This is a genomic window from Pseudomonas sp. S2_A02 (assembly GCF_054668495.1).
This window is the reverse complement of the sequence record NZ_CP162776.1, coordinates 1,151,355-1,266,697: the sequence shown is the minus strand read 5'-3', so window position 1 is coordinate 1,266,697 and position 115,343 is coordinate 1,151,355. Positions and strand designations below refer to the sequence as shown.

Sequence of the window (115,343 nt, the reverse complement as noted above, 5' to 3'; positions counted from 1 at the left end):
GGGTAATCCGGACTGGACCGCGCGTCTGGATAACACCGTAAAGTACAACTACGGTGTGCGCACCGAAAGCGCCGACAAACGCATGTTGGGAACGCCGAACAACAACGACGGCGACTACAACTTTCGCAAGGCCGGCACCAACATCACCAACCGTATCGACCTGTTGACCGAAATGGACGTGGTCTACAAGAACGCCATGGGCTTTCGCGTCAGCGCCGCCAGCTGGTACGACAAGGCCTATGACAACACCGGCTCCAATTCCAACCCATTCGTCAACGGCAACGATGCACGCTCCGGTCTGGTCGCCAACGACCCGCGCCTGGCCGGCGTCACCAACGACAACGTCGGCTTTGGCAGCTCGCACCTGAGCAACTATGCCCAGCGCTACTACAGCGGTCCTTCGGGCGAAATCCTCGATGCCTTCGTGTTCTACAGCACCGAAGTGGGCGAGGAGTCGATGCTCAGCGTCAAGGCCGGTCAGCACAACGTGTTCTGGGGCGAGACCATTCTCAACCCGGTGCACTCGGTCAGCTACGGCCAGTCCGGCCTCGACCTGGCCAAGCTGGCCGCGTCGCCGGGTACCGAAGCCAAGGAGCTGTTCGTCCCGCGCAACCAGTTGTCGATGTCGTTCACCGTCAATCCCGAGCTGACAGTGGGTGCCCAGTATTTCCTGAATTGGGATGCCGCGCGCCTGCCGGAAGCGGGCACCTATTACGGTGGTTCCGACCTGGTTGGCTTCGGCGCGCAATCGTTCCTGTTGGGCAACACCAACGCCGTGGTACCGGGCAGCCCGCTGGGTTGTGGCCTGGCGCCGTGCAACGCCTTGACCAATGTGCGTCGTGGCAAGGACCTGACGCCCCATGACAGCGGCGACTGGGGCGTCATGGCCAAGTGGTCGCCGGCCTGGCTGGATGGCACCCTCGGCGTTTACTACCGCGAAACTTCGGAAATCCTGCCGCAAGCCTGGCTGGACACCCGGGGCATTACTTCGGCCAACCCCAACGGCAGCCGTCCGGCGGGGCAAGTGCCTGCGGTAATCAATACCCTCAATTCGCTGGACACCGCCACCTATCAAATGGCTTATGCCGACAACATCAAGATCTTTGGCCTGAGCTTGTCCAAGGACATAGGCGGAGTGAGCGTGGGTTCGGACCTGAACGTTCGGCACAACATGCCGCTGGCTAGTATCCCGGCAATCGTCAGTACCCGCAGCCCGCTGGGCCTAGGTCAAGGGCTTGGCCTGCTGCCAGCGCGTACGGACGCCACCGGTGTGGTCTATGACACCCCGAGCCGTGGCGACAGCATGAGCGCCACCGGTGACACCCTGCACTGGACGCTCAACGGTCTGATGACCCTGCCGAAAACGCCGGTGTTCGATCAGGCGACTGTGCTTGCCGAGTTGTACTACAGCAACCTGCTCAAGCTCGATAGCGAAAACGAGGCGCTCTACAAAGGCAAGAGCAGCTATCGCGGTATCGACGCGCCGACCCGTGACACCTGGGGTATCGCGGTCAACTTCACACCGACCTGGTACCAGGTATTCCCGGGTGTCGATCTCAACGCGCCGATGTCCATCAACGTCGGTCTCGACGGTGTGTCGCCGGTCTCCGGTGGCGGTGCCAAGGACACCGGCAACTATGCCGTGGGCGTGGGTGCTGTTGTGTACAACAAATACTTCATCGACCTGAAGTACGTGGACTCTTTCGGCCAAACCGACAAGTGCAATGTCAGTGGTGTGAGTACCGGCCCCAACGGAGGTGACGGCGCTGCGCCGAACGCCTTCAGCGGCAACGAAAACTACGCCTGCTACGCCGGTGGCTACTCAGCCTTTTCTGGTGGTGGTGCAACGACTGAGGACCGTGGCGCCGTTTACCTGACGATGAAAACCACTTTTTGATTCACCACTGATTTGCTCAATGCAAGCAGGAGAATAACAAGATGAAATTCGTGAAAACCATGTTGGCCGCTTCGCTGGCCATGATCCTTGCCGCCCAGGTACAGGCCGCTGTTTCAACCCAGGACGCTGCCAAACTCGGCACCAGCCTGACCCTGGTGGGCGCCGAAAAAGCCGGGAACGCTGATGGTTCCATTCCGGCCTACAACGGTGGCCTGACCACGCCGCCGGCCAGTTTCAAATCCGGTGACAGCATGCGCCCGGATCCGTTTGCCAGTGAAAAACCCTTGCTGGTGATCGACGGCAAGAACGTCGATCAGTACAAGGGCTTGCTCACTGCCACCACGGTGGAACTGGTCAAGCGTTTCCCGACTTTCCGTGTCGACGTGTTCCCGACTCACCGCACCGTTTCGCTGCCTCAAGCCATTCTGGATAACGGCGTGAAGAACGCCAGCGGCGCCAAGTCCCTGGAAGGTGGCCTGGCCATTGACAACGTGCTGCCGGGTGTACCGTTCCCGATTCCGCAATCGGGCAATGAAGCGATGTGGAATTTCCTGTTGCGTTATCAGGGCGTGAGCATCAACTCCAAGTACGACTCGTGGAACGTCGACTCTGCCGGCGTGCCAAGTCTGGCGACCACCGGACAGGTGTTCATTTCCTACCCGATCTACGAAAACCTCGCGCAGCCCATCAACAGCGCCGACGTCTACTACCAGATGAAGTTGTCGTACACCGGCCCTGCGCGCCGGGCCGGCGAGGCGGTGATGCTCAAGGACGCCGCCAACCCGTTGCAGCAGCCACGTCGCGCCTGGCAATACCTGCCAGGTCAGCGCCGGGTGAAACTGGCTCCGAATCTGGCCTACGACACGCCTAACCCGGGGACCGCTGGCGCGGGTACCTACGATGACGTGTTCGTGTTCAACGGTGCGCTGGATCGCTACGACTGGAAGCTGGTGGGCAAGCAGGAAATGATCGTGCCCTACAACACCTACAAGCTGACCTACGCTCAGGATCCGAAGTCGCTGACCACTGCTAATCACCTGGCACCCGACTTTGTACGCTGGGAAAAACACCGCGTCTGGGTCGTCGAAGGCAACCTCAAGGCCGGTGCTCGTCACATCTACCAGAAGCGCCGCTTCTACCTCGACGAAGACAGCTGGACCGCTTTGGCCTCGGATCAATATGACGCCCGTGGTCAGCTCTATCGCGGTTCCTTCGCCTTCTTGAGCCAGAGCTACGACAAGCAGGTGCCGGACTCCACACCTTTCATGATCTATGACTTGGTCGGTGGTTCTTACAACATCAACGGCGTAGTCGGCCCTTACGGCGGCATCAAGTACATCGAGCCGCTCTCCAAGGCCCAGTGGTCTTCGGAATCGCTGGCCGGTGCCGGTATTCGCTAAGCCAGCCGCAATAAAGCCCCCGCACGGCCCGCTGCTCACAATGTAGCGGGACCGAGCGGGTGCCTGGTTTGAACGTTTGGCACACGGATGTGTGTCCCGACGCGGTTTTCCGAAGAGGACGCAGTATGTGTTCGTATAAAAATAATATTTTGCAGCTGGCGTTCGGCGTTGTGCTCGGCCTGTCGCAGGGCGTTACCCACGCCGCTGAGTACATCGATGTGCTGGACCTGCCCGCCAGGGTCAGCGCCTTGGCCATCAACAGCCCGCTGTCCGGCATGGCCCGCGCCGGTGAGCGGGTGATCGCTGTTGGTCAACGCGGCCACATCCTGTTTTCCGATGATTCCGGCCAGCACTGGCAACAGGCCGCCGTGCCGGTCAGTGCCGACCTCACCGTCGTGAGTTTTCCGACTGACAGCCAAGGCTGGGCGGTGGGCAATGACGGCGTGGTGCTGCACACAAGCGACGCTGGCGTGACCTGGAAAAAGCAGCTCGACGGCCGCCAGATCGGCGATTTGCTGGTCAAGCATTACACGGCGTTGGCCAGTGCCGAACCGGGCAACGGACAATGGCCGCTGCTGGTCGCCGAAGGCCAGCGCCTAGTCGAACAGGGCGCGGACAAACCGCTGCTCGACGTCTGGTTCGCCAATGACAAGGTCGGCTATGTGGTCGGTGTGTTCAATCTGATCCTGCGCACCGAAGACGGTGGCCAGACCTGGACCCCGTTCCAGGATCGCACCGACAACCCGCAAGGCTTCCACCTCAATGCCATCGCCTCGACCGGTGATGCTTTGTACATCGCCGGCGAGCAAGGTCTGCTGCTCAAATGGGATGACAACGCCCAACGCTTCGCCGCCGTGCCGACGCCTTATCAGGGCAGCTTCTTCGGCGTGGTTGGTAAGCCTGGCGAAGTGCTGGTCTACGGCTTGCGCGGCAACGTGCTGCGCAGCACCGACGGCGGCCAGAACTGGACCGCGTTGAATACCGGCTTGCACGTCAGCATCACCGCCGGCCTCATCGATGCCCGTGGCAATTACCGCCTGTTCACCCAGGGCGGACAGATGCTGGTCAGCCAGGGCACTGGCGCGCAATTGCATCTGGTGCAGCAACCGGCACGTACCCCGGTCGCCGGTGCCACCCAGTCCGCCACTGGCGCGCTGGTGGTAGCGGGCAGCCGTGGCGCCCAGACGCTGGCCGTCGATCCAGCCCTCGAACCCTAAGAGCGAGAACCCAGACATGGGCAATATCAAACAAGACGCCATGCCGGTGATCCGCGAACTGCGCGATTTTGATCAGCAGTCCGGCAACTTCCTCGAACGACTGGTGTTCAATTTCCGCCCGTTGTTCATGTTGCTGATGGCGCTGACCACCATGGTCCTGGCCTACATGGCAGTGACTCGCCTGGAGTTGCGTCCCAGCTTCGAAAAAATGATTCCGCAGAGCCAGCCGTACATCCAGAACTTCCTGGAAAACCGACAGTCGCTGCGCGGGTTGGGCAACTCGGTGCGGGTGGTGGTCGAGAACACCCAGGGCGATATTTTCGACCCGGAATACCTCGACGTGCTCAAGCAGGTCAACGACCAGTTGTTCCTCACCGAAGGCGTCGACCGCGCGTGGATGAAATCGCTGTGGAGCCCGGCCGTGCGCTGGACCGAAGTCACCGAGGATGGTTTCCAGGGTGGCCCGGTAATGCCCGACACCTATTCGGGCCAGCCGGAACAGATCGAACAACTGCGCCAGAACATCTCCCGCGCTGGCCTTGTCGACAGCCTGGTGGCCAGCGATTTCAAGTCGACCATGCTGATCGTGCCGCTGATGGACAAAGCCGCCGCCGGTGGCCAACGCATCAACTACCACGCCTTCTCGCAGATGCTCGAAGAGCAGTTGCGCGACAAGATCGAATACACCGGCGACAGCGCTGCGCGTAAATCCGGGGTCGAAGGCACCGGCCATTACAAGGTGCGGGTGATCGGCTTCGCCAAACTCATGGGCGACCTGATCGACGGCCTGATCCAGGTGATGATGTTCTTCGGCCTGGCCGTGGTCACTTCGCTGATCATCATCTACGCCTACACCCGTTGCGTGCGCAGCACCCTGCTGGTTGTCGGCTGCTCGCTGATCGCGGTGGTCTGGCAACTGGGCATTGTCGCCTGGCTTGGCTACGCCATCGATCCGTACTCGGTGCTGGTGCCGTTTTTGATCTTCGCCATCGGCGTGTCCCATGCCGCGCAGAAGATGAACGGCATCATGCAGGACATCGCCCGTGGCACCCACAAACTGATTGCCGCGCGCTACACCTTCCGCCGTCTGTTCATTGCCGGGGTCACCGCGTTGCTCGCTGACGCGGTGGGTTTTGCGGTGTTGATGCTGATCGACATCCCGGTGATCCAGGACTTGGCGATCACCGCCAGTATCGGCGTCGCGGTGCTGATTTTTACTTCGCTGTTGCTGATGCCGGTGGCGCTGTCCTACGTCGGCGTCGGCGCCAAGGCCGCCGAGCGTGCGCTGAAAATCGACAACCGCGCAGAGAAGCACAAAGGCTTTGGCAAACTGTGGGACGCGCTCGATCGCTTCACCACCGCCAAGTGGGCCACAGGCGCAGTAGTGGTCGCGGTGTTGATGGGCATCGGCGGCTACATGGTCAGCCTGAACCTGAAGATCGGCGACCTGGACAGCGGGGCTCCGGAGTTGCGTGCCGACTCGCGCTATAACCGTGACAACGCCTACATCACCAGCCACTACGCACTGTCCAGCGACCTGTTCGCGGTGATGATCAAGACCACGCCGGAAGGCTGCCTGAACTACAAGACCCTGGTGCTCGCCGATCGCCTGGCCTGGGAGCTGCAGCAGTATCCGGGCGTGCAGGCAACAGCGTCCTTGGTCAACGCGGTACGCCAGATCACCGCCGGTACTTATGAAGGCAACCCCAAGCTCAACAGCATCCAGCGCAACCAGGACGTGCTCAACTACGCCGCCCAGCAAGCCTCGGTCAACTCGCCGGAGCTGTTCAACACCGACTGTTCGCTGATGCCGGTGATCACCTTCCTCAAGGACCACAAGGCCGAGACGCTGGACGCGGTGGTGGCGATTGCCGACAAGTTCGCCAAGGAAAACAGCACCACGGATCGCCAGTTCCTGCTCGCCGCCGGTACTGCTGGTATTGAAGCCGCAACCAACATCGTGGTGCGCGAAGCCAACCGCACCATGCTGCTTTACGTGTATGCGGCGGTGACGCTGTTCTGCCTGATCACCTTCCGCAGCTGGCGCGCCACGCTGGTGGCGCTGTTACCGCTGGTGCTGACCTCGATCCTCTGCGAAGCCTTGATGGTGGCCATGGGTATCGGCGTGAAAGTCGCGACCCTGCCGGTGATCGCCCTCGGCGTGGGCATCGGCGTGGACTACGCCTTGTACCTGCTCAGCGTGCAGTTGCATTACCAGCGCCAGGGCCTGCCGCTGAGTCAGGCTTACCGCAACGCCGTGTCGTTTACCGGTCGGGTGGTGGGCCTAGTGGGCATCACTCTGGCGGCGGGCGTTGTGTGCTGGGTCTGGTCGCCGATCAAGTTCCAGGCCGACATGGGCATCCTGCTGACCTTCATGTTCCTGTGGAACATGCTCGGCGCGCTGATCCTGATTCCGGCCCTGTCTTACTTCCTGCTGCGTCACCCCGTTCCGCAAGCCCAAGTGGCACAAGCCGGTGCAACCGGCACATCCCAACGCCAGGGCATGCCGCATGCCTTGACCACCTCCGAGTAAGCCAACGATGTCTGATTACAAAGCTCCTTTGCGCGATATGCGCTTCGTACTCAACGAAGTCTTCCAGGTGTCCCGGCTATGGGCCCAATTGCCTGGCCTGGCCGAAGTGATCGATGAAGAAACGGCCGCCGCGATCCTTGAAGAGGCTGGCAAAATCAGTGGCGAAGTTATCGCACCGCTGAACCGCAGCAGCGACGAACAGGGCTGCACCTGGAACAACGGCGCGGTTCAGGCACCGGACGGTTTTGTAGCGGCTTACCAGGCATTCGCCGAAGGCGGTTGGGTGGGTGTTGGCGGTGATCCGCAGTTCGGTGGCATGGGCATGCCCAAGGCCATTTCGGCTCAGGTCGAGGAGATGGTCAACTCGGCCAGTCTGTCGTTCGGCCTGTACCCGATGCTGACCGCCGGTGCGTGCCTGTCGATCAATGCCCACGCCAGTCAGGAACTCAAGGAACGCTATCTGCCGAACATGTACGCCGGCACCTGGACCGGTTCGATGTGCCTGACCGAAGCCCATTCGGGTACCGACCTGGGCCTGATCCGCACCAAGGCCGAACCCCAGGCTGACGGCAGTTACGCCATCAGCGGCAGCAAGATTTTCATCACCGGTGGCGACCATGACCTGACGGAGAACATCATCCATCTGGTACTGGCGCGACTGCCCGATGCACCGGCGGGCCCGAAAGGCATCTCGTTGTTCCTGGTGCCAAAAGTGCTGGTCAATGCCGACGGTTCGCTGGGTGAAAACAACGCGCTGTCCTGCGGCTCCATCGAACACAAGATGGGCATCAAGGCCTCCGCCACCTGCGTGATGAACTTCGACGGCGCCACCGGCTGGATCGTCGACGCACCGAACAAAGGCCTGGCGGCCATGTTCACCATGATGAACTACGAGCGTCTGGGCGTGGGTATCCAGGGGCTCGCGCAGGGCGAACGCTCCTACCAGAACGCTGTCGAGTATGCCCGCGAGCGTATTCAGAGCCGTGCCCCGACCGGCCCGCAGGCCAGTGAAAAAGCCGCCGATCCGATCATCGTCCACCCGGACGTGCGGCGCATGTTGCTGACCATGAAAGCCTTGAATGAAGGCGGGCGTGCCTTCTCCAGCTACGTGGCTCTGCAACTGGACACCGTCAAGTACAGTGAAGACGCGCCGACACGCCAGCGCGCGCAAGGGCTGGTGGCCCTGCTGACACCGGTGGCCAAGGCATTTCTCACTGACATGGGCCTGGAAACCACCATCCACGGCCAGCAGGTCTTCGGCGGCCACGGCTACATTCGCGAGTGGGGTCAGGAGCAACTGGTGCGCGATGTGCGCATCACTCAGATCTACGAAGGCACCAACGGCATCCAGGCGCTGGACTTGGCAGGACGCAAGATCGTCGGCAGCGGCGGGGCACTCTATCGGCTGTTCGCCGACGAGATTCGCCAGTTCACCGCAACTGCCGGCGCTGACCTGAGCGAGTTCATCCATCCATTGAGCGCTGCCTTGGATACGCTCGACGAGTTGACTGCATGGCTGCTGGATCGGGCCCAGAACAACCCGAATGAAATTGGCGCCGCGTCGGTCGAGTACCTGCAGGTGTTTGGCTACACCACTTACGCCTACATGTGGGCACTGATGGCCAAGACGGCCATGGGCAAGCAGGCCGAGGATGATTTCTACGTCAGCAAGATGGGCACGGCACGTTTCTATTTCGCTCGCTTGCTACCACGTATCCACTCGCTCAGCGCCTCGGTCAAGGCTGGCAGTGACAGCCTCTATTCGCTGGATGCCACACAGTTCTGATCATGATCAGCAGCAGTTTCAGGAAGAACCAATTGGGTGAAGACAGCTTTTTTGCTTCATTCGACAGAGAGATCACATATGAATAGCTTAATCAATTATCGCTGCGAAGGTCCGCTGGCCTTGATCGGTCTCGCCAGTGCTCCCGTCAACGCTCTCGGCCAGGCCTTGCGCGAACAATTGCTGGAGGCCTGTGAACGCGCCGCCGCGGACGCCAGCGTGAAAGCGATCATTCTCCACGGTGAAGGTTCTGTGTTTAGCGCCGGCGCTGACATTTCCGAGTTTGGTAGCCCGGCGTCCTTTGCCAAGCCGGACCTGCCAAGTCTGCTGACCCGTCTGACCGAGTTAGACAAACCGCTGATCGCCGCCATCGCTGGGCTGGCATTGGGCGGTGGACTAGAACTCGCGATGGCCTGCGGCTACCGTGTGGCTGAAGCCGGCGCGCGCCTGGGCCTGCCGGAAATCAAGCTTGGCTTGCTGCCCGGCGCCGGTGGTACCCAGCGCTTGCCGCGCCTGATCGGTGCCGCTGCGGCGCTGAAAATTATTGCGTCCGGCCAGCCGGTCGACGCCAATCGAGCACTGGTGCTGGGGCTGCTCGACTGGGTGGCACCCACCGCGGATAGCTTGCTCGAAACGGCCAAGGCATTGGCCGCAGCACTGATTTCCAGACAGGCGCCGGGCCGCCCGTGCCGCCCGAACTGGCCGCACCCAAACCCGGGCACAGCCTTGCTGCCGGGCTATTTCGATCCACGGTACTCTGGACTACGCCGATATTGCCGACACTGACCTGGTGATCGAAGCCGTGTTCGAGAACCTGTCCATCAAGCAGCAGGTGTTTCGTACCCTGGACGAGGTGTGCAAGACAGGCGCGATTCTCGCCAGCAATACCTCCACCCTGGATGTCGACACCATTGCCGCCGTCACACGCCGGCCACAGGACGTCGTCGGCCTGCACTTCTTCAGCCCGGCCAACATCATGCGCCTGCTCGAAGTGGTGCGCGGCACGGCCACAGCCCCCGATGTCCTGGCCACTACGCTGAAAATCGCCAAACGCATTGGCAAGATCCCGGTGGTTTCCGGGGTGTGCTTCGGCTTCATCGGCAACCGCATGCTCGAACCCTATTCCCGCGAGGCTCACCGCCTGCTGCTGGAAGGCGCCATTCCTGCGCAGATTGACACTGTGCTCACCGGATTTGGCCTGGCGATGGGGGTCATTGCCATGCACGATCTGGCGGGCATCGATGTCAGCTTCCTGGTGCGCGAATCGCGCCGTGAGGTCATTGCCCATGATCCCGGCTACGGCTTCCCGGCCTGGCGCGGCGGCCCAATGCATTACGCCGAAGGGCTGGGGCTTGCGCATGTGCTGGAGCGGATCGGTCATTACCGAGAGGCACTTGGTACCTATGGAGCCATGTGGTTCCAACCAGCACATTTGCTGGAACGCCTGGTTGCATCTGGCAAGACCCGCGTCGAACGTATCTGACCTTTACGGCCATTTGGCGGCCATCGCAAACTGGCCGCCCTTCGTCCTCTCATGGAGATCCGACAAAGAAAGTATCGCGGGCGTGTGACCCGGCGGCTGTAATCGTTACATTGTTTGAATACCCGATCGCTGCTCTACATCAATCGCCGAGCGATGCGGGTCTCCGGCGGCGCCAACGAAGTGATGAAGGAGCTGATCGCCCGCGACCTGTAACCTGGAGGTTCAGCTAAGCCCTACCGGTAATGCAATTAAATGTAGTCCTCTGGCCTGTCTCAACCTTGCTCGCTGCCCTAGTCGATTTGACCGTCTGCTTGTGGCCGATTTCTGCGCCCTCAAGGCTGTTCATCCATACGATGTGCTATTGCAAAGATTAGAACTCCTTCTCTCACAGAAGGTATTCCCCCATTTTTGGGGTGCTGTGCATAACCTCTCTTAGTGCGTCCAATAAAGCGGAAGCGGCAGGTGACAATGTAGCGTCTCCTAGTCGGGAAATACCGATTTGCTCCAGAATTAGAGGTTCGAAAGCCGGGAGGCGAACTAGCTCATTACTATGTGCTGGGTCAGAAATAACTGATTGAGGTAATATTCCAAGAAGATCGGTCTGTTTTAATAACCAAAGTATATTAAAGAATGATGCTGTTTCTATAGTTGCATGTGGTGGGTCAATGTCCTTTCGATGAAAGATGTTATCGAACTGCTTCCGTAAAGTAGTTTCTATTGGCGGCAGAATCCATGCTTCGCGCGCGAGCTCTTCCAGTTTAACCCCAGGTTGCTGAGCAAGAGGGTGGTCACGGCGCGCAACGATGATGGCGTTTTCGCTAAAAAGCGCCTCCTGAGCGACAACGACGCTTGAGCTGACATCGGAAAGTCTCCCAATCAAGAAGTCCAATTCGCCCGAGATGAGCCGAGGTATCAGTTCGCCGCTTACACCATCGACTATTTTGATTCGGATGCTTGGTCTGCTTGCCCAAAGTCGCGCGATGGCTGCAGGCACAAGATAACTTGACCCTGTTAACACGCTGCCTATGGCAACACGCCCGGCATGCCCTTTTCCGAGAGCGTCGATTGCTTGGGATACATGATCCAGCTGGGCAAGGATCATCCGGCTGCGCTGCACAAAGTCCCGACCAAGCTCTGTAGGCGTAACCCCCCTGCGATTCCGAGTGTAGAGCTGAGCCTCTACAGCCTCTTCCAGATCTTGTAGCAGCTTGCTCGCTGTAGGCTGTGAGAGGTTCAGCGAGCGTGCAGCGTGCAAAACACTGCCATATTCAAACAATGCAATCGCCAAGCGGAAATGCCTGACTGTCGCCCATTTTTCCAACCGTTCTAGACTCATGTGGTATTCCTGTAATCGATATCACACCTAGAATATTATAGATTTACGAATATCATAACCCCTCCTAGAATGTGCCTGACGCGCTGGGTCGTTCCAATTAAACACTTGCGAAGTGTGCAAAAGGTCTTGTCCGTATTGATTTAACATCTCTGGGATACGACTCCTTTTAAGCGGGGCGGCCTTCTATAAAAGTTTTGAATTTATTGCCTGTTATCAATGTGAGAGGAGTAAGGTTCGTATGAGCGTCAAAAATCTAGATGCGGTGAAGAGCTATTTTAAATACTGTGTGGATGGTAAGGATGTTGAGCGAGTTTCCGAGTATTTCGATGTCGACGTGGTCGTGCATCGACCGGACTGCGATGCTCCGATAGGTGGTTTGGAAAACTTCAAACGAGCCTTGAACGCAAATGTTCTCGAACGATATAAGACAATTAAAACTACGTTCAGCAAGGAAGTTGTCACAGATGACGTTGTTGTAGTCGCGTTGACACACTGTGCAACCGGTTCCAATACATGGCACGGCTTTAACGTAGAAGGCAAGAGCTTGACGTGGACGGCCCTGACGTATTTCCGGTTCAACAAAGAGGGTAAAGTAATCGAGGAGATCGTTGAACGGAACGAACTGTTCATGGCAAAGCAACTCGGAATCATCAGTTACGAGTAACACTTAGTTAATTCTCAAGGGAGCTAAATCCACCGTGGTGAAATTATTTTCTCTACGGTGGTCAGAGGCCGCTATTGGCCGATTTCTGCCGGTTATGAGGCCGAAATCAAGCTGAAAAACGTGCTCGGCGATGTTTTCGAAACTATGAGTATTCAACACTAAAGACGCCGGCTAAGACGGCGGTAGGGAGCCAGTCGCGGTATACGCTGGAAATGACAGCATCGACTCGGCCGGAGGGTGCTCATAGGTTGAGGACAGCACGGCACTGAGTCGGTCTCCCAACAAATTCCAGGCGCGTTTCTTCTCTTCGGCATAATCGTGATGCAGGTAATGGCGCCTCACCCGGGAGCCGGCCAGCACATGGTTCTGACAGCGATCGATGACGTCCAGGCTGATACCCAAGGCTTGCATCATGGTTGCTCCCGTACGACGCAGGTCATGTGGTGTCCAGTCCCCGTTCTGGCCGTCGGCAAGGACCAGCGTATCGTTGTGACGCCGTCTGGAGAGGGCCTTGCGTTTTTTGAACCGGGCCTGGCGATCGCCGACCTGTTTGCTCACCACTTTCACGTCCACAGCGTCTGTATGAAAAGCTGCACTTAAGCGTCAACGCGAGCAAGAGTGCGGTGGCGAGTGCATTGGGTCGCAAGTTTCTGGGATACGCCTTTTGGGCATCCCCACAAGGCGTCAAATGAGCAGTGGCGGTCAAGGCGCGTAAGCAGTTCAAGCAACGGATACGCGAACTCACCCGCCGCTCAGGTGGCCGCAGTATGCGACAAGTTGTCGAGCATCTACGCCCTTATCTCTTGGGCTGGAAAGCTTACTTTGGGTTGTCACAAACACCGAGAGTTTGGCGAGAGCTGGACGAATGGATACGACACCGACTGAGAGCGATCCAGCTTAAGCAATGGAGACGTGGCCCGACGATCTACCGCGAACTGAGGGCGCTGGGAGCCAGCAGCCAAACGGCCCGGAAAGTGGCGGCCAACTCGCATAGCTGGTGGCGTAACAGCCGCTTTGAGCTGAATCGAGTGTTGGATATAGCGTGGTTCGACAGGCTGGAACTGGTGCGTCTCTCATAACCTCAATCTCTCGAACCGCCCGGTGCGGACCCGCATGCCGGGTGGTGTGGCAGGGGAGCGGCCTATGAAGGCCGCCCCCTATGCCGATTGCGGGACATTTTCGTGACTTTGTGAGCTCACGCCGCTTTTGGCCCTTTTCGCGCGGGCCTTGGCACCAATCCTGTCTGATATTTCTCTTCCTTTCTCGGCTTTTTCGCATGTCAGATAGCCTTGCCAAACGCCCTGTTTTCGGGCGTTTTTGGCCAATACCGCAGTGCTATGTACCGGACTCGGATGGAATCAAAAGAACTAGGTCCGTATCGCCTACGTCGACACCCGCCTGCGAAAGCAGGGTTGTAACTTGGCCACGATGATGGGTCTGATGGTTAAAGAAATGCATGATCAGGCTGTAAAAATCCTTATCGAACACTACACCCTTCATGTTTGCATAATTGAGTGGGACATCCAGATCGGACTCCGTAATGGATTGCGCCCATTGGATGATTATTCGGTCGAGCCATTCTCGATACGCTGAGAGCTCTCGAAAATTAGAGAACAACAATTGATCGAGGCTTTTCGGATCAGGAAGCTGCCTAACTGGCTGCAGTGCCAAGTAGTTTGTTGGGTGTTGGGCGAATCGCTTCAGCCAGATCGTATCTCCGGCCGCCAAGTGGTTCAGAGTTCCGAGAATAGAGCCAAAAAAAGCGTTCCTATCTGCCGCAAGCGCTTCATCGGACAAGCCCCTCGCTGCTTCATAGACCTTGGCGTTCATCCACTCGTTATAGGTCGCCATCAGACAGATATGGCTAGTGCTGTTCATCGTGTTCATCCTTTGAGTGGGAATTCTGATAAGCGACTCTCGTTCATCTAAAAGCCCAGTCTAGTGCTGGGCTTTGGTGTTCTGGTGGGCAGTATAAAGCCTGGTTGGGCCTGGTAGACGGCGTCGTCAGCTCGGCAAGCGCCAAGCTACGGAACCGCGAGAGCAGGCGCTTCCGGATGGATGGCTGATTGTGTAACTTGTTGATACAAATATGAATCTGTATCATTTAGTTTCAAATCAAGGGTGCGAGGGAGTGCATTGCCCATATAAAAATAAGGTCAAGGTAATGCTCAAAATGCTACTCGTGTACGGTCATCTGATTGCCACCTGTATTGCTCTGGGGAGGGTGCTGCAGGCTGATCAAAAGCTATGGGGCTGGCGCAAGGATGTGTTGAGCCAGGTGCAGCGTGAATATCTCGAAGAGACTCAAAAAATTGTCACGCTCGCGTTATTGGCTCTTTGGGGAAGTGGCTTGCTGCTGGTGCTCCAGGGTTACCTCTATGAGGGGAGTGCGTATCTGCTCAATCAAAAGCTGTGGGCCAAGGTGAGTGTTGTCGCGCTGCTTAGCCTCAACGGCGCTTTGCTGCATCGAATCGGTTTCCCGCTGCTGCAGAAGGCTCCCTTTGTCTTGTTACGCACTTCCGGCCGCATTCGCCTCGCTCTCTTGGGGGCTCTCTCTATGAGCGGGTGGTTATTTGCCGCTTTCCTGGGGGTAGCTCGAGCGTGGAATCATGCACTGCCTTACTTGCATGTGATGGGAGTTTTTGTCGTGTTCTCGTTGCTTGCTTGTGTAGTGGCGTTGATAGTCGCCAATGCAGCGGGCGCTAGGGGAGAAGAATGGTCACGTACCGGCAGCAAGTGAAGCTGATTGTGCCGGACATTGATATGTGAACAATGTGCCGCCCGCTAAGGCGGCACAGGCGGATCAAGAAGTTGAGTATTCGAGATACAGTCTTTCGAGAGCCTCTTGGTACTTATCTCCCTTTAAAGTTTTCTTCAGCACTCCCAGGGCTTCGAGCGCTGAAGCCGCTGCCGTCGCCTCGTTTTCTCCCCGGTAGGCGGCGCGCAGTCTTGCTGCTGCAATGATCGATTCTTCAGTCGTTGGCATGTGATTGCCCTCGAAGGATTGAATCTCACTGATAGTCGTAACCTTCAACGATTTCAAGGTAAACGGCTGGTAACGTCACTCTTTAACTCGCTAATCTCTTGTCGAGCGTTTTGGCGAGACACATCGCCTCATCGCTCAACGATTTGCAAAAAGCGTCGACGAAGCTGGAAGAGGGGCGATAATCAGGCCGGATCAACATAACGCGATAGGGAATGGACACGTTGATCGGCCGAATGACCAATCCTCTGCCTGACTCCTCCACTGCGCTCAACGGGTTGATAATCGCCACCCCCAACTGTTGCCTGACCATGGCGCAGACTGATGCAGCGTTAGTTGTTTCGATGACGGTATGCCGATTGACTCCGGCCTGACGAAAGTGTTCATCGAGCGTCTGACGATAGATGTCCAGACCCGAAAAGTTGATGAAATCGACGCCGCGAAAGTCTTCCATTACCAAGAGCGACCTGGATAGCAGAGGATGACCCTCTGGCAGAATGCAGACCATGTCGGAACAAAAGAGCAGTTCCCCTTGAGTACCTCGAGGTACATGCTCGCCCTCGGTCAATCCGAGGTCGTAACGCTGGGCGCTGAGAGACTCTTCCAGTAAGGGTGATTCCTGCGCCGCAATGCTCAAGCCTATGCCGCTATGCTGTTGTTGAAAGTGCTTGCAGACCTTGGGCAACAGCGTCTGGGAAAACAACGGAAGGCAGGCGACGCTCAGTTGGCCATGTTCGAAGCGGCGGATTGATTGTGCAACGCTGTTGATTCGTTCCAACCCGATGTAGGAGTGTTCAACCTCTTCGAGCAGCATAATGGCCTGAGCCGTCGGTACCATCCTCCCTCCCTCTCGATCAAACAGCCGAAGGCCAGAGATACTTTCAAGCCGCGCCAGTTCCCGGCTGACCGTCGGCTGGGAAGTAAATAGCAAGCGGGCCGCTCCTGTGACGCTTCCCGCCTGCATGATGGCGCGGAAGACTTCGATATGCCGTATGGAAATTCCCACCCGGGGCCTCCGTCAATTGATCAATCCCCATATCAAAACTGAATCGACCAGCAAAGAATAGATATTTTATTGAATGCAGGGTGATCGGCATGATGGTTTCTCCCTTTACCTCGGATTGAATACTGCATGCCCAACCATTCCGCTTTCCAGCAATTAGCCGAAACGGCGAAACAGCACGGCACCCCGCTCTGGTGCTATGACGCCCAGACCATCAGGGCACGCGTCGACCAGCTGCAAGGTTTCGATGTCATTCGATACGCGCAAAAAGCCTGCTCCAATCTGCATATTCTCCGTCTGATCCGCGAACAAGGCGTGCGGGTCGATGCCGTATCATTGGGTGAAATCGAGCGGGCGCTGCTCGCTGGATACAGTCCTGCCGGCGACCCGGCGGGCATTGTTCTGACCTGTGATCTGTTCGATGAAGCGACATTGCGACGGGTCGTCGAGCTGAACATCGAGGTCAATACCGGCTCGATTGACATGCTCCGTCAGTTAGGCAAAGAGTCTGCGGGCCATCGCGTCTGGCTGCGGATCAACCCAGGGTTTGGCCACGGTCACAGCCGCAAGACCAATACCGGCGGTGAAAACAGCAAGCATGGAATCTGGCATGACCAGGTTCAGGAAGCGCTCGGCGTGATTCGGCAATTCGGGCTGAAACTGGTGGGATTGCACATGCATATTGGTTCAGGTGTGGATTACGCGCACCTTGAGCAAGTGGGCTGTGCAATGGTCTCGGCCGTGAGGGCACTCGACCACGATATCGAAGCATTCTCCATCGGCGGGGGGCTTTCCACGCCTTATCGTGTGGGGGATGAGCCGGTGGATATCCAGCGTTATGCGAACGCATGGCGCCAGGCCAAACAGGACATCGAGGCTTTACTCGCTCACCCGGTACGGATGGAGATCGAGCCCGGTCGATTTCTGGTAGCCGAGTCAGGCTATTTGGTGACCGAAGTCCGCGCGGTAAAAAAAGTCGGTAGCCGAAACTTCATCCTGGTGAACGCCGGTTTCAATGACCTGATGCGGCCAGCCCTCTATGGCGCCTATCACCAAATGACCTTGCTGGACTCCCAGGGTGTCCCGGTCAGTCGTCCGGAGCATCTCTGTGTAGTGGGAGGCCCCCTGTGCGAATCCGGCGATATTTTTACGCAGGATGAACAGGGTGTCACACCCCGCTTGCTACCTGAAGCGCAGGTTGGCGACTTGCTGATCATGCACGATACCGGCGCGTACGGCGCCTCTATGTCATCCAATTACAACAGCCGCACACTGTTGCCGGAAGTGTTGATCGAGCAAGGGCACGCTAGATTGATTCGACGCCCGCAACCCTTGTCGGACTTGCTGGCCTTGGAATTGGGGCTTTAAAGGCCAATCGGTGATTGAAACAATCGGGTGGTGATTGTCGTGGACCCATCAGCCAATCGCCCGGACCGACTTCGCTGACTCAAACGCAAATGGCTTGAAAACATTGCCGTTTTCGAGAGTGTGAGTCGCGCTCAAGTTCATAGACCACCATTCGATTTAAGGGGGAGAGGCATTACGCACGCCCCTCCTGGTTGCCAGCGCAATATTCAGCTTTGCGCTGCGCTAACCGCACCGGTTGCCGTGGATTTATTCCGAACAGTCTTGTACAGCAAACTGGACACCATGAACCCAAGAACGGCCAATACGCTCATCAAACTGAAGACGTAGTTGTAGCCTTGCTGGCCCGGGAAATGGTCGAGGATTGCGCCGTAGATGACGTACGCGAACATGCCCGGGGCGTAGCCGATCAGGCAGCCGATACCGAAGGCTGAACCGGTGATGTGCGAAGGGATGCCGACTTCACCCATGGGTGCCCAGAACACGCCGCGCATGGAAAACACAATCAGCGCGAAGGACAGTGTGGCTGCCATGCCGGCATAGATGAAACTTGGGCTTTTCGGGATCAGCAGGATGACGCCCATCAGCGGCAGCAAGGCCAGGAATGCCCACTTCAAGTAGCGGCTGGTGCTCTTGAATTGCTTGTCGGCAATGAAACCACCGGCGGGGCCACCGAGGATCTTGAGGAAGTACTGATTGATGATGCCGTAGGCGCCCACCAGTGCCACGGGCAGCCCGTACATTTCCTTGAGGTAGGGAATGAAATAGGTCAGGCCGCAGTAGACGATGTAGACCATGAACACGTTGAGGCTGACCAGCCAGATACCCGGCACCTTGATGGCTTCGAGCAGGTTCGACATACCGTTCTTCGGCTTGGCAATCGACTGTGCGCTGCCGCCCTTGAGCAGGAACCAGGTCAGGGTTCCGGCAAGAATGTCGATGACCGAGTAGAAGAGGATTGCCGATTTCAGACCGGTTTCACCGGAGCCCATGGCAACGAAAACGCCCAGTGCAGAAAAGGCGACCAGGGTATCAATGACGCCACGCCCACCTTCCAACAGTCCAAACAACCGACCCTGTTCCTGATCGTCACCCAGGTTGCGGATGGCCTTGAGCAACGAGGGCCAGAAGATGCAATCGGCGCAGACGGCCAACAGGCTGAACACGATCAGCAGATTGCTGAACGGCGGAAAGGTCGCCAGGTACAGCCCCAGGCCACCGGTACCGATCAGGCCGATGGGGATCAGTTTGCGCGTGTCGTAGCGGTCGGCGAGCATGCCGCCGACGACAAACAGTGCGGTGGCGATGATGGCGTTGGCGCTCAGCAGCATGCCGATTTCAGTGTGGCTCAAGCCCATGAATTCTTGCATGGGGATATAGAAGGCGTCTTTGAGGTTCGCCAGCTTGTAGATGGTGCCACCACCGAGGATGAGAATCAGGAATCTGAGCCATTTGGCCTTGTCACGAGTTGTCATTATTGTTCTCCAGGCTTGGATAAGCAGTGCTGGTTTTACGTCGGGTTCAGGCGTTCAGGGTCAACTCGGCCAGGGTTCGGAACTCGGCCAGCAGGCCTCGCACATAGGCGACCTGGTTGTTCGCCCAACGGTGTTCGTCGGCGAGCATTCGTTCGAGCGAGTAGCCGTCCGGGAGTGGCGTGTCACTCATTTCCCGGTACGCAATGAATGGATCGGCAGCCTCAGAGGTCTGGCGGAACGCCGGGGCGACGTAGTGGTTTTCCTGTTCAAGAATGAAGGCGATCACTTGCGGGGTTGAGTCGCCGAGCATCAACAGTTCGAACAGCATGCGAGCGCTTGGCAGGTCGTCATCGTTGCTACCCTGCAGCACACCGTAATGGCCGAAGCCGTTGTGCTCGGGAACGATGCGCACACCCTTGAGGTGGGTCTGGCGTATGTGCGGCGCCAGGGTGCGCAGCGCCGGCAGGGGTTGTTCGCAGGCATTGATCATGTTGCCGAAGTCGAACAAGGCATGCAGCCGTGGGTGGTTATGCCGGTTCAGCAGTTGCGCGATTTCGGCGCTTTTGAGTTCTTCGTGCTGCTCGAAATCGAAGAACAGGTCGTGCTGGTCGGCCTGCTGCGCGAGGTAATGCAGGTCTGACTCGATCACGTCCATGACCCGGGACAGCGTCCCCTCGTAACGTGAGTAAACGCGAATGTTGCGCACACCTAGCGCCTTGGCAATGGCGATCACCTGATCGACATCTTTTTTCAGCGTGCTGCTGATTTCCAGGTGCACATCCAGCTCTAGCGCATTGGCCTTGTCGGCAAACACTTGCAACTGCGCGGGTGTCATTTGACTCAGGCTGTTTTCCTCGCCGTCGAGCAAATGCAGGCTCAGACCCTGCAGTTCGTGGCGATAGGCGAAATCCAGCAGGTCGGCAGGCGTGACACGGCCATGGGTGAGGTTGGTCAGCAAGGGATAGGCATGCGCAAACAAGCGCATCTGCCCTATGCGGTCGAGCAGTCGGCGGGCCAGTGCTTCAGTCAGCAGGGGAGGTGTTCCAGCCTCGGCAGCCTTGTGGCTGAGCAAGGCATTGAATCGCTCTTGGATCTTATTGTTCATTTCGAGTCGTTCCTGGTCAGACGCCGGGTCTACCGGCGCAGCCTTTATCGCGCCAGTCAGGAACTCTCGATAGATCCATTATCAGTTAAATCATAAGACCACTTGCCTTGCTTCAAGTGGCCTGCAGGTACCCCATTTTGCTCAAGGCCCGGGCCAGCGCTTCGACACGCTCCTTGGCCTGGTCCTCAGGCGTGCCGGCAAATCCGATGAGCAGGGCAGGTGGCAGGACATGCTCAAGGCAGTAATCGCTCAAGGCATAGGTGTGGATGTTGTGTCGGGCCAGTTCCCTGGCGATCACGTCGTCATCAAGCGTGGGTGGTAGCCAGGCGATCAAGTGCATGCCGGCTTCCACCGGGATGATGTTGAAGAAGCCGCCCAACTGTTGCTGAAGTTGCTCGAGCAGTGCTTGCTGGCGAGTCTGGTACAGCGCCCGCATGCGGCGAATATGACCGAGGAAGTGGCCTTCGCGCATGAAGTCCGCCGTCGTCGCCTGGAGAAGCGTGGGCGGGCTGCGATCCATCACCGCGCGCAGGGTGCAGAAGGGTTCGATCAGGGCTTGCGGCAATATCACATAGCCCAGTCTGAGTGAGGGGAAGAGGACTTTGCTGAAGGTGCCGACGTAGATCACTCGAGCCATCCGGTCCATGGCGTAGAGTGCGGGAAGGAGGCGGCCGCTGTAGCGAAATTCACTGTCGCAATCGTCCTCGATGATCCAGCTCTGATACTGGGCAGCCCAGTCGATGAGCGCCTGGCGCCGCGCATAACTCATGGTCACGCCCAAGGGATGCTGGCGAGATGGCGTGGTGAACACCAGACGGGCATCAGGGCACTCGGCCAGGCCTTGCTGAATATCTATGCCTTGTTCATCGATCCGCAATGGAATCACCTGAGCCCCCTGGGCTTGCAACGCAATGCGCGCCGCGATGTGTCCTGGGTCTTCCATCCACACGCTGTCCTGCGGATTGAGCAACAGCATGCTCAACAGGTTAAAGGCTTGCTGCGCGCCGGAAACGATCACCACCTGCTCGGCACTGCAATCGATGCCACGGGCATCAAAGACGTACTCGGCAATCGCCGCGCGCAAGGCCTGTAGCCCTTGCAGTTCGCCATAGCCAAGCATCGCCTTGGTCGGCTTGAGCAGGTGGCGGTTCATCAAGCGCCGCCACACAGCGAGCGGGAACGCGTCGTAGGAACTGTGGCTGGGCAGGAATGAGGTGGGGGTCGCGGGGTCCCAATCGGTATAGGAAACGCCGCGAAAGTGACTGCTGCGCAACGACAACATGGACTGGCTCAGGTCGGACAGGCGCGGTGGCTGGCGCTGCTCTTCGTCGGCAATCCCTCGGCTCTCCCACTCATCGCCGACATAGGTGCCGGCCCCGGTGCGCGAGGCCAGGAAACCTTCGGCAATCAGCTGATCGAATGCATTGAGAATGGTGATCCGCGACAGCTCCAACTCTTTGCTCAGGGTCCGCGTCGACGGCAGGCGCACGCCCCCTTGCATTTTTCCGCTGAGAATCTGTTTGCGAATCTGCAAATAGAGTTGGCGGTACAGGGGGATGGAACTGGCACGGTCCAGCTCAATAGCCGACAGCAGCAAACCTGCAGGGGATTTCATCACATGCTCGTCTGGAGGGAGGTGGTTTGACCTGGAACACCATCATACCGAGGTGCGCAGGGGTATCGAGAGGCACTGGATAAGTCATTCACTACAGGCGTTGAAGCAACCCACACTGTCATGAAATGAAAAGCCATTGTCGTCTGATGAGAAGCGACTCACCAGACGGCGTCCTACAGTCCAATCAGCGCAATTCGACGCAGCACGCCCAACTGAGACTGGAGAATAAGAAAAAATGGCCAAAGCCGTACGCTTCTACGAAACCGGTGGTCCCGAAGTCCTTCGTTATGAAGAGGTCGAAGTCGGCGATCCCGGTCCCGGCCAGGTTCGTCTTCGTCATGTGGCGGTGGGCCTGAACTATGCCGACACCTACTTTCGCAATGGCACTTACCCGATTCCGATGCCCAGCGGCATGGGGGTTGAAGCGTCCGGTGTGGTCCAGGCTATCGGCGAAGGGGTGACCAACGTACAAGTCGGCGATCGCGTCACCTACACCGGTTTTCTCAATACATTGGGTGCCTATAGCACTGAACGTCTGATCCCGGCCGCGCCGCTGATCAAGCTGCCGGAAACCATCAGTTTCGAGACCGCTGCGGCCATGACCATGCGCGGCTTGACGTCCTCGTACCTGATGCGGCGCATTTACGACTTCAAGGCCGGCGACAGCATTCTGTTGCACGCCGCTGCCGGTGGTGTAGGCCTGATTGTTTCGCAGTGGGCCAAGCTGCTTGGTCTGAACGTCATTGGCACCGTGTCCACTGAGGCCAAGGGTGAAATCGCCTTGGCCCATGGCTGCGAGCATGTCATCAATTACAGCCATGAAGACGTCGCCCAGCGCGTTCGCGAATTGACCGATGGCGTGGGGGTCAACGTGGTGTTCGACAGCGTCGGCAAGAACACCTTCATGGGCTCGCTGGATTCGCTCAAGCGTCGTGGCCTGATGGTCTGTGTCGGCACCGCATCCGGTCCGATCCCGGCCTTCGATCCGGTGATGCTGGCGATGAAAGGCTCGTTGTTCCTGACCCGTCCGGCCCTGGCGGATTACATCGCCGACCCGGCGGAAAAAGCCGCGTTGGCGGGTGAGTTGTTCGACCATGTCGGCAGCGGTCGAATCAAGATCGAGATCAACCAGCACTATGCTTTGCAGGATGCCGTCCAGGCCCATCGCGACCTGGAATCACGCAAAACCACGGGCTCATCGATTTTCGTCATTTAAGGGAGTTGTCTGCCATGAAAGTCGAACAATTGACCTGCAGCATTGGCGCGGAGCTGGTGGGCGTCAACCTCGCCGACGCGGTGCATGACGACGGTCTTTTTGCCGAGATTCGTGCTCAACTGCTCAAGCATCGGGTGGTGTTTCTGCGTGATCAGGACATCACTCGCGACGAGCATGTGGCATTCGCCCGGCGCTTTGGCGAGCTGGAAGATCATCCGGTGGCCGGCAGTGATCCGGATCATCCAGGGCTGGTGCGCATCTACAAGCGGCCGGACCAGCCAATGGACCGTTACGAAAACGCCTGGCATACCGACGCTACCTGGCGCGAGGCGCCCCCGATGGGTTGCGTGCTGCGCTGCGTAGAGTGCCCGCCGGTGGGCGGCGACACCATGTGGGTCAACATGGTCGAGGCCTATGCGCGCTTGCCGGAAGACGTGAAAGTGAAGATCGCCGACCTGCGTGCCCGCCACAGTATCGAGGCGAGCTTTGGCGCGGCCATGCCGATTGAAAAGCGCCTGGCGCTCAAGGCGATGTACCCGGATGCCGAGCATCCGGTGGTGCGCACCCACCCGGAAACCGGCGAAAAGGTGTTGTTCGTCAACGCCTTTACGACGCACTTGAGCAACTACCACACCCCCGAGCGGGTGCGCTTCGGCCAGGACGCCAATCCGGGCGCAAGTGAGCTGCTGCGCTACCTGATCAGCCAGGCCTACATCCCCGAGTATCAAGTGCGCTGGCGCTGGAAACCCAACAGCATCGCCATCTGGGACAACCGCAGCACCCAGCACTACGCCGTCATGGATTACCCGCCGTGCCATCGCAAGATGGAGCGCGCCGGCATCATCGGCGACAAGACTTACTGATCGACCGCCGCTGCATTCGCACTCGTAAACACGCCTGCCCGGCACGATCTGGGCGTGCGTAACAATCATAAGAATAGGAGTAACTCATGCAATTCTTCGACGATTCCCTGCACCCGGAAAACATGGAAAAGGTGGTCATCACCGTGGCCCCGTATGGCCCGGAATGGATGCCGGAAGACTTCCCTGAAGACATCCCGCTGACCATGGATGAGCAGGTGCAGAAGGCGGTTGATTGTTATGAGGCGGGGGCAACGGTATTGCACCTGCACGTGCGTGAATTGGACGGCAAGGGTTCCAAGCGTCTGTCCAAGTTCAACGAATTGATCGCCGGTGTGCGTGAAGCCGTGCCGGACATGATCATCCAGGTCGGTGGTTCGATTTCCTTCGCGCCGGAAAGCGATGGCGAAGCCGCCAAGTGGCTGTCTGACGATACTCGTCACATGCTGGCCGAGCTGACGCCAAAACCGGATCAGGTCACGGTGGCCATCAACACCACCCAGATGAACATCATGGAACTGCTGTATCCGGAGTACCTGGAAGGCACGTCCCTGGCCAATCCTGCCTATCAGGCGGCGTATAGCGAGATGACCGTACCGGCCGGCCCGGCCTGGGTCGCCGAGCACCTCAAACGCCTGATGGACAACGGCATCCAGCCGCACTTCCAGCTGACCGGCATGCATGCCATGGAAACCCTTGAGCGCCTGGTGCGCAAAGGCGTCTACAAGGGGCCGTTGAACCTGACCTGGATTGGTATCGGCGGCGGTTTCGATGGCCCTAATCCGTTCAACTTCTTCAACTTCATCCACCGGGCGCCAGACGGTTGCACCCTGACCTCCGAGTCGCTGCTCAAGAACGTCATGCCATTCAACACCATGTCGATGGCCATGGGCATGCACCCGCGTGTGGGCAATGAAGACACTATCATTGATCACAAGGGCGATCGTTTCGGCTCAGTTGCGCAGATCAAGCAAACCGTACGCATCGCCCATGAACTGGGTCGCGAAATCGCCACGGGCAAAGAAGCCCGCCTGATCTACCGCATCGGCGTGCAGTACCAAAGTATCGAAGAAACCCTGTTGGCCAATGGCATGGCCCCCAACCGCAAGGCCGGGCAGAAAGGTGTGCCGCAACGCGGCTGATCGGCAGACGAAGCGGGAGGTCAATGGCTTCCCGCTCGCTGCACTGCAACACGCTTGATAACAACAATAAAACGAAGCTTTGAGGAGGCTGCATGGCCTTTCACCCAATCGCCGCAGACGATGATGATTGCAGTGGCGTCGGCGTTGCGCGCAAGTATGCCTGGATCGTCTTTGCACTGACATTCGGCTTGTTGATTTCCGATTACATGTCGCGCCAGGTGCTGAACGCGGTATTCCCGATGCTCAAGGGCGAATGGGCCTTGAGCGACGGTCAGCTCGGCCTGCTCAGTGGCATTGTCGCCCTGATGGTGGGGCTGCTGACATTTCCCCTGTCATTGCTGGCGGATCGCTTCGGCCGGGTCAGGAGCCTGGCGCTGATGGCTTTGCTGTGGAGCCTAGCGACGCTGGGCTGCGCATTGGCGCAGGACTATCAGCAGATGTTCTTTGCACGGTTCATGGTCGGCGTCGGCGAAGCGGCGTACGGCAGCGTCGGCATCGCGGTGGTGATTTCGGTGTTTCCCAAACACATGCGTGCAACCCTGACCAGTGCGTTCATGGCGGGCGGCATGTTCGGTTCGGTATTAGGCATGGCGCTGGGCGGGGCAATCGCCGCCAAGCTTGGCTGGCGCTGGTCGTTCGCCGGCATGTCGCTGTTCGGTCTGCTGCTGGCGGTGCTTTACCCGCTCATCGTCAAGGAGGCACGCATTGCCCCGCAACGTGCTGCTCAGGTGGCGAACAAGACGGCTGCCGCGGTCAAGCGTCCATTGCGTACGCTGTTTTCCAGCCGCTCGGTGATCGCTGCCTACATCGGCAGTGGCTTGCAACTGTTCGTCGGCGGCACCGTCATTGTGTGGATGCCCAGTTACCTCAATCGTTATTACGACATGGCTACCGACAAGGCGGGTGGAGTCGCGGCGATCATCGTGCTGTGCAGCGGTGCGGGAATGATCCTGTGCGGCATGCTCAGTGATCGACTGTGTCGCCATTCGCCGGAGCGCAAAGTCGCTTTGGCCATCGCCTATTGCCTGGGCAGTTGTCTGCTGTTGTCGGCGGCATTCGCACTGCCGGCAGGGCCTGTGCAATTGCTGCTGATCTGCCTGGGCATGTTGATTGCCGCCGGCACGACCGGCCCTTGCGGAGCCATGGTTGCCAACCTGACCCATTACTCGGTCCACGGCACGGCCTTCGCTACGCTGACCTTGGCCAACAACATGCTGGGGCTGGCGCCGGGTCCATTCATCACCGGCAGGGTGTCCGATCTCATCGGTTTGCATGCAGCTTTTCAAATGGTGCCACTGGTCAGCATCGCGGCAGCGGCCGTGTTCTTTTATGCCAAGTGTCACTACCACAAGGACATTGCCCGGCTTCGAGGCGAGCAAGTCCACGATTCGATTGGCAAAGCGGCATTAGAGGTGAAGTTGTGAGTGGTCGTTTACGTATTGATGTGTTTTTCGATTTCATCTGCCCGTGGTGCCTGATCGGCAAGCGTCAACTGGAGCGCGCGCAAGACCTGCTGCGTGTCCAGCAACCCGGCGTGGAAATCACCACAGTGTGGCACGGGGTGCAATTACTGCCGCAGCTACCGGCACAGGGTGAACCCTTCACCGATTTTTACCTCAAGCGTCTGGGCAGTCCTGAAGTTGTAGCGATGCGTCAGGCCCAGGTGCAGCAGGCTGCGATGGAGGTCGGGCTGGCCATCGACTTGAGCCGCATCACGACGATGCCCAACACCGCGGATGCCCATCGTCTGCTGGAGCGTGTCAGCGTGTTGGGCAATATTGAACTGCGTGATGACTTGCTTGAGCGTTTGTTCGCGGCGTATTTCCAGAACGGCGAGGACCTGGGTTGCCGTGAGACCTTGATCGCCACTGCCCGGTCGTGCGGCGTTGAAGCGGACACCGTGTCTGACTGCTTGCTGGGCGACGCCAGTCCCTTTGATGGATTCCCCGGGGCCACCAACGGCGTGCCCAGTTTCCGGTTCGACAATCGCCTGACGGTGGTGGGCGCACAGCCTGCCGAAGTGTTGCTTGACGCCATGTGCGAAGCCTTGCTCAAAAGTGCTCATGAGCGGCAACCGGCATGAGTTTTCGTATCCCTGTGCCTGTCGGAAAACTCCCGCAGGCCGGTGGTCGTGCGCTGTTCGAATTCGATGGCAAAAGCCTGGCGTTATTCAACGTCGAAGGTGACCTGTTCGCCATCGACGACAGTTGCCCGCACCAGGGTGCCTCACTGTGTGGCGGGCGCCTTGAGGGGCGGGTGATTCAATGCTGTGCCCATGGCCTGCGCTTCGATCTGCGCAGCGGTTACTTGCTCAATTCAACCCAGCTAAAAGTCGCCAATTACCCGGTCGAGATCATCGACGGCCAGGCATTCATCGTCATCGTTCCCGAGGAATCCGTGCCATGAGCACCATCGCTCTTACCCGTATCCATAGCCGAACGCGCGAGTTGGCGCCGGGTTTTGCCGTCAGTCTGATCGTCGCGGCGGCTGCGTCTTTTTTGTCCGAGCATTACGGCGCGCCGGTGATGCTGTTTGCCTTGCTGTTGGGCATGGCGCTGAACTTCCTGGCCGGTGACAGCGCCTGCAAGGCGGGCATCGAGTTCACGGCACGCACTGTGTTGCGCATTGGCGTGGCGTTGCTGGGCATGCGCATCACGCTCGAACAGATTGCCGCGCTGGGCTGGAAGCCTGTGGCGCTGGTGGTGATTGTGGTGGTGGTGACGATCGGCGTCTCGGTGATCGCGGCCAAGGCGCTGGGATTCCAGCGTTTGTTCGGCATGCTCACCGGTGGGGCCACCGCGATTTGTGGTGCGTCGGCGGCGTTGGCGCTGGCGGCGGCATTGCCGAACCATCCGCAGAAAGAACGTGCAACGTTATTCACGGTGATCGGGGTGTCGGCGCTGTCGACCCTGGCGATGATCGTGTACCCGATGATTGCCAATTGGCTGTCGTTGTCGCCGCAAGTGGCGGGCGTGTTCTTGGGGGCGACCATCCACGATGTCGCCCAAGTCGTCGGTGCCGGTTACAGCATGTCGACCGAGACCGGCGATACGGCCACGGTGATCAAGCTGATGCGGGTTGCCATGCTGCTGCCGGTGATCGTCTGCGCCGCGATGATTACCCGCATGCAGGGCGCCGACCCGGCCGGCAAGCGGCCGCCGCTGCTGCCGTGGTTCGCCGTCGGGTTTCTGATTCTGGCTTGTATCAACAGCACCGGTTGGATAGCTCCGGTGGTGCAGGGATCGGTCAATGAATTGTCGCGTTGGTGCCTGGTGGTTTCCATCAGCGCCCTGGGCATGAAGACTCAGCTCAAGGAGTTGGCCGCTGTCGGCATCAAACCCATCTTGCTGATGGTGGGGGAGACAGCGTTCCTTGTCGTGCTGGTATTGCTGTTGCTGCGTTGGGGAATGTAGGCACACAGGACTCCTCGGCCGGTGTCTCAAACACCGGTTCTTTTACGGCGACTGTGCCAGCAGTCGCCGTTTTTTTATTGGGGCAAAGACACCTCATCACCAACTGCCATAGGGAATGCCAAAATGTTCGATGTAGCGTTTGGAAGAGTCTTTGATCTTGCCGTAGAAGCCGTTGTACTTGCCTTGATCGGGACCTAACGGCTCGATGCCAACTTGCCCTCGGTCGACCTTGTGGGCGCGGAAACAGTCGTCCCAGACCCAGACCTGGATGATGCCGCCCGGTGCCAGTCCCAGATTCAGGGCCGCACTCGGGTTGGCGGTAAACTCAGGGGTCTTGTGGCAACGCCGGGCGGTCGAGTTGCGCATGATGTCGCGGGTGGACTCGGAGATATCGATCCAGCCCGCGTAGGTCTTGCGCTCGACAATCGATTGCCAGCGCACAAAGATGCGTTTCGGCAGGTCGGCGCCTACCACCGGCATGCCGGAACCGCCAATGCCCACCCAGCCCCGTGCATTTTCGGTTCCATTCTCGTGGTCGCTGCGAGCTGCTGCGCCTGCCGCGATATCGTAAATTATCCGTCCCTTTATATCCTCGACAGCGGAGGTCTCGACCCATACCGTCATATGCGCGGGCTCAGTGAAGCCAATGCCCCACCAAGGGAGTTTGTAATCATTTTTGGCCGACAGAGGATCAACGGCTTGGCAGGCGCTCATCGACAACATGGCTAATAGTGCAAACAGGAAGTTCATGGTCGCAGCGTCCATTCCGGTACATGAGGGTGATATACCCGTACGGCATCCGTCGTGGGGGCATTGACGTAGACCATTTCAAATCGGGTGATGCGAGGTCCAGAGAGGAAAGTCGGGGTCCAGTGCGCTGACAGGTGGATGTAGTGCAGCTTCAGCAACTGCTCCTCGGCGGCGGTAATGAGGTAATCACCTGCGACAAACCGTTCGCACAAGGGCTGAAGTTCGGCGGGTGGTGCCAATGCAGCACGTTGCCGAATATCGTCAAACTCAACCCCATGCTTTTTGGCCGCTTCATACATCACCCGCAGATACACCCGCGAAAGCCCGGCACTGACCTTGCGCCGTAGCTGCAACCCGACAAATACCCGCTTTTGTTTTGGCGCGTTCTGCTCTCTTGGTTCAGGCAGCAGCATTACCGGATCAGGGGTGACCAGTTCCAGCATCTCCAGTGGCCAGCCCTTGGCGTGCCAATTCGCCCGTTCCCGTTGGGCATCGCGGTAGATTGAGGTGGTTTTTACGTCGGCGAATTCGCTAACTTCCAGGGCTTGCATGGGGCTGAGTAACAGGCACTCTTCGATATCATCGCGGTAACCACCGCCAATATCCGAGTGAGCGCCTGGCAAGCTGATATCCAGATGGTCCGGGCCGACCTTGTTGAGGGCAAAGTTGGCGCGGTACTCGTCCCGTGCCATCAGTTGCAGCACATTGGGGAAATGTTGCGGCATCAAGTACAACTTGACCCCAGGGGCTGCAGGACTGCGCACATCCCCCAGATTACTCAGCCCACCCACGGACGCAACGGTGTCGAACAAGCCGACAAATCCGGTGTTGATCCCTTCACCAAATACCTTGCTAAAACCTCGGGCGAACAAGCTGTTCGGCAGGTACAGGGTATCTGTCAATGGACTGTTGATTCTGGCCAGACACAAGCAGGCGAAGTGCCGGGCGGCGGCGGCACCGCGGCTAAAGCCGAAAACATCGAAGACCAAAGAGCTGATTTGGATGTCCGGGTAGAGTTCATGAAAAGTGTGTAACCGTTGCTTGATTCGACCGAACGCCTGAAACACTCTGGCCTCGATCCCGGTCTCGCCCCGACCAAAAGCCATGCCCAGCAGATTGTCTTGCCCGCCTGCAATCGTGCCGATACCTTCGACATAGACCCTATCGAATGCCAGTTTTTTCTGGATGATTTTTTGCGAGTCATTAGATTCCGCATACAACTCATGCAACCGCTTAACATTCGTCACTTCCCCCCCATAACTACTGTCAGGATCCTGCATATACGGCTTACAACTCCCATCCATATCCTGCGCCGACACCGGATGATGAGCCCCGCACTTACGCCCCATCTCTACATTGAACGGGTTATTGCCAGTGCCATCGAAAAACACCCCGATACGCAGGGTGATCTTCACGTGGGTGGCTTCTTCGCGCGCTTCCTTGGCTTCCCAGGCAGCATTACCTTGGTCTTCCAGTGCCCGTTGCCGGGCCATCATTTCGTCGTATTTGCGTTGTTCTTCCACCGGGTCTGGTCGAAATCCGGGTTTTCGGGCCCGTTCCGCCAGTGCGCGGTCGCGGCAGACGGCGCAGTGGTGACCCCCAAAGTCCTTTTCCATGAACGCATTCCTTTAGCGTAAAGCCCATCCCTGGGCGCCAGATCAGTAATCGGTTTCTGTGGACTACGATGCGCGCTGGGGGACAGGGGACGCTGCCAGTCGCGACTTAATCGCTTGTAGGATCAGGATGGGATGCTTGAAGCCTGCGGCTGTCAGAAAAGCCTTCAGGCAATGAATGCGGAGGGAGAAGGGGGCAACAGGGAGACGCATCCGCTAATCCGCTGCGGACTTTTTGCTCGCGCCAGCGATGGATTATTCGCCGGTCGGCTGGCTCAAGATTCTTTGGAACCAGAGAGAGATTTAGAGGTTTGCTTTTGCGCGCTGCGCCATGCGGCGGGCGGCATGCCGAACTGGGTGATGAACCAGCGTGTGAAAGAACTCGCCATCGAATAGCCGAGCATGTCGGCAATGCGCCCCAACGAATAACTCGGGTTTTCCAGGTAGCGCAGCACCAGGTCGCGGCGCACGTCGTTGATCAGGTCGTTGAAGGCGCAGCCGTCGTCTTTCAGGCGACGCTGCAGGGTGCGTACGTTCATGCCCTGGGTCTGGGCGATTTGCTCGATGGTGGCGCGTCCCATCGGCAGCAGCAGGTAGATGGCTTTGCGCACCTCGAACAGCATCGAGGGACCTTCGTGACTCAGCAGCGAGTCAAGATAACTCTGGGCGTAGCGCGCCATGGCCGGGTCGGCATTGGGATTGGTCACGTCGAGGCTGGCGTCGGAGCAGACAATGCCGTTGAACTCGCTGCCGAATTCCAGCGTGCAACCAAACAGACGGCGATGCAGTTGCAGGTTGTCGGGAGGCTGGTGCGTGAAGTTGACGCTGTAAGGGTGCCAGTGGGTGCCGAGCAGGGCGGCGCACAGGCGGAACATCACCCCGATGGCCAGTTCATTGGCTTGCCGGCAGGGCATCGGCGATTCGGTGACCACCTCCTCGCGAATAATCACCATCTTGCCGGCCTCTTCGATGAAGAGGGCCAGCGAGTCGTTCATCAGATGACGGTAATGCACCAACACTTGCAACGCATCACGCAACGTTCGCTGGTGGCTGAGCAGCAGGCTGACCACACCGAAGTCCGAGAGCTGGCGCGACTCGGCCATGCTCAGGCCGAAGCTCTGACAGCCACTGGCGGCGGCTGAATCTTCCAGCAGGCGTACGGCGGCATCAATGGGGATGCGGTGTTCGGGCGCTTGCAGCAGCGCTTTGCTCAGGCCGACGCCGGCCAGCACATCGCGCGGATTGAATCCCAGGTACTGGGTGACCTCCAGGTAGTTGGTCAAGACGGCGGCGCGAACAAGCTTGGGCATGCGAAGGTCTTTCCTGGGCCGGTTGCGATTCAGATGAGCGTGGCGACTATATCCAGCACATCAGCAATTGAACAGTTGTGACGTTGTCGAGGGCGCTCGCCCGATTCTGTCCAGAACCACCTCCGCTGTCCTCAAGCAATCGACGCTCACCCATTGATTACAGTGACCCACAGCGAAGCTGCGGGGTTTTTCGACCAATGGTCGGGGCACGCCAACATCTGGAAATTTGTCATGAAAAGAAAAGTGCCTGACGTCCAATGAAAAGCGCCTTGGGTGGGCGCTCTTTAATGTCAGTCCTACAAAAAGCCCCTGGCGAATAGAGCCAGTCGAGTCATCGAGAAAGCGAAGGTGTTGAAGTGGACAAACTGCAAACTGTCGCAACCGTTCTGATCGTACCGGGTCTGCGCGAGCACGTTGCCGAGCATTGGCAAACGCTGCTTGAGGCAAGGCTGTGCAAGGTGCGCAGTGTGCCGCCGCTGGAAACCGACAAGCTCGACTGCGCCAAGCGGGTCGAAGCGATTCAGCATGCGCTGGAGCAGATCGAAGGACCGGTGATTCTGGTCGCTCACAGCGCCGGTGTGCTGATGGTCGCGCACTGGGCCGCACAGCACAGTCGGCCGATCAAGGGCGCGCTGCTGGCCACCCCTCCAGATCTCGATGCTCACTGGCCGCAAGGCTACCCATCCGCTGAAACCCTGCGCACCCAGGGTTGGAATCCTCTACCAAAAGCGCCACTGCCGTTCCGCAGTCTGGTGGCCGCCAGTACCAACGACCACCTCGCCAGCCTGGACGCTGTCACTCGCCTGGCTGAAGGCTGGGGCAGCAAACTGCTCAACGTAGGCGAGGTGGGTCATCTCAATCCAGTTGCAGGGTTTGGCCACTGGCCGCAAGCCGAAGCATTGATCCTGGAACTGGATCGCTAATTCAGACGCCGGTTGGCCGCATCCATCCGGCATTTGCCCTCACTCCTGAAAAACGCAAACCCCTGGAACAAGAGGGTGCGCGAGGGCGGCTGCGCTTAAAACAAATACAAAAAGGCGGAGACAACGCAATGCACAACAATAAGAGTCACGGGTTCGCAACCTCGCGTTACACCTTGTTGGCCACGGCCATTCTGGCCGCCGCCGTGCCGGTTGCCCATGCGGTCGAACTCGACACCGGTAACCCGGACTGGACCGTGCGTTTTGATAACACCGTGAAGTACAACTACGGCGTACGCACCGAAAGCGCCGACAAGCGCATGTTGGCGACACCGAACAACAACGATGGCGACTACAACTTCCGCAAGGCCGGAACCAACATCACCAACCGCGTTGACCTGTTGACCGAGATGGATGTGGTTTACCAGAACGCCATGGGCTTTCGCGTCAGTGCCGCCACTTGGTACGACAAGGCCTACGAGAACACCGGTTCCAATTCCAACCCGTTCGTTAATGGCAATGACGCACGGTCGGGTCTGGTCGCCAACGATCCGCGCCTGGCCGGGGTCACCGGCGACAATGTCGGCAATGGCAGTCCGCACCTGAGCAACTACGCCCAGCGTTACTACAGCGGTCCATCCGGCGAAATTCTCGACGCCTTCGTGTTCTACAGCACCGAAGTGGGCGAGGAGTCGCTGTTGAGTGTCAAGGCCGGTCAACACAACGTGTTCTGGGGTGAAACCATCCTCAACCCGGTGCACTCGATCAGCTACGGCCAGTCCGGCCTGGACCTGGCCAAACTGGCCGCCTCGCCCGGTACCGAAGCCAAGGAATTGTTCGTTCCGCGTAACCAGTTGTCGATGTCGTTCACCGTCAATCCCGAGTTGACCGTGGGCGCTCAGTATTTCCTCGATTGGGATGCCGCGCGCCTGCCTGAAGCCGGTACTTACTATGGCGGTTCCGATCTGGTCGGCTTCGGTGCGCAGTCGTTCCTGCTGGGCAACACCAATGGCGTGGTGCCGGGCAGTCCGCTGGGTTGTGGTCTGGCGCCCTGCAACGGGCTGACCAATGTGCGTCGCGGTCACGACCTGACGCCGGACAAGCGCGGAGACTGGGGCGTGATGGCCAAGTGGTCGCCGGCCTGGCTGGATGGCACCCTCGGCGTTTACTACCGCAATACTTCGGAGATCCTGCCGCAAGCCTGGCTGAACGCCACCGGGCTGACCTCGGCTAATCCCAACGGTACCCCGCCTGCCGGCATGGTGCCGGCGGTGGTCAACACCCTCAATTCGTTGAGCACCAGCACCTATCAACTGGCCTATGCCGACAACATTCAGATCTTCGGCCTGAGCCTGTCCAAGGACGTGGGTGGTATCAGTGTCGGTTCGGACCTGAACATTCGTCACAACATGCCGCTGGCCAGTATTCCCGCCGTTGTCAGTTCGACAGGGCCGCGAGGTTTGGGCACAGGTCTGGGGCTGTTGCCGGCCCGCACGGCGGCCACCGGAGTGATCTATGACACCCCGCAAAAGGGCGACAGCATGGGTGCCACCGGTGACACCTTGCACTGGACGCTCAACGGCCTGATGACCTTCCCGAAAACACCGGTGTTTGATTCGGCCAGCCTGCTCGCCGAGTTGTACTACAGCAACTTGCTCAAGCTCGATAGCAAGAACGAAGCGCTCTACAAGGGCAAGGACACCTATCGCGGCATCGACCAGCCGACCCGGGACAACTGGGGTATCGCGGTCAACTTCACACCGACCTGGTACCAGGTGTTTCCGGGGGTCGATCTCAACGCACCGATGTCCATCAACGTCGGCCTTGACGGCGTCTCACCGGTGTCCGGTGGCGGTGCCAAAGACACCGGTAACTATGCCGTGGGCGTGGGGGCCGTTGTGTACAACAAATACTTCGTCGACCTGAAGTATGTGGACTCCTTCGGCAAGACCGACAAGTGCGACGCCAGTGGTTTGAGCACCGGTGCGGCCAATGCCGGCAGCGGCGACGGCTCCACACCCAATGCCTTTAGCGGTAATGAAAACTACGCCTGTTACGGCGGCGGCTACTCGGCCTTCTCCGGTGGGGGTGCCACGACTGAGGACCGTGGCGCCGTTTACCTGACGATGAAAACCACTTTTTGATTCACCACTGATTTGCTCAATGCAAGCAGGAGAATAACAAGATGAAATTCGCAAAAACCGTGTTGGCCGCTTCGCTGGCTATGGTCCTTGCCGCCCAGGCACAGGCCGCTGTTTCAACTCAGGACGCTGCCCGGTTGGGCAGCAGCCTGACCCTGGTGGGCGCCGAAAAGGCCGGGAATGCTGATGGTTCCATTCCGGCCTATGACGGTGGCCTGACCACGCCGCCGGCCAGTTTCAAATCCGGTGACAGCATGCGTCCGGATCCCTTCGTCAACGAAAAACCGTTGCTGGTGATCGATGGCAAAAACGTCGATCAGTACAAGGGCTTGCTCAGTGCAACCACGGCGGAACTGGCCAAGCGTTTCCCAAGCTTCCACGTCAATGTCTACCCGACCCACCGTACCGTCTCTTTGCCCAAGGCTGTGCTGGACAATGGGGTGAAAAATGCCACCGGGGCCAAGTCCCTTGAGGGCGGGTTGGCCATCGATAACGTACTGCCCGGTGTGCCGTTTCCGATTCCGCAGTCGGGCAACGAGGCCATGTGGAACTTCCTGTTGCGTTTTCAGGGCGTCAACATCAACTCCAAGTACGACTCCTGGAACGTCGATTCCGCAGGCATTGCGAGTCTGGCGATCACCGGGCAGGCGTTCATTTCCTATCCGATCTACGAGAACCTGACACAGCCGATCAGCAGCGCCGACGTGTACTACCAGATGAAATTGTCCTATACCGGCCCGGCACGCCGTGCCGGCGAAGCAATAATGCTCAAGGACGCCGCCAACCCGCTGCAGCAACCGCGCCGCGCCTGGCAATACTTGCCTGGCCAGCGTCGGGTCAAACTGGCACCGAACCTGGCCTACGACACGCCTAACCCCGGTACCGCCGGTGCTGGCACCTACGATGATGTGTTCGTGTTCAACGGTGCGCTGGACCGCTACGACTGGAAGCTGGTGGGCAAGCAGGAAATGATCGTGCCTTACAACACCTACAAGCTGACTTATGCCCAGGACCCCAAATCGCTGACCACCGCCAATCACCTGTCACCTGAATACGTGCGTTGGGAAAAACACCGGGTCTGGGTGGTGGAGGGCAACCTCAAGTCTGGTGCCCGGCACATCTATCAGAAGCGTCGCTTCTACCTCGATGAAGACAGCTGGACCGCTCTGGCCTCTGACCAATATGACGCCCGTGGTCAGCTGTACCGTGGCTCTTTCGCGTTCCTCAGCCAAAGCTATGACAAGCAGATCCCAGACTCCACGCCCTTCATGATCTACGACCTGGTGGGTGGTTCCTACAACATCAACGGCGTGGTAGGGCCTTACGGCGGTATCAAATACATCGACCCGCTCTCCAAGGCGCAGTGGTCGCCGGAGTCGCTGGCAGGTGCCGGGATTCGCTAAGCAAACCGTGACAAAGCGTTCGTTCGGTCCGCCGCCTGCAAGGCAGGGGGCCGCACGACGGTCGGCGCATGCCGATCGTTTCGCACGCCAGGTTGGAACGTCAGGCACACGGACGTGTGTCCCGGCACGGTTATCCGAAGAGGACGCGGTATGTGTTCGTACAAGAATTACCTGCAGCTGGCGCTCGGCGCTCTGCTTGCAATGTTGCAGAGCCTGAGCCAGGCGTCCGCTTATGTCGACGTGCTGGATCTACCGGCCAGGGTCAGCGCCTTGGCCGTCAACAGCCCGTTATCCGGTATGGCTCGCGCCGGCGATCGTCTGGTCGCCGTCGGGCAGCGTGGCCACATTCTGTATTCCGATGATGCCGGCAAACACTGGCAACAGGCCGCCGTGCCGGTCAGTGCCGACCTCAATGCCGTGAGTTTTCCTTCCACCACCCAAGGCTGGGCGGTGGGCGGTGACGGCGTGGTGTTGCACAGCAGTGATGCTGGCGCGACTTGGCGCAAGCAACTGGACGGCCGCGAGATCGGTGCCTTGCTGGTCAAGCATTACGGCGCGTTGGCCAGTGCAGAACCGGGCAACGAACAATGGCCACTGCTGGTCGCCGAAGGTGAGCGTTTGGTGGCGCAGGGCGCCGACAAACCGTTGCTCGATGTCTGGTTTGCCAACGACCGCCTCGGCTATGTGGTCGGGGTGTTCAACCTGATCCTGCGCACCGAAGACGGCGGCCAGAGCTGGACGCCGTTCCAGGACCGCACCGACAACCCGCAGGGCTTTCACCTCAACGCCATCGCCTCCACCGGTGATGCGCTGTACATCGCCGGAGAGCAAGGCCTATTGCTCAAGTGGGATGACACCCAACAGCGGTTCGCCGCCGTGCAGACACCCTATCAGGGCAGTTTTTTCGGTGTGCTCGGCAAGCCCGGCGAAGCGCTCGTCTACGGCTTGCGCGGCAATGTGCTGCGCAGCACCGACGGCGGTTTCAGTTGGACCCCGCTGGACAGTGGTCTGCGCGTCAGCATCACTGCCGGCCTCGTCGATGGCCGTGGCAACTACCGCTTGTTCACCCAGGGCGGGCAGATGCTGGTCAGCCAGGGTGCAGGCGCGCAATTGCATCTGGTTCAGCAGCCGGCACCGACACCGGTGACCGGCGCCACTCAGTCCGCCGACGGTGCGCTGGTGGTGGTTGGCAGCCGTGGTGCACGGACGCTGTCCGTTGAATAAGCCCTCGAACCCTTAGAGCGAGAACCCAGACATGGGCCATACCAAACAAGAAACCATGCCGGTGATCCGCGATCTGCGGGATTTCGACCGCCATTCCGGCAACCTGCTCGAGCGGCTGGTATTCAACTACCGTCCGCTGTTCATGCTGCTGATGGCGCTGGCCACCGTGGTGTTGGGCTACATGGCCGCAACTCGCCTGGAGCTGCGTCCAAGCTTCGAGAAGATGATTCCGCAGAGCCAGCCGTACATTCAGAATTTCCTGGAAAACCGTCAGTCGCTACGCGGTTTGGGCAACTCGGTGCGGGTGGTGGTGGAGAACACCCAGGGCGATATCTTCGACCCCGCTTATCTTGACGTACTCAAACAGGTCAACGATCAGCTGTTCGTCACCGAAGGCGTCGACCGCGCCTGGATGAAGTCGTTGTGGAGCCCGGCGGTGCGCTGGACCGAAGTCACCGAGGAAGGTTTCCAGGGTGGCCCGGTGATGCCCGATACCTACCAAGGCAAGCCTGAAGAAATAGAACAGCTGCGCCAGAACATTTCCCGTGCCGGTATCGTTGGCAGTCTGGTGGCCAGCGACTACAAATCGACCATGCTGATCGTGCCGCTGCTGGACAAGGCCACGGCCAGCGGTCAGCGCATCGACTACCACGCCTTTTCGCAAATGCTTGAAGAGCAGTTGCGCGACCAGATCGAGTTCTCAGGTGACAGCGCTGCACGCAAGGCCGGGGAGGAGGGCAAGGGCCAGTACAAAGTCCGGGTGATCGGTTTCGCCAAACTGATGGGCGACCTCATCGACGGGCTAATTCAGGTGATGATGTTCTTCGGCCTGGCCGTCGCCACTTCGCTGATCATCATTTACACCTACACCCGTTGCGTGCGCAGCACCTTGCTGGTGGTCGGCTGCTCGCTTATTGCGGTGGTTTGGCAACTGGGCATCGTCGCCTGGCTGGGCTATGCCATCGATCCTTACTCGGTGCTCGTGCCTTTCCTGATCTTCGCCATCGGTGTGTCCCACGCGGCGCAGAAGATGAACGGCATCATGCAGGACATCGCCCGTGGCACCCACAAACTGATCGCCGCACGCTACACCTTCCGCCGTCTGTTCATTGCCGGCGTCACCGCGTTGCTGGCCGACGCTGTCGGGTTCGCGGTGCTGATGCTGATCGACATTCCGGTGATCCGCGACCTGGCGATCACCGCCAGTATCGGTGTGGCGGTGCTGATTTTCACCTCGCTGTTGCTGATGCCGGTGGCGCTGTCTTATGTCGGCGTCGGCACCAAGGCTGCCGAGCGTGCGCTGAAAATCGACACGCGCGCAGAAGGGCACAAAGGCTTCGGCAAACTGTGGGACTTGCTCGACCGCTTCACCACGGCCAAATGGGCCACGGGGGCGGTATTGGTCGCGGTATTGATGGGCATCGGCGGCTTTATGGTCAGCTTGCAGCTGAAGATCGGCGACCTGGAAAGTGGCGCACCGGAGCTGCGTGCCGACTCTCGCTATAACCGTGACAACGCCTACATCACCAGCCACTACGCGCTGTCCAGCGACCTGTTCGCGGTGATGATCAAGACCGCGCCGGAAGGCTGCTTGAACTACAAGACGCTGGTCCTCGCCGACCGTTTGGCCTGGGAGCTGCAGCAGTATCCGGGCGTACAAGCCACGGCTTCGTTGGTCAATGCGGTGCGCCAAATCACCGCCGGTACTTATGAAGGCAACCCCAAACTCAACAGCATCCAGCGCAATCAGGACGTACTGAACTACGCCGCGCAGCAGGCCTCGGTCAACTCCCCGGAGTTGTTCAACACCGATTGCTCGCTGATGCCGGTGATCACCTTCCTCAAGGACCACAAGGCCGAGACCCTGGATGCCGTGGTGGGCATCGCCGAAAAATTCGCCCGGGAGAACAACAGCGAAGATCGCCAGTTTCTGCTGGCGGCCGGGTCGGCCGGGATTGAGGCGGCGACCAACATTGTGGTGCGTGAGGCCAATCGCACCATGCTGCTGTACGTCTATGCGGCGGTGACGCTGTTCTGCCTGATCACCTTCCGCAGCTGGCGCGCAACCCTGGTGGCCCTGTTGCCACTGGTCCTGACCTCGATCCTTTGCGAGGCGTTGATGGTGGCCATGGGCATCGGCGTCAAGGTCGCTACCCTGCCGGTGATCGCCCTCGGCGTGGGCATCGGCGTCGACTACGCCCTGTACTTGCTCAGCGTGCAACTGCACTTCCAGCGCCAGGGTTTGCCTTTGTCCCAGGCCTACCGCAACGCCGTGTCGTTCACCGGCCGGGTGGTCGGGTTGGTGGGCATCACCCTCGCGGCGGGCGTGGTGTGCTGGGTCTGGTCGCCAATCAAGTTCCAGGCCGACATGGGCATCCTGCTGACCTTCATGTTCCTGTGGAACATGCTCGGCGCGCTGATCCTGATCCCGGCCCTGTCGTACTTCCTGCTGCGCGAACGGGCGGTTGAGCCTGTTCCCGATGCGTCAGCCGAAAACACTGAATCCACTGAACGTCCCGGCATGTCGCATGCCCTGACCACTTCCGAGTAAGCCAACGATGTCTGATTACAAAGCTCCTTTGCGCGACATGCGCTTCGTACTCAACGAGGTTTTCCAGGTGTCCCGGTTATGGGCCCAATTGCCTGGCCTGGCCGAGGTGATCGATGAAGAAACGGCCGCCGCCATTCTTGAAGAGGCCGGCAAGATCAGCGCCGAAGTGATCGCGCCATTGAACCGCAGCAGCGACGAGCAGGGCTGCACCTGGAGCAATGGCTCGGTCACGGCGCCGGACGGTTTTGTTGCGGCCTACCAGGCATTCGCCGAAGGCGGTTGGGTGGGTGTTGGCGGCGATCCGCAGTTCGGTGGCATGGGCATGCCCAAGGCCATTTCGGCTCAGGTCGAAGAAATGATCAACTCGGCCAGTCTGTCGTTCGGCCTGTACCCGATGCTGACCGCCGGTGCGTGCCTGTCGATCAATGCCCACGCCAGCGAAGAACTGAAAGCGGCTTACTTGCCGAACATGTACGCCGGCACCTGGACCGGTTCAATGTGCCTGACCGAGGCGCATGCCGGCACTGACCTGGGCTTGATTCGCACTCGCGCCGAACCTCAGGCCGACGGCAGTTTCAAGATCAGCGGCAGCAAGATCTTCATCACCGGCGGCGAGCACGACCTCACCGAAAACATTATCCATCTGGTGCTGGCCCGATTGCCGGATGCACCGGCCGGTCCCAAGGGGATTTCGCTGTTTTTGGTGCCGAAGGTATTGGTCAATGACGATGGCTCGCTGGGTGAGCGCAACGCGCTGTCCTGCGGTTCCATCGAGCACAAGATGGGCATCAAGGCATCCGCCACCTGTGTGATGAACTTTGACGAAGCAACTGGCTGGATCGTCGATGCGCCGAACAAGGGCTTGGCGGCGATGTTCACCATGATGAATTACGAACGCCTTGGCGTGGGCATCCAGGGCCTGGCGTTGGGTGAGCGCTCGTACCAGAACGCGGTCGAATACGCCCGTGACCGCCTGCAAAGCCGTTCACCGACCGGCGCGCAGAACAAGGAAAAAGCCGCCGACCCGATCATCGTGCACCCGGATGTACGACGCATGCTGTTGACCATGAAAGCCTTGAACGAGGGCGGGCGTGCGTTCTCCAGCTACGTGGCGCTGCAACTGGATACCGCCAAGTACAGCGATGACGTGGCAACCCGCACCCGCGCCCAGGAACTGGTGTCGCTGCTGACCCCGGTGGCCAAGGCGTTTCTCACCGACATGGGGCTGGAAACCACGGTGCACGGCCAGCAGATCTTCGGCGGCCACGGCTACATCCGCGAGTGGGGCCAGGAGCAATTGATTCGCGATGTGCGCATCACGCAGATCTACGAAGGCACCAATGGTATCCAGTCACTGGACCTGGCCGGGCGCAAGATCGTTGGCAGCGGCGGGGCGCTCTACCGGCTGTTCGCTTCGGAAATTCGCAAATTTACCGCCAACGCCTGCGCTGACCTTGGTGAGTTCACCAAACCGTTGAACGCCGCTGTCGACACCCTCGACGAACTGACTGCATGGCTGCTGGATCGAGCCCAGAGCAACCCGAATGAAATCGGCGCGGCCTCGGTCGAGTACCTGCACGTGTTCGGCTACACCGCGTACGCCTACATGTGGACGCGAATGGCCAAGGCTGCCATGAGCACGCATTCCAAAGACGATTTCTACGCCAGCAAACTGGCCACTGCGCGCTTCTACTTCGCCCGTCTGCTGCCACGCATCCACTCGTTGAGTGCGTCGGCCAAGGCTGGCAGCGAATGCCTCTATCAATTGGATGCAGAGCAGTTCTGAGCCCACGTAAAAAGGACCGGGAACCACAACCATGATGGCGACAAAAATAATTCCGCCCGCCGATGGCGCCTATGCCTATCCCTTGCTGATCAAGCAATTATTGCTGTCCGGCGTGCGTTACGAACCGGGCCGGGAAATCGTCTACGCCGACAAACTGCGCTACAGCTACCAGACCCTCAACCAGCGGATCCGCAGGCTGGCCAACGCCTTGACTGCTGCCGGCGTCAAGGCCGGTGATACGGTGGCCCTGCTCGACTGGGACAGCCATCGCTACCTGGAATGCTTCTTTGCGGTACCGATGATCGGTGCGGTGCTGCATACCGTGAACATTCGTCTTTCGCCGGATCAAGTGCTCTTCACCATGAACCATGCCGAGGACGACCTGGTGCTGGTGCATGATGATTTCCTGCCGCTGGTTGAACAGATCCAGGGCCGGCTTGAAACCGTCAAAGGTTACCTGCAGCTCACGGACGACACAGCAGTCGATACGTGGTTACCGGTGCTGGGGGAATATGAACACGTATTGTCCAGGGCCGCAGACCAGTACGACTTTCCCGACTTCGATGAAAACTCGGTGGCGACCCTTTTCTACACCACGGGCACCACGGGAGACCCTAAAGGCGTGTATTTCACCCACCGCCAATTGGTCCTGCACACCTTGAATGCCGTGGGCACTTTGGGCGTCTATCAAGGCCTGCCGTTGCTGCGTTCCGATGATGTGTACATGCCCATCACCCCGATGTTTCACGTGCATGCCTGGGGTGTGCCTTATGTCGCCACCCTGATGGGGCTCAAACAGGTGTACCCCGGCCGCTACGAACCCAACAGCCTGGTCAGGTTGTATCGTGAGGAAAAGGTCACTTTTTCCCATTGTGTGCCGACCATTCTGCAGATGATCTTGAGCTGCGAGGAAGCGGCACAGACCCGTTTCGATGGCTGGAAAATGCTCCTGGGTGGTAGCGCACTGACGCTGGGCATCGCCAGCGAAGCGAGCGCCAAAGGTATTCAGGTGCACAGCGGCTACGGCATGTCGGAAACCTGCCCATTGCTGTGCCTGACTTACCTGCGTGATGAAGACCTCGAACAATCCACGCAAGCCCAGTTGCCCACCCGCATCAAGACAGGCACGCCGGTGCCGATGGTCGACCTGAAAATCATCGATGCCAATGGCAATGACGTTGCTCATGACGGCGAGTCTCTGGGCGAGATCGTGGTGCGCGCACCCTGGCTGACCCAAGGTTATTTGAAGGAGCCCGAAAAGGGTGCCGAGCTGTGGCACAACGGCTGGATGCACACCGGCGATCTGGCCTCTATCGACGCGTTGGGAGGAGTGGAAATCAAAGATCGAATCAAGGATGTCATCAAGACCGGAGGAGAGTGGATCAGCTCCCTGGAACTGGAAAGCCTGATCAGCGAACACGCGGCGGTGATGTCGGTCGCAGTCGTGGGCATTGCCGATGAGCAATGGGGTGAACGGCCGATGGCGCTGGTGGTGTGCGAGCCTGGGCAGTATCTCGACAGCAAGATCCTGGAGGTGCACCTGCAAGGGTTTGTCGAGCGTGGCCGCATCAACAAATGGGCGATCCCCAAGCAGTTCAAGTTCGTCGCCGAGATTCCTAAAACCAGCGTCGGGAAGATTGATAAGAAGCTGATCCGGCAAAGCGAATTGGGGTGAAAGGCGCGGCGCCCCTTCACCACCCCTGTGCCAATTTCGTCATCCCTCGCGCCCAAACCCATCAAGCCACACCTCTGCGGATAGACCACCCTGACCTGTCTGTCCAAGGAGATGAGCATGATCCGACTGACCTTGATCGAAGCCCGCGAGTTGGCCGAATCGATCCTGTTGCACAACGGTTTTAATCTGGCCCACGCGCAAGCGGTGGCGGCGACGGTGATCGCCGGCGAGCGCGATGGCTGTGCCTCCCACGGTTTGTACCGGATTCTGGGCTGCGTGAATTCCCTGCGGGCCGGCAAGGTGTCGGCCGATGCCGAACCGCAGGTGATCGACCAGGCGCCGTCGATCGTGCGGGTGGATGCCGCTGGTGGTTTCTCGCAGTTGGCGTTTCAGGCGGGGCTTGGGTTGCTGGCGGAGAAAACCCGGGCCAACGGGATTGCGGCGTTGGCGATCAATCGCTGTGTGCATTTCTCGGCGCTGTGGGTGGAGATCGAGCAGTTGACCGCTGCCGGGTTGGTGGCGCTGGCGTGTAATCCGAGCCATGCCTGGGTGGCACCGGCCGGGGGACGCGTGCCGGTGTTTGGCACCAATCCCATTGCCTTTGGCTGGCCGCGGGCGGGGCAGGATCCGTTTGTGTTCGACTTCGCCACCAGTGCGATAGCCCGTGGCGATATCGAGTTGCATCGGCGTGCGGGCAGGGCGATTCCCGAGGGTTGGGGCGTGGACGCTGAAGGTCGGCCGAGTACCGATGCCAATGTGGTGCTCGACAGCGGCGCGATGCTGACGTTCGGTGGGCACAAGGGCTCGGCACTGGCGGCGATGGTGGAGTTGATCGCCGGACCTTTGATCGGTGATCTGACCAGTGCCGAATCGCTGGCCTATGACGCGGGCAGCAAGTCCTCGCCGTACCATGGCGAGTTGATCATCGCGCTGGATCCGCGACGTTTTCTGGGGGCGGCCACTGAGGAGCATTTGGCTCGGGCCGAAGTGTTGTTTGAGAGCATTGAAGGGCAGGGCGCACGCTTGCCGTCGCAACGGCGTTATGCGGCGCGGGCACGCAGTGTGGTGGAGGGGGTGCAGATTCCCGAGGCGTTGTACAACGACCTGAAAGCACTGCTGGCTTGAATGAAACGGGTGCCCACTTCTGTGGGAGCGAGCCTGCTCGCGATGAGGGCATCGGATTCAACATTTTCGTTGACTGACACACCGCTATCGCGAGCAGGCTCGCTCCCACAGGAGGTCGTGTTGTTAAACCGGTTCGCGGTGGCTGTCGCCGTCCACCAGACGCACAATGCCCAACGGGTTGGCGTTTTTCAGGGCGTCGGGCAACAAAGCATCCGGGCAGTTCTGGTAGCACACCGGGCGCAGGAAGCGTTCGATGGCCAGGCTGCCGACCGAAGTGCCACGGGCGTCGGAGGTCGCCGGATAGGGGCCGCCATGCACCATGGCATCGCAGACTTCGACCCCGGTGGGGTAGCCGTTGAACAGCACGCGGCCGACCTTTTGTTCCAGCAGTACCAGCAGATCGGCGTGTTCCTTCAGGTCCTGTGCTTCGCCAATCAACGTGGCGGTGAGTTGACCGTGCAAACAGTTCAGCGCTTGTCGCAACTCGGCCTTATCGGCCACTTCGACGACGATGGTGGTCGGGCCGAACACTTCTTCCTGCAACAGCCGATCACCCTTGAACAGCAGACTGAGGTCGGCCTTGAACAGTTGCGGCCGTGCCTGATTACCGTGCTGATCGTGGCCTGCCAGGCGGGTTATTCCCGGATGGTCGAGCAAGGCATGCACGCCTTTTTCGTAGCTGCCGAGGGTGCCGGCGTTGAGCATGGTTTGCGCCGGTTGTTCGGCCATCAAGGTACTGAGCCGCGCGGTAAAAGCGCTGAAGTGGGGTGAGCGAATACCGATCACCAATCCCGGGTTGGTACAGAACTGACCGCAACCCTGGACCATCGACGCCACCAGTTCACCGGCGATTTTCTCGCCACGCGCGATCAGGGCTTCAGGCAATACGAGTACCGGGTTGATGCTGCTCATTTCGGCGAACACCGGGATCGGTTGTGGCCGTGCGGCGGCCATGTCACAGAGCGCGCGACCGCCCTTTAGCGAGCCAGTGAAACCGACGGCCTGGATCGCCGGATGCTTGACCAGCGCTTCACCGACGCCCGCGCCGTAGATCATGTTGAACACACCGTTGGGCATGTCGGTTTGCTCGGCGGCGCGGATGATTGCATCGGCCACGCATTCGGCGGTCGCCATGTGTCCACTGTGGGCCTTGAACACCACCGGGCATCCGGCGGCCAGAGCGGCAGCGGTGTCACCGCCGGCGGTGGAAAAAGCCAGCGGGAAATTACTGGCGCCGAACACCGCCACTGGACCGACACCGATCCGATATTGGCGCAGGTCGACCCGTGGCAGTGGCTGACGTTCAGGCAAGGCGCGGTCAATGCGCGCACCGTAGAAATCGCCCCGGCGCAGAACCTGAGCGAACAGGCGCATTTGGCCGCTGGTACGGTTGCGTTCACCTTGAATGCGTCCGGTCGGCAGTGCGGTTTCGCGGGTGACCAGCGCGACGAATTCATCATCCAGCGCATCCAGTTGCGTGGCGATGGCTTCAAGAAATTCTGCACGGCGAGTTGCCGGCAAGTTGCGAAAGGCCGGGTAAGCGGCAGCAGCGGCCTGGGCGGCGGAGTTCACTTCTTCAGCGGTGGCTTGCATGAACGAGTAGGGCAGTGCTTCGCCGGTGTTGGCGTCGTGACTGTGCAGGGTGATGCTGCCAGCGGCGCTGCGGGCACCGCCGATGTAGTTGTGGCCGATGATTTGGGGCATGGAAAACTCCTGTCGAAAAAAGTGAGGTCCCTGTAGGAGCGAGGCTTGCCCGCGAAGGCGCCATCACATTCAACATCGATGTCGACTGACACGCCGCCTTCGCGGGCAAGCCTCGCTCCTACAGGTATCTGGCTCAGGCCAGTGAATCACTCCGGCGTGTAGCTGGCACGGCGCTATCCCGCGCAGCAATGCGCGCAGCGGATTCGGCATCCACCTGGTGCAAGGACTTGCCACGGGTTTCCCGGGTCAGGCCGACGGCCACGATGGAAATCAGCGCGGCGCCAACCAGGTACCAGGCAATGGGTGTCGAGCTGTGATATTTGTTGAGCAAGGTGATGGCGATCAGCGGTGCCAGAGAACCGGCGAAGATTGGCGCCACCTGATAGCACAGGGAAAGTGCGGTGTAGCGCACATGGGTCGGGAACATTTCGGCCATCAGCGCCGAGTAGGGCGCATAGGTCATCGACTCGATGCCCAGGCCCAGGATGATGGCCGCCATGATCAGCCAATTGTTGCCGGTGTCCATCATCGGGAAGCCGATAAAGCCCCAGAACGCAGTGAGTACCGCGCCGGTCAGGTAGATTGGTTTGCGCCCGACGATATCCGACAGATAGCCCATCAACGGAATCAGGAAGAAGTGCACCAAGTGCGCGCCGAACATCAGCAGCAGAATTTCCGAGGTGTCCTTGTGCACCACCAGTTTCAGGTAGGTGATCGAAAAGGTGACCACGGTGTAATAGAGGATGTTCTCGGCAAAGCGTGCGCCAATCCCCACCAGCACGGCGCGCCAGTGATGACGCAGCACTTCGACCACGCCCAGCTGTTGCTGCTTGGTCTGCGCCTGACGGGCCTGGGCTTCTTTGAAGATCGGCGCGTCATCGACGCTGGTGCGAATCCAGTAGCCGATCAGCACCACCACCGCCGAGAACCAGAACGCCACGCGCCAGCCCCAGGCGAGGAATTGTTCCTCCGACAGGTTCGATGACAACAGTAGCAGCGCGACCGTAGCTACCAGGTTGCCGGCCGGTACCCCGGCTTGCGGCCAACTGGCCCAGAAGCCGCGACGGTTGTCGGGGCAGTGTTCGGATACCAGCAGAATCGCACCGCCCCATTCGCCACCAAAGGCAAAGCCCTGGATCAGCCGCAGCAGCACCAATAACACTGGCGCGGCATAGCCGATGCTGTCGAAGCCGGGCAGGCATCCCATCAGAAAAGTTGTGATGCCGACCACCACCAGGCTCAGTTGCAGCAAGCGTTTGCGGCCGAACTTGTCACCGTAGTGACCGAACACCAGACCGCCCAACGGACGAGCGAGAAAGCCGACCGCGTACAAGGCGAAGGCAGCGATGATGCCGTCAATCGGGCTGTCAGTCTGGCGGAAGAACAACTGGCCGAAGACCAGTGCCGAGGCGGTGCCATAGAGAAAGAATTCGTACCACTCGGCAACGGTGCCGGCCATGGCGGCGGCCACTACGCGTTTGAGTCCCGAGGGGGTGGTTGCGCTTTGCGTGTGTAGAGGATTGGACATGCTGGCGTTTCCTGTAGAGGCGCAAAAACAGGCAGCCGGGCCGGGTCCGCAAAGACCCGCCTGGCAATCACTCAGAGACCGACGTCTGGCAACTCTGGACGGTTGGCCAAGGCCTTGGCCATGATCTGCTCGACGAACACCCGATCGGCTTCCGGCAGTGCCAGGCGTGGCGGACGGGTCAGCGCGCTGCCGCGACCGGCGATGGCTTCGCAGAGTTTGATGCACTGCACCAGGTCGGCACGGGCATCGAGGTGCAGGATTGGCATCAGCCATTCGTAGATCGGCATGGCTTCGGCGAAGCGACCGGCCTTGGCCAGGCGGAAGATGGTTTCGCCTTCTTTCGGGAACACGTTGGACATGCCCGAGACCCAGCCTTCGGCGCCTACCGCGATGCTTTCCAGCACCACGTCGTCCAAACCTGCGAACAGCACGAAACGGTCGCCGACTTCATTGCGCACGTCGATGAAACGACGGGTATCGCCGGACGAATCCTTGAAGCACACCACGTTGTCGCAGTCGGCCAGGGAAATCAGGATGTCCGGGGTGACGTCGTTTTTGTAGATCGGCGGGTTGTTGTAGACCATCAGCGGTACGTCGGCGTTTTTCGCCACGTAGCGGTAGTGCTCGGCAGTCTCGAACGGCTTGGAGCCGTAGACCAGCGCCGGCATTAGCATCACGCCGTCGACGCCGACCCGGCGCACGGCATTGGCGACCTTGGCCGCTTGCACGCTGGTGAACTCGGCCACGCCGCAGATCACTGGCACGCGACCCCGGGAGGCATCGACCGCGACTTCGGTCACGGCGATTTTTTCTTCGGCGGTCAATGAGGTGTTTTCCCCCACCGAACCGCACACCACCAGGCCTGATACGCCGTCACGGATCACATTGGAAATCACCTGATGGGTTTTTTCCAGGTTGATGGTGAAGTCATCGTTGAATTGAGTGGTCACCGCGGGGAAGACGCCACTCCAGTTAATACGCTTGCTCATTGTTGCCTCCGGTTCGTTAATTGTATTTCGTATACGATATTTTAAATGCCGATGATTCGGCTAGTGTTTTTTTCAATTAGTCAGGTTTTTTTGTGGGGTGAAATCCCTGTGGTGAGAGAGCTTTTGTGGCGAGGGAGCTTGCTCCCGCTGGGTTGCGCAGCAGCCCCAATGCTGTAATCGCGGTATGTCTGAAACAACCGATGCTCTGGTTTTACGACTGCTGCGCAGCCGAACGGGAGCAAGCTCCCTCGCCACAAAAGCTGGCCTAGCCACAAAAGCTCTTCGCTTCGACGTCAGGCACCCGGCCATGTGTCTGACAAGCGATAGCCCTGTGGCCACGGATCGCTCGGATCGAGCAGCAATTGATGAGTGCCGGTGATCCAGGCCCGGCCGGAAATGCACGGGTAGATCGCTGGGCGTCCGGCCACTTCGGTCAGGGAATCGATGCGGCAGTGGAATTCGGAACTGATGATCGAACGGCCAATAAAGCGCTCACCGACCTGCATCAAGCCCTTGGCCTGCAGTACCGCCATGCGCGCCGAGCAGCCGGTGCCGGTGGGCGAGCGGTCGATCTTGCCGGGTTGAATCACCACCGCGTTGGCGCCAGTGGCGATGCCATGTTCAACGACGATGGGCGCGGCAATCTGGCAGAAGGAAATATGTGACCACTCGGGGTTCAGCGGATGGACGAAGCCCAATTGTTCATTGGCTGCGCGAGTGATTTTCAGCCCGACCGCCACCAGGTCGGCAGCCTCATCAGGACGAATGGAAAAGCCCAGACGTTCGGCGTCGGTGATCACAAAGCTGTCGCCGCCATACGCAGTGTCGACCTGCAACGAGCCGAGGCCTTCGACTTCGATCCAGGCGTCGAGGTGATCAGCGAAGGAGGGCACGTTCTTGATTTCTACCCGCTCGACCTTGCCATCACGGCAGTCGGCCACGGCCTCGATCAGGCCGCCGGGCGCTTCGAGCACCAGTCGGGTTTGCGGTTCGGTCATCGGCAGAATGCCGCTGTCCAGCAGCACGGTGGCGACGCACAGCGAATTGGAACCGGACATCGGTGGCGTGTCCGCCGGCTCCATGATGATCCAGCCCATTTGCGCCCGAGGATCCTTGGCCGGCACAAGCAGGTTGACGTGGCGGAACACGCCGCCGCGCGGCTCGTTGAGCACGAAGTTGCGCAGGGTCTGATCCTTGGCGATCCAGCGCGATTGCTCCCACACAGTGGCGCCCGGTGGTGGGGCGACACCGCCGACGATCACATCGCCGACTTCACCTTCGGCATGACAGCTGACTACATGAATCACTTTCGATGAGCGCATTGCCTTCTCCTTGTTGCGTCTGTCAGGGCCTCATCGCGGGCAAGCCCGCTCCCACAGGGTTTGATGGTGTACACAAAATGGGTGGCCAACACAGATACCTGTGGGAGCGGGCTTGCCCGCGATGGGGCCATCAGCTACTTCACCGATTTCAGAAATGCCGCCGTTTCCATATGCACCGGATTACCAATTACCTCTCACAGTGATTTGGGTTGGCCAACGATTTTGCATACACCAACAATCCTGTGGGAGCGGGCTTGCCCGCGATGGGGTCATCAGTTACTTCACCGATTTCAGAAACGCCGCAGTCTCCGCATGCACCGGATTACCAATCACCTGATCCGGCGAGCCGATCTCGTGCACCAGGCCATTGCGAAAGAACGCCACGCGGTCGGAGACATCGCGGGCAAAGCGGATTTCATGGGTCACCAGCACCATGGTCATGCCGTCTTCGGCGAGCATGCGCATGGTGTCCAGCACTTCGCCGACCAATTGCGGGTCGAGGGCCGACGTGGCTTCGTCGAACAGCATGTAGTCCGGCGACATGGCCAGGGCGCGAGCGATGGCCATGCGTTGTTGCTGACCGCCGGACAACTTCCCGGGGAAGGTCTTGAGCTTGTCGGCAAGGCCCACATGAGTCAGTTGCTGCACCGCCAGTTCCTCGGCGTCGGCCTTGCTTTTGCCCAGCACTTTGCGCGGCGCCAGCATTACGTTTTCCAGCACCGTCAGGTGCGGGAAGGCATTCCATTGCTGGAACACAATGCCGATTTTCTGCCGCAGGCGATTGAGGTCGGTGGCGCTGTCGTGGACCTCGACGCCGTCGACGCGGATGCTGCCTTTCTGGATCGGTTCCAGGCCATTGATGCACATCAGCAGGGTCGATTTGCCGGAGCCCGAGCCGCCGATGATCGACACCACCTCGCCCTTGTTCACCGTCAGGCTGACACCCTTGACCACGGCGAGGTCGCCGAAGGATTTATGTACGTTGTCGATCTCAATCATTTTCTTGCCACCTTCTTTCCAGACGAGCGCCCAGGCGTGCGACCACCAGGCTCATGACGTAGTAAATAAGGCCCGCGATGCACAGCACCAGCAACGGTTCCTGGATGCGGGTGACGATGGTTTGCGAGGCGCGCAGCAGTTCGACGATGCCGATCCACATCACCAGCGCGGTGTCTTTCATCACGCCGAGCACCAGGTTCAGCCAGCCGGGAAAAGCCACCCGGGTGGCCATCGGCAGGACAATCCAGCGCAGGTCCTGCAGGAAGCTCAGGCCCAGCGAGCGACTGGCCCGACGTACGGTGAACGGCACCGACAACACGCCAGCGCGCACGATCTCGGTGAAGTACGCGGCGGCATAAACCCCCAGCACAATGCAGCCGACGCTGAAGGCGCTGATGTTCAAACCGACGATGCTTTTGAGCGAGTTGAACAGCACAAACTGGATCAGCAACGGCACGCTGCGAAACACGTCCAGCACCCAGGCGAGGGGCAAACTGGCCCGCGGCAACAGGGCCCGCAGTAAGCCGAAGAGCAAGCCGGCGAGGGAGCCGAGCATGATCGACCAGAACGTCAGTTGCAGCGTGACCCAGGCTCCATTGAGCAGGAACAACAGGTCATTGGAGGAAAACCCGGTATTAAACATGGACGACTCCTCAGTAACGGAACAACCGCCAGGCCATCAGCCGGGCTGCCGCGACGATCGCCTTGGCAATCAGGTAATACAGCACCGCTGCAATGGCGAAGAACTCGAAGGTGCGGAACGTTTTGACGTTGTAGTCCTGGGTCACGCCGGTCAGGTCATTGTTCAGCCCGACGATCACCCCCAGCGACGTCATCAGCACCGCCCAGACCATTTGATTAGTCAGCGGGTAGAAGACGATTCGCAGCAACTGCGGGACGATGATCATGCGGTAGGCCTGAAAGGCGCTCATGCCCAGCGAACGTGCAGCGCGCACTTGTGTGTTCGGGACGGCCTTGAGGCCTCCGCGAAAGTTCTCCGCCAGATACCCGGCATTGTTGAAGGTGATCCCGGCCAGCAGGGCGAGCCATGAACTGACATGCATGCCCAGCGAGCCGAGGCCGAAGTAGAGGACGTAGATCTGGAACAGCGACGGGGTGTTGCGCGCGATCGATACCCAGCCATTGCCGATACCGCGCAGCAGCGGGTTTTTGCTTTCGCGCATCACGGTCAGGGCCAGGGCGATCAGTACGCCGAAGATCATCGACAGCGCCGCAGTCTCGAAGGTGACCAAGGCACCGGCGAGCATGTCCGGCAGGGCGCGCAGCGCTGAGCGCCATTGGAAACTGTAGTCAAACATGCGCGGGGCTCTCCAGGGCGGCAGGTTGTAACCACGCCGGCAGGCGCCCGCTGGCGGTGGCATTGCAGGCGGCATCGACGCATTCTTTGATGCTGGCGAAATGCACTTTGCGGCCCACCAGGCCGGGTGCGTAATGGGCGTATTTGCCGGAGTTGGTCATCAAGGTTTTTGCGCCCGGCGGAATCACCGGTTCGCCGAGCATGCACCAGCAGGTATCGGTGACCAGGGTGGCGCCGAACGCTTCGATCACGGCGATATGCCCGGCTTCGCGAGCCTGCTCCAGCACGGCGCGGCCGCAGGTAATGGCGAGGACCACGTCAGGGTGTTTGTGTCGACCCCGGCACAGCCGCGCGAGGTGGGCAAACTCGCTGAGGGAGAAATGCGGATTGCCCAGCGACACCACATCCACCCAGTTGTCGCGGGCACTGTTGAGTTCGCGCCAGCTGACCAATAGATCGATCAGGTGGATTTTTTTCACGGGTAGGGATACATCCACTTCCAGCACCTGTGTTGGGTCGAGTGCTTCCGGAGTTACTCCAGCGATATGGAACAGTGGCGCTGCGGATGTGGTGGCAAATGCCGCACCGAAAGCTTTGAGGTCGTCCAGGCTTGGCTGGCGGTTTTCCAACCCGCGCACCAGTGGAATCCGGCTGCCCGCCAGCGCGCCGATGTGGTAACCGAGCAGCGGGTAAAAGGCGTCGTCCAGTTCACCCAGGGCGGGCAACTCGATTTGCAGTCGGGCCTTGCGTTGTGCGTCCAGATGGCAGCCGATCAACGGGGCGCGGCCAGTCAGTGCAATGCAGATGTCCAGATAGTCCGGGTACTTCAAGGTGCGTGCGCCGAGCACGCTGTTGGCGTAGACCACCGCGTTGGATTCGGCCCAGACAATCTGCTCGCCAGCCTTCGGCGCGCTGTCGAGCAGGTAGGGCGCGCAGGTGAAACTCAGCTGTGCACCCATCGCCATATAGGCATCGCCCAAGGCACTGGCCGGTTCACCGAGAGCCGGGTCGATGCCCAGCTCGCGCCAGCGGCGCTGGTCCACGGAAATCGAATTGAGAGTGGTGGGCACCCGTACTATTGCTCCCCATTGCACCAACTGTTGGGCAAAGCGCAGGCTTGCCGGTCCGGTGTAGATGCAGCCGTCGATGTGCGCCTGGGTGACATCCACCAGATGGCGGGCACCTTGCAGTTCGGCCATGCGCAGAACGATCTGCATCGCCATCTGCGCGGCCTTGCCATGTTGGCCGTCGAGCAGCGCCCGGTCGTGTTCGGTGAGTTCGATCGCGGTGGCGATGTCGGTACTCGGCAAAGGGCTGTCGAGTGCCTGCCAGGCATCGCCCGGCGGGTGCTCGAACAGGCTCAGTGTGGTGTCCTCGACCCGAGCGAAGGCCTTGCCGCGCAGGGCGGCGAAGGCCTCCCGGCCGATGCACAGCACCGGCAGGGAACGCTCGAAAATGGTCTGTGCTACAAGCACGCCCAGGGTCAGGATCTCATCGGGCTCGGCCAGCACCAGTGCGGCCGGTGCGTGACCGTTGCTGATCAGTTCCATCAACACGCTACTGCCGGTGCACGAGCCGCGACCGCTGGGGATGGCCAACACGCGGCCGGCCAGGAATTCGCCGCTGAGCGGGTGGTGACGGTCAATGATCTCGCCGCTATACGGATCGACCCCGCCCCAGAAACTCAAGCCGATATCGGCGAACAGCAGGGCGCCCTCGGCGGCGCCCGTGACCAGGCTGCGACCGGTCAGAGAAATTGACCCAGGCATGCCGGACATCTCAGTAGTAGACCTTTGGCACGGTCAGGTCGGTGGGTGAAATCTCGGTGCCGACCCATTTGGTGAACAGCTCGTTGTAACGACCGGTGCGCACCTGCTGGTTGACGAACAGGTTGAGGTAGTTGAGCAGGCCATACTCGTTGCGCTTGGCGCCGAGGGACACGTAGTCGATCACGTACGGCGCGTTACCGGCGACTTTCAGGTTTTTGTATTTGCCGGATTTGAGGGTGGCAGCAGCCACGGTGTTGGTGACCACGGTGGCGTCGATATGGCCCTGGGCGATCGCCAGCAGGGTATCGTTCTGCGACTGATAGGCGCGGAAGCTGCCGGTGCCCCAGTTCTTCACATCTTTCTCCAGAGCGATGGCCTCATAGGTGCCGCTGGTGTTGCCCACGGGTTTGCCCTTGATGTCATCGAAACTGTTGATGCCGGTGTCGTCGCGGGTCAGCACCACCATCTGGAAGGCAAAATAAGGCACGGTGAGGCCGACGGTCTTGGCCCGTTCGAGAGTGTCGGAGGTGGAGGCGACTATCACGTCGGCCCGGCCGGAGACCAGCGCCGGAATGCGGTCCGGGAACGGCGTCTCTACCACTTCGGCCTCGACCCCGAGGATTTTTGCCAGGTCATGGCAGTAGTCCACGTCGAAACCGGCCGGGTTGTTGCCCGCATCGCGAAAACCCATGGGCGGGAAGTCCAGGGTCACGGCGCAGCGCAGCTTGCCCGAACCGATGATGTCGTCGAGCTTGTCGGCTTGGGCGGTGGCGATAAAGGAGGTACTGAGAACAGCGCTGAGGGCTACGGCAAATGCGGGGTTTTTCATAGAGGCCTCGTTGTGTGAAGTGCTGTTGGATATCGTATTGGGGATTTCGTATACGATATTAACAATAGCAATCAACGTGCCCATTTCCAGGCGCAAGCGCGAATTAATCGTCAGGCCTTGAGGTAGATGTGTTGTGGTGGCGCAATTGGAGGGGGAGTGACACAGTGAGGCTTGGGCCCGCAAAGGCAGGTGTTACAGATGGGAGCAATGGTTGTGCGGAACGCCCCTTTAAGGAACACCGGGCTCTGCTGATCGTTCCCACGCTCCGCGTGGGAATGCCTCAACGGACGCTCTGCGTTCGGCTCTGGAAGGGACGCAGAGCGTCCCGGGCTGCATTCCCACGCAGAGCGTGGGAACGATCATCCTCGCTAACCTCGCGGATCGAGGTTATCCAACACCCGGTTCACCGCCAGCTCCCCGAGCATGACCACCGATTGAATCCCCAACATCATGTTGCGATGTGGCATGTCCATCAATCCGGCGAACTCACTGAGCATCATGCTCGCGGACGCCAGGGATTCGCAGGCGTTAACCAGCAGGGTTTCGTTATCGACCTCGGTGCCGACATGGTAAATGGTGCTGGGTTTGCGCTTGGTGTCTTTGGGGATGGGCGGCTTGAGGTAGTGATCGAGGGCGCGGTCGGCGGCTTCGTTGAGTTTTTTGGAATCGAGGGATTCGTAGGGGGAGGTTGGATCGGTTTCCGGGGGATTGGGTGTGGCTTTAAACATAGTAATGCTCCTTGATTAGTGGAGCCGCCACGGTTCGCTGCGAAACGAAGATAGGTGGCAGCTGTACGCAGGTTCGCAGACCGGGAATCAAGGAACCCGGCAGACCCGAAGATCTCCCGCGCACAGCCGCCATAACGCAATTCAGCGAACGAAAAACGTCATCTGAAAAGGAACGGTGGCGCTGTGCGCCTTGATTGACCCGGGCTGCGAAACCCGATCGCTGTTTTTCAGCGACCCGGAAACGATAGAGCCCGGCCTCAAGGCGTACAAGCCGGCGGATTCTGGCGTAGTCGTAGGCAACGGCGCAAGGATGTGTAGCCTGGGTGAGTGTCTGGAAGTGTCATTTAAACAGTGCTTGTTTAGCGGTCTGACACCGAGCCTTGTGGTGGCTGTACCGGCCTCTTCGCGAGCAAGCCCGCTCCCACAGTGATCGGTGTCGTTCACAATTCCTGTGATATTGATCGTTCCCACGCTCTGCGTGGGAATGCAGCCCGGGACGCTCCGCGTCCCACCCTCTAAAGCCGAACGCAGAGCGTCCGTTGAGGCATTCCCACGCAGAGCGTGGGAACGATCAGTGCGTCTGTTAGCCTTGTGGATCGAGGTTATCCAGCACTCGATTCACTGCGAGCTCCCCGAGCATGACCACCGATTGAATCCCCAACATCACGTTGCGATGTGGCATGTCCATCAACCCGGCGAACTCACTGAGCATCATGCTTGCTGACGCCAGGGATTCGCAGGCGTTGACCAGCAGGGTTTCGTTATCGACCTTGGGGCCTACGTGGTAAATGGTGCTGGGTTTGCGCGCGGTGTCTTTGGGGATGGGTGGTTTTAGGTAGTGATCGAGGGCGCGGTCGGCGGCTTCGTTGAGTTTTTTGGAATCGAGGGATTCGTAGGGGGAAACGTCGTCGGTGTCCGGTGGGTTTGGCGTTGGTTTGAACATGGTGAAGCTCCTTGATGAGTGGAGCTACCGCCGTTCGCGGTCAAACGAACAAGGTGGCAGCTGTACGCGGGTTGACCGACCGGACATCAAGGACTCCGGCACACCCGAAGGTGTCCCACGCACAGCCACCGCGACACGATACTTCAGACAATGCCTGAATTAGGTCTTGGACGCTGGCGCGCCTTGATTGATTCGGACGGTCAAATCCGATCGCTGATTTGTCAGCGACCCGGAAACGATAGAGCCCGGCCTCAAGGCGCACAAGCCGGCGGATTCTGGCGTAGTCATAGGCAACGGCGCAAGGATGTGTAGCCTGGGTGAGTGTCTGGAAGTGTCGATTAAACATCGCCTGTTGATCGTCCCTACGCTCTGCGTGGGAATGCCTCAACGGACGCTCTGCGTTCGGCTTTAGAGGGTGGGACGCGGAGCGTCCCAGGCTGCATTCCCACGCGGAGCGTGGGAACGATCCTTAATGACCCTAGCGCTGATTATCCCGAAACTGGCTCGGTGACAGGCTGGTCAACGCACGAAACTGTCGGCTGAAGGCGCTATGGTCGGTGTAACCGCAGCGCAGGGCAATCTCGGTGATCGGCAGGTCGGTGTGCAGTAACAGCCGCGACCCTTCTTCCAGGCGCGCCTTGTGAATCATCTGCCGTGGGGTGAGTTGGAATACCCGTTTGCAGTGACGCTCCAGTTGCGCCACGGAGTAGCCGGCGATGGCGGTCAGTTCGGCGAGGCTGATGGGGCGGGCGAAGTGGCTGCGGATGTGCGCATCCACGGCCGCGAGTTTCTGGAAGGCGGGGTGGTTGGATTGGGGTGATTGCAGGTCGCGGGAGATCCCGGCCAGGCCCACGATGTGACCCTGTTTATCCTGCAAGGCGAGTTTGTGGGTCAGGCACCAGATCGGCTGATTACCGTAATACAGGTGCAACTCCAGTTGATCGGACAGTTCGCGGCCGCTGGACAGTACCCGTCGATCCTGTTCGGTGTACAGCGGGCCGAAGCGTTCCGGGAAGACCATTTCTGCGGTGAGCCCCAGCAGCTCCTCGCGATGTTTGAAACCGCAACGCCGGGCCAGGGTCTGGTTGACGAAGGCGTAGCGGGCTTCGCGGTCCTTGATGAAAAACACCACGTCCGCCAGGGTATCGAGCAGCGGCGCGATCGGCTGCAGACTGTTCAGCAGCGTTGGCAGGTCGCAGGGTTTGAAGGTGCTGAGCGAGGGATACATGGCGCTGGGGTCTGATGGCGACCCCGGGATCATAGAGGCTCGGCAGCGTGGCTGAAACCCCCGAGGGAGTTTCAGGCTGGAGGGGTGTCGTCCAGGCACATCAAGGTCTCAATTCGCGCCGGGCTGAAGGGCGGGCGGGGCGCCGAAGGTTGCCAGCCAAACAGGTGCTGCACCGCACCGCCACACACTCGGCCCTGACAGGCACCCATGCCGCAGCGACTGGCCAGCTTGGCTTCGCGCCAGTCAGTGTGCCCGGCCAATGCGGCGTAAGGCACGTCTTCGCAGCGGCAAACCAGGGTGTCGGATCGGGCCAGGGACTTGAGTTGCGGGTCGAGGGCGAAGGCCTGATTCAGTGCCTTGGCAAAACCCTGCCAGCGTGTCCGGCGTGGCCACAATTGGCGGGCCGCTTCAAGGTTACCGACCGCCGCGTGGCCAGCAATTGCACCTTCGACCAACGCCAGTTCACTGCCACCAAACCCGGTGCATTCGCCTGCCGCATAATGATCGGCGCGACTGGCCTGCCAGGCATCCACCGCCAACGCCTGACTTTCGATGGCGTAACCCAGTGCCTGGCCCAATTGAATGTTCGGGATCAAGCCGAAACCACAGGCCAGCCGATCACATTCCAGTTCGACGATTTTGCCTTGCTGTTGCAGGCGCACGCCTTCCAGTCGGTCAGTGCCAAGGGCGGCCAGCACATGAGTCGCGGTGCGGTAATGGCGGTCGAGCAAGCTGAACGATTGCAACCATTTGGCAGGCCAGCGCGGCAGTTGCGCGGCGAAACCGGCGACGGCAATGCGCGAGGCTTGCTCGGCGATGCATTGTACCTGCGAGCCATGTTTTTTCGCGGTGGCGGCACTCGCCAGCAATAGCGGGCCGCTGCCGGCGATCACCACGCGCTCACCTTGCACCGGCACACCGGCCTTGATCAGCGCCTGCAAGCCACCGGCCCCAGTCACGCCAGGCAACGTCCAGCCGGGGAAGGGCAGCAGCAGCTCCCGGGCGCCGGTGCACAGAATCAGTTTGTCGTAACTGATCAACCAGCCGTCGTCATCATCTTCGACCAGCAATTGTTTCGGCCCGGGACTGGCGATCACCCGGGTGCCGGCGTGATGGCGGATGTTGCCGCAAGCCTGCAAGCGCTCACGCAGGCGACGAGCCTGATCGGGCACGTTGGCTTGCGGGCCGTCACGCCAGATTTGTCCGCCCGGTAGCGGGTTGTCATCGAGCATGACGATGCGTGCGCCGCTGGGGGCGGCGGCAAGGGCGGCGGCCATGCCAGCGGGGCCGGCACCGATGATCAGCAGATCGGCGTATTCGTTCATGGGCGTGTCTCCACCTGCATGCCGTCTCGGCACAAAGTCTGACAGGCGAGGCGTCGCCGGCCGTCGATGGTCACCCGGCATTCCTGGCAGATGCCCATGCCGCACAGTGGTGCCCGGCGTTGACCACTGACCGACGTGCGCGTGCAGCCGTCGCTGCCCAATGCCAGGGCAGCGGCGACGCTGGTGCCTTCGGCCACCTTCAAGGCGCGGCCGTCCAGCAGCAATTCAGGCATAGACAGGTTCTCCGAGAAAACGCTGGGGCAGATAGGGTTGTGCGGCCAGAGGCGGGGTTTCGTTGAACAGCTGCGCCACCAGCAAGTCGGCGGTGCCGGGGGCCGTGGTGACGCCCAACCCTTCGTGGCCGACGGCCAGCCACAAGCCTTGTTGCTGCGGGTGTTGGCCCACCAGCGGCAGGCCATCGGGGCTGGCGGCGCGAAAGCCGGTCCAGGCGCGGATGCCGTTGAGTCGGGCCAGCCCTGGCATGTACTCGGCGGCGCGCTTGAGCATTTTCGCCAGCATCCAGCCTTCGACCTGCGGGTCAGTGGTGCCGAATTGGCGTGAGGCACCGATGAACAATTGCCCGGTGGGGCGCGGCTGGATATTGCAGGCGGTCGACGGCCCCGTGGCGTTGTGGGCGCTGGTGACGTAACCCAATTCCACCAAGGTGTGGGTGACGGTGCGGGGGAAGCGGTCGGTAATCAGCAGGTGACCTTTTTTCGGCTCGATGGGCAACTCCGGGCACAGTTCGTTGGCCTGAATGCCGTTGGCCAACACCACCGCTTCGGCACTCAACCAGTGACCGTCATCGAGGCATACGCGGTTGCCATCGACCGCGCTGACCCGCGCCCGACGTTGACGAATGTTCGGCGCGTCGAGCATCCAGCTGGCCGTTGCCGGCGCATAAAGAATGCCGTCGCCATTGATCAACAAACCGCCTTCCAGACCTTCGCGCAGTTCCGGTTCACGCTGGCGCAATGCACTGGCACTAATCAATTCGCACGCCACGCCCTGGGCTTTCAGGTTCAGGTATTTGCCATGGGCGACCGCCATCTCCTCGGCATTGGCCGCCAGCCACAGCGTGCCGTTGTTGCGGTAAGCGCAGCCGTCGGGCAGGTCCGGCGCCAGTTCGCGCCAGCGTTGCAGGGAATGTTGACTCAGGGCCAGTTCGGCCGGGTTGTCGTCGAGCACCAGCAAGTGGCCCATGCCCGCCGCCGTCGCACCGTGCAGGCCGGCGTCCAGCACCAGCACCTGCAAGCCACGACGGGCCAGTGCCTGGGCACAGGCGGCGCCGATGATGCCGGCACCGATCACGATCACATCGGCCACAAGGCCCTCGTTCATGGACGAATGCCCCAGGCGAACGGGTCATCCTGTTCAATGATCAAACTGGCTTCGGCGCTGATAAAGGCCCGGCCGCGAATGGTCGGCACAACGCGCTCGCCCTGCCATTCGTAAGAACCTTCGAACTCGCTGCCGATGACACTGGCCTGGCGCCAGATCTGTCCCGGTTGCAGTTTGTCGTCCGCGGCCAGGCACGCCAGTTTGGCACTGGTGCCAGTGCCGCACGGTGAGCGGTCATAAGCCTTGCCAGGGCAGAGGACAAAGTTGCGGCTGTCGGCGTGATCGTCATCGCTGAACAGCTCGATATGGTCGATCAGCCTGCCGTCTTCGCCACGAATACCTTGGACCTCCAGCGCTTGCTGCACGGCGTAGGTATAAGCGGTCAGCGCGTCGAGGTTGTCGCCGGCTACCCGCAGGCCATGCTCGGCGATCAGGAAAAACCAGTTGCCGCCCCAGGCGATATCGCCGACCACCTGGCCGACATCTGGCACCTGTAACACCAGCGCTTTGCGGTAACGGTAGGCCGGTACATTGCGCACGCTCACCGAATGATCTTCGTGCAGGGTCGCCTGCACCGTACCCACCGGCGTCTCGATGCTGTGCACGCCGGGGCTGATCTTGCCCAGATGCGCCAACGACGCCACCAGGCCGATGGTGCCGTGGCCGCACATGCCCAGATAACCGGTGTTGTTGAAGAAAATCACCCCGGCACAGGCGCTCGGGTCCACCGGCTCGCAGAGCAGGGCACCCACCAGCACGTCGCTGCCGCGGGGTTCCAGCACACAAGCGGCGCGCCATTGATCGTGATGTTCGGCGAGCAGCTTGCGGCGTTCAGCCATGCTGCCGGTGCCCAAGTCAGGAAAGCCGGCGGTCACCAGGCGGGTCGGTTCGCCGCCGGTGTGGGAGTCGATCACGGTGATGCGTTTCATGGGAGGGCCACGTCCGTTCAGATGAGTGAACGAAAGAGTGGCCTGTGCAGCGGGGTGTCGGCTTGATGGATTTATCCTGTGCCGATGACGAAATCAGCACAGCATCCTGAAGGCTCAGTGAGCGTGAGGCAGGTGCTCGAACAGGGTCTTGCAGACCCCGGCAATGTGTTCGTCCAGCAGCTTCACCGCCAAATCCACATCCCCGGCACGACAGGCCGCGAGGATCTCACGGTGCTCGTGATCAGCCCGTTCCTTGCCGGCCGACAGGCTCATCTGCATGCGCAGGTAGCGCTCCAGCTTGTCATTGACCGAACGAATCAGGTTGACCAGAAACGGCCGTTGCGCCGGTTCGTAAAGGCACGCGTGCAGTTCCCAATTGAGCTCGGCCCAGCGGCCCACGTCGTCCTCGCCAATGAACTCCTGACAGATACGCTCGGCACGGGCGAAGGTTTCTTCGGTCATGTTGGGAATGGCCAGGCGCAGTATTTTGTCTTCCAACAACATCCGCACTTCGAACATCTGCGCCAGCTCTGCATCGGAAACCCGCGTGACCATCGCCCCGCGATTGCGCTGGAACATCACCAACCCCTCAGCCTCCAGCCGCTTGAGGGCCTCGCGCACCGGAATCTTGCTGACATTGAACTGGCGGGCAATGTCGTCCTGGCGAATCGGCTCATCTTCGGCGAAATGCCCGGCGACGATCGCATCCCGCAGATGACGAGTGATGATCTCCGAGGTCGAAGGTGTATTGCCAAGGTCGGGAGCGTTGAGTTTGGGTAGGTTCACGGCAGCGGTCGTTTGGAGTGAGATGGCGATAGGGTATACGAAATTCTTTCGCTGCGAAGTTCCAGACGATGGCCGCCCCGAAGAATAGGCATCAGCGGGCGCCACCCAGACGCTTCGTGTGGGATTTCACGGGCCTGAACAGGCATTCGACAGCGCGTCGGCCCGGGTCTGAGCGGGATGCCCGAGTGGATATCTGCGTGAAGCCGATTATGCTTCAAGAAACCTTGCAGAGATGCGAGGCCGTCAGCCTGTTTGCATGCTTTGCGCAATCCGTAATCCGATGACATAGCCCTAGGGCCTGGGTGCGGTAAAAAGAGAGTGAGGTACTCCGGCCTACAACAAGAGCAAGACGGAGAAGACTCATGGCCGCAATCGACAACACCTCCACGGGCAGCGCGCCCCACCACGGGATCACCAAGGAGGAGCGCAAGGTCATTTTCGCCTCGTCCCTGGGCACCGTGTTCGAGTGGTACGACTTCTACCTTTACGGCTCCCTCGCCGCAATCATCGCCAAGCACTTCTTCGCCGGCGTCAATGAGACAACGTCCTTCATCTTCGCACTGCTCGCGTTCGCCGCCGGCTTCGCTGTACGTCCCTTCGGCGCCATTGTGTTCGGCCGACTGGGCGACATGATCGGGCGCAAGCACACGTTCCTCATCACCATTGTCATCATGGGTATCTCCACCGCCGTAGTGGGCTTTCTGCCCGGCTATGCGACCATCGGCGTGGCGGCACCGGTCATCCTGATCAGCCTGCGCCTGTTGCAAGGCCTGGCCCTGGGCGGTGAGTACGGCGGTGCGGCGACCTACGTGGCCGAACATGCGCCCAAAGGCAAGCGTGGCTACTTCACCTCGTGGATCCAGACCACCGCAACCCTCGGCCTGTTCCTGTCGCTGCTGGTGATCCTCGCCTGCCGTACCATCCTCGGCACCGAAGCCTTCGAGGCCTGGGGCTGGCGGATTCCGTTCCTGCTGTCGATCCTGCTGCTGATCGTCTCGGTGTACATCCGCTTGCAACTCAGCGAGTCACCGGTGTTCTTGAAGATGAAGGAAGAAGGCAAGTCCTCCAAGGCGCCGCTGACCGAATCCTTCGCCCGCTGGGAAAACCTCAAGATAGTGATCATGGCGTTGCTCGGCGGCACTGCCGGCCAGGCGGTGGTCTGGTACACCGGGCAGTTCTATGCGCTGTTTTTCCTGCTGCAGACGTTGAAGATCGATCCGCAGACCGCCAACCTGTTGATTGCCGGTTCGCTGCTGATAGGCACACCATTCTTCGTCATATTCGGCAGCCTGTCCGATCGCATCGGCCGCAAGGGCATCATCATGGCTGGCTGCATTCTTGCGGCGCTGACCTACTTCCCGATCTTCCATGCCTTGACCCAATACGGTAACCCCGACGTGTTCATTGCGCAGGAGAAGAACCCGGTCACGGTGATCGCCGATCAGAGTAAGTGCTCGTTCCAGTTCGACCCGGTGGGCAAGGCCAAATTCACCAGCTCCTGCGACCTTGCCAAGACCGTGTTGGCGAAGAAGGCCATACCCTACAAGAACGAGAAGGCTGAACCAGGTGCAATCGCGCAGGTCCGCATCGGCGACAAGGTGATCCCGAGCTTCGAGGGCACCGGCATGCCGGCCGCCGACTTCAAGGCCCGCAACGATGCCTTCGTCGCTACCCTAAGCACCGGCCTCAAGGACGCCGGTTACCCCGAGAAGGCCGACCCGGCCAAGACCAACTATCCGATGGTGTTGTTGCTCCTGACCATCCTGGTGATCTACGTCACCATGGTTTACGGCCCGATCGCCGCCTGGCTGGTGGAACTCTTCCCGGCGCGCATTCGCTACACCTCGATGTCGCTGCCGTATCACATCGGCAATGGCTGGTTCGGCGGCTTTCTGCCCACGGTGGCGTTCGCCATGGTCGCGGCCACGGGGGATATCTACTACGGTCTGTGGTACCCCATTGTCATCGCCGTGATGACGGCCATTCTTGGCACGTTCTTCCTGCCGGAAACCAAGGATCGGGAAATTCATCACACATAGGGTTGGTACTTGCCCTTTCGCGCAAGGGGAAGGGCAATGTGCGGTATCGCGAGCACGTCGGATCGCCGCTCCCATAGGGAGTTGCGCTTAACTCACCTTCAGGTTTTCACTCAAAACCGATAGTTGGTGCTCAGCTCCAGAGTCCGTGGTGCTCCGGGGGTGATCAGGTCCACCGAGCCATGGGCCGAGGCGTAATAGTCCTTGTCGAAGACGTTGCGCAAGCGCAGCGCCATGTCCCATTTCGGCAAGTTATAGAGCAACGCCGCGTCCACGGTGGTGTAAGCGGGCATGACCACTTGGTTATCCAGGGCGGTGTAACGATCGTCGACATAGTTCGCCCCCATGCCTACGCGCCAAGTGTTGGTCAGCGAGCGCACCAGCCACAGGTTGGCACTGTGACGTGGGGTCAACGTTGGTGTCTGGCCTTCGTTGGCGACGCCATTGGTTCGGCTGTTGGACTTGGTGATCTCGGCGTCCAGATAGGCATAGCCGGCATACACCTGCCACTTGTCACTCAACTGCCCGCTGGCGGTCAGCTCAAGACCGTCGGTGCGCTGCTCGCCCGACAGGACCAGTTTGGTCGGGTTCGCCGGATCGGTCGTTTTCATGTTGGTGCGTTCCAGACGGAACAGCGCCGCCGTCAACGCCAGGCGATTGTCGAGCAGGTCCCACTTGCCGCCGATCTCGAAGTTGGTGGTTTGCTCCGGCTCAAGATCCTGGTTGGTAGTGCTCAGGGCGAAGACTTCGGAGGAGGGTTGATAAGAACGACTCACCGAAATGTAGTAGGACTGAACCTGATCAGGCTGGTAGACCAGGCCTGCGCGCGGGCTCCAGGTGTTGTCGGTTCGGGACATGGAGGCACCCGTCAGGTCATCCGAATACTCTTGGTCGAACACGTCGTAGCGCACACCCAGCAAAGCTTTCCAGTGCGGGGTCAGTTCAATCAGATCCTGGACGTAGAAACCGGCCGTGTCCTGGGTAGTGGTGCCCTTGGCAGTTTGACGGTCGGCCTGAAACGGCACGTCGACCAAGCCATCGCGGTACACCGGGACCCGCGCTACGTTGTTCTGGCTGAAGACCGATTGGTCCTTGACCTGACGCCCCAGCTCCACGCCATAGAGTAGGTTGTGGTTCATCCCCGCGAGCGTGGCCTGTTGCTTCAGTTCGGTCTGGTTGAACCAGCCGTCTTCCTTGCGCTGCACATTGCCGCGATTGAGTTTGACCAGCAATTCGCCGTTGGGCGCGGTGACGAAACGTGTCGGGCTGGAGTCGGCAAGTGTGTTGTTGCGGTCCAGATCGTAATGGTAGTAACGGCTGGTGTTGCTCAGGGTGAAGTCGTCGTTAATGCGGTAGTCGACGCCGGCCGTGAACGAAAACACTTCGCTGCGGGTGTAGTCGTCATCCGGGTCGGCGGAACCGAAGCGCTTGTCCCGATCGACATCGACCGGGCGATCGCCCCGCGCGGGAATGCCGAAGTCGATCAAGCGTTTGTCGTAGAGGTACGTCGCCCCCAGGTTCAGCTCAAGATCGTCGGAGAGCTTGAAGTAGGCCGAAGGCGCAATGGCCTTGCGATCGATATAGCCGTCATCGCGGAAGGTGTCGCTGTTCTCCAGCGCGCCGGTCACCCGGAATGCCTTGTCGTTTTGCTGCTGATCGGCCCAGCCCGCGTCGAACTGCGTGCGCTTTTTACCCTCGCTGTCGAAGCTGACACCCACTTCCTGTTTTGGGGTGAAGTTGGGTTTCTTGCTGATGCTGTTGATCAGGCCACCGGATGAACCACGGCCATAGAGCACCGCTGCCGGCCCCTTGATCACTTCCACGCGCTCGACGTTGGACAGATCGCGGAAGTACAGCGCGTCATCCCGAACACCGTCGACGTACATGTCGCCGATGGCACTGAAGCCGCGAATGGTGACTTGGTCGCGCTGGCCATCGCCATTGGAAAGGCCGATGCCGGGGACGTTCTTCAATACGTCTTCCATCGACTGCGCGCCCTGATCCTTGATCACACTCTGGGGGATCACGTTCACCGTTTGCGGGATATCCCGCAGCGGGGCGTCGATCTTCAGCGCGCTGCGGCTGTCGCTCGGCTTGTAGCTCTGCTCGCTGTAATCACTGGTCACAGCGGTTGCAGGCAGGGCCAATGTCGATTGGGTTTCTGCCTGCAAATCAGGTACTGCAAAAAGCCCCAGCAGTGAGAGAGAGGCGGGGTAAATGCGTGGTAAAGCCACCATGAGCTCCTTTTTAACTATTGCGCTAATGATAACGATTACCTTTTGTAAGTAAATAAATATCATTCACATACAGAGTCGACACATTTGCCGTTGCCCGTACATGCGGGAAAACGTATATTCGGAAAATCGCATATACCTGCACCATAGATTCGTGAATACCCAACGTTGAGAAACCCAATGGCTAACCAACTGACGCCGACCACCGTTTTCAAATGCCTGGCTGACGACAACCGGGTCCGCATGATGCTGCTCATCGCCCGGGAGGGAGAGCTGTGCGTCTGCGAGCTGACCTGTGCGTTGAATGAGAGCCAGCCCAAAGTCTCCAGGCACCTGGCGCAGTTGCGCACAGGCGGATTGCTCTCGGACCGTCGGCAGGGTCAATGGGTTTACTACCGACTTCACCCGAATCTTCCGGACTGGGTGCATCAGATACTGACCATGGTGCTCGAATCCAACGGGCACTGGTTGGACCCGGATGCCAAGCGCCTTGAAGAAATGGGTGACCGTCCCGAACGGGCAGCGGCCTGCTGCCCGGCTTGATGAACAATAAAGACAGAGCACAAAAAATGACTATCAAAGTGGGCATCAATGGTTTTGGCCGCATCGGTCGCCTCGCTCTGCGCGCAGCCTGGAGCTGGCCAGAATTTGAGTTCGTGCAGATCAACGATCCGGCAGGCGACGCGGCAACGCATGCGCATCTGCTGAACTTCGACTCGGTGCATGGCCGTTGGAATGACCAGGCTGACTCCGAAGGCGACAGCATCGTCATCGACGGCAAACGCATCAAAGTTACCGCCAACAAGGCGATTGCCGACACTGATTGGTCGGGCTGCGATCTGGTGATTGAAGCCAGCGGCAAAATGAAGACCGTTGCGGTGCTTCAGGCTTACCTCGATCAAGGCGTGAAACGCGTGGTGGTCAGCGCTCCGGTGAAGGAGAAGGGCGCGCTGAACATCGTCATGGGCGTCAACCATCAGTTGTTCAACCCGGCGGAACATCGCATCGTCACCGCCGCGTCATGCACCACCAATTGCCTCGCTCCAGTGGTCAAAGTGATTCATGAAAAGCTGGGCATTCGCCACGGTTCGATCACCACCATCCACGACCTGACCAACACGCAAAGCATCCTCGACCAACCCCACAAGGATCTGCGCCGTGCCCGTGCGTCGGGCATGAGTTTGATCCCGACCAGCACCGGCTCGGCCACCGCCATTGCCGAAATTTTCCCGGAACTGCGCGGGCGTCTGAATGGCCACGCCGTGCGCGTACCGTTGGCCAACGCTTCGCTGACCGATTGTGTCTTTGAAGTCGAGCGCGTCACCACGGTTGAAGAAGTGAATCAGTTCCTCAAGGACGCCTCCGAGAACGAACTGAAAGACATCCTCGGTTTCGAGGAGCGTCCGCTGGTGTCCATCGACTACCGCACCGACCCGCGCTCATCGATCATCGATGCGCTGTCGACGATGGTCATCAACGGCACCCAGGTCAAACTCTATGCCTGGTACGACAATGAATGGGGTTACGCGAACCGCACCGTCGAACTGGCCAGAATGGTCGGCCTGGCGGTTTAAGGAGCGGTGATGAAAGCGTTGTCAGCCCTCGCTCCGTCAGTGCGGCAGTACCTGCTCGTGACGGGCAATTACTGGGTCTTCACCCTCACCGATGGCGCTTTGCGCATGTTGGTGGTGCTGCACTTTCACGCGTTGGGCTACAGCCCGCTGCAAATCGCGGCGTTGTTCCTGTTCTACGAACTGTTTGGCGTGATCACCAACCTGGTGGGCGGTTATCTCGGCGCCCGACTGGGCCTGAACCGGACCATGAACATCGGGCTGGGGATGCAGGTTGTGGCGCTGTTGATGCTGACGGTGCCAGTGGCCTGGCTGACGATCTCTTGGGTGATGGGCGCGCAGGCGTTGTCGGGGATTGCCAAAGACCTGAACAAGATGAGCGCCAAAAGCTCGATCAAGCTGTTAGTGCCCGATGGGCAGCAGGGCACGCTGTATCAATGGATTGCCATCCTCACCGGCTCGAAGAATGCACTCAAGGGCGTCGGTTTCTTTCTCGGCGGGGCATTGCTCGCCTTGATCGGTTTCAAGGGAGCACTGCTGATCATGGCAGGCGTCCTGGCGCTGATCTGGGTCAGCAGCTTGATTCTGTTGAAAAAGGATCTGGGCAAGGCCAAAGCCAAGCCCAGGTTTCGCGACATCCTGTCCAAGAGCCGGGCGATCAACATTCTGTCAGCGGCCCGAATGTTTCTGTTCGGTGCTCGCGATGTCTGGTTTGTCGTGGCGTTGCCGGTGTACCTGAGCAGCGTCTTTGGCTGGGATTTCTGGAAAGTCGGCGGGTTTCTGGCGGCCTGGGTGATCGGCTACGGCATCGTGCAATCGTTCGCGCCGCGCATTACTGGTAAGAAACGAGGGCATGTTCCTGATGGCCGAGCTGCGTTTCTATGGGCGCTTGCTCTGGCAGGCCTGCCCGCGGCAATCGCTCTGGGGCTGAACACCGGATTATCGCAACAGGGGGTGCTGTTAGGCGGATTGATGGTCTTTGGTGCGCTGTTCGCGGTGAACTCCTCGCTGCACAGCTACCTGATCGTGTCCTATGCCAAGGAAGACGGCGTGTCGCTGGACGTGGGTTTCTACTACATGTCCAACGCCATGGGTCGGCTGCTTGGCACCGTGCTCTCCGGCTGGGTTTATCAGACTTTCGGGCTGGAGGCGTGTCTATGGATATCCAGCCTGTTTGTTATTTTCGCGGCATTGATTTCCGTGGCGTTACCGAGGCATGCCGAAGTGCGTTAAAGGCCCTGAGAGTGGCTGTTTTACGCGCTTTACTTTAACTAGGAAAGTTTGATTTCTTAGTATGTTGCTAATGCGTGTGCCATTTTTCAGGCGTCAAATAGTTGAAGTTTATTGTATGTATCGAAAGGTAATTAGTCTTAGCACAATTTAGTTGTACGCTTTTGTTACAGGTTCAGCCATAAATAAACGCACCCGGCCATTGCGAGGAAATATTACAAGAACCTGACAACTAAAAAGTTACGCCACAATAAAAATCTAATCCTCCTTATAAGTCGGTGATCATCATGATTAAATTCATGACCTACTTTTTAATAGGAGCTGGTATTGCAGGATGCAACGGTATGGTAAAACCCGACTTGTCGGGGCCTGCCAATGATTCATATTTTTCAGTCTTCTCGGGCTTTCCTTTGCCTTATCTGTACATGGCCTCGGCCGTGCAATGGAACGAAGACTATGCCGTCACCACCCGCCACACCCCCCTCATCCGCCACGTGGAATACAGCTGCAGCACTGGCTGCGACCTTGTTTTCATCCAGCACAAGGCCGACGGCCGCTACCCGTCATGGCGCGCACCGCGTGTGGGTGAACACATCACTGCCGTGGGCGCGAGTCCCTACATGACGACCGTCACCGGGCAAGGCAAAGTGTACCCGGCGCCTTTCATCAATAGCGAGGAAGGCAGCGGCGAGCGCTATGCCATCCATGATGCCCCGATGATAAAAGGGATGTCGGGTGGGCCAGTCATCGGCAATGACGGCAGCATTGTCGGTATCAATGTCGGTTTTTTCTCCACCACACTCCACGATGTCAGTTTTCACCCCGGATTAAAGGGGGCTGAGCGAGTCAGCATCTTTATCCCTTACTCGATCATTCAGCGTGAATGGGAACTGATGCAGGTGAAGCTTAACGATCCGCACGGTGCGAAGTACGCGAAGAAGTAACTTCGCATCGTCAATCAATTAGCCACCGGGGTGTGGATCTTCGTATTGGGCACGATGAGCTACATCTTGGCTGGTTAGTTGAATCCAGGCGTATATTGATTGTGTCGATCCAGATCATTGAGGCGATAGCAGATCGCTGACGGTGTGACAGACGAGAGGCTGGGGGCTAGCAGATATCCCAGAACGTTTGGAGGTGTGACATGAGCCAATATCAACGACTCTTTCTAATAGCCGGTCCCACCATGCGTCACACGCCGGCGCTGCAGCGGGCCGTCGCCATTGCCGAAGCGACTGGCGCAGCGCTGCATATCGCGGTGCTTATCGAAGACTTCAACATCTTGGGTTTGATCCACGCCAGTGAACGGTTTCGTGAAGCATGTCAGCAAGAGAACGAAAAATGGCTCAAGGATGAGGCCGATTTAATTCGCGGGCGCGGAATCAACTTGAGTACCGAGGTGCTTTTCACGCGCGATGCTCTGCAAGAGATCCTTCAGCACGTGGCAACAACGCAGGCGGATCTGGTTATCAAGGACGTGCAGCATGAGTCGGCGCTCAAACGCGTTTTCATCACGCCTCTGGATTGGCATCTACTGCGCGAGTGTCCGGTGCCTGTCCATCTGGTCAGCGAAGTCAGTTGCCCACTTCCGCGCGTGATCGTGGCGGCAGTCGATCCGTCGCACCCAGAGACTCAGATCATTGGAATCAACGATTTGATCATCCAGGCTGCAAACGAACTGGCAACGCAATGCCATGCAGAAATGCACCTGTTGTATGCCTACGATCTATCGCAGACGCATATCTCCGATGCGGGCGCGGGCGCAGTGACGATGCCTGGCTTCAACAGCGACGTGCGCAAATCTTTGCACAAGTCATTCATCACATTGGCCGATCACTACGGCGTGTCCACCGAACGGCAACACTTCGTTGCAGGGCCGCCAGGTAAAGCACTGGCCGACTTTGCAGCGCATCACAGGGCCGACGTGATTGTCATGGGCAATGCGCATCGCAAAGGGCTGGAGAAGTGGGTAGGCAGTACCACAGAGCATGTTCTGTATCGGGTGCCCTGCAACATTCTCGCCGTCACCGGGCAAGCGGATCAATGAATGGATCCGTTATTAAGTGAACTGGAAAGAGGGCCTCGGCGGCCGGCTCGGGGTTTTTTCAGGGCGCGTGCCGAGATATCCCGGTAGGTATCACTATCGGTCGCCGCGAGCAGCTTTCCACCGTCCTTCAGTGTGGCCATAAAGGTCACCTCGGTGCTTTTTCCGGCGAGTAGATAACCGGCAATGGCCCCAACGGGACCGAGCAACATGGCACCCGCGAGCCCCAAGCCTATGGCGGACTTTATATTCTTGTTGGAATCAGTGTTCTGAATGCTCAGATCTTTAAATTCAGAGACCGGGAAGCTGGTTCCAACCCGGGGTTTGAGGGACGTTTTGAGGGTGATGGTTCCAAGGTGATATTCCCCGTCGCCCTGCGGGAAGTCACCGGAGAGTACTGTGATCTTTGCCATATGGAGTTTTCTCTTGGGCGATCATTTTGGGTAGGACATTGCGCGCGCGCCAAATCAAAACGTCAACGATCCGACGATGAGTGGCATCGCTAGATTTGCGGCTCATAAATATAAGTCCTGTAAAACAATTTCATTCTCAGGCGTAGGCCATTTTAAGGAGACCGGACCCGGCGCTCCGACATGGACGTTTTATAACGTTTGGCTAAAGCAGGCAGAGAGTGCGCTTTAATTCTCCGCTGGTCCGACAGGTTTAATCGTGACCAGGATCAAATGCTCGGCATCATCAACAGACCTTTCAGCCGAGAGGTTTAACGGGGGATTAATGGACTTCTGGACCACCACACAGGTATCGATTCTAGGGTTGGTTGAAGGGCTCACAGAGTTCTTGCCCATCTCCAGTACGGGACACCAGATTATTGCCGCAGACTTGCTCGACTTCGGCGGTGAGCGAGCCATGGCGTTCAATATCATCATACAGTTGGGCGCTATTCTGGCGGTCGTCTGGGAGTTTCGTCACAAGATTCTGGAGATCACCAGCGGCTTGCCGACCCAGCGTAATGCGCAACGTTTCACACTGAATTTATTGATCGGATTCTTGCCGGCGGTTGTCCTGGGTGTGATGTTCGCCGACAAAATCCATGAGTATCTGTTCAACCCGATCACCGTGGCCGTGGCGCTGGTGATAGGTGGAATCATCATGTTGTGGGCGGAGCAACGTGAGCATGTGGTGGTTATCGATCACGTGGACGAAATGCGCTGGACCGATGCCTTGAAAGTCGGTTGCGCACAGTGCCTGGCGATGATCCCCGGCACTTCGCGCTCGGGTTCGACGATTATCGGCGGGTTACTGTTTGGCCTGTCACGCAAGACGGCCACCGAGTTTTCATTCTTCCTGGCGATGCCGACGATGGTGGGGGCCGCGGTGTACTCGGGCTACAAATACCGTGACCTGTTCCAGTCCGCAGACTTGCCGGTGTTTGCCTTTGGGTTTGTTGCCGCATTTCTCTTTGCGATGATCGCCGTGCGCGGTTTGCTCAAGTTCATCGCCAACCACAGTTATGCGGTGTTCGCCTGGTACCGGATCGCGTTCGGTTTACTGATCCTGGCGACGTGGTTTTTGGGTTGGGTCGACTGGAATCATCTTTCGGAAGGGGCATAGGTTTTCCTCTATTCATAAAAAAACGCCGCGTTTTGAGCGGCGTTTTTATATGGGTTTGAAGGCGCACTAAATCTTGTTAACCCCAGCCAGTGGCAGGCTGATGTGCTGTTCACGCTGCAGGAAATTCATCATCAGCAGTACCCGTTCCTCGCCGTCCATGGCCAGGAACACCGCCTCGAGATCGGAGAACGGGCCTTCAGTGATGCGCACCGTGTCTCCATGTCTCAACAACGTTGTCACGATCGCCTGGCTGTCTCGTTCCTGGAGCTCGTCGATCAGAGCATCGCGGATCGGCAGTGGCTGGCCGCCGAACCCGACAACGCGCGAAACGCCGCGGGTCGAGCGCAGCGGCCCCCAACTGTCCTGAAGGCTCAGTTGAATAAACAGATAGCCTGGAAACAGAGACTCGCTGATCACTCGACGCTGCCCGCGCAAAACGCGCTCACGCCGGTAGGTCGAGCGAAAACAGGCATAGCCCTGGCGCTGTAAATGTTCTTCGGCGCGCTCATCCTGTTTGGGTTTGCACTGAAGCAGATACCAGGCTTTGTCGGCGTATTCTGCAATCGCGTTCATTCAAACTCCCCCCTGCATCGATTTGCCCCAGTAGTTCGGCGGTTTTGTGCTGCATGAGCGAGCTGTCTCCGCGACTTTCCACGGTCAGGCAAATCACGCAACCATCGTCCAGAAGACGCAAGCTGAGACGCCAGTCGGCAAAGACCAGACTCAGCCCATCGCTCTCATCGATGTCGAGGGCGTCGGCGACGTATCGCTGCCTGATGCTCGCCAGTAACGTCGGACCATCCTTGACGTGACGGTGGATTTCCCCGGAAGAGGGGGAACGCACCGATGCGCTCCACCAGTAGCACCGGCGGTTTCTGCACACGGGAAAAGATCAGTTCCGACGCATAGGCGCGCACGATGCGGTACGCGAGATTGTTCTTAAGGTCAGCGCCATACGGGCGGCGACTGTCACCAGCCTTGAAACCGCTCAATGTCTTCATAGAGGCTTCGTCCATAGGGAAATAAAGACCGAAAAATCGATTCGATAACGCACGCGCTTGTCTGGGGTCAACGCTGTCACAAGGTGTTCTGATGCAGGTGCTCGAAACAGAAGTTGGTGGCTTCGATGTAACCTTCGGCGCCGCCGCAATCGAAGCGTCGTCCCTTGAACTGATAAGCCAGCACGCAGCCGTTCTGGGCCTGCTTCATCAATGCGTCGGTGATCTGGATTTCACCGCCCTTGCCAGGCTCGGTGTCAGCGATCAGGTCAAAGATATCGGGGGTCAGAATGTACCGACCGATAATGGCCAGGTTGGACGGGGCGTCTTCCGGGCTAGGCTTTTCGACCATGCTGTTGACCCGGTAAATACCCTCGCGAATCAGCTCGCCGGCAATCACGCCGTACTTCTGAGTTTGCTCACGGGGCACTTCCTGAATCGCCACAATCGAACAACGGAACTGCTCATAGAGCTTGAGCATTTGCGCCAGTACGCCATCGCCTTCCAGATTCAGACACAGGTCGTCGGCCAACACCACGGCGAATGGCTCATCACCGATCAACGAACGACCGCTGAGAATGGCGTGCCCCAGGCCCTTCATCTCCACCTGACGGGTGTAGGAGAAAGTGCAGTTATCGATCAGCTCACGAGTGCCTTCCAGGAATCGCTCCTTATCGGTGCCACGAATCTGGTGTTCCAGCTCGAAGCTGACATCGAAATGATCCTCCAGCGCTCGCTTACCCCGGCCAGTGACGATAGCCATATGTTTCAGGCCGGCGTCGCGTGCTTCCTCAACGGCGTACTGGATCAGCGGCTTGTTGACGATCGGCAGCATCTCCTTCGGCATGGCCTTGGTGGCGGGCAAAAAGCGGGTCCCATAGCCGGCAGCGGGGAATAGGCATTTACGAATCATGGAAACGTCCTTGAAAGTAGACAGATGAATGGCTAATGGCAGTAGGAAAGGTTCGACAAGGCTGTCGGAACCGGCACGCTGGAGAGTGCGGGCTCTAAATGGCTCGATCACTCGTGAAAAATCTTGGCAACGCTGCAGGGGAAGCGAAAGGCCTGTACGCCATGTTTCGCGCGAGGCGAGGGCAGAGAGAACGATCGGGCGGTCGATTGGCTGGCGAGTAGGCCTGGTGGTTCCATGGCATACCCCTGACACAACCCGCTTTAAATAAAGTTATTGCCCAAGGCATCTCTTACCCAACTTCTAACCGAATGGCTGACGCCCTGGCAATGCATTAACGGAACAGCTATATATTAGCTACTCACTATTTTGGTGTAATTTAGATTGAACGGCCGCGGGAAAACGGTAATTGTTATAAATCGTCTGGATAAATTCTTGAACTGTTATTTTCATCGCTCAAAGAGTGAAATGTTATTTTTTGTCTGAAAATAAAGTTGGGGGCTGTTCAAACGTCATGGTAATAAATACGTACTGATTTTTTTAAAGTTGCAGCTGCATTTGCCGGGTTGATCAATACCCGGCCTCATTCGTAGTTTAAAGCTCTTATGTTCGGCAAGTGCTATGTCACCGCCAATGTTGACAAGACGGGGAATGTTATCTTGCTTAAAAGGGTTTTGATTGTCTGCGTCGGCAATATTTGCCGCAGTCCCACCGCGGAGCATCTGCTGCGCGGGGCACTCGTTCATTCCGATATCGAGGTCAGCTCGGCGGGCCTTGCCGCCCTCGCGGGCAAACCCATCGAGTCGACGGCACACGCCGTACTCACGGAGCACGGTCATCTGCCCCATGAGCACGAAGCCGTTCAACTCACCTCTCAAGCCGTCAGCGAGGCGGACTTGATACTGGTGATGGAGCGACGGCATGTCAGCGGAGTACTCAACATTGCCCCCGAAGCGCGAGGCAAAGTGCTGCTACTGGGCAAATGGCAAGACGATCGCGAAATCAGCGACCCCTACCGTCAAGGCAAACCTGCTTTTGTGCACGCTTATGCGTTGATCGAAGAAGCCGTACTCGCATGGGCACAGCGCCTGGCGCGCTGATGGCCACTCCTTTTTGAATCGTAATACAGGCAAAGAATCCGACTTATGCAGCAAGCACCGGTAGTCAACGTTCGGGACGACGACAATGACGAGATTGATCTTCTCGGCTTGTTTGGGACACTTATCGACCATAAATGGCTGATTGCCGCGGTTACCGGTGCCTTTATGGTGGCCGGGGCCGCATACGCAGTGCTGGCGACCCCGGTATTCCAGGCGAATGCGTTGTTGCAGGTTGAAGCGAAGAAGAATGATTTGCTGGGCTTCTCGGATATCGGCAGCATGCTGGGCAAGGAGTCTCCTTCGGCTACCGAGATCGAATTGATCCAGTCCCGCTCCGTAATTGGCAAAACCGTCGACAACTTGAAACTTGATATTGTCATACAACCGAAGTACTTCCCGGTGGTCGGTGAGTTCCTGGCGCGTCGATTCCAGAATAAAAATCCCGGTGAAATAGCCGACCCCTTGTTGGGGTTAAACAGTTACGCCTGGGGAGGGGAATCGCTGAAGATATTCAAACTGGATCTTCCCGACTCGCAACTGGGCAAGAAGCTAACCCTGACCGTGGGTGAAAATGGTCATTACAACTTGGTAGACGAAGACGACAACGTATTGGCAGCCAGCCAAGCGGGACAACTTTTCGAACAAAATGGCGTTGCGTTTCAGATAGAAGAAATGCACGCCAATCCTGGAACCCGCTTCAGAATCATCCGCAACTCTCGCCTGACCAGCATCCTCGACTATCAAGAAGCGTTGGATGTAGTCGAGCGCGGAAAAGAGTCGGGCATGATCGGTCTCGCGCTGGAAAGTACAGATCCGGACCAAGCCATTAAAATACTCAATGAAATTGCCGCTATTTATGTGCGGCAAAACGTAGAACGCACTTCCGCTGAGGCAGCGCAGAGCCTGGCGTTTCTCAAAGAGCAACTTCCGGTGGTCAAGAAGGACCTGGAAAAAGCCGGAAATGCCTTGAATGAATACCAGACGCGCAGCAAGTCGGTGGACATCACGCTAGAAACCAAAGCCATTCTCGATCAGATTGTCGGGCTTGATACCAGCATCTCCGAGTTGAAGTTGCAGCAAGCCGAAATGGACCGCAAGTTCACCCGCCAACATCCCGCCTATCGCGCATTGTTGAGCCAGATCGGTGAGTTGAGTAGCAAGCAGAAAAATTTGGCGTCCAAGGTGGAGAGCCTTCCCTCCACTCAGCAAGAACTGCTGAGCCTTACCCGGGACGTAGAGGTCGGTACCGCCATTTATACCCAGCTGCTGAACAAGTCTCAGGAGCTGGATGTGATGCGCGCGGGCACCGTCGGTAACGTGCGTCTGATCGACACCGCGGACGTCAATTTCCTCAAACCGGTCAAGCCGAAAAAAGCGTTGATTGTATTGATCGCCACCATTCTTGGCGCCTTCCTGGCGGTAGCTCTGGTGCTGGTACGCAAGGCGTTGAACCGGGGGCTGGAAAGCCCGGAAGCCATCGAGCAACTTGGCTTGCCGGTCTACGCATCGATTCCTTACAGCACTCTGCAGAAGACTGAAGAAGACAAAGTCTCCCGCGGACGAGGACGTTCCGGTGCAGGTTCTACTTTGCTGGCTGTCAGTCATCCCACCGATCTGGCAATTGAGGCATTGCGCAGTTTGCGGACCAGTCTGCACTTCGCCATGCATGAGGCTGACAACAATCGCCTGATGATTTCCGGGCCGAGCCCTCAGGTAGGTAAAACGTTCGTGTCGGTCAACCTCGCGGTGGTGATAGCACAAACCGGGTTGCGGGTATTGTTGATCGACGTCGACATGCGCAAAGGCTATCTGCACAAAGTGTTAGGTGTTGGTTCAGATAATGGGCTCTCCGATATTCTGGCCCGGCGCTGCGATGTGGCCACTGCCATCCATAAGACCGAAATCGACAACTTCGATTTTGTCAGTCGAGGCCAGATCCCGCCAAATCCTTCCGAGTTACTGATGCACGCTAATTTCAGCGCGCTATTGGAACAGGCGAGTAAGCAATACGATCTGGTGATTCTCGATACGCCACCACTACTAGCGGTGACAGACGCAGCGATCGTCGGGCGCTTGTCCGGAACCAACCTGATTGTGACGCGCTATGGCCTGAACCCGGCGAAAGAAATCGAGTTGACGGTCCGCCGGTTTTCCCAGAATGGCGTTGCCATTAAAGGTGCGATTTTTAACGGCGTGGAGAAAAAGGCCTCCAATAAATATGGCTACAGTGATTATGGTTATTACCACTATGACTATGCCTCCGACAAAAGTTGATGGGTATTAAACAGGTTGCGTCATAAGTTCGGATTTTTGACGGTATTGCTGTTGTTCTTGAGTTTTTATCGTTTATTGCTGCGCCGGGTCATTAGCCAATAGGCACGATCAAACCGATATTTCACGGAAACACTACGTCCTGAGGAAGATGACGAAAAATCCTGGGGCGGTAGCGTGCCTAATGCTGCCCCCTTCCTCATCGGACATTCTTACTGCCGAACTTGAAGGCTACCAAGGAGCCTGGGATCCCTTAGGTTTCCAAGTGGGCGGTGTGAGCCAAAAACCAACATTTGTATCACAGGTAATCATCATGAAAGTCACTATATTCGGAATTGGCTATGTAGGTCTTGTTCAAGGAGCGGTGCTAGCCGAGATTGGCCACGATGTAATATGTGTGGACGTAGATGAGCAGAAAGTAAAAAACCTGGAGCAGGGAATTATTCCAATCTATGAGCCAGGATTGGAGGTTTTAGTTAAAGAAAACTACACTGCCGGAAGATTGAAATTCACTACTGACTCTGCATCTGCAGTGAAACATGGAGAGGTTCAATTCATTGCCGTGGGCACACCTCCTGATGAGGACGGATCTGCGGACCTGAAATATGTACTGGCCGTTGCCGAAACGATAGCAAGTAACATCGAAAGCAATTGTATTATCATTAACAAATCTACCGTTCCTGTTGGGACGGCCGATAAAGTGAGGGAGCGAGTTGCGAGCGTACTGTCTCAACGCGGTCGCGCTGATCTTTCATTTGACGTTGCATCGAATCCAGAATTTTTAAAAGAAGGTTCTGCAGTGTCTGACTGCATGCGTCCGGACCGGATAATTGTCGGGACGGAGCAGGCCAGTACAGAAAAAGTCATACGTGACCTCTATGCTCCATTCAACCGGAATCACGAAAAAATAATTGTCATGGACGTTCGCAGCGCTGAGCTGACGAAATATGCAGCCAACTGCATGCTTGCAACAAAAATCAGTTTCATGAATGAGATTTCTAACTTGTCAGAAATGCTCGGAGCTGATATCGAAATGGTACGAAAAGGTATAGGTTCAGATCCAAGAATTGGCTACCACTTCATCTATGCAGGATCCGGCTATGGTGGATCTTGTTTTCCTAAGGATGTACAAGCCCTCATTAAAACTTCCGAGCAGCTGGACTTTGACGCAGTAATTCTGAAATCCGTAGAAGCAAGAAATAATGAGCAGAAGAGTGTAATTTTCAGAAAAATATTTAATCACTACGATGGAAATATTGCAGGAAAAACATTCGCTCTTTGGGGCTTAAGTTTTAAACCGAATACGGATGACATGCGTGAAGCACCCAGTCGCGTACTGATGGAGGCTCTATGGAAAAACGGCGCCAAGGTGAGAGCGTATGATCCAGAGGCGATGGAAGAAACTCAGCGAATTTACAACAATCGTGAAGACTTGAGTCTGTGTGGAACCAAAGAAGAGACTTTAAAAGAAAGCGATGCCTTAATCATCATTACTGAATGGCAGGCCTTCAAAGCGCCCGACCTGGATCAGATTAAAAACCAACTTCGCGAGCCTATAATCTTTGACGGAAGAAACCTTTTCGATCCTCAAAAGCTTAAAGACAAAGGTATTAAGTATTACTCCATAGGTCGTTAGTAGTTTTACAAGTGAAGCGGGGGGCTTTAGCCCTAAACAGTTCGGCAGCTGGCAGCCCTTCACCTAGGCTGCCAGAAAATGAAATAATCATAGTATTCGCTTTCGGTATTACTAGCGCCACAGCATTTATATCACTGTTCCAGCATTCATCCGGGTCCATATACTACTGTATGACCTGGATCTTGCTGGTCATCTCAGCCAACTTGGTCAGACACAACAGCGATCAAGCTATTGAAGTCAACTACTTAAACAATTGGCTACCAAGACCACGATGAACATACTGAAATCGAAATCACTTCACTTACTATGCGTTCGAATTACCGGCGCCATAGCAGTACTGCTTGCAAATATTGTTATTTTGAAAATAGAAAGCAGTGGTTTGGCAGGCCTGTTTCTGGTTGCTTATACTATATTTCAGATCTCCGCAGTCATAGCGCGCTTCGGATCGGACATCCACTTGGTAAGAAATTACTACAAACAGTCCAGTGAGGAAGTGCAGGACTGCTTCAATCAATCTGTAATGGTTAGCTTTTTGATCGGTTCAATACTGATCCCAATTACATACTTTCTTGGAGATTTTTACGTCCAACACTGGAGTAGCATATCAAGCGCTAGCAATGATCACTCGTCAATACTTCTAATATTTTTACTGATTCCTCTGTTTTCTGCCGCTAATACGGTTTTTTTTATATATCAAGCCAGGCATAAGACGATCATTCAAATCCTAGGCATCAATGTCATTCAGCCTTGGGTTTTTTTGGCTTTTTATCTCGCGATTAAACTCGCCACCCATTTTGATGTTCTATCTTTAGCTCCCGACACAACGATTGTAGCCTCCTTCTACGCCTCCATTTTAATTTACATGATTGTCTCTGCTGTGCTTGCAAGAAAAGCAAGCATGACGTGGGCTCCGATATCTGCTCTATCTAAAAAGCCATTCAATAAAATTCCTAGCCACACAACTGAAGTTTGCATCCGCAACAATAGGAACCCAGTTAGTTGGTTGGCTGCCCTTTCTGTTAGCCTCCTTGCTTTTAGGCGCTTCATTTGCTTCGGTCTTTAACATACTCCAAAGACTGGCAATGCTTTCAACCTTTATATCGGTATCAATAAATTCTATATCCGCGCCTCAGTTTTCAGAGCTTTCCAGTCGATCTAACTATCAAGCCATAAAAAAAATATTCTGGTCCAATACGAAAAAATTAACTTCCTTCTCCTGCATTTATCTAGTTTTTCTGTTGGTCTTAGTAAAGTTTAGTGGGCAAATACCGGAAAGCTTCCACGTCGCATGCTACATCGTATTATTAGGCTATTTTGTAAATTGCTCTACTTCGGTGTGCGGATATTATTACCAGAATGCTTCAAACATTTATCATCTTAATGTAGCGCTGTATCTGACAGTTGCACTGTCTCCCTTCGTGACTTATTGGCTTTTGGGGGTGGGGTATATTGGGTGCTGCAGTTGCCATTGGGAGTACCATTGCATGCATTAATGCAATCTTATTCCCGCTAGCCATAATAGACCTTAATCGTCGTACATCGACAATGGCCATTAGTTCAATTTAACCGTAGCTAAACTATTAGGTTTGTCACGATGCACACACAGAACCAACGTGTACATGTTAACTTCCTTGTTGTGGTTTACTCTACCAGTCCTGGTTTAACCACTACACTCAAGTCGCTAGCCAACCTGGATTTTCAGTCAGCAGGAATTCTTCCAAAATTTTCAATTTGGGATAATTCTGAGCAGGGATTTGGGGAGGCATCAGTCCCAACATTGCCTGGTGAAATAACGTATTACCACAGTGGAAAAAACGAACGCCTTTCAATGGTATACAACACCCTGATCTCCAACAGTGCAGAGTCGGACTATTTTGTAGTTTTGGATGACGACTCCAGTGTAACTAATCATTATATATCCAGTTTGGATTTGTTTTTCAGAAGCACTGTGCCAGTGGCGGTCCCTCAAATTTTGTTCAACCACAATCTTATATCGCCTGGAACCATAAAGGGTGTTCGCGGCAGAGCATTGAACGTGCAAGATTTGGTGACAGGCCCCGTCCCATCCAAAAACATAGTAGCAATGATGAGTGGGACCGTCATATCTAAAGAAGCACTGTCGCAGGGCTTGAAATTTGATGAGCGCTTGAGTTTCTATGGGGTTGATACCCGATTTTTCATCGACTACGCAAACTACTACAGCGAAATATTCATTCTCAACACATCAATTCCCCATAGCTCAGCACTCAGAGAGGGTGGGCAAGCTTATACCAAAAAGGTTCAGCGATTCCGGAATCTCATATTGTCGAGGCCACTGGTTTTCGATTACGTAAAACATCACAAGTTTAAAATATCATTATATGTGCTGTTGTTTAGCCTAAACACATGCCTTAAAGAAAAAAACATCAGGTACTTATCCCTGATGTTACTTTCGTTGCACATACTGATCCCAAGGAAATCCTATGCGAGATGAAATACTTTGCCTTCATCAAAGCTCCGAACTGTACGGTTCAGATCGAAGTTTCCTTACGGCGATTGAATCGATTTCCGCAAAAAAGAAGATCTATTGCATCTTACCTTTTCTTGGGGAACTCTCTGCTCTAATTAAAAATATAGGTGCCGAAATAGAGTATTACCCCTACGGAATACTGAGAAAACAGAAGCTGAAAACCCCAGTCAGCTATGGCATAGAACTAATTAAGGCAACCTTGTATTACGCAAAAAATATAAGGAGTTTAGTGCGGTATACATAAATACGACCGTTATGGTATCCGCACTGCTTGCTGCTGGTTTTTATAGATTTTCGAAGAAGAGTTTCTTTTGCCACATTCGAGAAATTCCAGACAAAAAACTCATTGTGATCTTCCGTTTGCTTTTACGGTTCTCAGGTGCAAAATTAATATTCAATTCCGAGGCTACTAAGGCCGCTTTTAATCTTCCGGGAACAGTGATTTATAATGGTGTAGCCCCTCTTTACAGCGCCCCGTCGGTGCGTGCTGAAAGAGACTCCAAGAATCTACTTTTGATCGGTAGGATAAACACATGGAAAGGGCAAGACTTTTTCATTGATGTAATTGGAAAGATAGCCAATAACGCCGGAGATGACCTTCACATAAGGATAGTGGGTAGTCCTTTCGAGGGATACGAATACCTGGAAAAGGATTTAATCGAAAAAGTAAACTCATATGGGATCTCCGACAACGTTGAGTTTTTCCCTTTTTGCTCGGATCCAACCGAGCACTTTCAATGGGCAAGTTATGTTGTTGTTCCCTCCACGAAGCCGGAACCGTTCGGTCGAGTAGCGATCGAAGCGTACTCCGTCGGAAAACCTGTGATAGCTGCAGGCCATGGTGGTCTGGTGGAGATCGTTAACCATGAACAAGATGGTTTTCTCTTCACTCCTGCCAACCACAGCAGTCTTGAGGATGTCCTGCTAAAACTTCCTCCGCCTAGCAGCCCGCTGTACGAAAAGCTGAGCAAGTGTGCACTGGATACTTATTACAAGAAATTTTCATTAAAAAGCTATAAAGAGCACATAAATTCTACGCTAGAAAATTCATATTAAAAATCAGGTCAAGTCACACCATGGGAATACCATCAGACTTATCATGTTTCATGTGTTCCTTATTATTTCAATATTTAGAATAGATTAGAAGCACGTTAAAAATTTCAGATAACTCTGAGAACCCATTACATTGAAAGAACCAAAAAGCGCCTCTATGAAAAACCTCTATATCCTCGGCATCCGCGGCATCCCCGCTAAACACGGCGGTTTTGAAACCTTCGCCGAAAAACTCTCCCTCTACTTGGTCAAGCAGGGTTGGAAAGTTACTGTCTACTGCCAGGAAGACGGTACCGGCGGTATATCGACCAGTGAGTGGAAGGGTGTTCATCGGATCCATATCCCGATCGCCAATACCGGCGTGGCGGGCACGGTGTTTTTCGATTGGAAGGCCACCGTCCATGCGCTGGGCCAAAAAGGGCTGTTTCTGACCCTCGGCTACAACACGGCGGCGTTCAATATTCTGCAACGGATCAAGGGCCAGACCAATGTCATCAATATGGATGGCATTGAATGGCGGCGGGAGAAGTGGGGGCTGGTGGCGAAAACCTGGTTCTGGCTGAACGAGCGGGCGGGTTGCTGGATCGGCAATCACTTGGTGGCCGACCACCCGAAAATCAGGGATCACCTGGCTACCCGCGTCAAGGATTCGAAGGTCACCATGATCCCCTATGGCGGGGACCGGGTGCACGAGGCAGACCCGGTCGCCCTGGCCGGTTATGGCCTGGAGCCCCACGGCTTCTCGGTGGTTATCGCCCGGCCGGAGCCGGAGAACTCCTTTCTGCAGGTCGTCAAGGCCTTCAGCAGCAAGCGCCGTAACCATAAGTTGGTGGTGCTGGGCAACTTCACGCCAGAGAAGAACGAGTACCACAAGCGGGTGATGGACGCGGCCGGCGAAGAAGTGATCTTCCCCGGCGCTATCTATGAGGCGGCGGTGGTCCGGGCGCTGCGGTTTTTCAGCCGCTTTTACATCCATGGCCATCAAGTAGGGGGCACCAACCCTTCGCTGGTGGAGGCATTGGGCGCCGGCTGCTCGGTGATTGCCCATAACAACCACTTCAACCGTTGGGTCGCCGGTGATGCGGCGGTGTACTTCGACGACGAGCACGACTGTGCCAAGTTGTTCGAGAAGTACTTGCGCGACGACCACAACCATTTGATCGCGGCGATGAAGGCTGAAAGCACCCGTCGCTTCAACGAAAAGTTCGCTTGGGAAAACATCCTTTCCCAATATGAAAAATTACTGATCCAGTGGTACCCGAAGGAGTACAGCAAGTGACCCAACGTATTATCGTCACCGGCGGTGCCGGTTTTATCGGCTCTGCCGTTATTCGCCATCTGATCGACAACACCGATGTGAGTGTGCTCAATATCGACAAACTCACCTACGCCGGCAATACCGAATCCCTGGCGTCGGTGGCGGGCAGTCCCCGGTATGAATTCCAGCAGGTGGATATCTGCGACACCGAGGCGCTGCACGAACTGTTCGCGCGTTTCCAGCCCGATGCCGTGATGCACCTGGCGGCTGAGTCCCATGTGGACCGTTCCATCGACAGCCCGTCGGATTTTATCCAGACCAATATCGTTGGTACCTACAGCATGTTGGAGGCCAGCCGCCGCTATTGGTCGGGACTGGCAGCGGAACGGAAACAGGGCTTTCGCTTCCACCATATCTCCACCGATGAAGTATATGGCGACCTGGAAGGCACCGACGATCTGTTCACCGAGACCACGCCTTACGAGCCAAGCTCACCGTACTCGGCGTCCAAGGCCGGCTCCGACCACTTGGTGCGCGCCTGGCACCGCACATATGGTCTGCCGGTGTTGGTCACCAACTGCTCGAACAACTATGGGCCCTTCCACTTCCCCGAGAAGCTGATCCCCCACGTGATTCTCAATGCCATCCACGGCCAGCCGCTGCCGGTGTATGGCGATGGCTCGCAGATCCGCGACTGGCTGTTTGTCGAGGACCATGCCCGAGCGCTGTTCGAAGTGGTGTCGCGCGGCACCGTGGGCGAAACCTACAACATCGGCGGACACAACGAGAAGCGCAATCTGCAAGTAGTGGAAACCATCTGCGAGCTACTCGATGAGCTGCGCCCCGCGATCAAGAGCTGGGCTCTTACAAGGAACTGATCACCTTTGTCACCGACCGCCCGGGGCACGATCTTCGTTACGCCATCGATGCGAGCAAGATCGAGCGTGAACTCGGTTGGCGACCACAGGAAACCTTTGAAAGCGGCCTACGCAAAACGGTTCAGTGGTATCTGGATCATCAAGGGTGGTGGCAACGGATACTCAACGGACAGTACCGGTCTGAGCGTCTTGGCCATATCGGTTGAACCATTCAAACCCTGCCTCTATTCAACTCTGAAGGGAATCCTTATATGAAAGGCATCATTTTGGCCGGAGGCTCCGGCACCCGCTTGCATCCTATTACCCGTGGTGTATCCAAACAGCTGCTGCCGGTCTACGACAAGCCGATGATTTATTATCCGCTGTCGGTATTAATGCTGGCGGGTATTCGCGAGATATTGATTATTTCCACGCCGCAGGACTTACCCAACTTCCAGAACCTGTTGGGTGATGGCTCTTCTTTCGGCATTGAACTCAGTTATGCCGAACAACCTTCTCCCGATGGTCTGGCCCAGGCCTTCCTGATCGGCGAGGATTTTATCGGCGACAGTAATGTGGCGCTGATTCTGGGCGACAACATTTTCTACGGTTATGGCTTTAGCGCCTTGCTGCGTGAAGCGTCGCAACGACAGACTGGTGCCACCGTCTTCGGTTATCGAGTCAGTGATCCGGAGCGTTTTGGCGTTGTCGAGTTCGACGATAACGGCAAGGCGATCTCGATCGAGGAGAAGCCAAAACATCCGAAGTCCGACCATGCTGTCACCGGCTTGTATTTCTACGATAAAGACGTGGTGCGCATTGCAAAGCAAAGTCAAACCTTCGATCCGCGGCGAGCTCGAAATCACGGACGTGAACAACGCCTACCTGGAGCGCGGAGATCTGCACGTCAGCGTGCTGGGGCGTGGTTTTGCCTGGCTGGACACCGGGACCCATGATTCGTTGATGGAGGCCGGGCATTTCGTCCAGACCATCGAAGCGCGTCAGGGTTTGAAAGTGGCCTGTCTGGAGGAGGTGGCGTACCACCAGGGTTGGTTGTCGGCCGCGGAACTCGATAAACAAGCCACCGCGTTACACAAAACCGGTTACGGCCAATATCTGGCACGGGTGCTGAATACGGAGCCCGCGAAATGAATGTCATCAATACCCGGTTGCCCGGTGTACTGATCATCGAGCCTAAAATCTTCGGCGATGCCCGCGGGTTCTTTCTCGAGAGTTATCACCAGGAGCGTTATCGCGACGCCGGCATCGAATTGCCTTTCGTCCAGGACAATCACTCGCGCTCGCAGTATGGCGTGTTGCGTGGTTTGCACTTCCAAAAGACCCGGCCCCAAGGCAAGTTGGTGCGGGTCACTCAAGGTGCGTGTGTACGACGTGGTGGTGGACATCAATCCAGAATCCCCACTTGTGGTGAACATGTGGGCGTCAAGTTGACGGCTGACAACCATCTTCAGCTATGGGTGCCGCCGGGTTATGCCCATGGTTTCTGTGTGCTCAGTGACACCGCCGATTTTCAATACAAATGCACCGATTTTTATTACCCCGAGGACGAGGGTGGTCTGCTCTGGAATGACCCGGAACTGGACATTGCCTGGCCGTTGGAGTCGCCTCAACTCTCGGAAAAAGACTTGCGCAATCCGCGTTTGCGCGCTGATGTTGAGCGGGGAATGACTGAGCAATAAGGGGCTATAGTTGACATTAACTATTTATGACCTGATGTTATTTAGCCTTGAATGTTCGATCACAGTAGAACCTTGCGGAATAAGCCCCAGGAAAATCCTGACTAATAATAACAATAGGCGCGAAGGGAAAGTGATTGTCGTTTGGGAGTTTGTGTCGAAAATATATTATTGCGTAGTGAACGTCTCTGAAAATCGCCTTTTTCGTCAACGCGTCATGCTCCGGAAAGCGCTTTTGCGGATGAGGCGACCGAGGTTCGGCGTATGGCATGCACTCCCTATAAATGACATCCTCCAATGGAGGCAATGTGTATGAATTGGCTCGCTCAACTTCGCGGGTATCAGTTCATTGACCTGCTGTTCCATTCCCGGTCCCTTAGTATCAAATCTAATGCAGAGTTGATGTCGAGAAGGAGTCTGATATGAAGAAAGTACTTACGGCCGGCTTGCTGGCTGTCATGAGCACCGCAGCGTTGGCGGCGGATGCACCATCGAGTCAACCGGCGAGCGAAGCAGTGAGCGAGCCACTGTCGTTGAGCACCCCGCTGGTCGGGGCGTGACGGTCGCCGAAACCATGGTGGTCGGCGCGGCCATTCTCGGTGCGGCGGCGGCGGCTTCAAACTCCGGTGGCAGTTCCAATGGCGGTACCTCCGGAACGGGTGGCACAACTGGCACAACCGGTACAACCGGCACCAACTAAGACCCCGCGAAGTATGTTGTTCAAGATCACTCAGGAACTTTCTGGGTGATCTTGTTTCAGATTTGCCCTCGACTAGCGTAGTGCCATTATGATCCGTAGATTATCTGTTGTTATGCTGGCAAGTATCGGCTTGCACGGCTGTATGTTTTCGCCTGGTCAACACATGGACACCAGTCAAATGGTCAGTGACGGCTCTGGGGAAAGTAGCCGGGTGGAGCTTATTCCCATCACGCCTAAATTGATTGCCATGGATGCTGCCACGCAAGTTCGCGAATCGGTTCCCTCGGCGTTGTTGTCCTATGCTCCGGGCGGTTATCGCGTGGGCGCCAATGACCTGTTGTTTATCACGGTTTGGGATCACCCCGAGTTGACGGCGCCTTCGGGGCCGCAACAGCAGATTGATGCCAATGGTCGTCTGGTTCGTCCTGATGGCACACTGTTTTATCCCTACATCGGGAACATTCCGGCCGCCGGGAAAACCATCGAAGAGTTGCGGGCCTTTATCGCCGAGCGGTTATCGCAATTTGTCGAAAGCCCACAGGTCGACGTCAGCGTATTGCGCTTCGCCAGCCAGACCGTGGTGATTTCCGGTGCGGTGCTCAAAGCTGGCCAGCAACCGATCACGACCACCCCGCTGAGCGTAGTGGAGGCCGTTGGCGCGGCCGGGGTGGATCCTTTGAACGCAGACCTGTCCGGCCTGACGCTGTCCCGCGACGGGCGCGAATACAAGCTTGATCTGGACACTCTCAATCGCCAGGACTCACAGCTGCAGGGCGTCTACCTCAAGGGTGGCGACCGGTTGTACTTGCCTTATAACGACCAGAAGCGAATCTATGTCATGGGTGAGGTCAACCAGCCCCGCGCGCTGAGCTTCAAGAGCAAATCGATCAACCTGACCGATGCTCTGGGCACTGTAGGAGGCTTGAATCAGACCACCTCCAATGGCAATGCGGTGTACGTAATTCGCGGCGCGGACAACCTGGAAACCGAACCGGCCAAGGTGTTCCAGCTCGATGCCGAATCACCTTCGGCGCTGGTGCTGGCCACTCGTTTCGACTTGCAGCCGCAAGACATCGTCTATGTCGGTCCGGCCGGCGTGACTCGCTGGAACCGCCTGATTACCCAGCTTCTGCCTACCGCCAGTGTCCTCGGCACCGGTGCCAGCTCAGTTAACGATCTCAGCGAAGCCAACAGCAGATATAGGCTCAATCCCGCCGTGAAAAATTTGCCTACCTTCGCCAGTCTGACGATGGCGCTTTTGTTGTGTGGGTGTAACCCATTGATGAAGGCTTCCTGGGACACGCTTGAAGCGTCCGTCGCGGGGCCTGCCTCCATCAATTTGACCCGCGCTCAGGTCGACGCCGTGCCGTATCCGCAGATTCTGGTCACCACACCCTCCAGCGAGGGGGTGATGGCGATGGCTCGCCGACGGGGCGACCTGCAGTTCTGGGTCGCTTCCGGCAAGCAAGTGTTGATGATGCGCGATGGCCTGGTGGTGCGCACCGTCGGGCTGGGCGTTTCACTGGATGGCACTCGCTTCAATGATGAGTCGCCCTTCAAGCGCGGCCTTCAGCAGTTGCCCGACGGTTACACCAGCACGCGCTGGATCGACATCTACGACGGCAACCGAATCGGTATCGCGGTCAACAGCCGTTTCAGCCCCCACGGCATCGAGACCATCAGCATTTTGGACAAGGATTACGCCTTGCTGCGTATCGACGAGCAGGTGGATGCACCCACCTTGAATTTCCGTGCCACCAACCGTTACTGGGTCGACCCTCAGGACGGTTTCATCCTGCGCAGCGAGCAGCATCTGACGCCGCAGCTGTTCTTGAAAATCGTGCAGGTGCGCCCTGACCGGGGGGCGGCCCGGTGAAGTGTTCGAACCTTATGTTGCTTGGCTTGCTCTTGATCGGCTCGGGCGTGAGCCAGGCGGCCATCACGGTCAGCGGTGATGTGCGCAGCCCTGGTCATTTCGACATCAAGCCCGGTGCACGCTTGCTGGACGTCATTCGCGACGCCCAACCCAACGCCGAAAGTTACTGGCTGGGTGCGGCGTGGCTACATCGCTCATTGGAGAATCAGCAAGCGCGGTTGAAGGCGGGCGTCCTGTTTGATCTGAAGCTGCTGCAACGGGGTGCCTTGCTGGATGGCAAGGGCACGCGAGCGGATTTGAGCTCGCGCTTGTATGAGCAAATCGAGGGGCTGCCGGTCACCGGACGTCAAGTCGCGGTGCTCGACCCGATTGCCGTGGAAGTGGGGTTCGCCAGCAACGCTCTGTTGGAGGATGGCGACCGTCTGATGTATCCCGCGCGTCCGTCCACCGTGGAAATCCTCGGGGCGGTTGCTCAGCCTTGTCATGTGCCTTATAGCGCCATGCAGGAAGTCCGCGCCTATGCCCGGCAATGCACCATTCTCGACGACGCCGAGCGCGATTATCTATGGCTGATCCAGCCCGACGGCCAGGTGCGGCGCGTGGGCGTGGCGGCATGGAATCGTCAGGACGGCGTCGTGGTGGCTCCCGGCAGCAGGATCCTGGTGCCGATCAGGAACGACGATCTTGAGGTGCCGACCCCCGAGCTCAATCAACAACTGGCCGAGTTTCTCGCCACTCAACCGCTGGCTGAGGTGGCCCCTTGAAGTGCCTGTTAAAGTTACGTTTTGCTGCTGTTTTGCTCTTGCCCTGCGGATGGGCTCACGGCGAACCACGTTACACCCAAAGTGATTTCGGTGGCGTCGGTCTGTTGCAGACCCCCACCGCACGCATGGCGCCCGCGGGCGAGTTGAGCGCCACGGCCAGTCGTACCGATCCTTACTCGCGCTACAGTTTTTCCTTGCAGCCGTTCGATTGGCTGGAAGGCTCGTTTCGTTACACCGCGATCACCAACCGTAACTACGGTCCGGAGGATTTTAGCGGCGACCAGAGCTTCAAAGACAAGGCCATCGACATCAAGGCGCGGCTTTGGGAAGAAACGCGCTGGGCGCCGCAAGTCGCCATCGGCGCTCGGGACATTGGCGGTACCGGGCTGTTTTCCAGCGAGTATTTCGTCGCCAACAAGCGTTATGGCGAGCTGGATTTCAGTCTCGGCATTGCCTGGGGCTATCTGGGTAATCGAGGGGACTTCAGCAACCCGCTGGCAGTCTTCGGCAGCAGTTTCAACGACCGGCCAGAAAGCTCTGCGGCGGTCGCCAGGGCAGGGGACGTGAACACCAACGCTTACTTCAGGGGCCATCCTTCGTTGTTTGGCGGGGTTGCCTATCAAACGCCGTGGGCACCGCTGAGCCTGAAGCTCGAGTACGAGGGCAACGATTACAAGAATGAGCCACTGGACAATGCGATCAAGCAAGACCTGCCGATCAACATCGGCGTGGTCTACAAGCTCGCGGACAGCATCGATTTGAGCGCTGGCTGGGAGCGTGGCAATACGGCGATGTTCGGCATCACGTTGCACACCAACTTTGTCAGCCGCAAGGCGCCGGTCAAAACCTACGACCCTCCCGCCGAGCCGTTGCCGGCACAGGCACCGTCGACCCCGGCTGACCAGGTTAACTGGGCCGATGTCTCCAACCGGTTGCAGCAAAATGCTGGCTACAAGGTGAAACGCATCACCCAACGTGGTTCTGAGCTGATGGTGTATGGCGAGCAGTCTCGCTATTTTTATTCGTCCAAAGCCGTCGGGCGGGCTAGCCGGATTCTCGATAACAGCGTCAATCAGGACATCGACTGGTTCACGTTGGTGAACCAGCGTTATGACATGTCCATCGAGGAAACCAGCGTGCCGCGCGAAACGTTCCGCGCAGTCGTGAACAACGACCAGCCACTGAAGGATCTGCACCGTACGACCGAGGTCAATCCGGCAACAGCGCACCGGGAAACCACGCTCTACACCCAGGCGTTGGAACCGTTTAGTTACGGCCTCGGTCTGGGCTACAAACAGAACATCGGCGGCCCCGATGGACTGCTCTATCAGTTCACAGCCGATGCCGACGCCGAGTACCGTTTCACCCGCAATACCTGGTGGAGCGGCTTGCTCAGTGTCAATCTGCTGAACAACTACGACAAGTTCACCTACGACGCGCCGAGCGGGCTGCCGCGAGTGCGCACTGATGTGCGCCAATACGTGACCACCTCCGATGTGACGATGCCAACGTTCCAGTTCAACCATGCGGCGCAGCTGGACCGGGATTTATACGGCATGGTCTACGGCGGCTATCTGGAATCCATGTTCGCCGGCGTCGGCAGCGAAGTGCTGTATCGACCCACGGGGAAACGCTGGTCGGTGGGCGCGGACCTGAACTTCGTGCGTCAGCGGGACTTTGATCAGGGCTTCGGCCTGCGTGACTACAAGACCGTGACGGGCCATGTCACGAGCTATACTGAGCTGCCCAATGACATGCTTGCAGCGGTCAGCGTCGGGCGTTATCTGGCGCGGGACTGGGGCACCACCGTCGACCTGTCGCGGATGTTCAAGAACGGGGTGAAGTTTGGTGCCTGGGTCACTCTGACCAGCGCGTCGAAGGAGGAGTATGGCGAGGGCAGCTTCGACAAAGGGATCTATGTTTCCATCCCGTTCGACGAGTTGATGAGTACCTCCACCATGCGTCGGGCCAACATCGTATGGGCGCCACTGACTCGCGATGGTGGTGCACGCCTGAGCCGTGCCTACTCGCTACAGACCATGACGGATGGACGTGACAGCGACCTGTTCTACAACAATTTCGAGAAAATTACCGAATGATCACTAGGCTCAAGGGTTTGATCGAGTTGCCGTTCTGGCTCCGGGGCCTGGTCTTTGCCGCGGTGACCGTGATTCTGCTTTTCGCAGGTTTGCGCTCTCAGCCGATCCCGGAGCTGTTCGTCGAAGAGGACAAGCTCCATCACTGGATCGGCTTTCTGGTATTTGCGTGCAGCTGCCGCCTGGCCTTTCCCACTGTGAAATTTCGCTGGATCGCCGTGGGGTGTTTGCTCACCGGCGTCCTCATCGAGGCCGCGCAAGGTTTGATGCCACTGCGCACGGCTTCGCCCTACGACATGCTGGCAAATAGTATCGGCGTGTTGATGGGGTTATTGGTTTCAAGGTATTGGGTGCGCTGAAAAGGCACGACATACCAAGCAGTCTGCTGGTATGTTGCACCGTAGATCCTCTCTGTATCCCCCTCCTGCAGTACGTTCTTGCCGATGGCACGAACACCGTCGACCCGCCGTTCAATTTCATACCAGGAGTTTATCTTGCCGTTAGCGGACTCAGAGCTGGCGGCAGCGTATGACCGAACCAGAATGGTTGGCTTGTGAAAGACTGTATAAATAACTGCGAAAAAACAGCTTGCTTTGAAGACTATTGGGTTTTTAGGACTTTATGTATTTGCTCAAGATAGTCAAATCCAAATTTCTTAGTGGGTTCAATATAAGAGCCTTCCCCGAACTCATTCCAGCAACAAACAATGATTGTGTTTAGCGTTTTTTTGGGGTTGCCAAGAAGTTCTGACTTTGCCCTGGATAAATGCTCTGAAAACTCCTCGGGGGTGCTGTAGGAGTTGTCGTGCGCTGGATCGCTGCTTCCACCCCAAGGACTTCTATCCCACCCCGAAGTCACGGGGATGACGTAAGGCAAGGGGCTTGTTTTCAACGTAAAGTTCCAAGATTGAGAGTAGCCACCCATCAACTCCGAATAGCTTTTGGATAGAGTGCGAATCTCTGAAGTTTTTGACGGTCCGTACTGATAGTTATAGGCGCTTACTGCATCATACGTTTGATTTGGTAGTTCAAGTGTTAGTGAGTCTTTTTTGAGCCTGACGCCCCAATGAAAAAATCCCGTTAAGTCCAGATTTTCTTGCTAGCTTACGCGCTCTCGTTAGTAGTTTTTTGGAGGATGAACCAAATTTCTCTGAATCTTTGCTTAGCATGTCTGAAGAAAATATATAAACTACAGGCTTGTCGTCGATTTTTTTGTATTTTGGGTTTTTGAAGTAGTTGGATATCCAGTAATTAACTATTTCATCAAACTGTGACAGGCTTTCCGGAGTGTTCGTATGGTTTGCCCATAATAGAGCAAATTCTACGTTGTAGTCCTTAGCATTTCTTATGTATGAGTCTATAGCGTAAGTGCGGTTTTTTACGCCTGTTCCTTGATCCCAATACCAATCGTAGGCAATGAAGTTTATCCCGTATTTTTCCATCCATTGTAGGTGCCTTCTCGTCACCTCATCCGACCCTTCCGTATACCATCCTAGAAGCGGTTCTCGTTCGGGGTGCGCTTTGATTTTCGCCCAGCCATCTACATCTGGCCTTTTCCAGCCGGGGTAATAGTAGACTCCGACATCAATAGCATAGCTGGTGGAAGATATCAGGGATAGAAATGAAGCAACTAGTAGCTTTTTCAAAATGGCACCGTAAGTCCTAGGTGTTAGTGGGTTCAGCAGTGCTCAGTGGCTGGGAGATGGCTTTTGTCTTGTTTTTATTTGGTATTATAAATGGCTTTTCGATGAATAAGTAAGTGACGATAGATGTGCCTGATACTACGACGAGTACGATAGGGAAAAGTGCGACAAATGTCAGAATTCCGTTTTTGGAAAAATCAAAAACGTTGAATGTCGAAAATGCCCAGTAAAGTATTAATCCGTGAGTAAGGTAAATGCTATAGCTTACTTCTCCGAGAGATTTAAGTCCGTGATTTTTCAGTAAGCCAAATAGGTCATTTCCCAGGCTGATGATAGCGAATGGAGCTGCGAGCAACAGCATTTGGAGTGTTGAATATTCTTCATGTTGAAAGAGTGCGGCTGCAATTAATGTTGTGGCAATAAATGCTGCGCATTTTCCTTGTAGCAAAGGGACTGCGTGAGGCAGATGATTTTTGATTAGGATCGGAATGAATCCGAAAAAAATAGCTGGAAAAGACCAGGTTTAATGAGGTTGTTATGAAGCCCTAGCGCCACTAATGCTAGGGTGGATAATGACAGTATTAAGTAGGCTATTGGGCTCTTTTTTCGGAATAAGATAGCTATCAGTGGAAGTGTTAGATAGAAAATCCACTCGTAACCTAAGGTCCAGTGAGCGCCAGCAGTCATTCGGATGCTATCCTGGAATCCATTAAATGATGCCCCAAAGAAGATTAGCCATTTCAGTGTTTCTTTTGCTAATACGCTGAGGTGAACCATTTTGAATTCTGTTTTGATAAGGCTGGTAAGAATAAGTGCCGCGAGCACAAATAAATAAAGCGGCATGATGCGGCGCACGCGTGAACTGAGTAATTTGGTCCAGTTTGGCGATGACTCGTAAGTTTTTCCTAGAAAAAGAAAGCCGGTGATCATGAAGAATAATGAAACCGGGACAGCGCCAAGGTTGTTTAATAGGTTGCTATCAGGGCGCGTCCAAATTCCAGTTGTTTTCCAATAGTAGGTGGTGATGAAGTGGTGGCACACTACTGATGTTGCAAGGATTCCTCGAAGCGCATCTAATGGCGAGGAGCGCTCTAGAATTTGTTGAGTAAGTAATGTGGAATAGCTGAATAGCTTGTTTAATAATGCTATTGATAGTGTGTATAGCAGTAGTAGCGCTGCGATAACGGTCATTTTGAAAGCCTATTAGGAAGCTGTTACGTGGTTTTTTGGCGACATTATTCCAGGATGGTCACCCTGGAGCAGGGTAGGTCTCGGCGTGATAGAGTGATCTTTATTGGGTTCAAACTTAAATATATAATAGAGGGCGCAAATCATGAATAGGGTATTCTGTAATGTGTCAATGAGGCCGGTGGATATTGTAAATGTAATATAGCCAATCACCATTCCCAGGTACATGCGCCGAGCAGACTCTTGTTGGATGTTTCGAGCGACCTTGATATAAAGTAAAAAGAAGAATGCAGCGTAACTAATTAGGCCAAGAGTGCCTTGGTCAATCATCAAGCGGAATACGATGCTTTCAGTATTGAAAAGATCTGGATCGAGGCCTGAGGATACAATGTTGCGAGTTGCATCAAGGCCGCCTCCGACAAGTGGAGAATTAAAAAAGTGACGGGCGGAAGCTGCAAACTGTGCGCCGCGCATGGTTAAGTCGGAGCCATTCATGTCTTCGCCGAGATTGGAATCAAATATGTTTGCAACGGATAGTACTTTATCTCTAAATAGCTCAGAGGTGGAAAAAAGAGTAACGAAAATCAAGGAAAAGGTTAGCGTATATTTTAAGGATTTTGCTGCGCTTTGGCTAAGCGCAAGTATTATAAGCGGAACCGCGAATAAAATAAGTGGGGTTCTAGAGTTTGTGAATAGCGCTCCTCCAATAATTATAGTCGTGGCCAAGCCGATTTTTAGATAATCTTTGAGGTTGAGCTTCGCTTTTTTGAGCTTCACTGTGTAGTAAGTGAGCAGCATCATTACAATAAGTGCGCCATAGGTGATGGGGTGCGAAATTGTGCCTTGTGCCCGGATACCGCGTAAGGTTTCTGCATAGGTTTGAGCAATGATGCGGCCTGTATGAGTGGTAGAGTTAATGAACTCAATATAAGGGTTGTAGTTTATTAAGTAGCAGAGGGTTCCGTATACTGCTAGGGCGCAGTAGCAAAACATATATTTGCTCATGAGTGCATTGAGTTTTTGAGGGGTTTGCCTACCAAGGTATTCGCAGTAAATAGTCACGGGCATAATTACTTCAATGACCATGCTTGTTAGCGTCAGCAAGCCAGAATTACTAGAGCTTATGTTTAATATGGCTGAAGTTGCCGAGGAGATGAGGATTAGATAGAACGCACGACTGAAAGGCTTCTGAGGGGTATGTTGTCTTTTTTTGGATAAATTCTTTGTCAGGTACATAACTATCATTACAAGGCAAAGATACTTGTAAAGACTGAAGGCTGGCAGTGAAGGTGTATCAAGCAGAAGCAAGGCTTTGGGCGTCAGTACCGTCCAGACTGGGATGAGCAGTACGCTCCTGCGAAATGACAAAGTCATTGCCAGTGTGCCGAGGGCGGCCAGAATAAAAATCATATGTTGGGGCCTTAGGTCGAGTGCTTATGGTGCATTGATCTCCCGAGTGGGAGCAGTGCTTAGGCTCTAGGGGGGTGTAAAAAATATTTGATTTTTTAACATGTTTTTGCCCTTTTTTATATTGTTTTATTTGGACGAAAAATAACGAAACCATTTAGGCGTTCTTTGTGTTAGAAATTGTCGGATATCAGGTGGCGACAAGAAGAGAACCTGAGTTCATGCTGTTTTTCTTTGGTCAGCGCTTTTCTTGGCTCTGCAGCATTTTGGCCATTGATAAATACTTGGAGGTTATAGACTATGTTGGCAGCAAAAAAGCATGCCGGAGGTGCGACGGCGGATAAGTTCGAATTGATCCAGGTATTGCGATTCATTGCTGCGTTGGCTGTAGTTGTCTGCCACTCTGCGTTTTACTCAAAGGAAAGGCTGGATTCAGAGACTGTTAGTTATAACCTTGGTGCTAATGGGGTGCCTCTCTTTTTTGTTATTAGCGGCTTTGTGATGATGATAGCTGCTGAAAAAATGCACAGTGCGGACGGTGCTTGGAAGCTTTTTGCCATACGCAGAATTGTCAGAATTGTTCCGCTTTACTGGTTCGCTACTTCGGTGAAGTTATTCACCCTGCTGGCGGCTACCGGTCTGGTATTGCATGCGCAGGTTGATTGGTTGTACACAGTGAAGTCCTATTTTTTTGTGCCAGCTATCAATGTGGATAACGAAACCAAACCACTGCTGGCGGTCGGTTGGACGTTGCTATTTGAAATGTTCTTCTATGCTGTTTTTACACTGGCATTGTTGGTTCGGGTGAGTGCGGTGAAATTTACAGCGCCGATATTGGTCGCTCTCGCAATTGCGTCAGTTTTTAAAACGGATGCATGGAATGTGGCTTTGGCTTTTTACGCTGATCCAATAGTTCTTAATTTTTTGTGGGGGATGTTAACGGCTAGGCTAATGCAGCGAAGTGTGCTCGTTGAGCGAAATACTGCTGTTGTCATTCTTCTGCTTTCCCTTGGCTACTTATTTTTTCCGCGCTTCCCTGAGTATGGAAATACCATAACTTATGGTCTGGCTTCTTTTTTGGTGGTTTATTGCTGTGCTAGCCTTGAAAAGACGGTAAATTTTACAATGTCACGGGGTTTGGTGTTTTTGGGGGCGGCGTCTTACTCTATTTATTTGTTTCATCCTCTAACTGCCCCAGTAGTTCCTGAGGTGTTCAAGAGACTTGGCATTATATATTCTGTTCCATCGGTGATTGGCAGTATCCTTGTCGCCCTTGGCGTTGGGGCTTTTATGTATCGTTTTGTAGAATGTCCACTGACGGATAAACTCAATCGCTATGTTAAACAATATTTTAGTGGTTTGACTGATTTTAGAGCGCGGACGAAAAGTTTTGAATGAAAGGTCTAATGAGAGTATGGGTAGGAAGTGTTCTTGCTCTTGGCTGCTCCTTTTTGGCTGCTGCACCGTTGTCACAACTAGATGCTGTTACGCAATGTGATACTGAAAATGTCAAGGCTTACCGGATATTGTTTGTCGGTGACAGTATTACTTTGCATGGCTTCAATGAAGCTACAAAGAAGAATTTAGGATGGAGTCATACAAGTGGTATGGCCGCATCCTCCAGGCAGTCTGATTATGTAAGTATTTTAAGCCGAGAAATTAGTGACGCCCGCGAGCAGCCGACAGTGGTTTGTTATCACACTGCAGGAGGAAGTGGCACAGTTGACCAGCGACTCCGAGCATTGGGCTCTGTAATTAATACGCGCCCAAATCTTGTGGTTGTTCAGCTGGGTGAACACGAAGACACTAGAAGCGGAATCGGTATTTTAGAAGAAAATTACAGAAAGCTAATTACTGCTCTCCGGCAACTAGACAGTCGTCCGAGTATCATTGCCGTGGGCCCATGGTCCTTGTCTCGTCAGAATGGCCTTGGGCGTTACAATGGTTGGTCCGGGGAGGTCGATAAAGTAATGGCATCGGTCTCCTCTGAAGAGCATGTGCCTTACTCTTCAGTAGCCGATATCGCGGCTCTTCCACTAGCCCATGGTGCCGGTTCATCTGATGGGGTGCGCTGGCATCCGAATGATTACGGGCATAGCTTATATGCTAAACGTTTATTTTTTTTGTATCAGCAGGCTGCTTCCTCAGTGCATGATTAATTGACGGCTTACGAAGAAGAAGTCGTCGTGCCGACCAACGTCGCGGCAAACGTAAGCCGCTCCCCGCCGACCTGCCCCGATCGAAGTCATCCACGCACTTCCCGAGCATGAGCTGACGTGTGCCTGCGGCTGCCATAAACACACCATTGGCGAGGAGGTCAGCGAACAGCTTGAAATCGTCCCGATGCAGATCCGCGTCATCAAGCATTTTCGCAAGATCTATGGTTGCCGCGATTGTGAGTCGGCACCGGTCAGGGCGGATAAGCCCGCCCAACTGATTGAAAAAAGCATAGCCAGTCCGAGCGTGCTGGCAATGTTGTTGACGACCAAATACGTCGATAGCCTACCGCTTTACCATTTCGAAAAGGTGTTGGGCCGTCACGGCATCAACATCCCGCGCCAGGACTCGGCCCGCCTGACAGGCCGGTGATCCTTTTTGACTACCCCACCAGCCGTGCGCAGGAGGTGGCAATGCGCTTGCTCGATGGCTATCGCGGCTACGGGATGAAAGACGATTATGCCGGCTACACTGCGCTGGACACACCGGCAGGCGTTGAGCATTTGCGTAGTTGAGCGCATGCACGGCGAAAGTTCGTCGATGCGCAAAAAGTGCAATCCAAGGGCAGGACGGGGCGTGCGGATACCGCGCTGAACCTGATCAACAAGCTTTTCGGCATCGAGCCCGACCTGAAGGACTACGGTGATGAAGATTGCAAGGCTGATCGCTATGAGTGCAGCCTGTCGGTGGTAGCTCAGCTAAAAAGCTGGATGGAAAAGACGCGATTGCAGGTCACGGCTCGGAACGCCTTGGGCAAAGCCGTCGGTTACCTGGCGAGCAATTGGAACAAACTAGAGCGGTATGTCGAGCAAGGCTACCCACTCTCCCAGAAAACCTGACAAAGAATTTGAATTTGGTTTTATTTCCCCAAGGGGAATGGGATGAAGCAGTGGGGCGGGGGGGGGGCGGGGCAGTCAGAGGCCTGACTGCCCCGGTAGCTAAGCTGAAGAACGGATGGGGTGAACGTCTCAGCAGTTAATAAATATCCTTCGAAAACAGCGTAAACGGTGTCTTGATCAGGATCTTGATATCGAGCCACAACGACCAGTTGTTGATGTAGTTGAGGTCGATCTCCACACGCTTTTGCATCTTGTCGAGGGTCTCGGTTTCGCCGCGGCAGCCGCTGATCTGGGCCAGGCCGGTGATGCCCGGTTTGATTCGATGGCGGGCCATGTAAGCCTGGATCTTGCCGGTGTAGTAGTCGTTATGGGCAATCGCATGAGGCCGCGGTCCGACCAGCGCCATATGGCCTTGCAGCACGTTGAAGAACTGCGGCAGTTCATCGATGGAGGTGCGGCGTATGAAGCGGCCGACTGCAGTGATGCGTGGGTCTTCACGGCCGGCCTGGCGCACCTGATGGTCGTCGTGCAGGCGCATGGAGCGGAACTTCCAGACCTTGATGATCTTGCCATTCCAGCCGTGCCGTTCCTGTTTGAAGATGATTGGGCCCGGGGAAGAAATCTTCACGGCGGCGGCGATCACCAGAAGCAGCGGGCTGAAGCCGATCAGCGCGAGGGCGGCGAGGCTTCTGTCCAGCAAGGTCTTGCTCAGCGCCGCTGTCGGGTAACTGGTCAGCGGGCTTTCATTGAGGTGGATGGCAGGCAGGCCGTCCAGTTCGCTGATGGAGTGATTGAGCAGCGTCATGCTGCCCAGGTCGGGAACCCAGACCACATCGACATTGGCGTCGAGCAGGTCGATGTACAGCGCCTCGACCTGTTTGGCTTCGCTCAAGGGCAGCGCGATGTACAGCCGCCGGACGTCGTGCACCTGGATGAGCTCACGCAGTTCCTGCAATGGGCCCAGAACCCGGTGGGCATTGACCTGGGTAGACAGCTCGTTGGGATTTGAGCTGATCAGGCCCACCAGCGGCGGGTACTCGGTTTTGGTCAGTTTGTCTGCCAGATTCACCGCCAGTTGATCGGTGCCGATAATCAGGGTGTTGTACTGGCTGTGCAATTGCCGCTGGTAGTGCTTGGAAAAACTGTGCAATGGCAGGTACAGCAAGGCCTGAATGCAATAACCGGCCGCAGCCCAGACCACGATGATTTCCCGGGAAAACAATTCGCTGGTCTTGCTGAAAAAACCAATACTGGTCAGTCCGGCCAGCGTCAGCAGCCATCCCAGTAGCAGGCGCGCCAAGCCGCTGAGGTAACTATGCTGCTTGTGATAGACCAGCAGCAGGGAGTAGGAAGGGACCGAGCCGAGGAAAGTAAGCACCGCCAACACGCGATAATGGGCGTCGATTTCTCCTGTCTGGTACAGCGCCAGACCAAATAACAATGTATTGACCGAAGTGATGGCAATTATCCATTGCCCCCAGAAGGTCAGTCCTTTGGTTATGTTATTTCGATTAATACGATTATGTACCATCGCGGTGTCCCTCGGGCCTGCGCCACGTTGTGTATCAGTCGACGGTTAATAAATGGCAGCCACGCCCAAAGGCTGAGCGAACGCGGTTCAGTCAGAAGTTGTTTTTATTATTGGAAGGGAATAACGCGAACTTATGGCCGGCCATCCTGGCTTTGTTTTGAAGTCAGCTGATACGGTTGTCTCAGTGTCAGGGTTTTATACTAGTACCTAAATCTTTGTGTGTGTCTGACGAATTATAACGGTCGTACTTTCAGAGGCCTTGTTATAAAAGGTCGTGCTCTTTTGTTAGGAGGGTATCGCTCAATCGTCTATATAATTGCAGTATTCGATAAACGTTTGCCGGGTATGCGAGGGATGAAACGGAGCCGGAGCCATGGGAGGGTGTTTGGCGTAAGTCAGGAAATGCAGTGCAAGGCGGCAGATCACGGGTATGGGTGTGTCAGGTGGGGCGGAGAGTCGCATTTATTGTTATTGTTTTATGCGATCACTCGCTCAGTAAGCGACTCTTATCCTTTGTGCCAGGCAGTAACCACGGTTTCGGACTGAACGGATCAGCCGTTCTCCATTGGCCGCTGTCTTGAACTTTTTCTGTAATCGGCTCAGGCACATTTCAAGGCCGCTGTATTGTTCCGGGTCTTTATCGATGCGCAGGATAAGATCGTTTTTGCTGAGCACACGTCGATCGCTGAGTACCAGTTGGGTGAGCATTAACGATTCGGTACCGGTCAATGGAATAGTAATGTCTTCTTTGACCAATGTTCGATCGTCAGCGTTAAACCACCAAATGTCAGGATTGCCCTGGGACTCTTTAACCCGACTGACTGCCGAGATGAACTCTTCGTCGGCCACCGGTTTCTTGAGAAAGCCATCAACACCGAAGTGCGAAAAGTGATGAAGTTCCGAAGATTCAGAGTTGGGCGTTATGAGGATGATTTCCGCATCTTTTTGATTTTTACGGATGAAACTGACATCGCTCAGCGATATATCCGCCTGGTCGAGCAGGATGTGCGTGAATCGATTCTTTCGGATGCGTTCGCTGCTGAGTTTACCTGACTCGATTTCAAACGATAAATATAGGCGTTGCGCGAGAAGCGATTCGATTGCTTGTCGTGCCAGTTGGTCCCGGGTGAAAATCAGAAAGCTGTTATTCGGCGTGTTCACAATAAGGTTCCTTCCTAGTCTGGTGAAGTTTTTCAATACTTAAATAAGCTCAGTGGGCGAGTAGTACCTCCCCTGAAAAAAGTCGAAGGGCATGCTGCGAGCCAGTGTGTGTAGTGCTTTGTGCTCCACTCGGTCCGCCACGAATTTGATCTTGCTGTCATGGATCATGCCGCTCAGGCAGTCATAAGACCTGTCGAAAAAATCCTGACTGTTTTCGACCATGATGTCGAAGTTGGATTTGGTCAGATCCACTTTTATGTAATCGAACAGCGTCAGGCTGATCAGTTTTTCAGTGCTATCGTCGCTTAAATCATAGCCATCGAAAGCGATCTCGATCCCATTGTCTTTCAATAGGTGGATGTGATTGATAATGGTTCTTTTTTCTTTTAGGTTGAACGACAGGAGCGAACTGTTGTTAATACTGGGGATCAGTTGTTGCTCATGCTTTTTGAGTATCGCTTGAGCATCGTTCATCTCCTTAATGAGCGCTTTATCCAATAAAGCGGACTGATTCATGTTCACGAACAGCTTATTGGGCGTCTGTGCGGACGGGGAGGCCTCACTCTTTGAGAGGGCATTCAATTGGATCCGTGTCAGGACTTCATGATAAATCGCCAGTGGATGATCGGAATGCAGCTGTTGATACCCCTTGTTCAGAGGTGTCTCCTGTTTGGTTGCCTTGGCATAAATTTCGCTGCCGAACAGTTCATCGTTTCTTTTCAGAATCGATTGCCTGAAGAAAACCAATGCGAAGTTTTCGTGCACTATAGGTTGCCTGCCGGGCTCCATCATCTAGTCCTTTAAGAGTGAAAGTTTGCTTGATTGACTGATACGACTCCTCGAAGCAGTCGATAGCCATAACCACGAACACTGTGAATGATGTTAATGCCAAAGTGTTTTTTGATTTTATTTCGAAGCCGGCTTATGGATTTCTCCAATACGCGTGAGTCGTAGAGTTTTATATTCAATCCCATGGATTCGGCCATGCAATCATGGTGCAGAATATTGCCTTCTGCGTTAATAAGTGCCTCCAGCGCTTTCATTTCCTGATAGGCCAGATCCAGTTTGCAATCATTGCTGTATAAGTGCAGGCAAGTGGGGTCCAGTATCAACTTTATGCTGGGTTGCCATTCCGGAGTTTCGAACAACTCTGAAATCAGCCTGGCCTTTTCATCCTGATCATTAGGTACATTGATGCAGTGATCAGCGCCGGCGAGGTAGCATTCAATTTTAGTTTGCGGAGAGCGATAATTAATGGTTACGATAATGGCCAGTTCGGTCGGGGTCGAACGTAACTTCTTGATCAGTGCCAGGCTGTCATCAAGAAGGGAAGGGCTTTCAATATCGATTAAAACGGTATCGAGCGTTTGAGTTTCGATATCAAGGCTTAGTGGGTGCGGGTGATCTAATGTATAAACATGTGTGAGATTCGGTACAAATAGCTGGCGAAGTTTTTCTGTCGAGCGCCAAGTGCGCCCAATAGCAAGAATACCCCTCTGGCTATTTTCGATTTTGCTCTCAGAACTCATCATGCAAATTACTCTTATGTGCTGGCGTTGCAATCTTAATACACAAAATACTGAAATTATCTGACTTTTTATAACATTTCCAGCCGTCAACACGTGTCATTCCATCCTCAAAGGTTTTAGCTGATTCAACGGCAAAGGCAACTGCGAAGGCTTAAACCAGTTGTTTTGATGATGATCGATTTAGTTGCTGCAGCCTTATCAGTCAGCTCAGGCTCTTTAGGTTGACTTTTCTATGAACAACACAGATGCACCACTGATCCCCTAATCTTGGCGACAGAACGAGGCACAACTGAAACGTTTCGGCGTATGAACTGGGCGGATGTCTGCATTTTTGAAAACTGGAGTTGATTTATAAGGATATTCCACGGTGTTCTAGGGCGATGCGAGTGCGCATTCAGGAGGCGAAGCGTGTAACGACCGCCTCTTTTTAGGGCGAACGAAGCGGGGGCTGTATTAATTGAAGCTTTCTGCATTATATCTGTAAGATTTTATGTCGGAAACTGAATTTGTGATCGTATAGTTATTCTGTTTGGTTATTGAATAAAAAACACTAAAGTTGATATTGAAGCGCCATTAGTTCGATGTACTAACCGGGGGGGACTGGTTACTGATCCTTCTCGCAATTCACCATCCAAGCCACACCAAACCGATCGACCAGCATCCCGAAACGAGCTGCCCAGAACGTCGCCTCCAGCGGCATTTGGACACTGCCGCCTTCCGCTAACGCAGCAAATACCCGCTCTGCCTCCGCCACACTGTCGACATTCAACGAAATCGAACAACCGCTCATGCTGGCGGTGGGGCGATCAGGTGTGGTGTCCGACCCCATGATTGCCTGGTCTGCGACCAGCAGCCGCGTGTGAATGATGAGGTTGTGGCAGTCCTCCGGAACATGATCGCGAGCCGGGGTTTCGCCGAAGGTCATCATGACTTCTATCTGGCCTGGCAGGCTTTTGGCGTAAAACGTGAAAGCAGCCTTGCAGTCACCATTGAAGATCAGGTAGGGATTGATTTTCATGTTTTTGCTCCCGGTTATGGAGAGGGCGCATCGGCTGGACGTTCAGGTTCGTCCTCGAATCTCGATGGCTCTCCATAGCAAAGCGCTAAAACGTGGCGAGTGAGGTATTTTTTTAGATGTTTTCACGATGGGTGAGGCCAGCTTTATCGCGTCATAACCCCGTAGAGTCGATGACTTATCCCACGTACTGTAGAACCTGCCGCGACATCCGCCAACCGAGACCATCGTCCTATGCCTGTCCTGACCCGTTTTGCCTCTTTGCTCGACCAGGCGAGACGTGCCTTGTTGCTGGTCTGGGGAACGTCTCGGGGGCTGTTCCTGGGGTTAGTGCTTGCGACGCTGATTGCCGGTGTATTGCCGGCACTGGCGGCCTGGTTGGGGCAGCGGATTGTTGATGCAGTAGTCACCGCCATGCAGTTGCACGCCCAGCAGGGCGGTGCACCGCTATGGCCGGTTGTGCGGTATGTGCTGTTTGAAGCGGGCGTGCTCGCATTGTTGTCCGGGACACAGCGTGCACTGTCGGTTCAGCAATCGCTGTTGCGGGTGCAGTTGGGGCAGAAGGTCAACACGATGATTCTGGAGAAGGCTCAGACGTTATCGTTGGTGCAGTTCGAGAATTCCGAGTTCTACGACAAGCTGGTACGGGTGCGGCGCGAGGCATCGACCCGTCCGCTGGCGTTGGTGATGAAGTCGCTGGGGCTGATCCAGAACCTGATCGTGTTGATCAGCTTCGGTGTCTTGCTGGTGCATTTTTCGCCGTGGGCATTGGTGCTGCTGGTGGTCGGGGCTTTGCCAGTGTTCTTTGCCGAAGCGCACTTTTCCGGGGATGCCTTTCGCCTGTTCACGCGCCGGGCGCCGGAGAGTCGGCAGCAGAATTACATCGAGACGCTGCTCTCCCACGAAGGCTACATCAAAGAGGTTAAGTTGTTCGGCTTCGCGCCGCTGCTGTTGCAACGTTATCGGGACACATTTGCGCGTCTTTACGCCGAAGACCGGCGCCTGACGCTGCGTCGCGATGGCTGGGGTTTTGTGCTGGGGCTGCTGGGCACCGCTGCGTTTTATCTGGCCTATGCCTGGGTCGTGGTCGATACCGTTCACGGCAACATCAGCCTTGGGCAAATGACCATGTATCTGGTGCTGTTCAAGCAGGGGCAGGCTGCGGTGAGCAGTAGCTTGAGCGCGATCAGTGGTCTCTACGAGGATGGCCTTTACCTGTCGAGTCTCTATGAGTATTTGGCCGAGCCGGTTATTGCCGATAGCGGAAGTTTGACCGTGGGCGCCGTGCCCGGCGATGGCTTGCGTTTCGAGAACGTCGGCTTCCGTTATCCGGGGGCGAGCCGCGACGCTTTGCAAGGCATCGATCTGCATCTGCTGCCCGGGCACAGCATTGCGCTGGTGGGGGAAAATGGTTCAGGCAAAACTACGCTGATCAAGTTGCTGACTCGGCTGTATCGCCCCGATCAGGGCCGTATTTTGCTGGATGGCAGCGATTTGCAGTCCTGGGACGAAGAGGCGCTGAGACGGCGCATCGGCGTGATTTTCCAGGACTACATTCGCTACCAGTTCTCCGTGGGCGAGAACATCGGCGTGGGCGATACCCTGGCGTTCAATGATAAAGCGCGTTGGCAGCAAGCGGCCGCCGAGGGCATGGCCGCGCCCTTTATCGAACGTCTGGATCGCGGTTACGCCACCCAATTGGGCCGGTGGTTTGCCGGTGGGCAGGAGCTGTCCGGTGGGCAATGGCAAAAGATCGCCTTGTCTCGCGCTTACATGCGCCGTGACGCCGATATTTTGATTCTGGATGAGCCAACCTCGGCCCTGGACCCTGCGGCGGAAGCGGCGGTGTTCGAGCATTTCAGTCAACATACTGAAGGCCGCATGACGTTGCTGATTTCTCACCGCTTCTCCAGCGTGCGCAATGCCGACCACATCATCGTGCTCGACCAGGGGGCGATCCTTGAGCGAGGCGATCATGACAGCCTGGTCGCGGCGGGCGGGCGTTATGCGCATTTGTTCAACGTACAGGCTCGTGGTTATCGGTAGTTTTTGCAGTCTTCATGCGTCAGTTCCGAGAATAGCGTGATTGCCAAGGACATCTCATATCCCCTGTGGAAGCTTTAGGCTCACCAGGCTTCACGGCATTTCCGGCAATTCCTGCGGCCGCAAATCAAACACCAGTACCTCGGCATCCACGCCGTTGCTCAAGGTCAGCACTTGCTCCTCTCGCACCCGCACACCATCACCTTCCTGCAACTGCACGCCGTTCAGCTCGACACTGCCCCGCGCCACATGCACATAGGCGTAGCGATTGGCAGCCAGTTCCAGCGTGGCGCTTTCCTTGCCGTCGATCAGGCCAGCATACACTCGCGCATCCTGCCGAACTCTCAGCGAACCGTTGGCCCCGTCAGGGGAGATGATCAGTTGCAAGCGTCCGCGTTTTTTCTGCGTGCTGAAGTGCTCTTGCTGGTAACGCGGTTTGGCGCCGCTAACCTCTGGCACGATCCAGATTTGCAGGAAGTGCACCGGTTTGTTCGTCGAATGGTTGAACTCGCTGTGAGCGACGCCGCTGCCGGCGCTCATCAACTGCACGTCACCGGGGCGGATCACCGAACCGGTGCCCAGGGTGTCCTTGTGTTCCAAAGCACCTTCGAGCACATAGGAAAAAATCTCCATGTCGCGGTGAGGGTGCTGGCCAAAACCTTTGCCGGCCGCCACGCGGTCGTCGTTGATCACCAGCAGGTCGGAAAAACCCTGCTCCTGGGGGTTGCGATAATTGGCGAAGGAGAAGGTATGGAATGACTTCAGCCAACCGTGATTGGCCGCGCCGCGATCCGAAGCTTTACGAAGGTTCAGCATGATGAAATCTCCTGTCAGGACGTGAATTCGTCCGAGTGAGGAGAAGGTTAATGTTTACTAATTGGCGTAATAAGTAGATGAAATTTGAAATACTGTCTCATTCAGGTTGACAGTCATGTGCACGGATTCACGTATCCTTGTTGTTACACTTGGCCATAATGCCGGGCACAATACTTGTGGGAGCGAGCCTGTTCGCGATAGCGGTCTTTCTTATAGTCAGCATCATCGTGAATGTGAAACGGCTATCGCGAGCAGGCTCGCTCCCACAAGGGGGTGGTGTTCGGCGTAATGGTATTAAACAGTTCCTTTTAGTGACCTCAGTGATTTTGAATCCATGAAAACCGTGGCAATGGTGCTGTTCCCCGACTTTCTTCTGCTCGACATGGCCGGTCCCATGGAGGTGTTTTCCATCGCCAATCGTTATCTGGAGCCAGGCGATCGTTACGCGCTGTCAATCATCGGCACCGAGCATGGCGCATTGCGAGCCTCAAACGGTGTCAACGTTCAGGCCGATTTGCATATCGATCAAGCGAACGAGCGCTATGACTTGTTGCTGGTGCCGGGCGGGCCGGGGGCCTACAACGAAAAACATCCACCGTTACTGGCGTGGCTTCAGGGCGCTGTCAGCCGTGCGAGCCGATACGGTTCGATCTGCACCGGTGCGTTCGTGCTCGGGCATGCCGGGCTGCTGGACGGCTATCGCGTGACCACTCACTGGCATTACACCGAGCGCCTGATCAAGGGCTTCCCCAAGGCCACCGTCGAGACTGATCAGATTTTCGTGCAGGACCGCAATCTCATAACCTCTGGCGGTGTTACCGCAGGCATCGACATGGCGCTGGCAGTAGTTGCCCAGGACCATGGCAAAAAAGTCGCCCAGGACGTTGCCAAAGTATTGCTGGTGGTGATGAAACGCCAGGGCGGGCAGGCGCAGTTCAGTCCGTTGATGGCTGCGGTAGCCCCCCATGAAACGCCGATCACCCGGGTACAGAACCATGTACTCGAACACCTGGATGAAGCGTTCAGCATCGAACGCATGGCCAGTCTGGTGAACATGAGTGCGCGGCACTTCGCCCGGGTTTTCGCCCGGGAAGTGAACATGACGCCGATGGAGTTTCTGCAAAACGCGCGCATTGACTGCGCCAGGAGTCTGCTGGAAACCAGCGACCTGCCGCTCAAGACCGTGGCCTATAAAAGTGGCTTTGGCAGCGTGCGGCATATGCGTTTTCTGTTCAGTGAAAAGCTCGGCCTGACCCCCACTCAATACCGCGAACAGTTCAGTTAGGGTGCGTTGTCCGTCACGCGCACCGTGATGGCCGTGACGCTCCTCCCGTGGCCGTGGTACCGACACCCATGCCTGCGAAGATACCCGTGAACTCTTTGCCATGGAGGTGCGGGAGCCTGGATGGACTCGTGCGAGGGATTTTGCGGTACCTTGCCGGGCCAGGTTTTCAGCGCGTGAACGTGCATGAACAGCCTCAGAAAAATAAACAGCGATGCGGTGCTGCGGTTCGGGCCCTATGCGTTTCACCTGCATCAGCGATTGATCCTGGAGGGTGATCGGCCGTTGCGTATGGGCGGGCGAGCCCTGGACATCTTGCAGGTGCTGGTCGAACGCGCCGGTTCAGTGGTGAGCAAGGATGCCCTGATTGCCCGTGTCTGGCCGACCTCGGTGGTTGAGGAAATTAACCTGCGCGTGCACATCGCCGCCCTGCGCCGGGCACTTGGCGATGGCCAGAACGGGCAGCGTTACATCGTCAATATTCCCCAGCGCGGCTACAGTTTCATCGCCCCGGTACAATGCGACGGGGCAGGCACGCCGGTGCCGGTCGAGTCTGTGCACAAGCCTCAGCACAACCTGCCCGCGCGGCTCACACCGGTGACCGGTCGCGACTCGATCGTCGGCAGTGTGGTCCGGCAATTGCCGGTTCGACGTCTCATGACCCTGATTGGTCCTGCAGGCATTGGCAAAACTACCGTGGCGCTGCGCGTGGCCGAGTTGCTGTTGCAGCACTATCAGGACGGTGTCTGGAGGGTTGATCTGGCGGCCATCGATGACCCGGCGCAACTCGTCGAGCATCTGTCGCGCACGCTGGAACTGGACGTCGGCGTGGCGGCGCTGGTGCAACGACATACCTTGGTGGTGCTCGACAATTGCGATCACCTGCTCGAATGCTGTCGGGCAGTGGTGGACAATCTGCTGGCCTCGGCGCCACGGTTGTCGATCCTGGCCACCAGTCGCGAACCACTGCAAGCGGCGGGGGAAACGCTGCTGCGTTTACCGGCCCTGGCGGTGCCGCCGGCCTGCGCGATATACAACGTGGCCGAGGCTATGGGTTATTCGGCGGTGCAGCTGTTGGTCAGCCGCGCTCGAGCCCGTCAGCAAGGGTTTGCCCTGCGCCAGCAGGATCTTGAGGCGGTGCGCGAAATCTGTCGGCGCCTGGATGGCCTGCCCTTGGCCATTGAACTGGCGGCGACGCAAATCGATGCGTTGGCGCTGGTGGGGGTGCAAGCGCAACTCGACAACTGTTTGCAGTTGTTGACTCAAGGCCGGCGCACCGCTCTGCCACGGCATCAGAGTCTGAAAGCGGCCTTGGACTGGAGCTATGAACAGCTGTGCCCGATGGAGCAAACCGTATTGCAGCGGCTGGCGGTGTTCAAAGTGGCGTTTACGCTGGAGTCGGCGATTGGCGTGATCAGTTGCGCGGTGCTGCGGCCCACCTGCCTGGCCGAAATCATAGAACGGCTGGCGAGCAAATCACTGCTGTCGGTGGAGCAGGGCAGCGGCGTGACCCATTACCGTTTCCTCAACACCACGCGCACCTACGCCTTGGAGACACTCGATCACAGTGGCTACTTGCGAGCCTATGAACTGCGTTATGAGCGCTTCATCAGCCGGACACGCTGGACATCAGCCGGGCAGGTGTCTCTGCAGCTCGTCGAGTAGCCGACGGACTTTCATCAAGTCCGGAGTGGCAAAGCCTTCGGTGAAACGCTGGTAAATCGGCGCCAGCAACTCATGGGCTTGCCGGAAGTGACCCTGACGCTGCCACAGCTGGGCCAGTGACGTGGCGCTGCGCAGTTCCCAGGCCAGCGCTCCCTGGGTCTTTGCTATGGCTAACGCCTTGAGCAGCATTGCCTCGGCCGCACTGACCCGGGTCGGGCAATCCTCGGTCAGCAACGCGTCGGCCCGGGCTCGCAGAATTTCCGCGGCGCTCCAGCCCGCCGCGCCGTTTTCGGCCCGTTCCAGCAACGCGTCATCGATGAAACGGCTGTCCAGCGTGACCATGATTTCCTTGATTAACCCGGTGTTCGCTTGCGGTGACGCGGGCGCATCTGCCCCCTCGATTACCTGCGCGTAATGTCTGGCCCACGTGTGGAACAGCAACACCGAGTATTTCTTCGCCTGTTCAAGCAGCAGGTTCAGAAGCTCGCGGGCGACCGGGGTGTCGCCGTTGTAGTGAGCAATCAGGCAACCGGCCAGCGCCAGGGTGTAGCAGATGGACGTGCCATGATTGATCTGCATCGCGATGTCGAGCGCTTGCCGCGCGGTGCGCCAGGCTTTTTCCGGGTGCCCTTGTAACCAGAGAATGCGCGCCAGAATCGTCAGGGCTGCGACGCTCTGATCGTAATGCACGCCAAAGCAATAGCTGAAGCGGTTGAGGTGACCGTTCTGGGCCAGGCATTGAATGACCTGTTCGACATTTTCCCGCGCCAAGGCCTGATCCCCGGCAAAGTGCAGGGCCAGCACCCGCAAGCGTTGGGTGCTCAGGGACAACACCGCATTGCCCTGCAGCCCCAACCGCTCGAATTGTCGACTCTGCTCCAGGGCCAGTTGGTAGTGGCCGCCACTAAGATCAACCGCCAAGTGCCCGGAAATCGCTTTGAGCTGACCGGCCACATCGTTGCAATGTTCGGCCAGGTGTTTGGCACTGACGAATGCTTCGACAGCTTGCGCGCTACTGCCCAACGTGTGGTAGCACGAACTGCCAAGGGCAAGCTTGAGGGTCATGGTCAAACGCGGGCAGGGCTGTTGCGTTGCTTCGAGCAACGCCAGGGCTTTGCGCACGTACACGCCGTGTTCCTTGAGCAACGACAGTTCCTGCCAGAGCGGTGCCGAAGTCGCGGCGAGGCGGATAGCCAAGGCCTGGGGGCCTTGAGCGTTCAAGCCCCACTCGAGCGCCGCGCGAATATCTTCCAGGTTGCGGGCGTAACGCTCGGTCCAGCGATCGCTCGAGATCTGCTCCCAGTCGTTCTGGGCTTGCTGCATCAAGGCCAGGCAGCGCTCAGCGTGGCGCTCGCGGGTGTCCGACAGTTCCTGGGCCTGGGCGAGTTTTTCCAATGCATAGTCACGCGTGGTGTCGAGCAGGCGGTAGAACACCTCTTCGTCGCCGACTTCCACGTTCAGCAATGACTTGGCGACCAATTGGGTGATCGAGGCGAACACCACGCCGGGGTCGATATGATCACCGACGATCACGGCGGCCGCCGACTCCAGGGTGAAGGCGCCCCGGAACATACCCAGTCGACGCAGGCAGATTTGCTCGCAGGCATTGAGCAGTTCGAAGCTCCAGTCCAGCGTCGCGCGTAGCGTCTGATGGCGGCCCAAGGTTGTTTGGCAGTCTTGGGTGAGCAGGCGAAAGCTGCCTTGCAGTTGCGACAGCAACCCACTCAATCCCAGACTGCCCACTTGCGCTGCCGCCAGTTCGATGGCCAACGGGATGCCGTCCAGACGCCGGCAGATTTCAATCGCCAACGGCAATTCGTCTTCGCTCAGTTCAAAGCTGTCGTGGCTGGCCATTGCCCGTTCGACAAATAACTGCAGCGCCGAAAACGTCAGGGCCTGAGCGCGATCGAGGACGGCAATGGGTGGCGGACAGTTCAAGGATTCCAGGCGCTGTACGAACTCGCCTTCGGCCCGCAGGCTCTCGCGGCTGGTGGCCAGAATATGCACTTGGGGCGCCGCGCGCAGGATGTTTTCACTGAGCAACGCAATGGCATCGATCAAGTGTTCGCAGTTGTCGATGACCAGCAGCATCTGCCGTTCGCGCAGGAACGTGGCGAGACCGTTCATGGGTTCGGCGTCGTGCAAGGACAAATCCAGCAGCGTTGCCAAGTGTGTAGTGATCATCAAAGGGTCGTTGATCGGTGCCAGGTCCAGCAGACGAATCCCGTCTCGGTAGCGGCCGATCAATTGCTCGGCGACGCGCAACGCCACGGTCGTTTTGCCGATTCCTCCGGGGCCCACGAGGGTGATGAAACGCTGCCGCGCCAGTTGCGTCACCAAGCTGTCGACCAGAGCCTGACGACCGATCATTCGGGTCCGACGGATTGGCAGGTTATGCCGGCTCGGTCCATTTTCTTCGCTTTTCGGGCTTTGCTCGACGTGCTCCACAGAGAACGGCGCGACAAAACTGTACCCGCGCTGGGCAACGGTGACGATGTAGCGCTGGCCGGCCTGACCGTCACCGAGGGCTTTGCGCAGCGCCGCCATGTGCACCCGCAGGTTGATGTCTTCCACCACGCTTTTGGGCCAGACCCGAGCGATCAGTTGCTGCTTGCTCACCACATGCCCGGCGTGTTCCAGCAGGATCAACAGAATGTCCATGGCGCGCCGACCCAGACGCAAGGGCTGGTCGGCCTCCATCACCAGGCGTTGTCCGGGGTAAATCCGGTAAGGGCCGAAACGGATAGCCTGTTCGGGGGAAAGGGTCAACGGGTCACTCCTGCTTGCATCCGTCTATCACGCGGTATCCGGGCATATTCCTCAGGTTTTTTCGGCAGCGCAACGCAGCGTCGAGCACCTGTCGGCAGGTGCACAGCGGCTGATGCATTCCCCTTAATGCTCATCGCCTCGTATTTATTGGGCGCGGCGCTGGCGCAGGGGCAACCGAGTCTGTGGGAGCACTGATGAAAATTAACAACGTTTAACTCGTCCTGTGTCCGGTCTACGCACAAAAATCCAATTCTTCAAATAAAACCGAAGGCACACTCTTTCCTGCAACAAAGCGTACCGCAAAAAGGATGAACACTTCTGGAGGAGCCGGAATGAGCAACGTAGTGGTGGTCTATCACAGTGGCTACGGGCACACCCGCGTCATGGCCGAAGCCGTGGGGCAGGGTGTGGAACGGCATCTGGGCAGCACCTGTTGGCTGATTCCGGTCGAGGAAGTGGATGAGCACTGGGAACGTTTGCACCGTGCTGATGCAATTATCTTTGGCGCCCCGACTTACATGGGCAGTGCCTCGGCGGCTTTCAAAGGTTTCATGGACGCTACCGCGTCGTTTTACCTGGCCCAACCCTGGCGCGACAAACTCGCAGCCGGGTTCACCAATTCCGGTTGCCTGTGCGGCGACAAGCTCAACACCTTATTACAAATGACAGTGTTCGCCGCCCAGCACTCGATGATCTGGGTCGGCCTCGACCTGCTGCCGGCGCGCAGCAGCATTGGCCTGTTCGATGGGCAGTTGAATCGGCTCGGCAGTTCGCTGGGAGCCATGGCCCAATCGAACGTCGAACAGTCCCCCGACCTTGCACCGCCGCCCGAAGACCGCCGCACCGCCGCGCATCTGGGTGAGCGGGTGGCTCGCCTGGCCGAACGAATGGCCCGCACCGCTTATTAACCGACGCAAAATCCATGCATGAGGAGACATCACCATGAGTACCTTTACTACCCGAGACGGCACCGAGATTTACTACAAGGATTGGGGCACCGGTCAGCCGATCGTCTTCAGCCACGGTTGGCCGTTGAATGCCGACAGCTGGGAATCGCAGATGATCTTCCTGGCCTCCAAAGGCTACCGCGTCATTGCCCAT

The 115,343-nt window shown here is 57.0% G+C and carries 91 protein-coding genes and 9 pseudogenes (2 of these 100 cut by a window edge); 56 read left to right on the top strand and 44 right to left on the bottom strand.

From position 1 onward, the window contains the following. The 6 genes and pseudogenes from AB4O41_RS05535 to AB4O41_RS05510 form a co-directional block, all read left to right on the top strand. On the top strand, positions 1 to 1,897 hold the 3' portion of the coding sequence (locus AB4O41_RS05535; protein ID WP_460146617.1) for a DUF1302 domain-containing protein. Its footprint begins 98 nt before the window's first position; 1,897 of the gene's 1,995 nt are visible here — the last part of the coding sequence; the start codon falls outside the window, past its left edge; it ends in the stop codon at positions 1,895 to 1,897. A gap of 41 nt (positions 1,898 to 1,938) precedes the next feature. Further along, positions 1,939 to 3,297, top strand: coding sequence for a DUF1329 domain-containing protein (locus AB4O41_RS05530; RefSeq protein WP_460146616.1), 1,359 nt, complete (start codon positions 1,939 to 1,941; stop codon positions 3,295 to 3,297). A gap of 125 nt (positions 3,298 to 3,422) precedes the next feature. Beyond that, positions 3,423 to 4,514 carry a WD40/YVTN/BNR-like repeat-containing protein gene (locus AB4O41_RS05525; protein WP_460146615.1) on the top strand — a complete coding sequence of 364 codons (1,092 nt, stop codon included), beginning with the start codon at positions 3,423 to 3,425 and terminating at the stop codon, positions 4,512 to 4,514. Between the two features lie 16 nt (positions 4,515 to 4,530). Beyond that, a complete protein-coding gene (locus tag AB4O41_RS05520; RefSeq protein ID WP_460146614.1) occupies positions 4,531 to 7,047 on the top strand; it encodes an efflux RND transporter permease subunit in 2,517 nt (838 codons plus the stop codon). A gap of 7 nt (positions 7,048 to 7,054) precedes the next feature. After that, positions 7,055 to 8,833, top strand: a complete 1,779-nt coding sequence (locus AB4O41_RS05515; RefSeq protein ID WP_460146613.1) for an acyl-CoA dehydrogenase C-terminal domain-containing protein — start codon at positions 7,055 to 7,057, stop codon at positions 8,831 to 8,833. Positions 8,834 to 8,911: 78 nt separating this feature from the next. Then, positions 8,912 to 10,313 (top strand): annotated as a pseudogene (locus AB4O41_RS05510) (3-hydroxyacyl-CoA dehydrogenase NAD-binding domain-containing protein). A 385-nt stretch (positions 10,314 to 10,698) separates the two neighbouring features. Here the strand turns inward: AB4O41_RS05510 and AB4O41_RS05505 are convergent. Continuing rightward, positions 10,699 to 11,649 carry a LysR family transcriptional regulator gene (locus AB4O41_RS05505; RefSeq protein WP_460146612.1) on the bottom strand — a complete coding sequence of 317 codons (951 nt, stop codon included), beginning with the start codon at positions 11,647 to 11,649 and terminating at the stop codon, positions 10,699 to 10,701. Between the two features lie 238 nt (positions 11,650 to 11,887). Between AB4O41_RS05505 and AB4O41_RS05500 the strand changes: the two genes are divergently transcribed. Further along, on the top strand, positions 11,888 to 12,313 hold the full coding sequence (locus tag AB4O41_RS05500; RefSeq protein ID WP_460146611.1) for an ester cyclase: 426 nt from the start codon (positions 11,888 to 11,890) through the stop codon (positions 12,311 to 12,313). Between the two features lie 171 nt (positions 12,314 to 12,484). Here the strand turns inward: AB4O41_RS05500 and AB4O41_RS05495 are convergent. Next, positions 12,485 to 12,886: pseudogene (locus AB4O41_RS05495) on the bottom strand (site-specific integrase); the annotation flags it as partial. Between AB4O41_RS05495 and AB4O41_RS05490 the strand changes: the two are divergent. Further along, positions 12,886 to 13,392 (top strand): annotated as a pseudogene (locus tag AB4O41_RS05490) (group II intron maturase-specific domain-containing protein); the annotation flags it as partial. The pseudogenes AB4O41_RS05495 and AB4O41_RS05490 sit on opposite strands and share 1 nt — an antisense overlap. Positions 13,393 to 13,648: 256 nt before the next feature. Here AB4O41_RS05490 and AB4O41_RS05485 read toward each other — a convergent pair. Further along, positions 13,649 to 14,191 (bottom strand): DinB family protein, encoded by a 543-nt coding sequence (locus AB4O41_RS05485; RefSeq protein ID WP_460146610.1) that lies wholly within the window; start codon positions 14,189 to 14,191, stop codon positions 13,649 to 13,651. A gap of 286 nt (positions 14,192 to 14,477) precedes the next feature. On the opposite strand from AB4O41_RS05485, the gene AB4O41_RS05480 reads away from it, so the two are divergent. After that, positions 14,478 to 15,053 (top strand): hypothetical protein, encoded by a 576-nt coding sequence (locus AB4O41_RS05480; RefSeq protein ID WP_460148292.1) that lies wholly within the window; start codon positions 14,478 to 14,480, stop codon positions 15,051 to 15,053. Between the two features lie 63 nt (positions 15,054 to 15,116). Here AB4O41_RS05480 and AB4O41_RS05475 read toward each other — a convergent pair whose 3' ends face one another. Both AB4O41_RS05475 and AB4O41_RS05470 read right to left on the bottom strand, forming a co-directional pair. After that, entirely contained in the window at positions 15,117 to 15,299 is a 183-nt protein-coding gene (locus tag AB4O41_RS05475) for a hypothetical protein (protein ID WP_460146609.1), read from the bottom strand. An 82-nt stretch (positions 15,300 to 15,381) separates the two neighbouring features. Beyond that, a complete protein-coding gene (locus AB4O41_RS05470) occupies positions 15,382 to 16,302 on the bottom strand; it encodes a LysR family transcriptional regulator (protein WP_460146608.1) in 921 nt (306 codons plus the stop codon). A 126-nt stretch (positions 16,303 to 16,428) separates the two neighbouring features. Between AB4O41_RS05470 and lysA the strand changes: the two genes are divergently transcribed. Next, positions 16,429 to 17,667, top strand: a complete 1,239-nt coding sequence (gene lysA, locus AB4O41_RS05465) for a diaminopimelate decarboxylase (protein WP_460146607.1) — start codon at positions 16,429 to 16,431, stop codon at positions 17,665 to 17,667. Between the two features lie 206 nt (positions 17,668 to 17,873). Here the strand turns inward: lysA and AB4O41_RS05460 are convergent, their stop codons facing one another. The 3 genes from AB4O41_RS05460 to pdxR all read right to left on the bottom strand — a co-directional run bounded on the left by AB4O41_RS05460 (position 17,874) and on the right by pdxR (position 21,859). Beyond that, positions 17,874 to 19,139, bottom strand: a complete 1,266-nt coding sequence (locus AB4O41_RS05460) for an MFS transporter (RefSeq protein ID WP_460146606.1) — start codon at positions 19,137 to 19,139, stop codon at positions 17,874 to 17,876. Between the two features lie 46 nt (positions 19,140 to 19,185). Beyond that, positions 19,186 to 20,244 (bottom strand): sugar phosphate isomerase/epimerase family protein, encoded by a 1,059-nt coding sequence (locus AB4O41_RS05455; RefSeq protein WP_460146605.1) that lies wholly within the window; start codon positions 20,242 to 20,244, stop codon positions 19,186 to 19,188. A gap of 112 nt (positions 20,245 to 20,356) precedes the next feature. After that, the gene (pdxR, locus tag AB4O41_RS05450; protein WP_460146604.1) at positions 20,357 to 21,859 is read right to left on the bottom strand and encodes a MocR-like pyridoxine biosynthesis transcription factor PdxR; all 1,503 of its coding nucleotides are present in this window, start codon (positions 21,857 to 21,859) and stop codon (positions 20,357 to 20,359) included. A gap of 235 nt (positions 21,860 to 22,094) precedes the next feature. Between pdxR and AB4O41_RS05445 the strand changes: the two genes are divergently transcribed. The 7 genes from AB4O41_RS05445 to AB4O41_RS05415 all read left to right on the top strand — a co-directional run bounded on the left by AB4O41_RS05445 (position 22,095) and on the right by AB4O41_RS05415 (position 28,490). Then, a complete protein-coding gene (locus AB4O41_RS05445) occupies positions 22,095 to 23,075 on the top strand; it encodes a quinone oxidoreductase family protein (RefSeq protein ID WP_460146603.1) in 981 nt (326 codons plus the stop codon). Between the two features lie 14 nt (positions 23,076 to 23,089). Next, positions 23,090 to 23,938, top strand: coding sequence for a TauD/TfdA dioxygenase family protein (locus tag AB4O41_RS05440; RefSeq protein ID WP_460146602.1), 849 nt, complete (start codon positions 23,090 to 23,092; stop codon positions 23,936 to 23,938). Between the two features lie 86 nt (positions 23,939 to 24,024). Further along, positions 24,025 to 25,077, top strand: coding sequence for a beta-keto acid cleavage family enzyme (locus AB4O41_RS05435; protein WP_460146601.1), 1,053 nt, complete (start codon positions 24,025 to 24,027; stop codon positions 25,075 to 25,077). Between the two features lie 92 nt (positions 25,078 to 25,169). After that, entirely contained in the window at positions 25,170 to 26,501 is a 1,332-nt protein-coding gene (locus AB4O41_RS05430) for an MFS transporter (protein ID WP_460146600.1), read from the top strand. Continuing rightward, on the top strand, positions 26,498 to 27,160 hold the full coding sequence (locus AB4O41_RS05425) for a DsbA family oxidoreductase (RefSeq protein WP_460146599.1): 663 nt from the start codon (positions 26,498 to 26,500) through the stop codon (positions 27,158 to 27,160). The genes AB4O41_RS05430 and AB4O41_RS05425 overlap by 4 nt, the downstream gene beginning before the upstream one ends. Beyond that, positions 27,157 to 27,483 (top strand): Rieske (2Fe-2S) protein, encoded by a 327-nt coding sequence (locus AB4O41_RS05420; protein ID WP_460146598.1) that lies wholly within the window; start codon positions 27,157 to 27,159, stop codon positions 27,481 to 27,483. The genes AB4O41_RS05425 and AB4O41_RS05420 overlap by 4 nt, the downstream gene beginning before the upstream one ends. Further along, a complete protein-coding gene (locus AB4O41_RS05415) occupies positions 27,480 to 28,490 on the top strand; it encodes a YeiH family protein (protein WP_460146597.1) in 1,011 nt (336 codons plus the stop codon). Before AB4O41_RS05420 ends, AB4O41_RS05415 begins: the two co-directional genes overlap by 4 nt. A 96-nt stretch (positions 28,491 to 28,586) precedes the next feature. On the opposite strand, the gene AB4O41_RS05410 is transcribed toward AB4O41_RS05415, so the two are convergent. The 3 genes from AB4O41_RS05410 to AB4O41_RS05400 all read right to left on the bottom strand — a co-directional run bounded on the left by AB4O41_RS05410 (position 28,587) and on the right by AB4O41_RS05400 (position 32,163). Continuing rightward, complete coding sequence (locus AB4O41_RS05410) at positions 28,587 to 29,240, bottom strand: DUF2931 family protein (RefSeq protein ID WP_460146596.1); 654 nt, start codon at positions 29,238 to 29,240, stop codon at positions 28,587 to 28,589. Then, positions 29,237 to 30,856, bottom strand: a complete 1,620-nt coding sequence (locus tag AB4O41_RS05405) for a phospholipase effector Tle1 domain-containing protein (RefSeq protein ID WP_460146595.1) — start codon at positions 30,854 to 30,856, stop codon at positions 29,237 to 29,239. The genes AB4O41_RS05410 and AB4O41_RS05405 overlap by 4 nt, the downstream gene beginning before the upstream one ends. Positions 30,857 to 31,128: 272 nt before the next feature. Further along, positions 31,129 to 32,163, bottom strand: a complete 1,035-nt coding sequence (locus AB4O41_RS05400; protein ID WP_460146594.1) for an AraC family transcriptional regulator — start codon at positions 32,161 to 32,163, stop codon at positions 31,129 to 31,131. A gap of 356 nt (positions 32,164 to 32,519) precedes the next feature. On the opposite strand from AB4O41_RS05400, the gene AB4O41_RS05395 reads away from it, so the two are divergent. The 8 genes from AB4O41_RS05395 (at position 32,520) to AB4O41_RS05360 (ending at position 44,988) form a co-directional block, all read left to right on the top strand. Continuing rightward, positions 32,520 to 33,086: an RBBP9/YdeN family alpha/beta hydrolase gene (locus tag AB4O41_RS05395; RefSeq protein ID WP_460146593.1), complete on the top strand. Its 567-nt coding sequence runs from the start codon at positions 32,520 to 32,522 to the stop codon at positions 33,084 to 33,086. 128 nt (positions 33,087 to 33,214) lie between these two features. Further along, positions 33,215 to 35,227, top strand: a complete 2,013-nt coding sequence (locus AB4O41_RS05390) for a DUF1302 domain-containing protein (protein WP_460146592.1) — start codon at positions 33,215 to 33,217, stop codon at positions 35,225 to 35,227. 41 nt (positions 35,228 to 35,268) lie between these two features. Further along, the gene (locus AB4O41_RS05385; RefSeq protein WP_460146591.1) at positions 35,269 to 36,627 is read left to right on the top strand and encodes a DUF1329 domain-containing protein; all 1,359 of its coding nucleotides are present in this window, start codon (positions 35,269 to 35,271) and stop codon (positions 36,625 to 36,627) included. A gap of 150 nt (positions 36,628 to 36,777) precedes the next feature. Further along, the gene (locus AB4O41_RS05380; RefSeq protein WP_460146590.1) at positions 36,778 to 37,851 is read left to right on the top strand and encodes a WD40/YVTN/BNR-like repeat-containing protein; all 1,074 of its coding nucleotides are present in this window, start codon (positions 36,778 to 36,780) and stop codon (positions 37,849 to 37,851) included. Between the two features lie 31 nt (positions 37,852 to 37,882). Next, positions 37,883 to 40,402 carry an efflux RND transporter permease subunit gene (locus AB4O41_RS05375; protein WP_460146589.1) on the top strand — a complete coding sequence of 840 codons (2,520 nt, stop codon included), beginning with the start codon at positions 37,883 to 37,885 and terminating at the stop codon, positions 40,400 to 40,402. 7 nt (positions 40,403 to 40,409) lie between these two features. Continuing rightward, a complete protein-coding gene (locus AB4O41_RS05370) occupies positions 40,410 to 42,188 on the top strand; it encodes an acyl-CoA dehydrogenase C-terminal domain-containing protein (protein ID WP_460146588.1) in 1,779 nt (592 codons plus the stop codon). Between the two features lie 31 nt (positions 42,189 to 42,219). Then, the gene (locus AB4O41_RS05365) at positions 42,220 to 43,863 is read left to right on the top strand and encodes a fatty acid--CoA ligase (RefSeq protein WP_460146587.1); all 1,644 of its coding nucleotides are present in this window, start codon (positions 42,220 to 42,222) and stop codon (positions 43,861 to 43,863) included. Between the two features lie 117 nt (positions 43,864 to 43,980). Continuing rightward, positions 43,981 to 44,988: an Ldh family oxidoreductase gene (locus AB4O41_RS05360; protein WP_460146586.1), complete on the top strand. Its 1,008-nt coding sequence runs from the start codon at positions 43,981 to 43,983 to the stop codon at positions 44,986 to 44,988. Between the two features lie 123 nt (positions 44,989 to 45,111). On the opposite strand, the gene AB4O41_RS05355 is transcribed toward AB4O41_RS05360, so the two are convergent. From AB4O41_RS05355 to AB4O41_RS05275, 17 genes are all read right to left on the bottom strand, one after another. Next, a complete protein-coding gene (locus tag AB4O41_RS05355; RefSeq protein WP_460146585.1) occupies positions 45,112 to 46,692 on the bottom strand; it encodes an aldehyde dehydrogenase (NADP(+)) in 1,581 nt (526 codons plus the stop codon). 133 nt (positions 46,693 to 46,825) lie between these two features. After that, entirely contained in the window at positions 46,826 to 48,220 is a 1,395-nt protein-coding gene (gene abaF, locus AB4O41_RS05350) for a fosfomycin efflux MFS transporter AbaF (RefSeq protein WP_460146584.1), read from the bottom strand. Between the two features lie 71 nt (positions 48,221 to 48,291). Beyond that, the gene (locus tag AB4O41_RS05345) at positions 48,292 to 49,209 is read right to left on the bottom strand and encodes a dihydrodipicolinate synthase family protein (protein ID WP_030132201.1); all 918 of its coding nucleotides are present in this window, start codon (positions 49,207 to 49,209) and stop codon (positions 48,292 to 48,294) included. Between the two features lie 293 nt (positions 49,210 to 49,502). Continuing rightward, on the bottom strand, positions 49,503 to 50,531 hold the full coding sequence (locus AB4O41_RS05340) for a trans-3-hydroxy-L-proline dehydratase (protein WP_460146583.1): 1,029 nt from the start codon (positions 50,529 to 50,531) through the stop codon (positions 49,503 to 49,505). A gap of 276 nt (positions 50,532 to 50,807) precedes the next feature. Next, positions 50,808 to 51,530, bottom strand: coding sequence for an amino acid ABC transporter ATP-binding protein (locus AB4O41_RS05335; RefSeq protein WP_460146582.1), 723 nt, complete (start codon positions 51,528 to 51,530; stop codon positions 50,808 to 50,810). Beyond that, complete coding sequence (locus tag AB4O41_RS05330) at positions 51,523 to 52,173, bottom strand: amino acid ABC transporter permease (protein WP_237881744.1); 651 nt, start codon at positions 52,171 to 52,173, stop codon at positions 51,523 to 51,525. Before AB4O41_RS05330 ends, AB4O41_RS05335 begins: the two co-directional genes overlap by 8 nt. Before the next feature lie 10 nt (positions 52,174 to 52,183). Further along, entirely contained in the window at positions 52,184 to 52,849 is a 666-nt protein-coding gene (locus AB4O41_RS05325) for an amino acid ABC transporter permease (protein WP_460146581.1), read from the bottom strand. Next, positions 52,842 to 54,617, bottom strand: coding sequence for a cis-3-hydroxy-L-proline dehydratase (gene lhpI, locus AB4O41_RS05320; protein ID WP_460146580.1), 1,776 nt, complete (start codon positions 54,615 to 54,617; stop codon positions 52,842 to 52,844). The genes AB4O41_RS05325 and lhpI overlap by 8 nt, the downstream gene beginning before the upstream one ends. A gap of 10 nt (positions 54,618 to 54,627) precedes the next feature. Beyond that, positions 54,628 to 55,446 (bottom strand): ABC transporter substrate-binding protein, encoded by an 819-nt coding sequence (locus tag AB4O41_RS05315; RefSeq protein WP_460146579.1) that lies wholly within the window; start codon positions 55,444 to 55,446, stop codon positions 54,628 to 54,630. A gap of 368 nt (positions 55,447 to 55,814) precedes the next feature. Further along, entirely contained in the window at positions 55,815 to 56,174 is a 360-nt protein-coding gene (locus tag AB4O41_RS05310) for a DUF6124 family protein (protein WP_048395046.1), read from the bottom strand. A gap of 583 nt (positions 56,175 to 56,757) precedes the next feature. Beyond that, entirely contained in the window at positions 56,758 to 57,117 is a 360-nt protein-coding gene (locus tag AB4O41_RS05305) for a DUF6124 family protein (RefSeq protein WP_460146578.1), read from the bottom strand. Positions 57,118 to 57,595: 478 nt separating this feature from the next. Continuing rightward, the gene (locus tag AB4O41_RS05300; RefSeq protein WP_460146577.1) at positions 57,596 to 58,345 is read right to left on the bottom strand and encodes an AraC family transcriptional regulator; all 750 of its coding nucleotides are present in this window, start codon (positions 58,343 to 58,345) and stop codon (positions 57,596 to 57,598) included. A gap of 71 nt (positions 58,346 to 58,416) precedes the next feature. Then, a complete protein-coding gene (locus AB4O41_RS05295; RefSeq protein WP_460146576.1) occupies positions 58,417 to 59,670 on the bottom strand; it encodes an FAD-dependent oxidoreductase in 1,254 nt (417 codons plus the stop codon). After that, a complete protein-coding gene (locus tag AB4O41_RS05290) occupies positions 59,667 to 59,903 on the bottom strand; it encodes a (2Fe-2S)-binding protein (RefSeq protein ID WP_052965270.1) in 237 nt (78 codons plus the stop codon). The genes AB4O41_RS05295 and AB4O41_RS05290 overlap by 4 nt, the downstream gene beginning before the upstream one ends. Further along, positions 59,896 to 61,011: an NAD(P)/FAD-dependent oxidoreductase gene (locus AB4O41_RS05285; protein WP_460146575.1), complete on the bottom strand. Its 1,116-nt coding sequence runs from the start codon at positions 61,009 to 61,011 to the stop codon at positions 59,896 to 59,898. Before AB4O41_RS05285 ends, AB4O41_RS05290 begins: the two co-directional genes overlap by 8 nt. Continuing rightward, the gene (locus AB4O41_RS05280) at positions 61,008 to 61,940 is read right to left on the bottom strand and encodes a 4-hydroxyproline epimerase (RefSeq protein WP_460146574.1); all 933 of its coding nucleotides are present in this window, start codon (positions 61,938 to 61,940) and stop codon (positions 61,008 to 61,010) included. Before AB4O41_RS05280 ends, AB4O41_RS05285 begins: the two co-directional genes overlap by 4 nt. Before the next feature lie 114 nt (positions 61,941 to 62,054). Then, positions 62,055 to 62,726: a GntR family transcriptional regulator gene (locus AB4O41_RS05275; protein WP_460146573.1), complete on the bottom strand. Its 672-nt coding sequence runs from the start codon at positions 62,724 to 62,726 to the stop codon at positions 62,055 to 62,057. A gap of 362 nt (positions 62,727 to 63,088) precedes the next feature. Here AB4O41_RS05275 and AB4O41_RS05270 point away from each other — a divergent pair, with 362 nt between their 5' ends. Then, positions 63,089 to 64,765, top strand: coding sequence for an MFS transporter (locus tag AB4O41_RS05270; protein WP_460146572.1), 1,677 nt, complete (start codon positions 63,089 to 63,091; stop codon positions 64,763 to 64,765). Positions 64,766 to 64,875: 110 nt separating this feature from the next. Here the strand turns inward: AB4O41_RS05270 and AB4O41_RS05265 are convergent, their stop codons facing one another. Next, positions 64,876 to 66,999 carry a TonB-dependent receptor gene (locus AB4O41_RS05265; protein ID WP_460146571.1) on the bottom strand — a complete coding sequence of 708 codons (2,124 nt, stop codon included), beginning with the start codon at positions 66,997 to 66,999 and terminating at the stop codon, positions 64,876 to 64,878. A 177-nt stretch (positions 67,000 to 67,176) separates the two neighbouring features. Here AB4O41_RS05265 and AB4O41_RS05260 point away from each other — a divergent pair, with 177 nt between their 5' ends. The 5 genes from AB4O41_RS05260 to AB4O41_RS05240 all read left to right on the top strand — a co-directional run bounded on the left by AB4O41_RS05260 (position 67,177) and on the right by AB4O41_RS05240 (position 71,844). Further along, entirely contained in the window at positions 67,177 to 67,539 is a 363-nt protein-coding gene (locus tag AB4O41_RS05260; protein ID WP_460146570.1) for a metalloregulator ArsR/SmtB family transcription factor, read from the top strand. A gap of 26 nt (positions 67,540 to 67,565) precedes the next feature. After that, the gene (locus tag AB4O41_RS05255) at positions 67,566 to 68,570 is read left to right on the top strand and encodes an ArsJ-associated glyceraldehyde-3-phosphate dehydrogenase (RefSeq protein ID WP_030131007.1); all 1,005 of its coding nucleotides are present in this window, start codon (positions 67,566 to 67,568) and stop codon (positions 68,568 to 68,570) included. Positions 68,571 to 68,579: 9 nt separating this feature from the next. Next, positions 68,580 to 69,800, top strand: coding sequence for an organoarsenical effux MFS transporter ArsJ (arsJ, locus tag AB4O41_RS05250; RefSeq protein WP_460146569.1), 1,221 nt, complete (start codon positions 68,580 to 68,582; stop codon positions 69,798 to 69,800). A gap of 341 nt (positions 69,801 to 70,141) precedes the next feature. Next, on the top strand, positions 70,142 to 70,741 hold the full coding sequence (locus AB4O41_RS05245) for a serine protease (protein ID WP_460148291.1): 600 nt from the start codon (positions 70,142 to 70,144) through the stop codon (positions 70,739 to 70,741). A gap of 200 nt (positions 70,742 to 70,941) precedes the next feature. Beyond that, positions 70,942 to 71,844, top strand: coding sequence for a universal stress protein (locus AB4O41_RS05240; RefSeq protein WP_460146568.1), 903 nt, complete (start codon positions 70,942 to 70,944; stop codon positions 71,842 to 71,844). Here the strand turns inward: AB4O41_RS05240 and AB4O41_RS05235 are convergent. After that, entirely contained in the window at positions 71,838 to 72,254 is a 417-nt protein-coding gene (locus tag AB4O41_RS05235; protein ID WP_460146567.1) for a hypothetical protein, read from the bottom strand. The genes AB4O41_RS05240 and AB4O41_RS05235 overlap by 7 nt on opposite strands. A 322-nt stretch (positions 72,255 to 72,576) precedes the next feature. Between AB4O41_RS05235 and AB4O41_RS05230 the strand changes: the two genes are divergently transcribed. After that, positions 72,577 to 73,413 carry an undecaprenyl-diphosphate phosphatase gene (locus tag AB4O41_RS05230; protein WP_460146566.1) on the top strand — a complete coding sequence of 279 codons (837 nt, stop codon included), beginning with the start codon at positions 72,577 to 72,579 and terminating at the stop codon, positions 73,411 to 73,413. 66 nt (positions 73,414 to 73,479) lie between these two features. Here the strand turns inward: AB4O41_RS05230 and rfaH are convergent, their stop codons facing one another. The 3 genes from rfaH to galU form a co-directional block, all read right to left on the bottom strand. Further along, positions 73,480 to 73,986 (bottom strand): transcription/translation regulatory transformer protein RfaH, encoded by a 507-nt coding sequence (gene rfaH / locus AB4O41_RS05225; RefSeq protein WP_460146565.1) that lies wholly within the window; start codon positions 73,984 to 73,986, stop codon positions 73,480 to 73,482. After that, positions 73,919 to 74,257, bottom strand: a complete 339-nt coding sequence (locus AB4O41_RS05220) for a hypothetical protein (RefSeq protein WP_460146564.1) — start codon at positions 74,255 to 74,257, stop codon at positions 73,919 to 73,921. The genes rfaH and AB4O41_RS05220 overlap by 68 nt, the downstream gene beginning before the upstream one ends. 233 nt (positions 74,258 to 74,490) lie before the next feature. Then, positions 74,491 to 75,324: a UTP--glucose-1-phosphate uridylyltransferase GalU gene (galU, locus tag AB4O41_RS05215; protein ID WP_460146563.1), complete on the bottom strand. Its 834-nt coding sequence runs from the start codon at positions 75,322 to 75,324 to the stop codon at positions 74,491 to 74,493. A gap of 602 nt (positions 75,325 to 75,926) precedes the next feature. On the opposite strand from galU, the gene AB4O41_RS05210 reads away from it, so the two are divergent. The 16 genes and pseudogenes from AB4O41_RS05210 to AB4O41_RS05135 all read left to right on the top strand — a co-directional run bounded on the left by AB4O41_RS05210 (position 75,927) and on the right by AB4O41_RS05135 (position 93,497). Continuing rightward, positions 75,927 to 76,421 (top strand): low molecular weight protein-tyrosine-phosphatase, encoded by a 495-nt coding sequence (locus AB4O41_RS05210; RefSeq protein WP_367372061.1) that lies wholly within the window; start codon positions 75,927 to 75,929, stop codon positions 76,419 to 76,421. Between the two features lie 45 nt (positions 76,422 to 76,466). Then, positions 76,467 to 78,695: a polysaccharide biosynthesis tyrosine autokinase gene (locus AB4O41_RS05205; RefSeq protein ID WP_460146562.1), complete on the top strand. Its 2,229-nt coding sequence runs from the start codon at positions 76,467 to 76,469 to the stop codon at positions 78,693 to 78,695. Positions 78,696 to 79,005: 310 nt separating this feature from the next. Further along, positions 79,006 to 80,328 carry a UDP-glucose dehydrogenase family protein gene (locus AB4O41_RS05200; protein WP_460148290.1) on the top strand — a complete coding sequence of 441 codons (1,323 nt, stop codon included), beginning with the start codon at positions 79,006 to 79,008 and terminating at the stop codon, positions 80,326 to 80,328. A 271-nt stretch (positions 80,329 to 80,599) separates the two neighbouring features. Beyond that, the gene (locus AB4O41_RS05195) at positions 80,600 to 81,391 is read left to right on the top strand and encodes a hypothetical protein (RefSeq protein ID WP_460146561.1); all 792 of its coding nucleotides are present in this window, start codon (positions 80,600 to 80,602) and stop codon (positions 81,389 to 81,391) included. A 531-nt stretch (positions 81,392 to 81,922) separates the two neighbouring features. Next, positions 81,923 to 82,801, top strand: coding sequence for a glycosyltransferase family protein (locus AB4O41_RS05190; RefSeq protein WP_460146560.1), 879 nt, complete (start codon positions 81,923 to 81,925; stop codon positions 82,799 to 82,801). 291 nt (positions 82,802 to 83,092) lie between these two features. Beyond that, positions 83,093 to 83,893, top strand: coding sequence for a glycosyltransferase family 4 protein (locus AB4O41_RS05185; RefSeq protein ID WP_460146559.1), 801 nt, complete (start codon positions 83,093 to 83,095; stop codon positions 83,891 to 83,893). Positions 83,894 to 84,047: 154 nt separating this feature from the next. Then, positions 84,048 to 85,169: a DUF1972 domain-containing protein gene (locus tag AB4O41_RS05180; protein ID WP_460146558.1), complete on the top strand. Its 1,122-nt coding sequence runs from the start codon at positions 84,048 to 84,050 to the stop codon at positions 85,167 to 85,169. After that, a pseudogene (gene rfbB / locus AB4O41_RS05175) lies at positions 85,166 to 86,232 on the top strand (dTDP-glucose 4,6-dehydratase). Before AB4O41_RS05180 ends, rfbB begins: the two are co-directional and overlap by 4 nt. Before the next feature lie 45 nt (positions 86,233 to 86,277). Further along, positions 86,278 to 87,157 (top strand): annotated as a pseudogene (gene rfbA, locus AB4O41_RS05170) (glucose-1-phosphate thymidylyltransferase RfbA). Further along, complete coding sequence (rfbC, locus tag AB4O41_RS05165; RefSeq protein WP_460146557.1) at positions 87,154 to 87,705, top strand: dTDP-4-dehydrorhamnose 3,5-epimerase; 552 nt, start codon at positions 87,154 to 87,156, stop codon at positions 87,703 to 87,705. Before rfbA ends, rfbC begins: the two are co-directional and overlap by 4 nt. 419 nt (positions 87,706 to 88,124) lie before the next feature. After that, positions 88,125 to 88,402, top strand: a pseudogene (locus tag AB4O41_RS05160) (hypothetical protein). 88 nt (positions 88,403 to 88,490) lie between these two features. Next, a pseudogene (locus AB4O41_RS05155) lies at positions 88,491 to 89,600 on the top strand (polysaccharide biosynthesis/export family protein); the annotation flags it as partial. 18 nt (positions 89,601 to 89,618) lie between these two features. Then, positions 89,619 to 90,278 carry a YjbF family lipoprotein gene (locus tag AB4O41_RS05150; RefSeq protein WP_460148289.1) on the top strand — a complete coding sequence of 220 codons (660 nt, stop codon included), beginning with the start codon at positions 89,619 to 89,621 and terminating at the stop codon, positions 90,276 to 90,278. Next, complete coding sequence (locus AB4O41_RS05145; protein ID WP_460146556.1) at positions 90,275 to 91,042, top strand: capsule biosynthesis GfcC family protein; 768 nt, start codon at positions 90,275 to 90,277, stop codon at positions 91,040 to 91,042. Before AB4O41_RS05150 ends, AB4O41_RS05145 begins: the two co-directional genes overlap by 4 nt. Before the next feature lie 5 nt (positions 91,043 to 91,047). Continuing rightward, positions 91,048 to 93,141, top strand: coding sequence for a YjbH domain-containing protein (locus tag AB4O41_RS05140; RefSeq protein ID WP_460148288.1), 2,094 nt, complete (start codon positions 91,048 to 91,050; stop codon positions 93,139 to 93,141). Next, positions 93,138 to 93,497 (top strand): VanZ family protein, encoded by a 360-nt coding sequence (locus tag AB4O41_RS05135; RefSeq protein WP_460146555.1) that lies wholly within the window; start codon positions 93,138 to 93,140, stop codon positions 93,495 to 93,497. The genes AB4O41_RS05140 and AB4O41_RS05135 overlap by 4 nt, the downstream gene beginning before the upstream one ends. A gap of 241 nt (positions 93,498 to 93,738) precedes the next feature. Here AB4O41_RS05135 and AB4O41_RS05130 read toward each other — a convergent pair whose 3' ends face one another. The 4 genes and pseudogenes from AB4O41_RS05130 to AB4O41_RS05115 form a co-directional block, all read right to left on the bottom strand. Next, entirely contained in the window at positions 93,739 to 94,062 is a 324-nt protein-coding gene (locus tag AB4O41_RS05130) for a glycoside hydrolase family 99-like domain-containing protein (RefSeq protein ID WP_460146554.1), read from the bottom strand. 103 nt (positions 94,063 to 94,165) lie between these two features. After that, positions 94,166 to 94,783, bottom strand: coding sequence for a glycoside hydrolase family 99-like domain-containing protein (locus AB4O41_RS05125; protein ID WP_460146553.1), 618 nt, complete (start codon positions 94,781 to 94,783; stop codon positions 94,166 to 94,168). A gap of 16 nt (positions 94,784 to 94,799) precedes the next feature. Continuing rightward, positions 94,800 to 95,971 (bottom strand): annotated as a pseudogene (locus tag AB4O41_RS05120) (acyltransferase family protein). A 12-nt stretch (positions 95,972 to 95,983) separates the two neighbouring features. Then, positions 95,984 to 97,378 (bottom strand): hypothetical protein, encoded by a 1,395-nt coding sequence (locus tag AB4O41_RS05115; RefSeq protein WP_460146552.1) that lies wholly within the window; start codon positions 97,376 to 97,378, stop codon positions 95,984 to 95,986. Positions 97,379 to 97,675: 297 nt separating this feature from the next. Between AB4O41_RS05115 and AB4O41_RS05110 the strand changes: the two genes are divergently transcribed. The 3 genes and pseudogenes from AB4O41_RS05110 to AB4O41_RS05100 form a co-directional block, all read left to right on the top strand. After that, the gene (locus AB4O41_RS05110; RefSeq protein WP_460146551.1) at positions 97,676 to 98,773 is read left to right on the top strand and encodes an acyltransferase family protein; all 1,098 of its coding nucleotides are present in this window, start codon (positions 97,676 to 97,678) and stop codon (positions 98,771 to 98,773) included. Continuing rightward, positions 98,770 to 99,534 carry an SGNH/GDSL hydrolase family protein gene (locus tag AB4O41_RS05105; protein ID WP_460146550.1) on the top strand — a complete coding sequence of 255 codons (765 nt, stop codon included), beginning with the start codon at positions 98,770 to 98,772 and terminating at the stop codon, positions 99,532 to 99,534. The genes AB4O41_RS05110 and AB4O41_RS05105 overlap by 4 nt, the downstream gene beginning before the upstream one ends. Positions 99,535 to 99,546: 12 nt before the next feature. After that, positions 99,547 to 100,410: pseudogene (locus tag AB4O41_RS05100) on the top strand (IS66 family transposase); the annotation flags it as partial. Between the two features lie 157 nt (positions 100,411 to 100,567). Here AB4O41_RS05100 and AB4O41_RS05095 read toward each other — a convergent pair. The 5 genes from AB4O41_RS05095 to AB4O41_RS05075 form a co-directional block, all read right to left on the bottom strand. Next, positions 100,568 to 101,962, bottom strand: a complete 1,395-nt coding sequence (locus AB4O41_RS05095) for an undecaprenyl-phosphate glucose phosphotransferase (RefSeq protein ID WP_460146549.1) — start codon at positions 101,960 to 101,962, stop codon at positions 100,568 to 100,570. Positions 101,963 to 102,454: 492 nt separating this feature from the next. Continuing rightward, the gene (locus AB4O41_RS05090) at positions 102,455 to 103,123 is read right to left on the bottom strand and encodes a winged helix-turn-helix domain-containing protein (protein WP_460146548.1); all 669 of its coding nucleotides are present in this window, start codon (positions 103,121 to 103,123) and stop codon (positions 102,455 to 102,457) included. A gap of 39 nt (positions 103,124 to 103,162) precedes the next feature. Beyond that, complete coding sequence (locus AB4O41_RS05085; RefSeq protein ID WP_460148286.1) at positions 103,163 to 103,912, bottom strand: EAL domain-containing protein; 750 nt, start codon at positions 103,910 to 103,912, stop codon at positions 103,163 to 103,165. A gap of 11 nt (positions 103,913 to 103,923) precedes the next feature. Continuing rightward, positions 103,924 to 104,655: a winged helix-turn-helix domain-containing protein gene (locus AB4O41_RS05080; RefSeq protein ID WP_460146547.1), complete on the bottom strand. Its 732-nt coding sequence runs from the start codon at positions 104,653 to 104,655 to the stop codon at positions 103,924 to 103,926. Positions 104,656 to 105,256: 601 nt separating this feature from the next. Beyond that, entirely contained in the window at positions 105,257 to 105,670 is a 414-nt protein-coding gene (locus tag AB4O41_RS05075) for a VOC family protein (RefSeq protein WP_460146546.1), read from the bottom strand. A gap of 231 nt (positions 105,671 to 105,901) precedes the next feature. Here AB4O41_RS05075 and AB4O41_RS05070 point away from each other — a divergent pair, with 231 nt between their 5' ends. Next, on the top strand, positions 105,902 to 107,713 hold the full coding sequence (locus AB4O41_RS05070) for an ABC transporter ATP-binding protein (protein ID WP_460146545.1): 1,812 nt from the start codon (positions 105,902 to 105,904) through the stop codon (positions 107,711 to 107,713). Positions 107,714 to 107,803: 90 nt separating this feature from the next. On the opposite strand, the gene AB4O41_RS05065 is transcribed toward AB4O41_RS05070, so the two are convergent. Next, on the bottom strand, positions 107,804 to 108,526 hold the full coding sequence (locus AB4O41_RS05065) for a pirin family protein (protein ID WP_460146544.1): 723 nt from the start codon (positions 108,524 to 108,526) through the stop codon (positions 107,804 to 107,806). 334 nt (positions 108,527 to 108,860) lie between these two features. Between AB4O41_RS05065 and AB4O41_RS05060 the strand changes: the two genes are divergently transcribed. Both AB4O41_RS05060 and AB4O41_RS05055 read left to right on the top strand, forming a co-directional pair. Continuing rightward, positions 108,861 to 109,811 carry a GlxA family transcriptional regulator gene (locus tag AB4O41_RS05060; protein WP_460146543.1) on the top strand — a complete coding sequence of 317 codons (951 nt, stop codon included), beginning with the start codon at positions 108,861 to 108,863 and terminating at the stop codon, positions 109,809 to 109,811. A gap of 183 nt (positions 109,812 to 109,994) precedes the next feature. Beyond that, positions 109,995 to 111,473: an ATP-binding protein gene (locus tag AB4O41_RS05055; protein ID WP_460146542.1), complete on the top strand. Its 1,479-nt coding sequence runs from the start codon at positions 109,995 to 109,997 to the stop codon at positions 111,471 to 111,473. Here AB4O41_RS05055 and AB4O41_RS05050 read toward each other — a convergent pair. Next, positions 111,438 to 114,242 (bottom strand): ATP-binding protein, encoded by a 2,805-nt coding sequence (locus AB4O41_RS05050; protein WP_460146541.1) that lies wholly within the window; start codon positions 114,240 to 114,242, stop codon positions 111,438 to 111,440. The two genes, AB4O41_RS05055 and AB4O41_RS05050, sit on opposite strands and share 36 nt — an antisense overlap. Before the next feature lie 332 nt (positions 114,243 to 114,574). On the opposite strand from AB4O41_RS05050, the gene AB4O41_RS05045 reads away from it, so the two are divergent. Continuing rightward, entirely contained in the window at positions 114,575 to 115,150 is a 576-nt protein-coding gene (locus AB4O41_RS05045) for a flavodoxin family protein (RefSeq protein ID WP_460146540.1), read from the top strand. A gap of 34 nt (positions 115,151 to 115,184) precedes the next feature. Continuing rightward, positions 115,185 to 115,343: the start of an alpha/beta fold hydrolase gene (locus tag AB4O41_RS05040; RefSeq protein ID WP_460146539.1), read on the top strand. Its footprint extends 666 nt past the window's final position; the window shows 159 of its 825 coding nt (coding positions 1-159); it begins with the start codon at positions 115,185 to 115,187; its stop codon lies off the right edge, out of view.

Excerpts from the sequence above, each read along its gene's own strand:
- AB4O41_RS05520 (WP_460146614.1), top strand. The coding sequence starts at position 4,531 with ATGGGCAATATCAAACAAGACGCCATGCCGGTGATCCGCGAACTGCGC.
- AB4O41_RS05185 (WP_460146559.1), top strand. The coding sequence starts at position 83,093 with ATGGTATCCGCACTGCTTGCTGCTGGTTTTTATAGATTTTCGAAGAAG.
- AB4O41_RS05270 (WP_460146572.1), top strand. The coding sequence starts at position 63,089 with ATGGCCGCAATCGACAACACCTCCACGGGCAGCGCGCCCCACCACGGG.
- AB4O41_RS05080 (WP_460146547.1), bottom strand. The coding sequence starts at position 104,655 with ATGATGAGTTCTGAGAGCAAAATCGAAAATAGCCAGAGGGGTATTCTT.
- AB4O41_RS05200 (WP_460148290.1), top strand. The coding sequence starts at position 79,006 with ATGAAAGTCACTATATTCGGAATTGGCTATGTAGGTCTTGTTCAAGGA.
- AB4O41_RS05435 (WP_460146601.1), top strand. The coding sequence starts at position 24,025 with ATGCAATTCTTCGACGATTCCCTGCACCCGGAAAACATGGAAAAGGTG.
- AB4O41_RS05060 (WP_460146543.1), top strand. The coding sequence starts at position 108,861 with ATGAAAACCGTGGCAATGGTGCTGTTCCCCGACTTTCTTCTGCTCGAC.
- AB4O41_RS05370 (WP_460146588.1), top strand. The coding sequence starts at position 40,410 with ATGTCTGATTACAAAGCTCCTTTGCGCGACATGCGCTTCGTACTCAAC.
- AB4O41_RS05360 (WP_460146586.1), top strand. The coding sequence starts at position 43,981 with ATGATCCGACTGACCTTGATCGAAGCCCGCGAGTTGGCCGAATCGATC.
- AB4O41_RS05105 (WP_460146550.1), top strand. The coding sequence starts at position 98,770 with ATGAAAGGTCTAATGAGAGTATGGGTAGGAAGTGTTCTTGCTCTTGGC.
- AB4O41_RS05430 (WP_460146600.1), top strand. The coding sequence starts at position 25,170 with ATGGCCTTTCACCCAATCGCCGCAGACGATGATGATTGCAGTGGCGTC.
- lhpI (WP_460146580.1), bottom strand. The coding sequence starts at position 54,617 with ATGCCTGGGTCAATTTCTCTGACCGGTCGCAGCCTGGTCACGGGCGCC.
- AB4O41_RS05235 (WP_460146567.1), bottom strand. The coding sequence starts at position 72,254 with ATGGCAAAGATCACAGTACTCTCCGGTGACTTCCCGCAGGGCGACGGG.
- AB4O41_RS05500 (WP_460146611.1), top strand. The coding sequence starts at position 11,888 with ATGAGCGTCAAAAATCTAGATGCGGTGAAGAGCTATTTTAAATACTGT.
- AB4O41_RS05475 (WP_460146609.1), bottom strand. The coding sequence starts at position 15,299 with ATGCCAACGACTGAAGAATCGATCATTGCAGCAGCAAGACTGCGCGCC.
- AB4O41_RS05190 (WP_460146560.1), top strand. The coding sequence starts at position 81,923 with ATGCACACACAGAACCAACGTGTACATGTTAACTTCCTTGTTGTGGTT.
- AB4O41_RS05340 (WP_460146583.1), bottom strand. The coding sequence starts at position 50,531 with ATGCGCTCATCGAAAGTGATTCATGTAGTCAGCTGTCATGCCGAAGGT.
- AB4O41_RS05295 (WP_460146576.1), bottom strand. The coding sequence starts at position 59,670 with ATGAACGAATACGCCGATCTGCTGATCATCGGTGCCGGCCCCGCTGGC.
- AB4O41_RS05045 (WP_460146540.1), top strand. The coding sequence starts at position 114,575 with ATGAGCAACGTAGTGGTGGTCTATCACAGTGGCTACGGGCACACCCGC.
- AB4O41_RS05335 (WP_460146582.1), bottom strand. The coding sequence starts at position 51,530 with ATGATTGAGATCGACAACGTACATAAATCCTTCGGCGACCTCGCCGTG.
- AB4O41_RS05240 (WP_460146568.1), top strand. The coding sequence starts at position 70,942 with ATGAGCCAATATCAACGACTCTTTCTAATAGCCGGTCCCACCATGCGT.
- AB4O41_RS05195 (WP_460146561.1), top strand. The coding sequence starts at position 80,600 with ATGAACATACTGAAATCGAAATCACTTCACTTACTATGCGTTCGAATT.
- AB4O41_RS05315 (WP_460146579.1), bottom strand. The coding sequence starts at position 55,446 with ATGAAAAACCCCGCATTTGCCGTAGCCCTCAGCGCTGTTCTCAGTACC.
- AB4O41_RS05345 (WP_030132201.1), bottom strand. The coding sequence starts at position 49,209 with ATGAGCAAGCGTATTAACTGGAGTGGCGTCTTCCCCGCGGTGACCACT.
- AB4O41_RS05070 (WP_460146545.1), top strand. The coding sequence starts at position 105,902 with ATGCCTGTCCTGACCCGTTTTGCCTCTTTGCTCGACCAGGCGAGACGT.
- AB4O41_RS05410 (WP_460146596.1), bottom strand. The coding sequence starts at position 29,240 with ATGAACTTCCTGTTTGCACTATTAGCCATGTTGTCGATGAGCGCCTGC.
- AB4O41_RS05305 (WP_460146578.1), bottom strand. The coding sequence starts at position 57,117 with ATGTTCAAACCAACGCCAAACCCACCGGACACCGACGACGTTTCCCCC.
- AB4O41_RS05310 (WP_048395046.1), bottom strand. The coding sequence starts at position 56,174 with ATGTTTAAAGCCACACCCAATCCCCCGGAAACCGATCCAACCTCCCCC.
- AB4O41_RS05110 (WP_460146551.1), top strand. The coding sequence starts at position 97,676 with ATGTTGGCAGCAAAAAAGCATGCCGGAGGTGCGACGGCGGATAAGTTC.
- AB4O41_RS05485 (WP_460146610.1), bottom strand. The coding sequence starts at position 14,191 with ATGAACAGCACTAGCCATATCTGTCTGATGGCGACCTATAACGAGTGG.
- AB4O41_RS05330 (WP_237881744.1), bottom strand. The coding sequence starts at position 52,173 with ATGTTTAATACCGGGTTTTCCTCCAATGACCTGTTGTTCCTGCTCAAT.
- AB4O41_RS05505 (WP_460146612.1), bottom strand. The coding sequence starts at position 11,649 with ATGAGTCTAGAACGGTTGGAAAAATGGGCGACAGTCAGGCATTTCCGC.
- AB4O41_RS05365 (WP_460146587.1), top strand. The coding sequence starts at position 42,220 with ATGATGGCGACAAAAATAATTCCGCCCGCCGATGGCGCCTATGCCTAT.
- AB4O41_RS05440 (WP_460146602.1), top strand. The coding sequence starts at position 23,090 with ATGAAAGTCGAACAATTGACCTGCAGCATTGGCGCGGAGCTGGTGGGC.
- AB4O41_RS05455 (WP_460146605.1), bottom strand. The coding sequence starts at position 20,244 with ATGAACAATAAGATCCAAGAGCGATTCAATGCCTTGCTCAGCCACAAG.
- AB4O41_RS05285 (WP_460146575.1), bottom strand. The coding sequence starts at position 61,011 with ATGAACGAGGGCCTTGTGGCCGATGTGATCGTGATCGGTGCCGGCATC.
- AB4O41_RS05480 (WP_460148292.1), top strand. The coding sequence starts at position 14,478 with ATGCTCAAAATGCTACTCGTGTACGGTCATCTGATTGCCACCTGTATT.
- arsJ (WP_460146569.1), top strand. The coding sequence starts at position 68,580 with ATGAAAGCGTTGTCAGCCCTCGCTCCGTCAGTGCGGCAGTACCTGCTC.
- AB4O41_RS05265 (WP_460146571.1), bottom strand. The coding sequence starts at position 66,999 with ATGGTGGCTTTACCACGCATTTACCCCGCCTCTCTCTCACTGCTGGGG.
- rfaH (WP_460146565.1), bottom strand. The coding sequence starts at position 73,986 with ATGAACGCGATTGCAGAATACGCCGACAAAGCCTGGTATCTGCTTCAG.
- rfbC (WP_460146557.1), top strand. The coding sequence starts at position 87,154 with ATGAATGTCATCAATACCCGGTTGCCCGGTGTACTGATCATCGAGCCT.
- AB4O41_RS05255 (WP_030131007.1), top strand. The coding sequence starts at position 67,566 with ATGACTATCAAAGTGGGCATCAATGGTTTTGGCCGCATCGGTCGCCTC.
- AB4O41_RS05095 (WP_460146549.1), bottom strand. The coding sequence starts at position 101,962 with ATGGTACATAATCGTATTAATCGAAATAACATAACCAAAGGACTGACC.
- AB4O41_RS05260 (WP_460146570.1), top strand. The coding sequence starts at position 67,177 with ATGGCTAACCAACTGACGCCGACCACCGTTTTCAAATGCCTGGCTGAC.
- AB4O41_RS05230 (WP_460146566.1), top strand. The coding sequence starts at position 72,577 with ATGGACTTCTGGACCACCACACAGGTATCGATTCTAGGGTTGGTTGAA.
- AB4O41_RS05135 (WP_460146555.1), top strand. The coding sequence starts at position 93,138 with ATGATCACTAGGCTCAAGGGTTTGATCGAGTTGCCGTTCTGGCTCCGG.
- AB4O41_RS05515 (WP_460146613.1), top strand. The coding sequence starts at position 7,055 with ATGTCTGATTACAAAGCTCCTTTGCGCGATATGCGCTTCGTACTCAAC.
- AB4O41_RS05290 (WP_052965270.1), bottom strand. The coding sequence starts at position 59,903 with ATGCCTGAATTGCTGCTGGACGGCCGCGCCTTGAAGGTGGCCGAAGGC.
- AB4O41_RS05445 (WP_460146603.1), top strand. The coding sequence starts at position 22,095 with ATGGCCAAAGCCGTACGCTTCTACGAAACCGGTGGTCCCGAAGTCCTT.
- AB4O41_RS05525 (WP_460146615.1), top strand. The coding sequence starts at position 3,423 with ATGTGTTCGTATAAAAATAATATTTTGCAGCTGGCGTTCGGCGTTGTG.
- AB4O41_RS05385 (WP_460146591.1), top strand. The coding sequence starts at position 35,269 with ATGAAATTCGCAAAAACCGTGTTGGCCGCTTCGCTGGCTATGGTCCTT.
- AB4O41_RS05325 (WP_460146581.1), bottom strand. The coding sequence starts at position 52,849 with ATGTTTGACTACAGTTTCCAATGGCGCTCAGCGCTGCGCGCCCTGCCG.
- lysA (WP_460146607.1), top strand. The coding sequence starts at position 16,429 with ATGCCCAACCATTCCGCTTTCCAGCAATTAGCCGAAACGGCGAAACAG.
- AB4O41_RS05205 (WP_460146562.1), top strand. The coding sequence starts at position 76,467 with ATGCAGCAAGCACCGGTAGTCAACGTTCGGGACGACGACAATGACGAG.
- AB4O41_RS05405 (WP_460146595.1), bottom strand. The coding sequence starts at position 30,856 with ATGGAAAAGGACTTTGGGGGTCACCACTGCGCCGTCTGCCGCGACCGC.
- AB4O41_RS05055 (WP_460146542.1), top strand. The coding sequence starts at position 109,995 with ATGAACAGCCTCAGAAAAATAAACAGCGATGCGGTGCTGCGGTTCGGG.
- AB4O41_RS05375 (WP_460146589.1), top strand. The coding sequence starts at position 37,883 with ATGGGCCATACCAAACAAGAAACCATGCCGGTGATCCGCGATCTGCGG.
- AB4O41_RS05065 (WP_460146544.1), bottom strand. The coding sequence starts at position 108,526 with ATGCTGAACCTTCGTAAAGCTTCGGATCGCGGCGCGGCCAATCACGGT.
- AB4O41_RS05280 (WP_460146574.1), bottom strand. The coding sequence starts at position 61,940 with ATGAAACGCATCACCGTGATCGACTCCCACACCGGCGGCGAACCGACC.
- AB4O41_RS05210 (WP_367372061.1), top strand. The coding sequence starts at position 75,927 with ATGTTCGGCAAGTGCTATGTCACCGCCAATGTTGACAAGACGGGGAAT.
- AB4O41_RS05180 (WP_460146558.1), top strand. The coding sequence starts at position 84,048 with ATGAAAAACCTCTATATCCTCGGCATCCGCGGCATCCCCGCTAAACAC.
- AB4O41_RS05380 (WP_460146590.1), top strand. The coding sequence starts at position 36,778 with ATGTGTTCGTACAAGAATTACCTGCAGCTGGCGCTCGGCGCTCTGCTT.
- AB4O41_RS05420 (WP_460146598.1), top strand. The coding sequence starts at position 27,157 with ATGAGTTTTCGTATCCCTGTGCCTGTCGGAAAACTCCCGCAGGCCGGT.
- AB4O41_RS05300 (WP_460146577.1), bottom strand. The coding sequence starts at position 58,345 with ATGTATCCCTCGCTCAGCACCTTCAAACCCTGCGACCTGCCAACGCTG.
- AB4O41_RS05530 (WP_460146616.1), top strand. The coding sequence starts at position 1,939 with ATGAAATTCGTGAAAACCATGTTGGCCGCTTCGCTGGCCATGATCCTT.
- AB4O41_RS05245 (WP_460148291.1), top strand. The coding sequence starts at position 70,142 with ATGGTAAAACCCGACTTGTCGGGGCCTGCCAATGATTCATATTTTTCA.
- AB4O41_RS05115 (WP_460146552.1), bottom strand. The coding sequence starts at position 97,378 with ATGATTTTTATTCTGGCCGCCCTCGGCACACTGGCAATGACTTTGTCA.
- pdxR (WP_460146604.1), bottom strand. The coding sequence starts at position 21,859 with ATGAAATCCCCTGCAGGTTTGCTGCTGTCGGCTATTGAGCTGGACCGT.
- AB4O41_RS05400 (WP_460146594.1), bottom strand. The coding sequence starts at position 32,163 with ATGCCCAAGCTTGTTCGCGCCGCCGTCTTGACCAACTACCTGGAGGTC.
- AB4O41_RS05085 (WP_460148286.1), bottom strand. The coding sequence starts at position 103,912 with ATGGAGCCCGGCAGGCAACCTATAGTGCACGAAAACTTCGCATTGGTT.
- galU (WP_460146563.1), bottom strand. The coding sequence starts at position 75,324 with ATGATTCGTAAATGCCTATTCCCCGCTGCCGGCTATGGGACCCGCTTT.
- AB4O41_RS05130 (WP_460146554.1), bottom strand. The coding sequence starts at position 94,062 with ATGGGTGGCTACTCTCAATCTTGGAACTTTACGTTGAAAACAAGCCCC.
- abaF (WP_460146584.1), bottom strand. The coding sequence starts at position 48,220 with ATGTCCAATCCTCTACACACGCAAAGCGCAACCACCCCCTCGGGACTC.
- AB4O41_RS05460 (WP_460146606.1), bottom strand. The coding sequence starts at position 19,139 with ATGACAACTCGTGACAAGGCCAAATGGCTCAGATTCCTGATTCTCATC.
- AB4O41_RS05390 (WP_460146592.1), top strand. The coding sequence starts at position 33,215 with ATGCACAACAATAAGAGTCACGGGTTCGCAACCTCGCGTTACACCTTG.
- AB4O41_RS05075 (WP_460146546.1), bottom strand. The coding sequence starts at position 105,670 with ATGAAAATCAATCCCTACCTGATCTTCAATGGTGACTGCAAGGCTGCT.
- AB4O41_RS05355 (WP_460146585.1), bottom strand. The coding sequence starts at position 46,692 with ATGCCCCAAATCATCGGCCACAACTACATCGGCGGTGCCCGCAGCGCC.
- AB4O41_RS05415 (WP_460146597.1), top strand. The coding sequence starts at position 27,480 with ATGAGCACCATCGCTCTTACCCGTATCCATAGCCGAACGCGCGAGTTG.